92 protein-coding genes and 2 tRNA genes are annotated in these 105,212 nt (G+C 41.8%); 35 read left to right on the forward strand and 59 right to left on the reverse strand.

Features of this window, described 5'->3' with window-relative positions; all coding sequences use genetic code 11:
* Window positions 1-360: 360 nt before the first annotated feature.
* The 8 genes from AC59IL_RS36760 to AC59IL_RS36795 all read left to right on the forward strand — a co-directional run bounded on the left by AC59IL_RS36760 (window position 361) and on the right by AC59IL_RS36795 (window position 7,561).
* The gene (locus tag AC59IL_RS36760) at window positions 361-2,724 is read left to right on the forward strand and encodes a tetratricopeptide repeat-containing sensor histidine kinase (protein ID WP_496557243.1); all 2,364 of its coding nucleotides are present in this window, start codon (window positions 361-363) and stop codon (window positions 2,722-2,724) included.
* 42 nt (window positions 2,725-2,766) lie between these two features.
* Window positions 2,767-4,728, forward strand: a complete 1,962-nt coding sequence (locus AC59IL_RS36765) for a sigma 54-interacting transcriptional regulator (protein ID WP_496557244.1) — start codon at window positions 2,767-2,769, stop codon at window positions 4,726-4,728.
* Window positions 4,729-4,927: 199 nt separating this feature from the next.
* Window positions 4,928-5,149: a 2TM domain-containing protein gene (locus AC59IL_RS36770; protein WP_496557245.1), complete on the forward strand. Its 222-nt coding sequence runs from the start codon at window positions 4,928-4,930 to the stop codon at window positions 5,147-5,149.
* Between the two features lie 10 nt (window positions 5,150-5,159).
* Window positions 5,160-5,741, forward strand: coding sequence for a cupin domain-containing protein (locus AC59IL_RS36775; protein WP_496557246.1), 582 nt, complete (start codon window positions 5,160-5,162; stop codon window positions 5,739-5,741).
* A 3-nt stretch (window positions 5,742-5,744) separates the two neighbouring features.
* Entirely contained in the window at window positions 5,745-6,323 is a 579-nt protein-coding gene (locus AC59IL_RS36780; protein WP_496557247.1) for a carboxymuconolactone decarboxylase family protein, read from the forward strand.
* Window positions 6,320-7,129 (forward strand): alpha/beta fold hydrolase, encoded by an 810-nt coding sequence (locus AC59IL_RS36785; RefSeq protein WP_496557248.1) that lies wholly within the window; start codon window positions 6,320-6,322, stop codon window positions 7,127-7,129. Before AC59IL_RS36780 ends, AC59IL_RS36785 begins: the two co-directional genes overlap by 4 nt.
* A 95-nt stretch (window positions 7,130-7,224) precedes the next feature.
* A complete protein-coding gene (locus AC59IL_RS36790) occupies window positions 7,225-7,497 on the forward strand; it encodes a hypothetical protein (RefSeq protein WP_496557334.1) in 273 nt (90 codons plus the stop codon).
* Entirely contained in the window at window positions 7,472-7,561 is a 90-nt protein-coding gene (locus tag AC59IL_RS36795) for a hypothetical protein (RefSeq protein ID WP_496557333.1), read from the forward strand. The genes AC59IL_RS36790 and AC59IL_RS36795 overlap by 26 nt, the downstream gene beginning before the upstream one ends.
* A 223-nt stretch (window positions 7,562-7,784) precedes the next feature.
* On the opposite strand, the gene AC59IL_RS36800 is transcribed toward AC59IL_RS36795, so the two are convergent.
* From AC59IL_RS36800 to AC59IL_RS36810, 3 genes are all read right to left on the reverse strand, one after another.
* On the reverse strand, window positions 7,785-8,408 hold the full coding sequence (locus tag AC59IL_RS36800) for a hypothetical protein (RefSeq protein WP_496557249.1): 624 nt from the start codon (window positions 8,406-8,408) through the stop codon (window positions 7,785-7,787).
* Between the two features lie 72 nt (window positions 8,409-8,480).
* Complete coding sequence (locus tag AC59IL_RS36805; RefSeq protein WP_496557250.1) at window positions 8,481-10,280, reverse strand: hypothetical protein; 1,800 nt, start codon at window positions 10,278-10,280, stop codon at window positions 8,481-8,483.
* A 1,594-nt stretch (window positions 10,281-11,874) separates the two neighbouring features.
* Window positions 11,875-12,180: a hypothetical protein gene (locus AC59IL_RS36810; protein WP_496557251.1), complete on the reverse strand. Its 306-nt coding sequence runs from the start codon at window positions 12,178-12,180 to the stop codon at window positions 11,875-11,877.
* Between the two features lie 550 nt (window positions 12,181-12,730).
* On the opposite strand from AC59IL_RS36810, the gene AC59IL_RS36815 reads away from it, so the two are divergent.
* Window positions 12,731-13,168 carry a hypothetical protein gene (locus AC59IL_RS36815; protein WP_496557252.1) on the forward strand — a complete coding sequence of 146 codons (438 nt, stop codon included), beginning with the start codon at window positions 12,731-12,733 and terminating at the stop codon, window positions 13,166-13,168.
* Window positions 13,169-13,505: 337 nt separating this feature from the next.
* Here AC59IL_RS36815 and AC59IL_RS36820 read toward each other — a convergent pair whose 3' ends face one another.
* Window positions 13,506-14,744: a site-specific integrase gene (locus AC59IL_RS36820; RefSeq protein WP_496557253.1), complete on the reverse strand. Its 1,239-nt coding sequence runs from the start codon at window positions 14,742-14,744 to the stop codon at window positions 13,506-13,508.
* A 252-nt stretch (window positions 14,745-14,996) separates the two neighbouring features.
* Window positions 14,997-15,070: transfer RNA gene (locus tag AC59IL_RS36825), tRNA-Pro, on the reverse strand.
* Between the two features lie 337 nt (window positions 15,071-15,407).
* On the opposite strand from AC59IL_RS36825, the gene AC59IL_RS36830 reads away from it, so the two are divergent.
* Complete coding sequence (locus AC59IL_RS36830; protein ID WP_496557254.1) at window positions 15,408-16,334, forward strand: ADP-ribosylglycohydrolase family protein; 927 nt, start codon at window positions 15,408-15,410, stop codon at window positions 16,332-16,334.
* A 259-nt stretch (window positions 16,335-16,593) separates the two neighbouring features.
* Here the strand turns inward: AC59IL_RS36830 and AC59IL_RS36835 are convergent, their stop codons facing one another.
* Window positions 16,594-17,289 carry a DUF2461 domain-containing protein gene (locus AC59IL_RS36835; protein ID WP_496557255.1) on the reverse strand — a complete coding sequence of 232 codons (696 nt, stop codon included), beginning with the start codon at window positions 17,287-17,289 and terminating at the stop codon, window positions 16,594-16,596.
* A 209-nt stretch (window positions 17,290-17,498) separates the two neighbouring features.
* Here AC59IL_RS36835 and AC59IL_RS36840 point away from each other — a divergent pair, with 209 nt between their 5' ends.
* Window positions 17,499-18,602 carry a Kelch repeat-containing protein gene (locus AC59IL_RS36840; RefSeq protein ID WP_496557256.1) on the forward strand — a complete coding sequence of 368 codons (1,104 nt, stop codon included), beginning with the start codon at window positions 17,499-17,501 and terminating at the stop codon, window positions 18,600-18,602.
* A 161-nt stretch (window positions 18,603-18,763) separates the two neighbouring features.
* Window positions 18,764-19,555 carry a hypothetical protein gene (locus AC59IL_RS36845; protein WP_496557257.1) on the forward strand — a complete coding sequence of 264 codons (792 nt, stop codon included), beginning with the start codon at window positions 18,764-18,766 and terminating at the stop codon, window positions 19,553-19,555.
* A 195-nt stretch (window positions 19,556-19,750) separates the two neighbouring features.
* On the opposite strand, the gene AC59IL_RS36850 is transcribed toward AC59IL_RS36845, so the two are convergent.
* The 6 genes from AC59IL_RS36850 to AC59IL_RS36875 all read right to left on the reverse strand — a co-directional run bounded on the left by AC59IL_RS36850 (window position 19,751) and on the right by AC59IL_RS36875 (window position 32,603).
* Window positions 19,751-21,259 carry a glycoside hydrolase gene (locus AC59IL_RS36850; protein ID WP_496557258.1) on the reverse strand — a complete coding sequence of 503 codons (1,509 nt, stop codon included), beginning with the start codon at window positions 21,257-21,259 and terminating at the stop codon, window positions 19,751-19,753.
* 110 nt (window positions 21,260-21,369) lie between these two features.
* Window positions 21,370-23,058: a RagB/SusD family nutrient uptake outer membrane protein gene (locus AC59IL_RS36855; RefSeq protein WP_496557259.1), complete on the reverse strand. Its 1,689-nt coding sequence runs from the start codon at window positions 23,056-23,058 to the stop codon at window positions 21,370-21,372.
* 23 nt (window positions 23,059-23,081) lie between these two features.
* Complete coding sequence (locus AC59IL_RS36860; protein WP_496557260.1) at window positions 23,082-26,198, reverse strand: SusC/RagA family TonB-linked outer membrane protein; 3,117 nt, start codon at window positions 26,196-26,198, stop codon at window positions 23,082-23,084.
* 264 nt (window positions 26,199-26,462) lie between these two features.
* Window positions 26,463-30,605 carry a hybrid sensor histidine kinase/response regulator gene (locus tag AC59IL_RS36865; RefSeq protein WP_496557261.1) on the reverse strand — a complete coding sequence of 1,381 codons (4,143 nt, stop codon included), beginning with the start codon at window positions 30,603-30,605 and terminating at the stop codon, window positions 26,463-26,465.
* Between the two features lie 299 nt (window positions 30,606-30,904).
* A complete protein-coding gene (locus tag AC59IL_RS36870; protein ID WP_496557262.1) occupies window positions 30,905-31,303 on the reverse strand; it encodes a winged helix-turn-helix transcriptional regulator in 399 nt (132 codons plus the stop codon).
* Between the two features lie 151 nt (window positions 31,304-31,454).
* A complete protein-coding gene (locus AC59IL_RS36875) occupies window positions 31,455-32,603 on the reverse strand; it encodes a ScyD/ScyE family protein (protein WP_496557263.1) in 1,149 nt (382 codons plus the stop codon).
* A 284-nt stretch (window positions 32,604-32,887) separates the two neighbouring features.
* Here AC59IL_RS36875 and AC59IL_RS36880 point away from each other — a divergent pair, with 284 nt between their 5' ends.
* The gene (locus AC59IL_RS36880; RefSeq protein ID WP_496557264.1) at window positions 32,888-33,982 is read left to right on the forward strand and encodes an acyltransferase family protein; all 1,095 of its coding nucleotides are present in this window, start codon (window positions 32,888-32,890) and stop codon (window positions 33,980-33,982) included.
* Between the two features lie 301 nt (window positions 33,983-34,283).
* The gene (locus AC59IL_RS36885) at window positions 34,284-34,652 is read left to right on the forward strand and encodes a winged helix-turn-helix domain-containing protein (RefSeq protein WP_496557265.1); all 369 of its coding nucleotides are present in this window, start codon (window positions 34,284-34,286) and stop codon (window positions 34,650-34,652) included.
* Here AC59IL_RS36885 and AC59IL_RS36890 read toward each other — a convergent pair.
* Window positions 34,642-34,842, reverse strand: coding sequence for a hypothetical protein (locus AC59IL_RS36890; RefSeq protein WP_496557266.1), 201 nt, complete (start codon window positions 34,840-34,842; stop codon window positions 34,642-34,644). The two genes, AC59IL_RS36885 and AC59IL_RS36890, sit on opposite strands and share 11 nt — an antisense overlap.
* A gap of 85 nt (window positions 34,843-34,927) precedes the next feature.
* On the opposite strand from AC59IL_RS36890, the gene AC59IL_RS36895 reads away from it, so the two are divergent.
* Window positions 34,928-36,079, forward strand: coding sequence for a hypothetical protein (locus tag AC59IL_RS36895; RefSeq protein WP_496557267.1), 1,152 nt, complete (start codon window positions 34,928-34,930; stop codon window positions 36,077-36,079).
* Between the two features lie 23 nt (window positions 36,080-36,102).
* Window positions 36,103-37,959, forward strand: a complete 1,857-nt coding sequence (locus AC59IL_RS36900) for a bifunctional metallophosphatase/5'-nucleotidase (protein WP_496557268.1) — start codon at window positions 36,103-36,105, stop codon at window positions 37,957-37,959.
* Here the strand turns inward: AC59IL_RS36900 and AC59IL_RS36905 are convergent.
* The 13 genes from AC59IL_RS36905 to AC59IL_RS36965 all read right to left on the reverse strand — a co-directional run bounded on the left by AC59IL_RS36905 (window position 37,942) and on the right by AC59IL_RS36965 (window position 50,570).
* Entirely contained in the window at window positions 37,942-38,634 is a 693-nt protein-coding gene (locus AC59IL_RS36905) for a GNAT family N-acetyltransferase (RefSeq protein ID WP_496557269.1), read from the reverse strand. The two genes, AC59IL_RS36900 and AC59IL_RS36905, sit on opposite strands and share 18 nt — an antisense overlap.
* A gap of 20 nt (window positions 38,635-38,654) precedes the next feature.
* Window positions 38,655-39,764, reverse strand: coding sequence for a glycoside hydrolase family 5 protein (locus AC59IL_RS36910; protein ID WP_496557270.1), 1,110 nt, complete (start codon window positions 39,762-39,764; stop codon window positions 38,655-38,657).
* Window positions 39,765-39,796: 32 nt separating this feature from the next.
* Window positions 39,797-40,750, reverse strand: a complete 954-nt coding sequence (locus tag AC59IL_RS36915; protein WP_496557271.1) for an alpha/beta hydrolase — start codon at window positions 40,748-40,750, stop codon at window positions 39,797-39,799.
* Window positions 40,751-40,947: 197 nt separating this feature from the next.
* Window positions 40,948-41,535 carry a PhnA domain-containing protein gene (locus AC59IL_RS36920; protein ID WP_496557272.1) on the reverse strand — a complete coding sequence of 196 codons (588 nt, stop codon included), beginning with the start codon at window positions 41,533-41,535 and terminating at the stop codon, window positions 40,948-40,950.
* Between the two features lie 77 nt (window positions 41,536-41,612).
* On the reverse strand, window positions 41,613-41,900 hold the full coding sequence (locus AC59IL_RS36925; RefSeq protein ID WP_496557273.1) for a helix-turn-helix domain-containing protein: 288 nt from the start codon (window positions 41,898-41,900) through the stop codon (window positions 41,613-41,615).
* 82 nt (window positions 41,901-41,982) lie between these two features.
* Entirely contained in the window at window positions 41,983-42,513 is a 531-nt protein-coding gene (locus AC59IL_RS36930) for a GNAT family N-acetyltransferase (RefSeq protein ID WP_496557274.1), read from the reverse strand.
* 4 nt (window positions 42,514-42,517) lie between these two features.
* Window positions 42,518-43,003, reverse strand: a complete 486-nt coding sequence (locus AC59IL_RS36935; protein ID WP_496557275.1) for a DinB family protein — start codon at window positions 43,001-43,003, stop codon at window positions 42,518-42,520.
* Between the two features lie 182 nt (window positions 43,004-43,185).
* A complete protein-coding gene (locus AC59IL_RS36940; RefSeq protein WP_496557276.1) occupies window positions 43,186-44,304 on the reverse strand; it encodes an AAA family ATPase in 1,119 nt (372 codons plus the stop codon).
* Window positions 44,273-44,983: an RNA ligase family protein gene (locus AC59IL_RS36945; protein WP_496557277.1), complete on the reverse strand. Its 711-nt coding sequence runs from the start codon at window positions 44,981-44,983 to the stop codon at window positions 44,273-44,275. The genes AC59IL_RS36940 and AC59IL_RS36945 overlap by 32 nt, the downstream gene beginning before the upstream one ends.
* A 143-nt stretch (window positions 44,984-45,126) precedes the next feature.
* Complete coding sequence (locus tag AC59IL_RS36950) at window positions 45,127-46,128, reverse strand: SDR family oxidoreductase (protein ID WP_496557278.1); 1,002 nt, start codon at window positions 46,126-46,128, stop codon at window positions 45,127-45,129.
* An 802-nt stretch (window positions 46,129-46,930) separates the two neighbouring features.
* Window positions 46,931-47,500 (reverse strand): hypothetical protein, encoded by a 570-nt coding sequence (locus tag AC59IL_RS36955; protein ID WP_496557279.1) that lies wholly within the window; start codon window positions 47,498-47,500, stop codon window positions 46,931-46,933.
* A gap of 202 nt (window positions 47,501-47,702) precedes the next feature.
* Window positions 47,703-49,268 (reverse strand): NAD(P)H-hydrate dehydratase, encoded by a 1,566-nt coding sequence (locus AC59IL_RS36960; RefSeq protein ID WP_496557280.1) that lies wholly within the window; start codon window positions 49,266-49,268, stop codon window positions 47,703-47,705.
* Window positions 49,269-49,280: 12 nt separating this feature from the next.
* The gene (locus AC59IL_RS36965; protein WP_496557281.1) at window positions 49,281-50,570 is read right to left on the reverse strand and encodes a serine hydrolase domain-containing protein; all 1,290 of its coding nucleotides are present in this window, start codon (window positions 50,568-50,570) and stop codon (window positions 49,281-49,283) included.
* 160 nt (window positions 50,571-50,730) lie between these two features.
* On the opposite strand from AC59IL_RS36965, the gene serA reads away from it, so the two are divergent.
* Together serA and AC59IL_RS36975 are read left to right on the forward strand one after the other, a co-directional pair.
* A complete protein-coding gene (gene serA / locus AC59IL_RS36970; RefSeq protein ID WP_496557282.1) occupies window positions 50,731-51,969 on the forward strand; it encodes a phosphoglycerate dehydrogenase in 1,239 nt (412 codons plus the stop codon).
* Window positions 51,970-52,274: 305 nt separating this feature from the next.
* A complete protein-coding gene (locus AC59IL_RS36975; protein ID WP_496557283.1) occupies window positions 52,275-52,694 on the forward strand; it encodes a DoxX family protein in 420 nt (139 codons plus the stop codon).
* A gap of 106 nt (window positions 52,695-52,800) precedes the next feature.
* Here the strand turns inward: AC59IL_RS36975 and AC59IL_RS36980 are convergent, their stop codons facing one another.
* Window positions 52,801-55,470, reverse strand: a complete 2,670-nt coding sequence (locus AC59IL_RS36980) for a DUF5916 domain-containing protein (RefSeq protein WP_496557284.1) — start codon at window positions 55,468-55,470, stop codon at window positions 52,801-52,803.
* A gap of 289 nt (window positions 55,471-55,759) precedes the next feature.
* Between AC59IL_RS36980 and AC59IL_RS36985 the strand changes: the two genes are divergently transcribed.
* From AC59IL_RS36985 to AC59IL_RS37005, 5 genes are all read left to right on the forward strand, one after another.
* Window positions 55,760-57,955, forward strand: a complete 2,196-nt coding sequence (locus tag AC59IL_RS36985) for a pyrroloquinoline quinone-dependent dehydrogenase (protein WP_496557285.1) — start codon at window positions 55,760-55,762, stop codon at window positions 57,953-57,955.
* Window positions 57,956-58,134: 179 nt separating this feature from the next.
* Window positions 58,135-59,625, forward strand: a complete 1,491-nt coding sequence (locus AC59IL_RS36990) for a flavin monoamine oxidase family protein (RefSeq protein ID WP_496557286.1) — start codon at window positions 58,135-58,137, stop codon at window positions 59,623-59,625.
* A 108-nt stretch (window positions 59,626-59,733) separates the two neighbouring features.
* The gene (locus AC59IL_RS36995) at window positions 59,734-61,422 is read left to right on the forward strand and encodes a serine hydrolase domain-containing protein (protein WP_496557287.1); all 1,689 of its coding nucleotides are present in this window, start codon (window positions 59,734-59,736) and stop codon (window positions 61,420-61,422) included.
* A gap of 208 nt (window positions 61,423-61,630) precedes the next feature.
* Entirely contained in the window at window positions 61,631-62,746 is a 1,116-nt protein-coding gene (locus AC59IL_RS37000; protein ID WP_496557288.1) for a Gfo/Idh/MocA family protein, read from the forward strand.
* A gap of 985 nt (window positions 62,747-63,731) precedes the next feature.
* Entirely contained in the window at window positions 63,732-66,080 is a 2,349-nt protein-coding gene (locus tag AC59IL_RS37005) for a T9SS type A sorting domain-containing protein (RefSeq protein WP_496557289.1), read from the forward strand.
* Between the two features lie 128 nt (window positions 66,081-66,208).
* Here the strand turns inward: AC59IL_RS37005 and AC59IL_RS37010 are convergent, their stop codons facing one another.
* Complete coding sequence (locus AC59IL_RS37010; protein WP_496557290.1) at window positions 66,209-67,177, reverse strand: purple acid phosphatase family protein; 969 nt, start codon at window positions 67,175-67,177, stop codon at window positions 66,209-66,211.
* A 107-nt stretch (window positions 67,178-67,284) separates the two neighbouring features.
* Here AC59IL_RS37010 and AC59IL_RS37015 point away from each other — a divergent pair, with 107 nt between their 5' ends.
* From AC59IL_RS37015 to AC59IL_RS37040, 6 genes are all read left to right on the forward strand, one after another.
* On the forward strand, window positions 67,285-67,962 hold the full coding sequence (locus tag AC59IL_RS37015; protein ID WP_496557291.1) for a response regulator transcription factor: 678 nt from the start codon (window positions 67,285-67,287) through the stop codon (window positions 67,960-67,962).
* Window positions 67,959-69,221 carry a sensor histidine kinase gene (locus AC59IL_RS37020; RefSeq protein WP_496557292.1) on the forward strand — a complete coding sequence of 421 codons (1,263 nt, stop codon included), beginning with the start codon at window positions 67,959-67,961 and terminating at the stop codon, window positions 69,219-69,221. Before AC59IL_RS37015 ends, AC59IL_RS37020 begins: the two co-directional genes overlap by 4 nt.
* A 57-nt stretch (window positions 69,222-69,278) precedes the next feature.
* On the forward strand, window positions 69,279-71,453 hold the full coding sequence (locus AC59IL_RS37025) for a TonB-dependent receptor (protein WP_496557293.1): 2,175 nt from the start codon (window positions 69,279-69,281) through the stop codon (window positions 71,451-71,453).
* Window positions 71,454-72,000: 547 nt separating this feature from the next.
* Window positions 72,001-72,474: a hypothetical protein gene (locus AC59IL_RS37030; RefSeq protein WP_496557294.1), complete on the forward strand. Its 474-nt coding sequence runs from the start codon at window positions 72,001-72,003 to the stop codon at window positions 72,472-72,474.
* Window positions 72,475-72,679: 205 nt separating this feature from the next.
* Window positions 72,680-72,763: transfer RNA gene (locus AC59IL_RS37035), tRNA-Leu, on the forward strand.
* 440 nt (window positions 72,764-73,203) lie between these two features.
* On the forward strand, window positions 73,204-74,313 hold the full coding sequence (locus AC59IL_RS37040) for a site-specific integrase (RefSeq protein ID WP_496557295.1): 1,110 nt from the start codon (window positions 73,204-73,206) through the stop codon (window positions 74,311-74,313).
* Window positions 74,314-74,379: 66 nt separating this feature from the next.
* On the opposite strand, the gene AC59IL_RS37045 is transcribed toward AC59IL_RS37040, so the two are convergent.
* The 29 genes from AC59IL_RS37045 to AC59IL_RS37185 all read right to left on the reverse strand — a co-directional run bounded on the left by AC59IL_RS37045 (window position 74,380) and on the right by AC59IL_RS37185 (window position 95,488).
* The gene (locus tag AC59IL_RS37045) at window positions 74,380-75,585 is read right to left on the reverse strand and encodes a hypothetical protein (RefSeq protein ID WP_496557296.1); all 1,206 of its coding nucleotides are present in this window, start codon (window positions 75,583-75,585) and stop codon (window positions 74,380-74,382) included.
* A 226-nt stretch (window positions 75,586-75,811) separates the two neighbouring features.
* Window positions 75,812-76,045 carry a hypothetical protein gene (locus AC59IL_RS37050; RefSeq protein WP_496557297.1) on the reverse strand — a complete coding sequence of 78 codons (234 nt, stop codon included), beginning with the start codon at window positions 76,043-76,045 and terminating at the stop codon, window positions 75,812-75,814.
* A 31-nt stretch (window positions 76,046-76,076) separates the two neighbouring features.
* Window positions 76,077-77,846, reverse strand: a complete 1,770-nt coding sequence (locus AC59IL_RS37055) for a hypothetical protein (protein ID WP_496557298.1) — start codon at window positions 77,844-77,846, stop codon at window positions 76,077-76,079.
* A gap of 11 nt (window positions 77,847-77,857) precedes the next feature.
* Window positions 77,858-78,172 carry a hypothetical protein gene (locus tag AC59IL_RS37060; protein ID WP_496557299.1) on the reverse strand — a complete coding sequence of 105 codons (315 nt, stop codon included), beginning with the start codon at window positions 78,170-78,172 and terminating at the stop codon, window positions 77,858-77,860.
* A complete protein-coding gene (locus tag AC59IL_RS37065; RefSeq protein WP_496557300.1) occupies window positions 78,172-79,227 on the reverse strand; it encodes a DUF7192 family protein in 1,056 nt (351 codons plus the stop codon). The genes AC59IL_RS37060 and AC59IL_RS37065 overlap by 1 nt, the downstream gene beginning before the upstream one ends.
* Complete coding sequence (locus AC59IL_RS37070) at window positions 79,227-80,432, reverse strand: AAA family ATPase (protein ID WP_496557301.1); 1,206 nt, start codon at window positions 80,430-80,432, stop codon at window positions 79,227-79,229. Before AC59IL_RS37070 ends, AC59IL_RS37065 begins: the two co-directional genes overlap by 1 nt.
* 9 nt (window positions 80,433-80,441) lie before the next feature.
* The gene (locus tag AC59IL_RS37075; protein ID WP_496557302.1) at window positions 80,442-82,346 is read right to left on the reverse strand and encodes a DNA methyltransferase family protein; all 1,905 of its coding nucleotides are present in this window, start codon (window positions 82,344-82,346) and stop codon (window positions 80,442-80,444) included.
* Window positions 82,347-82,364: 18 nt separating this feature from the next.
* The gene (locus tag AC59IL_RS37080; protein WP_496557303.1) at window positions 82,365-82,640 is read right to left on the reverse strand and encodes a hypothetical protein; all 276 of its coding nucleotides are present in this window, start codon (window positions 82,638-82,640) and stop codon (window positions 82,365-82,367) included.
* A 41-nt stretch (window positions 82,641-82,681) separates the two neighbouring features.
* Window positions 82,682-83,737, reverse strand: coding sequence for a hypothetical protein (locus AC59IL_RS37085; RefSeq protein ID WP_496557304.1), 1,056 nt, complete (start codon window positions 83,735-83,737; stop codon window positions 82,682-82,684).
* Between the two features lie 7 nt (window positions 83,738-83,744).
* The gene (locus AC59IL_RS37090) at window positions 83,745-83,906 is read right to left on the reverse strand and encodes a hypothetical protein (protein WP_496557305.1); all 162 of its coding nucleotides are present in this window, start codon (window positions 83,904-83,906) and stop codon (window positions 83,745-83,747) included.
* Window positions 83,907-83,909: 3 nt separating this feature from the next.
* Window positions 83,910-84,569, reverse strand: a complete 660-nt coding sequence (locus AC59IL_RS37095; RefSeq protein ID WP_496557306.1) for a hypothetical protein — start codon at window positions 84,567-84,569, stop codon at window positions 83,910-83,912.
* A gap of 13 nt (window positions 84,570-84,582) precedes the next feature.
* Complete coding sequence (locus AC59IL_RS37100; protein WP_496557307.1) at window positions 84,583-84,807, reverse strand: hypothetical protein; 225 nt, start codon at window positions 84,805-84,807, stop codon at window positions 84,583-84,585.
* 75 nt (window positions 84,808-84,882) lie between these two features.
* Window positions 84,883-85,482 (reverse strand): hypothetical protein, encoded by a 600-nt coding sequence (locus tag AC59IL_RS37105; protein ID WP_496557308.1) that lies wholly within the window; start codon window positions 85,480-85,482, stop codon window positions 84,883-84,885.
* 19 nt (window positions 85,483-85,501) lie between these two features.
* The gene (locus AC59IL_RS37110) at window positions 85,502-86,476 is read right to left on the reverse strand and encodes a peptidoglycan-binding domain-containing protein (RefSeq protein WP_496557309.1); all 975 of its coding nucleotides are present in this window, start codon (window positions 86,474-86,476) and stop codon (window positions 85,502-85,504) included.
* A 9-nt stretch (window positions 86,477-86,485) separates the two neighbouring features.
* Window positions 86,486-87,178 (reverse strand): hypothetical protein, encoded by a 693-nt coding sequence (locus AC59IL_RS37115; protein WP_496557310.1) that lies wholly within the window; start codon window positions 87,176-87,178, stop codon window positions 86,486-86,488.
* Window positions 87,179-87,238: 60 nt separating this feature from the next.
* The gene (locus tag AC59IL_RS37120) at window positions 87,239-87,421 is read right to left on the reverse strand and encodes a hypothetical protein (protein WP_496557311.1); all 183 of its coding nucleotides are present in this window, start codon (window positions 87,419-87,421) and stop codon (window positions 87,239-87,241) included.
* Between the two features lie 2 nt (window positions 87,422-87,423).
* On the reverse strand, window positions 87,424-88,239 hold the full coding sequence (locus AC59IL_RS37125; protein WP_496557312.1) for a hypothetical protein: 816 nt from the start codon (window positions 88,237-88,239) through the stop codon (window positions 87,424-87,426).
* A 5-nt stretch (window positions 88,240-88,244) separates the two neighbouring features.
* Entirely contained in the window at window positions 88,245-88,556 is a 312-nt protein-coding gene (locus AC59IL_RS37130) for a hypothetical protein (protein ID WP_496557313.1), read from the reverse strand.
* Window positions 88,553-89,032 (reverse strand): hypothetical protein, encoded by a 480-nt coding sequence (locus tag AC59IL_RS37135; protein ID WP_496557314.1) that lies wholly within the window; start codon window positions 89,030-89,032, stop codon window positions 88,553-88,555. The genes AC59IL_RS37130 and AC59IL_RS37135 overlap by 4 nt, the downstream gene beginning before the upstream one ends.
* Complete coding sequence (locus AC59IL_RS37140; protein WP_496557315.1) at window positions 89,029-89,409, reverse strand: hypothetical protein; 381 nt, start codon at window positions 89,407-89,409, stop codon at window positions 89,029-89,031. Before AC59IL_RS37140 ends, AC59IL_RS37135 begins: the two co-directional genes overlap by 4 nt.
* A 76-nt stretch (window positions 89,410-89,485) precedes the next feature.
* Window positions 89,486-90,205: a hypothetical protein gene (locus tag AC59IL_RS37145; RefSeq protein WP_496557316.1), complete on the reverse strand. Its 720-nt coding sequence runs from the start codon at window positions 90,203-90,205 to the stop codon at window positions 89,486-89,488.
* 54 nt (window positions 90,206-90,259) lie between these two features.
* Window positions 90,260-90,889 carry a hypothetical protein gene (locus tag AC59IL_RS37150; RefSeq protein ID WP_496557317.1) on the reverse strand — a complete coding sequence of 210 codons (630 nt, stop codon included), beginning with the start codon at window positions 90,887-90,889 and terminating at the stop codon, window positions 90,260-90,262.
* A 37-nt stretch (window positions 90,890-90,926) separates the two neighbouring features.
* Window positions 90,927-92,858 (reverse strand): hypothetical protein, encoded by a 1,932-nt coding sequence (locus tag AC59IL_RS37155; RefSeq protein WP_496557318.1) that lies wholly within the window; start codon window positions 92,856-92,858, stop codon window positions 90,927-90,929.
* Between the two features lie 19 nt (window positions 92,859-92,877).
* Window positions 92,878-93,360 (reverse strand): hypothetical protein, encoded by a 483-nt coding sequence (locus AC59IL_RS37160; RefSeq protein ID WP_496557319.1) that lies wholly within the window; start codon window positions 93,358-93,360, stop codon window positions 92,878-92,880.
* Window positions 93,357-93,545, reverse strand: a complete 189-nt coding sequence (locus tag AC59IL_RS37165; protein ID WP_496557320.1) for a hypothetical protein — start codon at window positions 93,543-93,545, stop codon at window positions 93,357-93,359. The genes AC59IL_RS37160 and AC59IL_RS37165 overlap by 4 nt, the downstream gene beginning before the upstream one ends.
* A gap of 42 nt (window positions 93,546-93,587) precedes the next feature.
* The gene (locus tag AC59IL_RS37170) at window positions 93,588-93,725 is read right to left on the reverse strand and encodes a hypothetical protein (protein ID WP_496557321.1); all 138 of its coding nucleotides are present in this window, start codon (window positions 93,723-93,725) and stop codon (window positions 93,588-93,590) included.
* Between the two features lie 111 nt (window positions 93,726-93,836).
* Complete coding sequence (locus tag AC59IL_RS37175) at window positions 93,837-94,388, reverse strand: hypothetical protein (protein ID WP_496557322.1); 552 nt, start codon at window positions 94,386-94,388, stop codon at window positions 93,837-93,839.
* A 279-nt stretch (window positions 94,389-94,667) separates the two neighbouring features.
* On the reverse strand, window positions 94,668-94,895 hold the full coding sequence (locus AC59IL_RS37180) for a hypothetical protein (protein WP_496557323.1): 228 nt from the start codon (window positions 94,893-94,895) through the stop codon (window positions 94,668-94,670).
* A gap of 128 nt (window positions 94,896-95,023) precedes the next feature.
* On the reverse strand, window positions 95,024-95,488 hold the full coding sequence (locus tag AC59IL_RS37185; protein ID WP_496557324.1) for a helix-turn-helix domain-containing protein: 465 nt from the start codon (window positions 95,486-95,488) through the stop codon (window positions 95,024-95,026).
* A gap of 333 nt (window positions 95,489-95,821) precedes the next feature.
* On the opposite strand from AC59IL_RS37185, the gene AC59IL_RS37190 reads away from it, so the two are divergent.
* On the forward strand, window positions 95,822-96,214 hold the full coding sequence (locus AC59IL_RS37190; RefSeq protein WP_496557325.1) for a helix-turn-helix domain-containing protein: 393 nt from the start codon (window positions 95,822-95,824) through the stop codon (window positions 96,212-96,214).
* Window positions 96,211-97,104 (forward strand): IS3 family transposase, encoded by an 894-nt coding sequence (locus tag AC59IL_RS37195; RefSeq protein WP_496557326.1) that lies wholly within the window; start codon window positions 96,211-96,213, stop codon window positions 97,102-97,104. The genes AC59IL_RS37190 and AC59IL_RS37195 overlap by 4 nt, the downstream gene beginning before the upstream one ends.
* A gap of 533 nt (window positions 97,105-97,637) precedes the next feature.
* Here AC59IL_RS37195 and AC59IL_RS37200 read toward each other — a convergent pair.
* Complete coding sequence (locus tag AC59IL_RS37200) at window positions 97,638-98,498, reverse strand: HEPN domain-containing protein (RefSeq protein WP_496557327.1); 861 nt, start codon at window positions 98,496-98,498, stop codon at window positions 97,638-97,640.
* A gap of 412 nt (window positions 98,499-98,910) precedes the next feature.
* Between AC59IL_RS37200 and AC59IL_RS37205 the strand changes: the two genes are divergently transcribed.
* The 4 genes from AC59IL_RS37205 to AC59IL_RS37220 all read left to right on the forward strand — a co-directional run bounded on the left by AC59IL_RS37205 (window position 98,911) and on the right by AC59IL_RS37220 (window position 103,310).
* Window positions 98,911-100,167, forward strand: coding sequence for a hypothetical protein (locus AC59IL_RS37205; RefSeq protein WP_496557328.1), 1,257 nt, complete (start codon window positions 98,911-98,913; stop codon window positions 100,165-100,167).
* A 32-nt stretch (window positions 100,168-100,199) separates the two neighbouring features.
* Window positions 100,200-101,039 carry a hypothetical protein gene (locus AC59IL_RS37210; RefSeq protein WP_496557329.1) on the forward strand — a complete coding sequence of 280 codons (840 nt, stop codon included), beginning with the start codon at window positions 100,200-100,202 and terminating at the stop codon, window positions 101,037-101,039.
* A 25-nt stretch (window positions 101,040-101,064) separates the two neighbouring features.
* The gene (locus AC59IL_RS37215; RefSeq protein WP_496557330.1) at window positions 101,065-101,976 is read left to right on the forward strand and encodes a HEPN domain-containing protein; all 912 of its coding nucleotides are present in this window, start codon (window positions 101,065-101,067) and stop codon (window positions 101,974-101,976) included.
* Between the two features lie 221 nt (window positions 101,977-102,197).
* Window positions 102,198-103,310 (forward strand): hypothetical protein, encoded by a 1,113-nt coding sequence (locus tag AC59IL_RS37220; protein WP_496557331.1) that lies wholly within the window; start codon window positions 102,198-102,200, stop codon window positions 103,308-103,310.
* 310 nt (window positions 103,311-103,620) lie between these two features.
* Here the strand turns inward: AC59IL_RS37220 and AC59IL_RS37225 are convergent.
* A partial coding sequence (locus AC59IL_RS37225) for a GmrSD restriction endonuclease domain-containing protein (protein ID WP_496557332.1) occupies window positions 103,621-105,212 on the reverse strand: 1,592 nt, incomplete at its 5' end.

The following is a 105,212-nucleotide window of genomic DNA, read 5'->3' on the forward strand; positions in this document are numbered from 1 at the left end:
GTGGGGGAGCGGTGAGGAAACGAACCGCTCTACCCGGAACCTGTTTATAAACGATTTGGTAGAAATTCAACGCTTTACGTATATTTTGAAACACACAAATAACAAGGCAAGGCAGGCATCAGGATAATAAACTTAAACGATCGTCATTTGCGCTAATTTAGTATTGGTATTATATATTAATGAACAATTAAATAAGTTGTTGTTTACCAAATGCAACACTGCAGCAAAGCCTTCTTCCATATTCCTGCCGCCATTTTTATTTTGGTGGCTTTCCCGTTTTTGTCATTTCCCCAGTTAAAAGATAATGTTCATTCACAATTGGTTTTACAACTTCAGAAAAGTAAAACGGATACAAATCGTGTGTCTCTTTTACTAAAGCTCGGTCAATATTATAATCAGAGGGAATATTATTTGTACAAAACCGGTAATCTGCATACGCAACTCGACAGTGCCTGTTTCTTCGCAGCCGAAGCCCTCCATTTGAGCCAGGCCTTAAAATATGAAAATGGCAAAAATGAGGCGATTTTAATAAAAGGAGATGCATTGATCAGGAAAAACGATATCCGGTCAGCGCTTACCCTTTTGGATGCACTAAATGATTCAACCCGCTTTCGTTTATTAATAATATTAAGCCGGCATTATCTTTTTCATACTAACCGATCCAAAAAGGACCTGGACAGCTCCCGGCTTTTTTTAGAACAGGCAGATAGCATAGCGCAAGCTCATTTGCCTGGAAAATGGCAACAGGAGCCTGACGGTAAAGCGCTTTATTATTTTAATGCCGGCGACATACCGCAAGGAAAAATTCTCTGTAAAGAAATAACCGGAAATATAAGCCAGCCTGGTGACGAAGAAATGGAAGCCCGTTTGTGGCAGGATCATGCCTTTTTAATTCAATCTCGCGACACTTCAGGTATAACCAGGATGTACTGTTTTGAAAAAATGCGTTCCCTTTATATAAAAACCGGCAATGAAGAAAAAGAAATAGAGACCTTAGAAAATATTGCAGACATCCACATGACGCATGGCATGTATGTTCTTGCTGAAACCGAATTATTGAACGTAATTCATCGATATAAGAAGATCAACTATCCCATTCGTCCCTTTACCTATAATTTGCTGGCGGCCACTTACTCCAAAAGAGGGGATTTTGCAAAAGGAGTTTTGTATGGATTAAAGGCAATAGAAAGCATGGACGCTACCCATGATTCAAGTTCGGCCCTCAACTTTTACAGTCATCTTGGCCGTATGTACAGGGAATTAGGGCAGCCTGAAAAAAGTGTAGCCTGGTATTGGAAAATGTTTAATAACCGGAAATTTTCTGATAAGAGTAATATGTATTCTTTCAGGGATGCGGGTCATTTGGCAAGAGAACTTATTAAGTGTAAAAAGGAAAAGGAGGCGCTTGCATTTATTCTTGACATCGAAGCCAGGAATAAACCGGTTGGCCCACATGCACAGGCAAGCCTGTTTGCTTCACTTGCATATTGTTACCATATTATGAATCGCGATCAGCAGGCGGAAAGATATTATCTTAAACTGGCAAAACTGACGGGCCAGTTACAGAAAAACAATGAAATAACCACCGAAGTCCATTATGAGCTCGGGCAATATTTCCTGGATACACGGCAATATGGAAAAGCTACGTACTATTTACAGAAAGCACTAAATGCTTCGGAAGGCATCAATACGTTTTCTATAACAAAGGATATTTACATGATGCTCTACAGGGCCGATTCCGGTACGGGAAATTGGAATGCTGCTGCGCAACATTTACTAAAGCACAAACTGTTGAACGATTCCATCTTCAACGAAACTAAAAGCCGGCAAATAGAAGAATTGCAGGTTCAATACGAAACTGTTAAAAAGGAAAAGGATATTAAATTATTGAACAACCAGAATCAATTGCAGCGTATAAGGGTTGAGCAGGCCAATAAAGCAAAAAATATTATTCTGGCAACGGCGGCGCTATTGCTTATTATTATCGGGTTAATATTTAACCGTTACTTATTGAAGCAAAGAATTAACCGTAAACTGGAAGCTAATCAGAAGGAATTGGATCAGAAAAATTTATTTTTAGAAACCCTGACTAACGAGCAGGATAAGCTGCTCAAAGAAAAAGAATGGTTGATTAGAGAAGTGCATCACCGGGTTAAGAATAATCTTCAGATGGTAACCGGTTTATTGTACTCGCAATCGATATATCTTGAGGATGAGGCAGCCCGGTTGGCTGTCAATGACAGCCTGCGACGAATGCAGGCAATGTCCCTGATTCACCAAAAACTTTACCAGGATGAAAATACTACTACAATTGCGATGCCTGCATATATCAACGACCTGGTGCGTTACCTCCATGAGAGTTTTGATGCCCACAGCCAGATAACTTTTGAACAAACTATTGAGCCGTTGGATCTTGATGTATCGCAGGCAATCCCCGTCGGATTAATCATTACCGAGAGTATTGTCAATGCTATCAAGTATGCATTCCTGAATGGACAGAAAGGGGTCGTAAGCCTTCATTTACAATACGAGGGTACTGATCATATATTGCTTAAAATATCGGATAATGGCATTGGCTTACCAGCAGGACTCGACATGATGGAACATCATTCGCTGGGGCTTGATCTGATGCAGGGGCTTACCAGGCAGTTAAAAGGCACCATTAATATTGAAAGTAATAAAGGGGTGCATATAACCGTCAGGTTTAAACCTTTAGTTAAATGATCCCGATCAAATCCCCGCTTAAAAAGATAATGTAATAAATATATGAATATCAAAATATTAATTGTAGAGGATGAGTTTATTGTGGGTAATGCGCTGCGTTTGGCAGTAGAGCAGGCTGGTTATAGCGTAACAGGTATTGTTGCATCCTGTGAAGAGGCTGAGGAGAACCTCCAAAACCAGCAACCTGACCTTGTATTGCTTGATATCCGATTAGAAGGAAAAAGTTCGGGTATTGACCTGGCCAGGAAACTAAGGGCCGACAATGTCCCTTTCATTTATTTGTCGGCTAATTCAAGCCAAAAAATACTGGAAGAAGCAAGGACAACCGAACCTTACGGATTTTTAGTGAAACCATTCCGGGAGAAAGACCTGCTGATCGCCCTGGATATTGCCTGGTATCGTCATACGCACAGCCTTGAATCAAGATTGCGCAATGAAGAGCGTTTACAACAATTGCTGAGTGAGATAAGTAATGAGGGATCTGCTATTCAGGTAAAATTTTTAAAACTGGCTGGGGCGCTGCAATCCTTTATCCCGTTTGATTTTATGGCAACAGGTGTAAGGCCCCAGAATAGAGAACGGTTCACTGATATAGGTTATCTGCGGGTTGGTTTTGATGAATACCAGCCTATTGGTGAAAAAGAATTACTCACGATGACGGGCTTAAACAAAAGATCTTTTTATACAGCTATTGAAAATAGCCATGCCGACAGCAATGGGAACATTTATAACAACGAAGCACCTACCGGTAATTCCCCGAACAATTCACTGCAAAGAATATTGTTAGATTGTTTGCGATTGGAGTCATACCTGGTATTTCCTGTTTCACTTGGCTATGGGTTGTCGGTTCATTATTTTTTTTATAGCCGCCAGCCTGGTATTTACAGTAAAAACCATCTTACTTTTCTAAACCGGATAAAACAATGCCTGACAGACCTGGCTGAAAAGATCATTTATTTTGAGACATCCTCAGCTGTAGAAAAGGATCGGCCTGTTTCTCCGAATGAGAAACAAAATAAAGCGGAGTTTTATTCCGGGTTCGAAAGTATTATTGGGAATCATCATCTTTTATTAGCTGCATTAGACCTTGCTACGCAGGTGGCACCTTATAATACATCCGTGCTGATATTGGGCGAGAGCGGCACAGGCAAAGAAAAAGTAGCTCAATCAATTCATGAATTATCAACCAGGAAAAAGGGACCATTCATTAAGGTTAACTGTGCTGCTATTCCTGAAACGTTGGTAGAGTCTGAGTTGTTCGGTCACGAAAAGGGCTCTTTTACGGGCGCTATTGAAAAAAGGAGAGGAAAATTCGAACAGGCTGAAGGCGGAACTATTTTTTTGGACGAGATCGGAGAACTGCCACTTGCTATACAAACGAAATTATTACGTGTTTTACAGGAAAAGGAGATCGAATATATCGGTGGCAATTCTCCTCTAAAAGTTAATGTTCGCGTTGTTGCCGCAACAAACCGTAACCTGGAAAAAGAAGTAGCCGAAGGAAGGTTCCGCCTTGACCTGTATTATCGACTGAACGTTTTCCCTATTACTTTACCGCCATTGCGTGAACGTAAAACAGACATAGAAGCGCTGGCCCTGTTTTTTGGAAATAAATTTTGTAAGGAATTCAATAAACCCTTTAATGGTATCTCAGATTCAATGATCCAAAAAATATACGCATATAACTGGCCTGGAAATATTCGCGAACTGGAGAATGTTGTAGAGCAGTCTGTGGTTCTTAATGATGGCAGGTCGAAACTGCAACTAATGCGGGACCTTTCATCACCGGCTTTTAGCGGTACCGGGAAAAACGGTATTAATACATTTGATGAAGTAAAGCATATTCAGCAGGAAACAGAAAGAGAATATATTACTTCCATCCTCAAAAAAACAAAAGGCCGTATACGGGGAGTCAATGGAGCCGCAGAATTATTAAATATAAAACCAACCACCCTCGAATCAAAAATGGCCAGGCTGAATATAAGAAGGCAGGATTTTGACTAACCAAACTCCAATATTTTCGGAGTTTGGTTAGTTAAAATCCGAAAATATCGGAGAGCCATGCCTGTATTTTTTCCCGCTCTTTATGGTAAACTTTTACATTTGATCTTACTGTCAGTTTATTACAAAATTGCTTTTCCAGGAATATTATTCCTGTAGCAGAATGGCATACAAATAGTCAACATTGATCAAAACTATTTGTATGGCACATCCTAATCAATGGAGCGAAGCCTCCATCAACCCCAAAAAGGGTTTCAGAATACATTTCATCGTTTTCCTGCTAAGCATCCCTGTTATGTGGATCGTATGGTACTTCACGGATAGAAGCTACCCCTGGCCGCTATGGTCCACCATTGCATGGGCAATCGGCGTTCTATTCCATTACCTGGGAGTATATGTTTTCAAAAAATCAAAAAGCAACTAAAAGCAGATCTATGAACCAGCAACAAAAAACGTTCAGACGTATTATAACAGGTCATAACATGGATGGTACAGCGGTTATTATTTCTGATGCCCCGCCCACGCATACCCAACTTGTTGGCGGACCAGGCGGCCCTACTTTTTTTGAAGTATGGCATACGCTGGAAACGCCTGCATTGATTCATGCGCAGCCGGCGGAACCTGATGAAAAGGGCCTGATATTACCGCCTCCTAAAAACGGCACCCGTTTACGGGTAATTGAATTTCCGCCGGAAGGTGAAGAAATACGAAAACTAACCGGGGCGGATGCGGCAGCTAAATTCAAATCAATGGGCGATGAAAAAGCCTCCACCTCAAACGAAGCTGCCCCTCATCCATTGATGCACCGCACAAAAACGGTTGATTATGGAATTGTATTGGAAGGCGAAATAACATTGGTGCTCGATCAGGAAGAGACGATCATTCAGGCTGGGGATATCATTATTCAAAACGGCACCAATCATGCCTGGGCCAACCGCTCAGGCAAGACCTGCAGTATGGCCTTCATTTTGATCGATGGGGAGTTTACACCTGAAATTGTAAATCCTAAAAATTAAACCATGCGTATACAACCATTACCACCAGCTACACTTGGTAGCGAAGCCCGTTCGGTACATGATGAGATCGCCAGTCTTGTTGGCCGAAGTCAAAGCCAGGTAACAATGATGGATGCGCAAGGGGCATTATTGGGTCCTTTCCCGGCCATGTTACACTATCCGCAATTCGGCATTCCGGCGTTGGGTTTTCTCAGAACGTTGGACATGCATGCAACGCTTAACAAAAGGGTTCGCGAGGTGGCTATCCTAACGGTTGCGGCGTCCTTTGGCGCACGCTTCGAACTGTATGCACACGAGATCATGGGGGAAGCATTTGGTATTTCACCCGATGTTATCGCATCGCTTGCAGCAGGCTGTCATCCTTATAGTTTAAACGAACAGGAGGCCATTGCTCATACTATCGCCCATGTGCTGGTTACCGGTCATGTTGTGCCGGATTCAACTTATAAGCGGGCTGTTCACCTGCTTGGACAGGATGCGGTAGCTGAACTCTTCTTTCTTATCGGCGGCTACTGCTTTATAGCAATTATTTTAAACGGATTTGATATGCCGTCACCCGAAAATTCAAAACATCTTAAATGAAAAAGTCAATTATTTCACTGCTTTTTGCTGTAGCAGTTATTACAACAGCAGTTTCATGCGCTAACAATAAAAAAGAACCAGGTGCACCCCAGGTTTATGTACTGGTACATGGAGCGTGGCAGGCGCCATACGTTTGGGATTCTGTGCAGGTCGATCTTGTTAAAAATGGCAACAAAGTGATTGTGGTGACGTTGCCGGGTCACGGCTCCGACACAACGGCTCCGCATAAGCTGAGTCTTGATGTATACAGGGATGAAGTGATCAGGGCAATTTCAGAAGCCGACAGCAATGTAATTCTGGTAGGACATAGTATGGGCGGAATGGTGATTTCAAGTGTGGCAGAAAAAATTCCCAATAAGATCAGAAAACTGGTTTACATAGGGGCTTTTCTTCCTGCAACGGGGCAGGCGCTTACGGATCTTGCTTATTCGGACCCTGGCTCCCAGTTGGGCCCATTGCTGATACCTTCAGCCGATCAATTGACACTTGATGTAAAACACGACAGCCTCACGTATCTTTTTATCAACGACGGTTCACCAGCTGTTAAAAACCTGGTGTTGGCCAACTACCGGGCAGAACCGGCCATTCCATTTGCCAACAAGGTTACTTTAACAAATGAAGGTTTCGGTTCAGTAGATAAAATATATATCAAGACATTGAAGGATGTGGTGATATCACCAGTTCTGCAGGATCGCATGATAGCAGCGGCAGGTATAAAAACAGTGTACACGGTGAACACAAGTCATTCGCCCTTCCTGGCAGAACCACATACTGTTTCAGCGTTGTTAATCAAGGCTGCACAATAAATACGATTTACATTGACGAGAAATTTAATGCTCTCAATGTGTGTGCTGCTGGGCAGCATTTAAATCAACTTACGTCTCCCTCAGTAGTTGTGAATATGCCTGTATCCCAACTTTTGAATGCGCCCGGAAACGGGTATTTCAAACAACTCGGCGCCAAAGTAGATATTGTAGCTCCAAAATACAATCCTGCGCCAGAGAGGTACGGCCTGATATATCCGGAAATGGCAAAAACACATATCATGGCCATTCAATATTTGCAACCCGTTGGCTGGATAAAATTCGATCGTACATATACAGGTGGATTTGAAGAACGCCGGAGGTACAGTATTGGAACAACCAGTGGTGACAGACGGAAACCTGATCACTAGCAGACACCCTATCGATGTAGCCGAATTTTCCAGGGCGGTAGAAAGCTGGTTGATCAAAAAGTAATAATTTTTTTATTAAAACTAAAAACCCTTCAAATCGTTGGATTTGAAGGGTTCATTTTTCTGGTCGGGCAGACTGAACGCTCCCAAAGAAATTAATTATTTGGATATCATTCATTTGCAACTAACGGGAAGTGTGGTTCACCGTTTGGTTCGCAATGAGGGGAAGAACCTATATAGTCAATTAAAAATACTATTTTGTCACAATTTGAACTAAAAATATTTAATTAGTTTCCAGTTTCATTTTTAATATTCTCAGATATTTCCTTTTTTGAAGCTGATACAACTTTTAAATTTAAAGTATCTCCTAAAATAGCCAACGCTGAAAAAGAGAGGTTGGAAAACTCTCGAAATAAAAAAACGTATTCTTTACTTTCGTCAATTTCGAATAAATACCGAAAGTCCTCGAAATAGCTACTGTGCATTTTAAGCAATTCTGTAATTCCGTTTTCATCCTTAGATGGGGCCGGGAGATAGTTAGGTTTTGAATGTTCAGTTCCATCGCCATGCATTAAATTAATGCCAATAAGTTTTTTGTATGTATCATGCCCTTTATAGTGTTCTATTATTTTCGACTTAGTATCTGAACTTAATGTTTTAAAAAGTTTTGCAAGATCATGAGTTCTCAATAACCTACTATTGCCTTGCTTTAGTAACCCTTTTAAAGTTAGTTCTAAGGCAAAGGTGATATTTACAATTGGCATACACAACTTTGGATGAATCATTGAATCGAATTGCTTTATACCACTTTCTTCAGCTTTGAAATTTTCTGCCGCAGCTAAAGTGCCTCTTTGAAAAAAGTCTACAGCTGTGTGAAAAATGAAAAAAGGGGTATTAAGTGGTGTGGCCATACTTTAGAAAGTCTTTTTTAAAATCTAGAATTAAAACTAACAGGCAAAGAAAAATTGAGTGCGTTTGCAGTTTCACTTTAGGGATATATTTTTCTTCCACAATTTACTTTTCGGCGGAATTTTTTTATTTAAAAGCAGCCCAAATACACCATCACGAGCCTGTTTAATCGATTCATCATTTAATTTAATATCCAGAATTTGTGCTTTTTCATATTTCCCGTCTTTTTCTATAAATAGCTCATCATTTACATTTACTTCCATTCCTTTAATGCTTATAATGCAAACAGTATTTTTGCGAAAAAATTCTGTAGGCTCATAAAGCAATATTATATTGGTTGGTTTAAATGTTATTACTCCAAAATCAAGAATTGCTCTTCTAGCTTCTTCTTTTGTTAAAATGCCATTTTCAATTTCAGAGTATAAATTGAATAGTTGCCACGTTGAAAGTAATCCCCTTTGATCATTAATTGCATCTTGTATTTGTTGTTCTGTAAAGGGAGGATTTCTTCTTAATAGTGGGGGTAAGTATCTTTGATGATTAACTATATAAAGCGCGAATACGTCAAATTTATTTCGCTCTCTACATCTACGATGTCTTATTTTTGATATCTGACTACAATCTGAATCAGTTGATGTGCCACCGATTCCTTTGCATTCAATTATAAGAAGTCCTTCATCTATTTCAATTTGAATATCTTCTTCTAATACTTTTGATTGATTTTGATGATCAAATTGTTTAACTCTATCATATCCTAGCCATTCAAAAAATTTTATTAGTGAAGTAACTAAAGCTTCTCCAGTTTCCATGATAATATCATGCAAAAAAGAAAAGGTAGTGGCATTGTTTTGAATCTTCTTTTCGGATTCTTCTAGCGCCTTTCTAAATGCTATTTCTATTTCATTCTTTTCTTTTAGCAGAGTTGCATGATTAGGAAGCCAGTATTCCATTTCGGCTGACCAACCAAAATTTGTTGAATAGGGAAAAAGTGATGGGTAATAATTTGGTCCAATTCTAGATAGAAACTCTAAAATAAATTCACTTTTTTGTTTTATTTGCGGCAACATAATGAGATTATGATTGCCAGAACTAAAAAGGTAGGATACGATATCTCCATTAAGATTTTTAATTAACGAAACATACCTCTGGTCTGGCAAATAGCTTCCGTTTTGCCAAGTTGAAGGAATTTCAAATGTTTGATTGTATTCAGCATTTTTGATGTATTTATTTAAGAAGGGGCCTAAATCTCCATTTAGATTTTCAACAAAAAGTTCTTTTCCATATTTGGGATAACTACATGCATCCTCCCAAAAAGAATATATACTTTGCCTTTGAAACCCCTTGCTATCATATCTTCCATCTGTGATCTCAATGAATTCATATTCGACATCATATTGTTTAGATGAAAAAACAAGTACTAGGTAATCTCTATTTTGAATACTATTAAGTTCATCTCTTAATTTACTACTTACCAAAGGCCTTGGGTCAAAGAGAGATTCAGGATAACTAGATAATAATGACGAATAACTCTTGCCCGTTCTTAATATTTCAGAATGATTATTTTGGTCGTAATCAACAGTTTTGTAATTATCAAGGTCGATAATAAAAATATCAAACTCATGGATATTTCTTGGAAAAGTATGATTTAATGATACCAAGCAATTTTCACTGCGGCTTTTATTTGGAACTTTAACTTTTGCACCTAAACTTCCTACAAATACATTTGCACCTGTTTTTTGTAGTGCTTCAATAGTTTTATCCTCTAGGTCAAAACAACAGATTCTCGGTCTTTCAATAAGCCCGATCTTTTCTTTTCCGTTATTTATTTCAGTATTAATTTCATTTTTTTTTCTGGGGTTGTCAAATAATTTCATATAAAGTCAACGTTTTGCACACAAAAAGGAATGAATGTTATAAGACCGGAAGTAACATCGTCTAACTTAAAAGTTCTTTCGTACTTACCTATAGTCGCTAAGCAAATTTTACAATACTAATAAACTGTATAGCAATCCCGCCATTTTCAATCTGGCAAATATCTCCACTATCAATGCCGGTAACAGCTTCCAGGTCAAATTGGGTAAATTCTTTACGATCCTAATCCAACGGAAATTTTACACTAAAGTGAACGATTTCTAAGTTATAATTTTCGGTTCTTTAGTGGGTTAAAATAAACGAAAAAGTATACAAATTCATGTAAGTTTCCATATTCTACCATAACAGTGCTGTGGTTAACTATGTAAAATTGATTCTAATCAATTATAATAAATGATAATGTACTATTGGAGACAAAAATGGCCATCTTTTTAAGCTTAAAGTTTAGTACCTTGGTTCTCAAACTTCTACCTTTATAAATCAAAAGAAATAAGGTAGATAGCTAATGTGTTCTGTAGTATATTACACAGATAAAAAGCGTTTTTATTTTAATCATAGGGCTCAGAAACGGTAAGGGTTAACCCTCGTTTCTTTCTTTTCACCAGCCCCCAATTTGAAGTAAGAAATTTAGCACGCGGTTAGCCTTACATGACTTTCAATCTTTCCTTCATCCTTATTGAATATTATATGTAAAGAGCCTTCAACAATTCCACCAAAAAATGTTATTCACCCACAAAAATTAACGGTAGCCGAAATTGTCAATCCCCATCAGGTTGTTTATGAGTTGTTTGACTTTGCCCATCTGCCGCAAATCCGGGATTTGTTATGGGAATTCTTTAAAACAACCGTTATCGTCAATTATACCCACAAATTGCATAGACCAGAGCGGGAACTGGTGGTAACGGTTTGCGAAAAATTGAATAACTAGTAGAGGCTGCGCATATCATTAATGAAAAGCAAAAACTGTCAAAATAGCCCGTTTTTGAATCGTACATGTTTTACCGGAGAATATTGATTCGGTTAATCTGGGAAAATTTTGCGGAACTTACCAGGTTGAAGCTTAATTGCATGAAAATTGGAAACGTTGGTAGAAAATATTGTCCGTATAACAAATGCAGAAAAGCTATTCTGGTCAGGTTTTACCACAAATAGCAGGAATAGGCCCCAGTTTGATTTACCGGTGGCTAACCAATGCCAAATACAGCTACAATGAATACCAGACATAGAAAATGTAGTGAAATCGCTTGGTGTTGATATGGTTTAATAATATCAATGAGGTGTATAGGCATTTGGGGGAAGGGCATATTTTTTATTCCCTTACGACCTATTGGAATTTGCTAGTGAAAAGAAAAAGGCGAAGACTAAGAATTTGCCTTGCATGGTCGTTGAGTGTGCGTATGTTCACACAGCAAGATGTATAGTTGTATACAACTATTTGTTTTTCCAGGGGCTTCTTGGTTATCTACTCGGGCATTGAGGAAACATGGTATGGGCTGAAACATTATAATTGTGCACAATTATACATCTTGCTGTGCACACCCTAAGTGTACCCGATACTCTAGTTTTCGGATTACCAAAACTTAAGCGCACTACTGATTATTTTAGAAGCAAATTTGTCTTGAAAGTATTTATATTAAAGAAGCCCAGTTTTTGTCCACCATACATATCATATACATTACAACCAAATTGAAATTTCAATTTTAGCAGTACAGGTTTAAGTTGTTGCCAGGTGGATTCATTAGCATTTTTTAACGGAACGCAAATTCCCAATGCGTCACCGTCGTTTATTCCCAAACCTGGCATAGGAACAAAATCAAAAGGAAGCCCTTTCATAAATATTTTTTCATGTACCTTAATAAAATCCAACTTCTTTGTAGTTTCGGCTATAACATTAAATGCCATAAATTTTATCTTATTACTTCGATATTCAATAAATCAGGTTTCCCGTACCTTTTTATAATTTCGTTGGAAATAAAAATTGCAGTTGCCTCTGATATTTGCTGGCCTCTGGCATCAATTTTAATAGAATGAATAGCATTCGCAGGAACATGCAACTCGTAATAATTTAACGGCCAACAATAAAACGAATGGTTCTGCCTATTTTTTCAGCACTAGTCAAATCGTGGTTAAAACGTGAAGGGCTACATTGATTTGAGTATTGTAATCTTCAGGCGTGACATGCCCCAAATCTAAATCATTCATTTTTATTGTTGATTTTGAAAATGTGAAGTTGCCCGACGGTTATATGACATTTTACAAACTTAACACTAATCAATGTTTTTACGATTTCGTTTATTTTCACTGTGATATACACATTTTTCAATTATTAATTAAAATGAAGATATTTGTAAAATTTTTTTTGCTGAAAGTAGCGTATAGTAGCGAAAAAACGGATGTTGTATGCAAGGCTAATGACAGCAGCGATTTATAACAGCATACTAACTTATTGCAAATGAAGAATCTTTTCTCAATCGATAAGTCGTATAAAATTCGACATAAAATTCTTGAAGTCTTACATAAAGACTGGGAGACAAACAACCATGAAGAAAACAGGAGGGTAGGTTCAATTAAAATCGCAACCGAGACAAAATACCCGATTTCTGATATCCACCGTTACCAACACCTTCTAGTTGAAAAAGGAGAAATAACAATTTCTGATAATGACGGGCAATCAATGATGACAATCCAACAAAATGGAATAAGTGCCTTCGTGGACAGAAGGTATATAAAGGAAGGAAGAAAAGACAAATGGGACGGAATTTACGATTGGGCTAGAATACTAATTCCTCTTGGTGCTTTGATATTGTCAATAATAAATTACTTTTCTAATCAAAGTATCAACAATAAGATTAAAGGTATTGAAACACGTATTGAACAACAAAAAAAATAAATTTATGTATAAGTTGGCTTATGTCTCAGGGAGTAACACGGATATATCCTCTACTTTAAGACAGACAATTGACGACATCAATAGAGTTGGCGGCAAAATTGTTCATATTGTCCAATCTCAATCAGGACACACCTCGGGTTACACTATAGTGACAGTGACAATAATATATACTCAAGGTGAAAATATTCAGAATTGGAGATAAGAATTTGGAAAAGCAATGCTGATAGAAGTAGGTTAGCTATTTGTACTTCTATCAGCATTTGAGCATAAAACCAATTGAGGGAATTATCTGCATACCTTGCATACCCCTGAGTCGTTATTAAAGTGTCATTTTCGTCTATTTTTTATTATTATCAATCTTCCGCTGCAACAACTCCATATCCATCCCAATTTTCAGTCCGGTCACCTTTGCATAGATCATTGTAGTAGTAAGTTTAGTATGCCCTAACATCTTACTAATGGTTTCAACCGGGACACCATTCATTAATGTAACGGTAGTAGCAAAAGTATGGCGGGCTATATGAAAAGTAAGATTCTTACGGATGCCGCAAATTTCACCAATTATTTTCAGGCTCCGGTTCATTTCCTGGTTGGTTACCCGTGGGAACAACATTTCGTTTTGTGTTGGCACCTCGTACCGACTATATTTTTCCAGCACCGTAAGAGCCGGACTTAACAGGGGAACATTTACGCCAATTTCGGATTTTGCTCGACTGGCCTTTATCCATTTCTTTCCATCCAACGCTTGTAGAATATTGACAGGTTGTAGCGCCATCAAATCAACATAGGCCAAACCGGTATAACAACTGAATACAAATAAATCTCGTACTTTTTGTAGCATTGGATTGTCGAGCGATTGGTTTTCCAGTGCGGCTAATTCCAAGTCAGTCAGGAAGTCGCGGTCTTTCTGCTTAAACTTTAATTGAAATCCGATAAAAGGATTTTTATCCAGCCATTCTTTTTTTACCGCCCAGGCTACCATTTTCTTTAGTCGCTCCAAATGCTTCATGGTACCATTATTGGTACAGGGATCGGAATCTTTGATGGGGAATGACCTGATGTAAAATTCAAACCCGGTAATAAATTCATAGGTCAGATCTTTAAGCATTATGTCCTCTTTCTTTATTTGCTGTGAAAGAAAAACTTTCAGGTACTTCTCGGTGGTGTAATAGTTTTTCATGCTGCCTTTCTTCAGCACTTTTTGCATAATTGTATTATGCTGGTTAACTACCCACAACAATGAATGCTCTACCTTTTTCTCTTTTACAATACCGGCATAGGCATCTTTTACCGCCGCTGCTGTTAGTGGTTCGCCTTTCATTTGCAGCTCCCGGTAATGCCGGGCCAGCTTTCCTCTTACTTCTTCCAGGTAGCTGTTGAACTGTTTGAATGTAGTTGTTTTGGGCCAGGCTTTTCCTTTGCCGGAATTCCAATCGGTAGGAGAGAGGTATTCTTTTAGTGCCAGTTCGCAACGGGTGCCGTTTACGGTAATCCTTGCATAGACAGGTGATTTTCCATTCAATTGCTTGTTGTTACGCATTACAAAGTGTACTCCGAATGTTCCTGAACTTGTCATACAACAGTTTTTTGTTTTATGAATAGTTCCTCCCACCAGAATGCGAACGTAACACGCACCAATTCCACTACCCATTTGTGTTTGCCGCTATCCGGTGACCCAGGTGACCTCAAATGTAAGATGCGGTCACAGGTCACCGGAAAGTTCACAAACCATTTGGTTTGTTTTGCATCAAAATGATATCAAAAAATGAAAAAAGGCTTATAAAACATGCGTTTTATAAGCCTTTGGGATGCTTTGTCATCCATTAAGTCGGGCAGACTGGATTCGAACCAGCGACCCCTACGTCCCGAACGTAGTGCGCTACCGGGCTGCGCTACTGCCCGAAATTTTCATCATTCTTTAGGTAGTCCGCTTAGCCCTTGTCCCGCCGTTGGCGGGATCCCGAAAATCTATTGCTCCTTCGTCGCAATGATTTTCTATGAGCTGCGCTACTGCCCGAAATGATCTCAAATTTGAGTTTTCGGGGGGCAAATATAGCTAAAATCAGTATAAACCAACATTTTAACGCCCATTTTTCACCTTCCTGGCTGTAAATCACTGTAATAGGATGGGGCACCAAAATCACCCACAGATCTCAAAATTGGGTTTCAATGTGTATCTTTTGCGGGCAAAAGTTGCCGGTGTTAAAAAAAACTAACGTGTACCTATCTGTGTTAATTTATGACAACTACAAACAAACTTGATCTCGCAAAAACATCCCTTCTCGGCTTATCAATCGGCGATGCGTTTGGAGAAACATTCTTTGGCCCCTTAGATGATATTTCTCTCAGGGTACACAGAAGGGTGTTACTGAGCGGCACCTGGCCTTTTACAGATGATACGGTAATGGGTATTGGCGTTTACAATATTTTACGCAGGTGTAAAAAAATCAATCAGTACCTGCTTGCCAAAGAATTTGCTGATAATTATATGGCAGATATCAACCGGGGGTACGGAGCAACAGCACGGCGTATTCTGACAGATATTGCAGAAGGAACGTATTGGATGGACGCAAGCAGCGGTGTCTTTGATGGAATGGGCTCCGCAGGTAATGGAGCTGCTATGCGTTCAGGGCCTGTCGGCGCTTATTTTTATGAGAATACAGCGGAAGTAATTAAACAGGCAACATTGGCGGCAAGAGTTACGCATTTCAATCCCGAAGGAATTGCCGGCGCCATTGCAGTGGCGTTAGCTGCCTGTATCTGTACCCGGTATAAATTGAACGGGCAATCTTTATCTGCTGATGTGTTCTATGATTTTATTATTGACAATATGCCCGCAAGCAAGGTGAAGTCCAAAATACAAAAAGCCAAAACGCTTCCTGCTGGTTATGATATCAGAACGATCGTTTCCATATTGGGGAATGGTACCATGTTAAGCGCAGATGATACTGTTCCTTTGGCCTTATGGTGTGCAGCCAATAATACCGATTCTTATTCAGAAGCTATCTGGACCGGGTTACAGGCATTAGGTGACCGCGATACAATTGCCGCCATTATAGGAAGCATAGTGGTTTTATCGGCCGGCGCGGAAAGCATCCCGACACACTGGATCAAACAGGCTGAGACATTTAGTGATTCTCCTTTTTTTAATAAGGATATACTTTAAGGAGCTATTATTATGTCAGCCTTCAGCGCATCTCTTTTCACCGTGGCCACATCTTTGCAAGGCGCCACGCGATACGCTGTTTTGCCGGCAACCATTCCGATTATTACAAGCAATAATACTGGTTTAATACGTGAGTAGCCGTATGTAAAATTGAAATGACCGTTTAGCCTCGTGATTTTTTGGCTTGCAACACGCAACACAGCTGTTTTAACACGCTGCAACGCTGAAAAAACAGCAAACATAGCCGCCTGGTCCCAAATCATATTGCTATCCCATTCACATCCGTCGTCAGTACCTCACTCATATAGTCAAAGAAAGGGCGCATGTTTTTGAACGTTTGATTGGCGACCTGTAAAAAACCGGTACTTAAAACTTCTTCATCTGTGAACTTTCGTATCAGCAAAAATTGTTTATACCGTAACAGGTCAAGGGCTTCGTGGCCGGCATCGAAACCCCTCGGCGCCGATTTCAATTGCTCGCCTTTTAATGTTTCGAATGTTGTTACGAACGTGCGGCTCTTTAATATCTTTCTCAATGGTTTGGCGTCGAAGGCTATTTCATCTCTGATGCGTTTCAGGTCCTGCGTAGTGGGTCCCCAAAAGCCGCCTGCAATAAAGCTGTTGCCGGGTTCCAGATGAAAATAATAGCCACCCCGGCGGTATTTGGTAGCCCGTTTAAAATTGCCGCTGAAGTTTGTTTTGTAAGGCGTTTTGTCGCCCGAAAAGCGGATGTCGCGGTATATGCGGTGCACGCTTTTCTTTCCCGATGGGGTTTCTATTACATCATGTTTGTTGAGCTGCTGCAGCAATGCTTCGGCAAACGTTTCAATACTACTTTGTTCTTTTTGATAATCGGCTTTATGGGCATTGAACCAGTCGCGGTTGTTGTTCTTCTTTAATTTCTTTAAAAAGATAAAACCCGATTCAGATATCTGTGGTGTATGATTCTTTGCCATATGGCAAAATAATAGTTTTTAAATTAATGTATGACCTGCAAATATACTCCTGTTTAAAAACTTCCCCGTACCACCGTTTATTATTCATTTCCACCCGCTTGCTCATGAACCACTACAATAGATAATTGCTGTTCAGAGCAATAATGTCATCGTATATTTTTACACGCGAATCAGGTTTCCGCATCCTATTATTAACGAAAAAAATATTCATGACCGCATCCCGATCAATTCCCCAACAGGTTGCTATAGCCTTTTTTTGCCTGTTTATATTAATGGCGATTTCATGCAAAAAAAGCCATGATGATGGTAACAACTATGCAAATGCTGATTTTACCGGCGTTACCTGGTTATCGGAACCAAGAAATCTTGCTGTTGCTGCCGCAACGGATAATAAAATAGTATTTGCAGGAGGTTATAATACCACTGCAAAACAGGTATCTGCAACCGTTGATATTTTTGATGTTACAACCAATACCTGGAGCTCAGGACGGTTAAGCATGGCAAGAGCTATTTTAGCCGGTGCTGCTAACGGTCATAAAATATTGTTTGCCGGCGGACAAACCAGCAGCACGCTTTCTGATGTGGTTGATATTTATAATGTGCCTACCAATACCTGGACTACCGCTCATTTAAGTGGAGCAAGATACTATCTGGCCGGTGCAGGCGCCGGTAACAAAGTGGTATTTGGTGGCGGCATGAACAAAAACGGTAACGTTACCGATACTGTTGATATATACGATGTAACTACTAACCAATGGTCGATCGCAAAGCTGTCTGAAGCAAGAGGCGCGCTCGCTGCCGCTGCCGCCGGTAATAAAATGGTGTTTGCCGGCGGGTCAGGAGCGAAAGGTTGTTCGGATGTAGTGGATATTTATGATGTGGTTGCCAACACATGGAGCACGGCTAAATTAAGTGTGCCGCGATATTTTCCCGCTGCTGCTGCCGCAGGTAATAAAATACTGTTCGCCGGCGGCTACCTGTGCTCGGGCGAGATGTCGGATGTCGTTGATATCTATGATGTACAAACGAATGAGTGGACTACAGCCCATCTTAGTGAGAAAAAATTTTATGTAACTGCGGCAGGCACCGATAATAAAGCATTGTTCACCGGCGGCGTTAGCGCTCTTAATTCGGGGTCTGATAAAGTTGATATCTATGATGCTGCAACCAATACATGGAGCACCGGTAAAATAAGTGAACAAAGGGCTTATGGAAGCGGAGCCGCAACGGGGCACAAGATACTCTTCGGCGCCAGCAGCAATGCCAGTGGAATCGCTTCGCAATCGGTAGACGTATTTACCTTAAGCAACTGATCATATTACTAATCATTGTTATTGCACCCCGCCAATCGACGGGGTGCATGTTATTTTTGTGGGAATTTGGCATTTTTAACACGGATTATTTTATTTCGGCAGGGGAGAAGTGTAACTTTATAAGGGCATTCCACATTTTTTATCAGCCAAAAACTACTGTTATGAAAATAATATCTACACTCTTCATCAGTTGTTTGTTGTATCTCTCCGCCAGCAGCCAGTCGTTTAAATTCATCGGTGACTATAGTTTGGGTATGCCGCAGCAACAAATGGGGCAAAACATTCAGGCTATTCACAGTTTGCATGCAGGCGGATTGTACCAGTTACCGCGCCAGTTGAAAAATTTGTCTGTAGGACTTGAAGTGGGCGTTGGTATTTATGCTCATGAAAAGATTGACCAGACTTTTAACTTCGATGCCAATACTTCTACCGTAGTACCTGTTAATTACAACAGTAATGTGTTTAACGCCAACCTGCAAACAAGGTATCAGTTATTAGATGAAAACAGATATATGATTGTGCCATATATCAATGCCAAAGCAGGCGTGTATAATTTTTTCAGTAATATAAATATCGAAGATCCGGATGATCCCAATGGCTGTCACCCGCTCGAAAAGAAAAATCTGATCAACGATAAAGCATTGTACTGGGGCGCCGGCGCCGGTTTTCAGATCAACCCGTCGATATTTTCAAAGCACAGAAAAGACGGACCCGTAATGATCGATATCAGTATCAACACCATCCGCGGTGGTAAGCTGGATTATATCAATACCAAAGACCTGAAAGATGAGCAGGATGTTTCTCAAACGGGCGGCAAACCGCTGTTGGTGAAATTTATTAATGTAAGCACGCAATCTATTCATGAGCATACTGTTGCTCAGGTATATACTTCTGCTCTGCGAATCATTGAAGTTCGGGGCGGGATAGTGGTAAGGCTGGGGAATTTTAAGTAATAAGTTGTAAGTAGCAGAAAGCAGGATTAATTGTGCGGATGGGGAAGTGAGTATTTTCGATTGCTGATTTCGGGATTTAGAGATTTTGAGATTTAGAAAACGAGCCTGCTATAAATGAAATCCCAAAATCCCTAAATCCCAAAATCAGAAATTCTTTTCCTGAGGTACTTCCTACATCCTACTTCTTACTTCGTGCTATTTTTCAATGAGGACCGTCACAACACTTTTAGCAGGTATCACGAGGTTAGCGCCTGCTATCACCTCCCGGGCAAGATTCCTCGATTCATCAGTAGTATAAGTAATGAAGTTTTTATAACCGGCTACCGTAATTGTTTTTGGCATAGTTGCCGGGTTTACCAGCACCATCGTGAGATTGCCGCTTTGTGCCTCTTTCCAGGCCGATGCCAGCAGGTTGCTGTCGGGCGATGATAGGTGAACCCTTTTCATGCCAGGGCGAATAAAACGGCTGTAATTGCCAAAGGCCCATAACATTTTACTGTCGTAGCAATTGCCATCGGTTTTGTTTTTGTCGATATATATCAAACCGTCTTTATAATCATAGGGCGATACCGCCAGCCACCATTGCCAGGCAGTTGCATTGGCCATCACCAGGTCGAGATAAATTACTTTGGCTACATATAGCGCCGCATTCATACCCAGGTCTCTTTTGCGGCCATCAATTTCACCGGCATTGTCGCCTAATATGCAATATTCCGATTGCCACAACTGTAAGCCGGGTACATGCGAAATACTTTCTTTGGTTTGTGTTCTTATAGCGGTTGCTTCATTGAATGGAGAAGTTGAGAAGTAACTGTGTGTTGCAATGGATTTGCTTACAGCCGGCAGATCACCGATAAACAGGGGAGAAGCGGCATTGAAAAAAGCATCGATCTGGTTGCCTTTGCCGGGTTTGTCGTCGTCTTTCTGCAAATATTTTATATGTCCGGCTTCGGGTAAAATAATTTTTGTGCTTATTCCGCTATCGGTAAACGTGCGGCTAAAACTTTTTACCAGGTTGCTGATTTCGGTATTGCTATATGGACAACCTTCCTGTCCGCCATCGCTCCAGTCCCATTGCGGCTCGTTAACCGGACTGATATAATTAAACGTTATACCGGTGGTTTTTTGTATTTGTTTGATGGCATCTATGGCATGGCAGGCAAAACGCATATAATTGCTGCTGTCGATATTGCAGGCGCCTTTGGTGGCAAAGGCTTTGCCGTTTTTGGTGAGCCATTGGGGAGGACTGTTATAGAAACCCAGAAATTGCTGTACGCCTCTTTTTTGGGCAGCCATCAGAAACCAGTTCTGCGCTGCAATGCTTTCATTTGGTGAGCCGGTGCTGTTGGCAAAAGAGGCCGCGCGCCGCCATTCATCTTTTATACCGCTGCCTGCGCCTTGCTGCGCACTGCCGGCGCCGATATTATATCGCCACAGGGATAACCCGATGCCTTTGGGATTGCCATTGGCCAGCGTATCCATACTAAACAGCCAGTCGGCTATGGTATTCTTTTTTTCATTTGGCCAGTTGCCGGCGAACTGGCACGACCATGCATCGGAGGCGGCAAAATTATCAATGGTTTGAAAAATGCTGGTTTCATCAATGACCAGCTCCGTAATTTTTTTTTCCTGGGCGTATGTATAACCGAAGAAAATAAAAGCACTGATAAAAGCAATGCTTTTATTAAAGAATGTATTTTTCATTGTAGCAGTATGTAATCAGATGGTTAAATGGTTTGATGGTTTGATGGTTGACGTTGCCTGCACTTTCAGGAACCCCAACAATCAAACCATCAAACAATCAAACCATAAAATTAATATCCCGTATTCTGTGTGATCTTACTATTCGAAGCCTGTATCTCAGCTCTGGGAATCGGGAGCCAGTACATTTTTGAACTGAAGGCACGGCCTGTTAATGCCTCTTTGGTGGCATAGGTAAGCGTGCTTCCGCTTTTTGTAATGGTAATACCCTGGGCTGGTTTGTTTTCGGTTACGTCGGCAATCTTCCATCTGCGCACATCATAAAAACGATGCTCTTCAAAGGCCAGCTCAACCCGGCGTTCGTACCGGATGGCATCGCGCATAGCGCTTTGCGACATACCGGCTGCCAGAGCAGGCATACCAACACGGGCGCGGATAAGATTGATCGCAGTGCGTGCCGATAATGTAGAACCTGCAGGCACTACATCGGCGCCACTGGCTTCATTAGACGCCTCGGCAAAGTTCAACAGTATTTCAGCATAACGGAAATAGTACCACGGCTGAAAACCTGCATTGCCCCATGGGTTTTGCAAGGGGTACGCATCGTTCATGAACTTCTTTAAATAATAACCTGTTTTGGAAGTGTTCCAGTTATCAGGACCGTCTTTGCTGTCTTTACCACCGGGTGTAAATGTTTCAATTGTGCTGCCTCTGTAGGTGCAACCGTTGTATAGAATGGTTGCATAAAAGCGCGGATCGCGGCTGGTATATGGGTCCTGTGCATTATAGCCCGATGTGCCGTCGGTGATGGCTTTACCATTGCTCATCTCATAATCATCAACCAGGTTTTGCAAAGGCAGGTTACCACCCCATCCGCCATAGCTATTAGGTCCATTGGCAATTTCAAGATGCGTATGGTTGGCGTTCTTGGTATACAGGCGTACAAATATGGCTTCGCTGTTGCTGGCATCTAAAAACAGATTGCCATAACCGCCTGAATACAAACCATATTTATTTAAGCTGATCACGGCCTGTGCTGCAGTAACTGCATTGGCCCAGGTGCCTGCTCCGTATAAAGGACTTGCTGCGTATAGGGCAAGGCGTGATTTAAGCGCCAGCGCCGCTCCTTTGGTAGCACGACCTGTTAACCAGGTGCCATCATAGTCTGTTGGCAGGTCGGCGGCCGCAGAATCGAGCTGTGTAAATACATAATCCAGACTTTCCTTGATAGTACTTCTTTTAAACAAATTGTCGTCCTGCAAATTGTCGGACAAGTTGTATACTTTATCGCCCATCAAAATAGCACCGCCATAGTTCCTGATAATATCATGATAACGGAAGGCACGAATGAATTGCAACTCGGCCCTGAGCCTTGTTTTATGCAGCGGGCTCATAGATACTTTGGGAAGTGCATTCAATGCATAATTACATTCACGAATACTGCGGTAGCTTCTTGGCCAGATAGTGCCTGCAATACCGGTATTTTCGGGAGCCAGCAGTCCGCGCTGAATCAGCCACGTATTATCGTCGTTATTATAAATCGATTCATCGGTAATGGAGCTCCACATGCCATATTCGAATCCACGGCCGAAACCGGGGTTTGTTCCATCGCCTTCTTTATCCTGTAATCTGATACCGATATATCTGTTCGTTACAAAGTCTTCAAAAAGCGATGAATCTGCCAGCAACGCCTGCTCAGATAATCTGTCGGTAGCCTGTACATCCAGAAAGTCTTTTTTGCAGGATACGGCAGCCATTACGCCTGTTATAATAAGTATATTACTGAATATTCTATTTTTCATATTTGCAATAGTTTAAGTATTGTTTAAAACCCAACATTCACACCTACGTTCACGATCCGTTGTTGCGGATAGAATTGTCCGCTGCCGCTGTTGCCTTCCGGATCGTAATCTTTTACTTTGGTTATGGTGAACACATTAAATGCATTCAGGTATACTCTCAGCGATTGCATTCTTGATTTTGCCAGCATGTTGCCGGTAAGATTATAACCTAATTCAACATTCTTTAAACGGAGGAACGAGGCGTTGTTAAGCCAGAACGTGTTGTTGTACTGGCCGCCGTTTACCGAAGCGGATGTTCTGGTATCAACTCTTGGGAAGCTGCCGCCGGTATTTGTAGGACTCCAGCGGTTATCGGCCCAGCTGCTGTAAAAATTACCAACAGTACCTGCTTCGGGTAACACATATTGGCTTACATGGCTTTGACCCGAGAATACGATGGCCAGATCAAACCCTTTATAACTGCCATTCAATAAAATACCGTACATGATTTCAGGTACGTTGCCATATTTTGTTCTTATCTGATCGTCGGCGGTAATTTTACCATCGCCATTTACATCTTCGTAAATCAGGTCGCCGGGCTGTGCAACGCTTAAGTGCGGGTATTTGGCAATATCATCGGCCGAACGGAAGATACCGATCGTTTTATACAGCAGGTAGGTGTTCATCGGGCGACCGGTTTGCTTTTGATAATCCAGTACACCGGATGCTTCATCAATGAATACTATTTTACTTTTTGCAAAGGTGATGTTGCCCGATACGCCAAAAGTGAGATCGCCAATGCGGTCGTTGTAACCGAGGGTGGCTTCAATACCATTGCTGTTTATTTTACCGATATTTTCAGCAGGCACCAGCGCATCGCTGCCATATGGGTTTACGATACCCGAAACAAAGGGAATAGATGCGTTTCTGTAAGCAAGGATGTTAGAGCGCTTTTGCTGGAAATAAATAAACTCCAGCGAAAATTTGTTCAGGAAAGTTGCTTCCAGGCCAACGTCTAATTTGCGGGCTTCTTCCCAATGTACCTGCGAGTTGGCGAGTTTGGTAAGATCTATTCCCGGAACAATGCTGCCATTCAACACCAACTGGTTGTTAAAGGTATAATTGTTGAGGTATTGGAACGGCAATATGTTGTCGTTACCCAGTAATCCATAAGAGGCCCTTAATTTCAGGTTGTTGATCTGGCGAACATCAAAAAATGACTCTTTTGAAATTCTCCATCCCACCGATGCAGAAGGAAAGTATCCATATTGTTTCCCTTTGGGGAAGGTTGAGGAACCGTCTACACGCATCTGCACATCTGCCAGGTATTTTTCATCATAGTTATAGCTGATCTTACTGATATAGCTTTTTCTTGTAAAATTTAAGCTGTAACCACTGTTGTCTTTATCTGTAGCAGCCGTACCGCCCTGGCCTAATTCAGGAGTAAGAGTGGTAGGAAAATTTTGCCTGTAGGCGCCAAAGGTATCTGCTTTTATCTGGCTTTGTTCATAACCAACAAAGGCAAAGATGTTATGTTTGCCAAAACTTGTCTGGTAGTTTATTTTGATGTTCGATACAGTCTGCGTTCTGTTTATTTGTCCTTCACTTAATGTACCAAGGTTATTTGAACCGCCTACAACGCTTGAGTTATAGGTATTGGTATTTTTGTCGTACGTATACAACAGGTAGGGCTTTGAAAAGGATTTATTAAAGTTCCAGGATTTGTCTATAGCCAAAAATCCATCTACCGATAAACCTTTTACAGCCGCAATATTGTAAGCGCCTTTTAATATACCATTAAATACCTGCTTCGGATTTTTGGCAAGTCCGCCGATATCGGTTGACATTACCGCAGGATTCGCTCCTTCTATTCCGCGTGATGGCAATCCATTGGGATAAAATGCCGGAATAGTAGAATACGCTCTGTAAATCGACCGGAAGATATTACCTGCACTTGATGTAGGATATTGTCTGTCTTCCTGACGGCCGCTCAGGTATAAGCTCACTTTAAAATCTTTGGTAACGTTCGCATCGATATTCGAGCGGAAGCTGTATTGTTTATAATTTGTTGCACCGTTTTTGTAAAGACCATTCTGGTACAACATGCCGGTTGAAACAAAATAGCGAACATTGTCTGAACCACCCGCTACCGAAATATTTTCTTGATTTTGCACCGCTGTTTTTTTAAGCGTTGTTTTTGCCCAGTCGGTATTGGGATAATTCAGCGGGTCGGAACCGTCGGCAAATTTTTGAATTTCTGCAGCAGAGTATTGCTGGTTCATTCCGCCTGCCGGGTTATTGTAATAAGCTATTTCATTGGAAATGGCAGCGTACGTAGGCGCATTGGCCATTTTAGGTAAGCGGGTAGGGGAATTAAATCCCTGGTTAAAGCTGGCATTAATGCTGGGCTTTCCGCTTTTTCCGCGTTTGGTGGTAATTAATATAACACCATTGGCAGCCCTGTTTCCGTAAATGGCGGCACTCGCATCTTTCAGCACCGAAATGCTTTCGATATCATTTGGGTTAAGTCGCTCAAGACCGCCGATCTGACCCGGTACTCCATCAACTACAATCAACACTTCGTTGCTACCGGTGGTTCCCAAACCGCGAATCATAATGGATGAACCATCATAACCCGGTTCACCGGTGCGGTTGTTCACAATCACACCTGTAACCCTTCCGGCGAATGAGTTGGAAACGTTTACCTGGGGACTTTTTACCAGGTCGGCTCCTTTTACTACCGAAACCGAACCGGTAAGGGTAACTTTTTTCTGGGAGTTATAACCCACTACCACCACTTCGCTCAGGTTTAAATCCAAAGCATTGAGCTGTACGTTTATGGTTGTTTTTCCATCTACTGCAACTTCCTTTTGAGCAAAGTTCACTGATGAAAAAACAAGTGTGCCGTTGGCCGGCGCATTAATAGTGTACTTTCCCTGGGCATCGGTAGCGGTAGCATTTACCGTTCCTTTTACCTGAACTGTAACACCGGCTAATGCAGAATCGGCTGTTGAGGTTACTTTTCCGCTAACCGTGGTTTGTGCAAGGGAAGAAAATGAGAAAAATAAAAATGAAAGGGAGAAACTGAAAAACAAAGGCAGCCATCTCTGCCGTTGGGTTAACAATACGGCAGATTGTTTTGCATCTGACAAGCATTTCATTTGCAGTTGAGTTTAAATAAATTAATAATAAAGGCTCATGGGCGCGTTGGCATAGGTTGCCAACCGGGAATTACCTAATGTCGAAAGTAGAAGCGGTTTGAGGTTTTGGCCGGTAACGAATTAATCAAATAAGGGGTACAGATTCGGAATTTGTACCCTAAAAACGGTCAAAAAAGAGGTATAAACTGATAAAAAACGTTTTCGTAAATCTGAATAAAGGTTGCCGGTTACCGGTTTCCCGTTTCCGGCAACTGGTAACTGGTATCATGATTTCCGCACTTTATCTTCCAGTGTTTGGTTATTGTGAAATGGCTTGCGGTATTTTTTGATGTAGTCCGACGGATTTAAACCGAATAGTTTAAAGAACTGAACGCGGAAATATTTTGTATTGCTGAAGCCTACCATGTTGGCTGTTTCGTTTACATTGTATTCGGTGCTGATCAAAATTTCGGCGGCTTTTTTTAACCGGATGAAGCGAATAAAACTGTTTACCGATTGTCCCGAAACGGCTTTTATCTTTTTGTACAGGTTCGAATGGCTCATGCCGATCTCCGAAGCAAGCACTTTAATAGAAAAGTTATCATCGAACAGATGGTCTTCGATTATTTTCATGCACTGCTGCAAAAAATCGCGGTATTCGGCAGATACCTTGAACTTGCCGGTGCCCAGTGTTATTTCGTTATAGAAATAATTCTGCAGCACATTGCGCCGGTTTAAAATGCTATTTACCCGGGCAACCAGAATGTCTTTATCGAATGGTTTTTTGATGAAATCGTCGGCGCCGCTGTTCATGGCGGTCAGCTGCATTTCATCCGACGAGCTGCCGGTAAGCAAAATGATAGGTATATGGCTTACGGCGGTATCTTCCTTTAATTGTTTGCAAAGGTCGATGCCGTTAACGCCCTTCATCACCACATCGCTGATAATAAGGTCGGGCAATTGCTCGCGTGCTATTTGTACGCCATCTTTTCCGTTATCGGCCTGGTAAATTTTGTATTGGGTATTGAAAATACTTACGAGGTAGTTCCTTATTTCATTATCGTCATCTATAATAAGTAATGTTTGTTTGCCGGTGATCAGGTCCTGCGGAATGGCGGGTTCTTCATCCAGCGGTTCTTCTTCCATGATTTCTTCTTCTTCGTTCATTTCATTAATAATGGCCGAAACATGGGTTGGTTGCTGGTGCTTTGTCGTTGCCGGTTGATCAGTTTCCTCCTGGTTTTTATACACCTGTTGACCATTTATCAATTCTTCTTCGTTTAGTTCAGGTTCGTTGGCCGGAGCAGGAATATCTTTTTCAGAAATAATGGGTTTGTTTAACAAAATGATGAATGTAGTACCTTTTTCTGCTTCGCTGGAAAAGGTTACCTGTCCGTGGTGCGCTTCAATAAATTTTTTAACCAGATAAAGACCAATGCCAAAACCGGTTTTACTTTCTCCGTCTTTTGCCTGGTAAAAACGTTCAAACACATTGGCTGCTTCCGCCGCCGGAATACCGGGGCCTGTATCGCTGATGCTGATTTTTATTTGCGAATCAAGTTCCTCGGTTTTGAATATGATTTCACCGCCATCGGGTGTATATTTAAAGGCATTGGAAAGAATATTGAACAGAACGATCTCTATTTTTTCGCGGTCAACATCCAGCATCGTTTTACCCGGATCGCTTTTAAATTCATATTTTATTTTTCCTGATTTTGCCCGTTCTGTGAAGCAGGAGAATACATCATTGCATATATTATAAATGTTAACATGAACGATGTTGAGCTTGTCGGTTTCGGCATCGGCTCTTTTAAACAATAATAACTGATCAACCAGCCGCAGCAATCGCCGTGCATTGCGGTAAATCACTTTCAGTTCAGCCGATTCGGTACGATTTTCGGTTTTGTGCAACAGATCTTTGATGGGATTGATAATAAGCGACAACGGTGTTCGAAATTCGTGCGACATATTGGTGAAAAAGGCGATCTTTTTTTCGTTCAGCTCTTTTTCTTTTTGCGTTTCGAGTTGTGCCAGTTGTATCTGGTATTGCAGCTTCGCCTGTTTCATTTTGTACAGGCTGTACAGGTAAATGGCCGATATACAGCATAAACCGTATAAACAATAAGCCCACCAGGTGCGGTACCAGGGTGGTAAAACGGTTATTTGAAGCAATGTTTGGGCATTGCCCCATACTCCCTCGGTGTTGCTGGCCTTTACTTTAAAAACATAATCGCCTTCCTGCAACCGCGAATAATTAGCGGTGCGGGTATGATTTACGTAATTCCAGTCTTTATCCCAACCTTCGAGATAATAAGCGTAATTGATATCTGCCGCATCGGTATAATCGAGTCCCAGAAAGTCGAGCGCCAGAATGGCTTTGTTGTAGGGAACAACTATTTTCTTTACCTGTTCAATATTTCTTTCTTTCACGTATCCCTGGTATTCGTCGGGAGTGGTGTTATATATTTTGCAGTCGGTCAAAAAAAGCGGCGGCGTTTGCTTTTTTCCATTGATGCTATCGGGGTAAAAAGCATTGAATCCTTTGATGCCGCCAAAAAAGAATTCACCGCTGCTGAGCGCAAGCGCTCCGTTAAAGCTGAACTGGTTGCTTTGCAAACCATCTGACTGCGAAAAGTTGCGGAAGGTTTTTTTCTGCACGTCGAATTTCGATATGCCGTTGTAAGTGCTGAACCACAGGTTGCCCTGTTTGTCTTCAAGCATGCGCAAAATGGTATTGTTCGGCAAACCGTCGGCGGTGGTATATCTTTTAAAAGTGCCATTGGCTTTATTGAAAAGCAATAGTCCGCCTTCCTGGGTGCCTACCCACAAATTTTTTTGTTTATCGGGATGAATGCAGCGGATGGTAAAGCCGATATTATAAAAGCGGTGTTTTTTATTGGTGGTATCGATTTTAATCAAGGACGAATAATCGCCGCCCCAGATGTCGCCATCGGTGTCTTCGGCCAGGCTTTGCAAATCGGTCAGCGAGCTATCGAAACAATCGAAGCGGTTTGCTGAAGGGTTAAACCGGTACAATCCGCCATTACGCACGGCACTGGCCCAGATTCGTTGCCGGCTGTCTTCGATCAACAGCCAGATATTACTGTTGATTGATTTTGTTTTAGTGTTATAACAGGTGTACTGTTTAAACGATTGGGTGACCCGGTCGAACCGGTTGATGCCGCCAAACCAGGTCGATACCCAGATGTTTTTATGCGTATCCTGAATGATACTTGTTATAAAATTGTTGCTGATGGAGTTGTTTTTGCCATCATGCACAAAATTGCGGTAGCTGTTATCGGCGCGGTTCCAGTACCGCAAACCGGCGCCGTCGGTACCGATCCATACTTTACCGGGCGCATCTTCGCAAAATGATAAAATAAAATTGTTGATGGAATTATCATTTCCGGCAGACTGGTAAACTACTTTTTTGAAAAGACTGCTTTCGGGTTCAATAATATTAATACCGCCACGCAGTGTGGCGATCCATTTCCGTTCGCCCTTATCTTCATAAATAGCATACACTGCGTTACTGTGTATCAGGGGCTTTTCATTTGTGGCGCCTGTGGTAAATGGTTCGGCATTATTTTTACCGGGTGGTATCAGCCAAATGCCTCCGCCATCCGAAGCGATCCATAAAGCGCCGTTTTTATCTTCACAAAAATTTACCACAGGAGCTTTATCGGGAAAAACACTTTGGGTGAAATTATTGGTTGCTTCGTTGAAATAATAAACGCCCATGTTGTTGCCGAGCCATAACTTTCCGGTACGACTTACTTTTAAACAATTGGCATTTAACAGGGCGTTGGTTTTTAAGTGTAAATTGTTTTTTTGCACATCATAGATATACAACCCGTAATCGGGAATGAAGATGTACGCAATGTTCTTTGTTTTATCGTACTCGATGGCAGATACATAATAATCAACCAGCTTTTTCCCGTTCACTTCCAATGGCACCTGTTTACCATTGGTGGTGTTATTAAAACAAAATAAGCCGTTGTGCTGGGTGCCGGCCAGTATTTTATTGCCGTTAATTACCTGAATGGCAAACACATTGTCTTTAAGCGATGTGCGGGTGGTACCATCATAAAACGTATAGGAAGGCGTTAAAAAGCGGCCGTTGACAGGATTGTAAACATTTACTTCTTTTTGTCCGCAAACCCACAGGCGGTGGCCGGCATCTTCATCTATTGCATTAATGTTGTTGGAGCTTATTGAGTTGCTGTCGCCGATAATATTGCGAAACACTTTGAAGCCATATCCGTCGTAACGGTTCAGTCCGTCGTAAGTGCCGAACCACATAAACCCGTTGTGATCCTGAAAAATGGTGTTTACGGCGTTGTTCGACAGTCCGTTTTCGATTCCCAGATATTTAACCTGTATATCCTGGCCCTGAAGGTATGATATAGCTACAAGAAGTAAAAACAAAAAAACGGTTCTCCTCAGTGGTATGGTGCAAAGCAATCGCATTCGTTTTTTAAGTCTCTGTGACACAATCGGCGTAAAAATAACACTTATTTATTTACTATAATGGGAATTAAAAAGGTTGCCGGTTAACAGTTACCGGTTACCAGTTACCAGTCGCCGGGAACCAGTTACCGGTTTCAGGTTACAAGTTACAGGTTACAGGGACAGCTGTATTTGACCTTGTAATCTGCAACCTGAAAGCTGCAACAATTTCGTGGTCTTTATCCGGAAAACAGGAAACCGGGGAACCGGTAACTGTCTTACCGTTTACCAAACTCTTCCAGTTTTTTGCTCGCTTTGCCGGTTTTCTTATACATTTCACCGAGCGCCCATTTTGCCATGGCATACAAAACAGGTTTCAGGCCCATGCCTGATTCGGTGAGGGTGTAGGTAACATGGGGAGGCACAACCGGCATAGCCTTTCTGATAAGGAGGCTGTCGGCCTCCAGCTGTTTCAGGTGCTGTATGAGCATTTTTTCGGTAATGGCGGGTATAGCGTGTTTTAATTCGCTGTACCGTTTGGTGCCCGATAACAGCTGGTATAGTATAATAGGTTTCCAGTAACCACCGATCTTTTCCATTACGTGGGTAATGGGGCATTCTGCAATAAGCGTTTTCTTATTAGCCTGAATGGTTGAGCTTTCTTTAATCTTTGCCATGGATACATACTTTGGAGTAAGTACTTGTAAAAAAGTATGTACAAAGATACTTTTGTTGTTGTTAACTTTTGCATGAACCGGAGAAAATTTTAATGTAAATAATTGAGCCGCTCACCAACCGGCGAACGGCTCAACTTTGATTATAAATAAATTAGTTTGTTATTGTAATTTTTAGCACCTGTCCGCCACCGATAGCAACAGGGCCAAATCCCCAGTTGGAAACATACAGGTTGCCATCGGGCCCCATGGTCATGCCGGTTGGCAGCGACAGGCCGGAAGCAATAACGGTTTGTTTGCCATTTGGGTCTATTCGTACAACCTGGCCTAAACCAGGAGTAGGGAAGGGGGCGCCCACCGTATTTTCAAGGACATACATTCTGTCCCGATCATCGATTACAAGACCAAGCACGGTGTTAAGTCCTGTAGCTACTGTTTTTATTTGTCCGCCGGGTGTTATTTTATAAATATTTGATGCGCCGCCCGGAATGGGAAATACATTGAGGTTACCCATATAAAAATTGCCGTGATATGCTAATACAGTAGGAACAATATGTCCCTGGCTGGCCGATATGTCGATCACCCTCGTGATTTCACCGCTGGTAGTTACTTTAACCAGTTCGCCATGATTGGGTTCAATTGCATACAAATCGCCCCGAACATTGATCATGCTATACCAGGTTCCGTCGGGTTCAAAATCATCTTCTTCGGGTTGTGCAACGGGATGCGATTGCTGAAAGGCGCTGAGGTTGGCGATCAACGTCCAGCTGCCATCGGCATTGATCCTTACAATGCCGTTGGGCACAGAAGGCACGCCATGTGAGCAGCCGGCCCCCGCCAGTAATGCATACAAAGTATTGCCAATAAATTCAATATCGGCTACACCGGATATAAATGATCCAATTGCAGCAGTGGTCATGCTCGATGGCAACTGATCCGTTACAGTTGTACGTACGCCCTGTGCATCTATTTTTGAAATACGTCCGCTCACCGGGCTGCCTACATATGGCCCTACCGGTCCTATAACCTGTTCGCATTGTCCTACCGATGAATCAGTTCCTCCCAAACCACCTTCAGCAACATACAGGTTTCCGTCGGGTCCCCATTTAAGTTCGCGCGGATTGTTTAACCCGGTGGCAAATACCGATACGGTTGCCTGTGTAATACTGCCTGCTTTTGCATTGAGCATTTGCACTCTGATGTTTGTGCCTGCCTGATCGGTTGGTTTTACTTCTTTAACACATGAATACATTACAATGGCAACTAATAAAAAAGCTGTTACCCGTTTAATAGAACTTTTCATAAATACCTCCTATTATTGGTTTAAGAATGATGCATTACCAACAGCAAAAGGATTAATAACCGCTTCCAGGGAATACTGCAATTAAATGGGATGCGAATAACTATAATGAAGGATGTAAGAGGATTAATACTATCCGGAGTATTTTTGAAGGATATGGTACAAGCTAATTAATTTTACCGGCACTGCCAACAAATAGCAGCGGGTAAGAGTAAAGTTTTATTAAATGTCAAATGAAAGCGCCAGCGCCCGATTTTTGAAAAGGAAAACATTGGATATTTGTTTTAATGAAAACGAAACTGTTCGGCCTTGATCATGTACGTGCCTTAGCCATTATCCTGGTTTTTATATATCATTACGGACGGCTTTTTGAATCGCCCCAATGGGTAACCAGCATTGGTAAATTCGGGTGGACTGGTGTTGACCTGTTCTTTGTTTTAAGCGGTTTTTTGATTGCGTCGCAACTGTTTTCACAATCAGCTACACAGAACGGAATATCGTTAAGAGAATTTTTCATAAAGCGTTTCTTCAGAATTATCCCGGCTTACTGGTTAGTGGTGGCCGTTTATTTTTTGTTCCCGGCGTTGCGCGAACGGGAAGCGCCCGCTCCGCTGTGGAAGTACCTTACGTTCACACAAAATATCGGGCTCGATCTTCGTCATCAGGGCACCTTTTCGCATGCCTGGTCGCTGTGTATCGAAGAGCAGTTTTATCTTTTATTGCCGGTATTACTCATCATACTCATTCACTACAGGGCGTTGAACAAGGGATGGATAATAATAGCATCCCTTTTTGCATTGGGTTTTGCGGCCCGCGTGTATTGCTGGTATACAATCGTTGTTCCCATGTCAACAACGGATACCGGTTGGGTTTACTGGTATAAGTATATCTATTATCCAACATATGCAAGGCTCGACGGGTTACTTGCAGGCATTTCGATAGCCGCCGTATTTGCTTTTAAACCGGTATTAAAGGAATGGTTAGCGCGTTATGGGAACCTGTGGATATGTACCGGGCTGCTTATACTGGTGGGTGCATACTTTGTATGTTCCGATGAGCAGTCGATGATGGCCTCCATTGCCGGTTTTTCATTAACAGATATAGGATATGGCTTTTTGGTTTTGGGCGCTGTGAGTCATACAAGCTTTTTGTATAAAGCGTCGTCGCGTATAACCACCCGCATCGCTGTATTATCCTATGCCATTTATTTAACGCATAAGATTGTAATTCATGTAACGCAACAGTATGTTTCAAAACTGAATATTGCAAAAGACAGTAATCTGATGTTTGTGATTTGTATAGTCAGTTCTGTACTGGCAGGCTATATGTTACATGTAATTATTGAAAAGCCTGTTTTAATGTTAAGGAAGAAATTGTTGTAGCTTGTTTTTAAGTTTTCTGCCAGGGCGCAAAGTCGCAACTTTGTTTGTTTGTGCCCGCCCGGATGACCCGGTCGGACGGGGTTTGAGGTTTGTAGTTTGTGGTTCTTTCGGTGAATCATACTTTGCGGTTTTGATCCTGTTACAATTTTAAGGTGTGAGGAGGTAAAGGTGTGAGGAGGTAATAATGATTTTCCAAAGCGCTGCAGCAACTTCAAACCACAAACCGGAAACCACAAACTACTCAGGTGTTTTTGGCAAAAGCCATTTCTTTTACCATTTTTGCGTTAATTTCTGCCTGGGTATGAAGAAACAAATCAAAGACATATTGAATAAAGGAGATTTTTCCGTGAATGGAAGTTTGTGGATTGAAGGCGACGGAACCCGTTTTTTTGGCCCGGGCCCTGTTGAATTACTAAAACTGATACAGGAAACCGGTTCAATAAACCAGGCGGCCAAAAAAATGAGTATGTCGTATAAAAAAGCCTGGGAAATTGTAAACAGACTGAACACCATTACCGATAGCCCGCTGGTAATTACCGCCACCGGCGGCGAAAAGGGCGGCGGCTCCTCCATTTCCGACGAAGCTCAACAACTGATCGACTACCACCAATCCCTGCGCGAACGGTTTAAAAAATTTTTAGAGCAGGAAACAAAGCGGCTCAGGCCATAAAGCTTCCTGTTACCGGTTCCCTGTTTCCGGTTCCCGGTTTCCGGTTTCCGGTTCCCGGTAACTGGTATCTGGTAACTGGTAACTGGTATCTGGTATCTGGTAACAGGTAACTGGTAACCGAAATACCGTGATTAAACGGTTTTTTTCCCATCTTCTTCGGAATAACTTGCCTGTAAAAGCCAGCTTTCATTTATTCCATTTATCCCAGCCAAACGCATAGCAATCAGGCTCCCCAAAATCCACCCTCATATCTTTTACATTTAAACTGCTTGCGTATGTTTAACAATGTTGCATTGAATGTAGTCATTGGACTCATCTTTATTTATCTGCTGTATAGTTTGCTTGCTACCGTTCTTATTGAAATTATTGCTACCAAGCTGGGATTGCGGGCGCGTAACCTGAAAGAGGCGGTTGACAGAATGCTTAACGACGATGCTGTTTTACCCCAACGTTCGTGGATGGGCGATAAATTGTACCGGCTCTGGGATTCGTTGCGTTTGATGAAAAATCCCAAAAATCAGCTGATTTCAAATTTTTACGATCATCCCGAGATCAAATACCTGGGCAGTTCGGGATTGTTTAAAAATCCTTCTGCGTTTAAAGCATTCAGTTTTGCAAAAACACTGATGTACCTGTTAAACGGGGCCGGCCCCATAAACGCCAACAATATTCAAAATGAATTGATCAACTCAGCCCCGCAAATCTTAGGGCCCGAAACAGCCAAATATGTATTAAGTTTATGGCAGGACGCCAAAGGTAATGTAGATGAATTTAAACTGCAGCTCGAAGGCTGGTTCGATCGCACCATGGAACAGGCTACGGAATGGTACAAACGTAAGATTCAGCTGATGCTAATGATACTGGGTTTCATACTGGCCTGGGTGTTCAATGCCGATACCATTGCCATGGTCAAAAAATTATCAACCGATAATAACGCCCGGGAACAAATGGTGCAACTGGCCACCGCGTTTGCAGATAAAAACAACATTTCTGCTTCTTCTGTATCGGCGGCTGTCAAAGACAGTCTGAATGACAAGCAAAGAAAAGAGAGGCTCGATTCATTGCTGGCTGTAAAAAGTTTGCTGGAAACCGATATCCGGAATGCCGGCAGTTTGCTCGGCGCAGGAGGTAGTATTTTGCCCGATACCCTGAATATGGGGGATGCGAAATCCCTGCTTTCCATTGAAACTAATCTGTTACCTGAAGCAGATAAGATTGTAAAACTTGATAATGGCAGCTGGCAGTGTGTTTACGGATCGTTTAGCAGGATCTGTTATTTCGTAAGAGTCGGTGGTAAGCATATTTGGGGATTTTTGATAACGGCCATTGCCATTTCTCTCGGAGCGCCATTTTGGTTTGATTTATTGAATAAAGTAATGCAGTTGCGGGCTTCTTTAAAGCAGCCCAAAGATTCAACAACAGTATAATTTCGAATCCCAAAAAATAACTTATGTCTTATTATAATGGCTATGAACATGCAAACGAAAAAATAACCGATTATGCTTCGCGGTTATTGTGGAGTTCGGTAATTCTTATTGCCGCCACTCTTTTTTTCGTAGTGCCCTGTAATATAGATACGTTTAGTGCAGGCGTTGCAATATTGGTTAGCACCGCACTTTCGCTGCTGACTGTAAGCATGTTGTTTGGGTTGCTGTTGTCGTTAAAACGCGATCAGTCGCGCCAAATGCTTCGGGCCGGCCACGCTACCTTTTTGCAAAGGAACCGGATGGCAATAGCATTAATGCATAGGATTATTTTTTGGACAGGCCTTATTTTACTGGCAGCTTTTCTGGTGATGCTGCTCACTGCTTCCCGGAAAAAAGATAATGACATTGTAGAAATAAATATAGTACAGGTGAATGATGTATACGAAGTAGCGGCACTCGACAGTGGCCGGGTAGGCGGTATGGCCCGCGTAGCCGCTTTAAAAAAACAGTATCTGCAACAAAATACCAATACTTTACTGGTGATGGCAGGAGACTTTGTTAGCCCTTCGGTTTTTAATACGGTATCGCATAATGGCGAAAATGTGCTGGGCAAACAAATGATCGAAGCCATGAATGCCACTGGTTTTGATATCGCCATTTTCGGCAACCATGAGTTTGATATCAATGAACCCGACCTGCAAAAAAGGATGAATGAAAGCCGGTTCACCTGGATTGCTTCAAACACATTTCATACATCGGCTGCAGGCAGAAATGCTTTTGTGCAAAATGGCAAACCCGTTCCGGAAATTCTATTTAAAACCTTTATCAACAGCAATGGCTACACAGCAAAAATTGGTTTTATAGGGCTTACCATCGATGATAACAAAAAGCCCTATGTGCAGTACGATACACCGGCCAATGCAACGGCGGTCAGGCTGTATAATAAGTATAAAGATTCTTGCGATGCCATCATTGCCATTACGCATCAGAATATGAAGGAAGATTCAGCGCTGGCCATGCAGTTACCGTGGCTGGCGGCGATTATCGGCGGCCATGAACATAATGGCCCTCATGCTATCATCGGTCATGTACCCATTACAAAAGCCTATGCCAATGCAAAGTCGGCTTATGTGATAAAAATGGCGATCAATACAAAAAATAAGCAGGTAACAGTAACTCCCGAAAAAGTTGACCTCGATACCAGGGTAATGCCCGATAGTACGGTACAGGAAATTGCCGGCAGGTGGACGAACATTGCATACAATTATTTTGAAAATATGGGCTTTAGTCCGAAAGATATTGTAATGCACACCGGTTCCCCGCTCGAAGGCCGCGACGAATTTGTACGCAAAGGGCCAACGAACCTTACTGATCTGATCACAACGGCCATGCAATCGGCCTATCCCAGATCGCAGGTGGCTGTATTTAATGCCGGCGCCATTCGTGTTGACGATGTACTAAACGTGCCCGTTAGTCAGTATGATATTTTACGGGCCATGCCTTATATGGATTCGGTGAAACTGCTGAGGGTGAAAGGAAGCACGCTTATTAGACTCTATTTGGCCAGCCGTTCATTGCCGCCGGATAATGGTATGTTTTTACAGTTTTCGCCTTCATTTACATTTAATGCCGCAACTCAAAAGTGCATGCTCGGCAGTTTGCCCATCGATGAATCCGGCAACTATTATGTTGCCATGGCCGATTATATTCTGCGCGGAAAACAAAGCGTATACGATTTTTTGAAAAACGAGCCTGTTACCATCATTCCAAAGCCCGATACAAAAGGAAATGTCACCAACATTGATTATATGGTGATTGATTATTTGAAAATGGGGGCGCAAAAGGATCAGGCAAAAGTTAACCTACCCAATCTTCATTAACTGCCAGAAAGTGATGGTCCTTCTTTTCGCAAACCCCAAATATTCATACAAACTTATCGCCCGCTCGTTGGTTTCCAGTACGTGCAAAAAGGGCGTGATGCCGGCTGCGAGATTTGTATTGCAAAGATGAGCCGTCAGTTGCTGCGCATATTTACGGCCGGTATAGTCGGGGTCGGTGCAAATGGCGCTGATTTCGGTTAACTGGTCAAGCCGCATTCGTTCACCTGCAATGGCTACCAGTTTATTGTGCTGCCATATGCCGTAATAGTTACCCAGTTTATAAGTGTCGGGCAGGTAATAACCTGGCTGTACCCTGTTGATGAGGTTAAACATATCGCCCCTGTGCGCGACAGTTAGTGGCGTTATGGAGTCGGTGGTTTCTATGGTGGTGACCGGTTGTTGCAGCACCATTTGTACACAGGGTAATTCTTTAAGCACTATCCAGTTTGAGGGCAGGGGAGGAAGCTCTCCAATCAGAAAAAAGATCTCATCCGTTTGCAGCCAGTTATTCAGCAGAATGATATTGTCGGTATGTTCCTGATCAAAAGCGGCAAAAGGCAATATACTGCGCTGGTAACGCTTCACATGTTTACCGCCAAGGCCAAACGATTGCTGAACGCCTATAAGCGCCCACCAGGCAGGATTATCTAACTTTTCAAACAGGGCATTGATCATGCTGCGATATTATGAAAAATTTATTTTCTGCCAAACGCAGTTTTTAACACGGCAGCAGGATCGGGTTTGAATACATATTGCTGCGTGTTTTTGTTAAACCAATACAGTCCATATTCGGTTGACTCATCCCTGGTTCGATAGGTCCAGTAGGTAAAGGGTATCTGGTTCTGATAAAATATATCACACACATCGGTCAGGTAGTTTAAGTTATTCGGGCAACGGCTGCGCACACCCATCTGGTTTACAAAAACCGGCACATTGTGATTGTTTCTGAATTGAATGGCCGGTTGCAGGATCTGTTTTAAATAATCTTTGTTAAGTGTTACCGGGTTGCCATCTAAATCAGTATAGTTATCGGGATATGAAACTATGGGAAGATTCGCCTGTTCTCTTTTTTCAGGTTTTATATAATCGGTGGGCAGGTAATAATTGAAGGTATAAATAATTTTCGGGTCTTTGGTGGTGATGCTTTCTTCCAGCAGATTGATGTCGTAGTGATCATTGGGGCCAATTATAACCGGTGTAATGGTATCGTACTTTCTTACTGCCGTAATCAGTTCTTCATAAAACTGTACCACCTGCTGCGAGGTCACCGGCTTTTTAGGATGCGGTTCCGACAACAATTCATATGCAGCTATATAAGGTTTGTCTTTATACCGTTGTACCAGAAATTGCCAGGTGTCAATAAATTCCTGTTTAAGCGATGCATTGGTCCAGTAATTTTCGGTTGAATCGCCCGCGCCCTGATCGGAACCGGCAAATAAAACCACCCACAATTTCTGACTGGTACACCAATCGATATATTGATCAAGCAAGGCCAGGCCATCGGGACTTATATTACCCGGCGCGCCGGATAAACGAATATCGCTGCCTGCTCCGCCAAAATACCAGCGAAAGGGCATACGCACCACGTTCGCACTCATGGCCACTGCTTCTGCTGCATCCTGCGGCTGGGCGGTTGCCCACCACCCCCAGTTTACGCCTCGAAGTTCAATGGTGTTTCCCTCAGGTGTTTTGATGATTTTGCCATTGATGGTAAGTCGCACCGGTGCATTATTATCTACCGTCGGGCTATCTGTTTTTTTGCAGGAGAATAGTATAATAGCAACGCAGGGTATCAATAATCTCATATGGTCAGTTTCTGTGGGTGGTATGATAATGTTTAATCCATATATAGTTTACTGGTAATAGCGGCACCGCTGATGACGCTTTTGAAAAACGGCACGGCACGGCTCATGGTGTATGGCGCATTGTATAAATCAGGACCATGACCTGCGCCCTGTTTCAGATGAAGAATGCACGGAACATTAACAGCGTATAACCTTCGGCTTAAGCAGGCCGAGCCAAACTCCATACCATAATTAGGACAATCGCCTGAGTGTCCGTAATCGTATGGTACCACGCCATCGGCGGTTCCATGAAATGATATCATTGGTTTTGCCGTTGCTGCAGAAATAAGATTTGAATCGGGTAAAGCGCCCCATAAATTGGCAACGCCTTTAATGGTAAAGGAATTGGTTAAGGTATTTCCGCTTGTATTGATAGGTCCTAATGCAGCGCGTTCGGTTGTGGCTAATTGTTGTGCTATGGCATCGGTAAAATAAGTGGTTAGTAAAGCGGTGCCTGAACCGGCGCTGGAACCACCGATAAAAATATGGCTGGTGTCGATAGCATAGTCACCTGCTTTTGATACCAGGTATCGCAGGGCTGCATTGGCATCCTGTATGGCCCGGTACGCGGCAAGGCGTTTCGAGGATGTGTCGCCATCGCACTTAGCGACACCGTTTCGCCATCCTAACCGGTAATTGATTGTAACAGCTACAAAGCCCGAATCGGCCAATATCTGGCAATGATTACTCATGTCTTCCTTTTGGCCTTCAACAAAGGCGCCGCCATGGATAAATAATACCAAAGGATATTTGTTACTGGTTTCGGCGCCGGCCGGGAAGTAGATGTCCATCAGCAAAGACTGCTGAACACCGCTGGTGTCGGGGGCTATAGCATATTGTATGTTTTGTAAATTGGTGAGTGGCTGACCGGGGGAGCCCTGGTTATTTTTGGAACAGGAAAATAAAAATAAGGTACACAACGTAAAGGGTACAATTAAAAAGCGCATAGTAAGGGTGTTATATTAAAAATATGGCCCCTATGACGCTATTAAAATGTCAACGTTTAAGCGTAGTATAGCCCTTATAGAAACATTTTCGTATATGCTAAATATGAATTATGTAAACAGGTTTGAAAATCAACCTGTAATTCATTATTTAAACAGAAATCTGCGCAAAAGATTTTTATTGTGACGCTACCTCTTTTTTATGCTCCACTCTGTTTTCTTACATATTTGGTAAGAATAACAATTAACTGGCCTTCAATTTTACCTTCAATTTGTTCGGTATTATCTTCTACAAGGCGAATGTTCTTTACCACGGTGCCCATTTTGGCATTTAAGGTAGACCCTTTTACATCGAGCGATTTTATTAAAGTAACCGAATCGCCGTTTTGCAGCTGGTTGCCATTGCAATCTTTATGCAGTTCAACAGCTGCATCGTTCTCATGATCGCCGGTGGCTTTGGCCCAGGCAAGCGTTTCGTCGCTCAGGTACATCATATCGAGGTTATCCATTGCCCAGCTTTCGTTCTTTAAGCGGTGAAGCATACGCCACGATACTACCTGTATGCCAGGAATTTCGCTCCACATGGTTTCGGATAAAAACGTCCAGTGACTGCTGTTTAATTCGGCTTTTCTTTCGATCTGCATCAGGCAGTTGTCACAGATGAGGATCGTATTATCGGCATTGCTGTTCGACGCAGGAGGTACTTCATACAAATGGAGTGTACTGCCCGATTTGCATAATTCACAGGTATTGCCGCTTCTTTGTTGCAATTGTTCTTCAATTTTCATGATACGATGTATAAAAATGGCGGCGAAGGTAATATTTTTTTTATACTATGAGGGCTTGGAAAAGATGAGGTGATTTTTTAAGCACGTTTGCGTTTGGGAGGTTTTTTTGATGCGTGTATAATAGGCTCACCTAACTCTGCTTCTAATTTTGCCAACGTTTTCAGCGTAAGGTTGTGATTGCCTTTTAGCCATTTGTTTATCTCGGATGGTTTTTTCTTCATTTTATCGGCCAGGTCTTTTTGGGTATATCCTTTGGCCTCGAGAATCTGATAAATACGCATGACAATTTCTGTGTACTGCCGTACAAAAATTCTTATTTCTTCAGGAGTTTCCTCTTGTATTTTCTTTGCAACTTTACTTCTCATATGATTGTATTACAGAAAAATTTCCTCATCACCATTCGCAATTCTAATGCAAAAATATTCACTTATAAGTTAATTTTAAAATTTACCTTTTGTGGTACATTTTATTCATCCACGCCATAGGAATATCGGCTTCAAAACCGCCCGACTTTGATTTAATTCTGTTTACCATACGGCCTTCGATGGCAAAACCCAGACTTTGATAAAATGCAATGGCTTTTGTATTCGATTCGCGGGCTATCAATTCAATGCGTAAAATATCTTTTCTGTTTTCTTCCACTTCTTTTAACAGCGTTTGAAACAACCGTTTTCCAACGCCTTGTTGCTGAAAACCGGGGTCAACGGCAATAGTAAGTTCACTTAGTATATGGGCAAAAACGGCCGGCTGTAATTTATAACAGTGAATTTCACCAATGATGGTATTCGTTCCGGTGTGCTCTGCCACATATTCAATACCATTGTTTGCGGCATTGCTCATGAAATGCTGCACATATGCTTCCGTTATTTCATCATAAGTTCTGGCAAGTCCGTCTGACTGCCGGCTTACCTTTTTATACAGGGAAATGATCTGGTCTTTATCTGTATCACGGGCCGGGCGCAAATGATATTGATCCATTTTTTTAGTTTTTAGTGCGTGAAACCCAGCGTGGTGGTTCAGTGCCTCCCTGCCGCAATAATAAATTTAATTGCGCTGTATGATGTTGTACGTGGCGCATGTTATACAATAGTATTTCCAATAAAGGATAACTCCTGTATTCATTAACAAAGGGTGTGGCAAGCCGCTCTTCGGTTAAGCTGCTGATCACTTCATAACATTTCTTCCGGCCGAATGCCAGATAGGTAAGCAATTCTGATTTACTGTACACCCGTTCGGGCATTATTCCGGCCGGGTCCATTTCAGATAAGTTGAAGGGCGCCGGCGGCATAAAGTTTTTGGGGTCGTCGCTTAAATAGTAATCGAGATAAAACAGGGTATGATAGCCGATATACCAGAAATTTGCTTCTGTGTTCCACAATTCATCAGGACAAGCCATGATTGCATTCTCAAGCATATCTATAGAGGCCCCGAACTGGTGCCACAGAATGGTGTTTAGTGAAGATTCCATTAAAATTTTATTTACAAATTTACGTTTCAAACCACCTTGCCATACAAAAAGAATAAGGCACAAGGTCCGGGGGGACAAGGCTCAAGGTCTTGAGATTTGATCAGGCCGACCGAATTTAAACGTCTTGAACCTTGTACCTTGTGTCTTGTGCCTTAAGCTTGTGCCTTGTATTCCTGTGCCTTTTATACTTGCCAGTTAACCTGGTGGGCTTCCCATAATACAGGCACTTCGAGTTTACTGATCAGTTTTTCGATCACCTGAACGGGCACAACGGCTTCGCGCTGGTTGTTTTGTTTGAACAAGTGCGCATAGGGCGCTTCGATATAAATGATCCTTACCGCCGCCCGGTAGGTGGTGAAAAGATCAGTTAATTGCTGCCGCATCGACAGGGTAGTATTGGTCGCGTTCCATATAAAACCCTGTTGTTTACGTAAAAACGAGCGGGCCTGTTCCTTTGCCTCCTGAATTACCTGTCCGTTACCGGTTTTATCAGTTGCGTCAATGTCCCAATCATGCCTGATGGCATCGAGCGAAATCACGGGCATACCCTTGAAATTTTTTTTAATAAACGAATCTTTTCCGGCGCCCGGTAAACCGCTCATCATGATCACTTCCGTTTGCGGTTCTTCAAAAGGAATGTAATCAACGTGACTGTCTTCTTTTTGCAGATAGTGCATACGGGCATGATCAGTTGCAAAAGGCCTTGCATGACCCCAACAATTGTGCTCGCGGCAAAATTCTTCAAAACAATCTATGCGATAAAGCAGTTCCTGCCGGTCGTTACAAATGCGCCCCAGTGCATCGGCTCTTGCCAGTAAAGCCAGCCATTGGGTATTTACTTCAAGACTTGCACGAACGAGCGTCCTGAGCGGATCCTTCTTTTCGAATATCCACAGGGGCAAGCCATGATAGCGTACCAGCGCAACGATCTGCTCACGTATGGCAAATGGAGCCGGTTCATCGCGATAAAGTATTTGCCTTGTCGTAAGCGCTCCTTTTTTCGCATGACCGGCCGATGTAATGCTGCCATCGGGCTCAGTTATGGTAGTGCTGTATTTTTCAACATCGTGCAACAGGGCGGCTGCGAATAGTATTTCTTTTTCGTGCTGTTGCAATTGCTGAAAAGCCGGTAGCTGCTGCAGTTCAGCCAGTACCATTTGTGTATGTACCGCAACATTACCTTCGGCATGGTGACGGGCATCCTGCGGAACCAGCTGCATGCGATGCACCCAATGAAACTTATTTTCAAGGTAAGACCAGTTTTTATTGTCACTGATTGTCCACATACTTACCTCCTTCATAATTTAAGCGGGCGCGTTTCCAGTGACGTGTCCAGTGCTCACTGGTTTTAACGTGTCCTTTTCGTACATATTTAAAAACGTTTTGCGAAAAGGCATCTGTTGAATATCCTTTTACATTACGGGTTACAATACCTTCAATGGTAGTTGGCTGGCCGGTGAGTATATCGTGCGGTTGCAACAGGCCCCGGCCGGCTGCAAGCGATAGCACTTCTTTTTCAAACAACACTTTATCAGCTTCGGGTTTAAACACAGTAATCTCCGGTACTGTGGGCAGCCCCAGTAACGACGCATAAAACTTTGTTTCTTCCCAACTCAGCCATTGATCGTGTTCACGAATGGCAAATACATAAAAATGATGATCGAGATTACGGTATTCGATGGAGTGAATGGCGTATAAGTTTTCCAGAAAAATTTCCATGGAGCCCAGGTCATTCTTTATGCTGTGCCAGTATTGCCGTATGCTTTCCGTCCACGCACTGGTTGTGGGCGCTGCATGTGAGCGGGCAAAAACGCCGTAACGCGATAAACAATTGTTTTCGCCATCGAGCTTTTCGGTATGCACCAGGCAGGGGATGGCCTGCAGGTGCTGCCAGTAATCGTGTTGAATACGATCGTCGCTGGTGGTACCCGGTGAAAAGGGATAATGATACGTTCGGCCATATTTTTGTGAAATAGCCATGTAATTACATTTAATATACAAAAAAAGGATTACTGCCTCCCGGGAGCGGGGAGGATCATTGAACATTTAATATGTTAATGACATTACATGGCGCAAGGTTTTGCCGTTTTGTGATTTTGGAAGGCAAAAGTAATACTAAGCGATTAAAAGTGCAAATGAGATCTTCTTCTCCCACCCATCATCAACCCCATCGTTAATCCTGCAAGTCCGGCGGCTAATCCGGCGATCAGCAATTTTCCACCCGTTGTTTTGGTAAATGATTTTCGCCAGCCGCCTTCGATGCTGGTGCCATAATCGACCGGATCAATAATGTTGCCGCTGGTGGCGGGCAGGGGATCGGCCTGTTTGAGGTAAGTGCGAATAACTGATGCTGTTATGGCCCGGCTCAAGGCCGGAAACAGATTGTAAGCTATTTTTAAAAATGCAGCTGTTGCACCAATGGTTGTTGTTGACTGTGGATCGTAGATAATATCTATCACTTTGCGGGCTACTTTTTGCGGACTGCCTACAGGCGGCGCGGGTTTTATTGATTTGCCGGTATAATTGGCTGCATGTTGTATGCCGGGCGTATCTAAAAAACCGGGATACAAATCACATACATGAATATTAGGGTATTGGGTCAGCTCGCCTTTTAATGCTTCGGAAAAACCACGCAGTCCGAATTTGCTGGCCGAATAGGCGGTGCCGTAAGGAATGGGGAACCAGCCGCCTACTGAAATGTTATTGATCAATATGCCATGCTTTTGTTGTTTGAAATAGGGAAGCACAACCTGCGCGCTGTGTATATAGCCTAAAAGATTTATTTGTATCACTTCTTCATTTACTTCGGCTGGTATATCTTCCAATACCCCGGCTGCCAGCACACCGGCATTGTTGATCCATACATCAATGGTGCCGCCAAATTCAGCTGCTTTGGCCGCCAGTGTTTGAATGCTTTCAACCGAACGAATATCGGTAGGAACCGCCAATGCAATGCCACCCAAACCATTACATTCTTTTACCACTTCTTCCAGCGCCTGCTGCCGCCTTGCAGCCAGCACCAGTTTAGCGCCATGCTGCGCCAGTTCTATGGCCATTGCCCTGCCCACGCCACTGCTGGCGCCGGTGATCACCACGGTGGTATCTTTTAACTCCTGATTTGTCATATGGCTTTTAATACATTTGCTACAAGAAACAAGCCAGATGAAAAGGCACAAGATTCAAGGAACAAGGTTCAGGGCCTTGTTCCTTTAGTATTTGCTTCCTTTCTTATTTTGAAAATGCTTATACAACCTGTTACCACCCACCAAACAGGGGAAATCATCTTATACGCATATAATTCGCGATGATGGCTCGTCTGGGAAAAATCATCCATCAGATCTAATATGTTTGCTGGAGGGCTAATTGCAGGAGCTTTCCAGGTAATAAACAAATAAGTTTCAAATATAATATTGGCTATGTTGTACAAAACGAAAACACTCCATACCCAATAAAGCAATCGCATATTTTTTGCTCTGCGCACTAAAATAAAAGCGAGTATATAAAAAACAAGGAAGCTAAGCAACCATGCTAAAAATTCAGGATAAGTGAAAAGGGGAACAAAAATTCTAAAGGGTAGAAATAGAAGCACATCCGACTTTGAAATAAAAAACAGGTTGATGACCGCGCATGTGATTAACATCCAGGTTGTAAACCTTTTTAATTTTTGTATTCCGGAATGCTTTATTGCCTTATAAAAAAATACAATAAAGATTATTGCGAGCACCAGAAGAAGAAAGTACCATTTATAAACTTCAATGTAATAACGGAACATAAAAGCAATATTCGTTTTTTATTACACTGTTTTGAAAATCTTTTTCGCTAAAGCTTATAGGGCGTTACGCAATAGTTTTGAGTAACGCAATACGAAGGTACAGGCAATACCGTATTGCCTGCAGCTGTAACCGTTGAATGGTAAAAGCGAAATCCTTATTGTGGTTGTTTTGATTTTCCTAATCCTGAACCCAGATAAATCTGTAATCCGATGCCCAGCACCAGATCGCTTGTGTTGGTGCGACTGCCAAAACCTACAATGCTTGAGTATTTAAGCAGCGCTTCCAAACCTACATTTGACGATATAAAATGAGCTACGCCGGGGCCAATGCTAAGACCGAGTCCGTTGGTAGATTCGCCGTTGGCGGGATTGGTTCCATTGATTCCTAATGTGCCTTCAAAAAATAATCGTGAATGCCTTAGCACATTAACATCTACAGCGCTAAAATAATAACGGCCCAGCGCCCCAACACCATAGTCGATACCGGTGCCGGCTCCTTTGGCGGTTTGCAAACTGAAATCGACATAGGCGCCCAATGCCACATTGGTTTGTACAAAAAATGCCAGCTTGGGTGATAAACTAAAATTAAACAGGCCACCTTCATTCAAACTTAATCTGAAATCGGCAATATCGGCGCCTACTAAAAAATTACCCTGTTGCAGCTGTGCGGTTGCGGTTGTACTTACTATCAGAACAATAAGAAATGTTGTAGCAGTTTTTTTCATATTATGATTTTTTATGGCCGTTGTGGGTAGGCGTATAAAAAAATTGTGCCTAACGCAGGTGTAGGTTTTATGTAATAAAGTTACAAGTTACAAGTTACAGGTTTCAGGTTTCAGGTTGCCGGTTACCAGTTGCCTGGAAAGCCGGTAACCGGTAACAATATATTTGCCTGCTCGCCACTCGCTATTTCCTACTGCCCATTGCCTATTTCCTACTGCCTATTGATTGATACGCCTGCCCCAGAAAATCGATAATATCCGAAGCGATCAGGGATGGCTGTGAGGTATAGGCGGCAGCCAGATCCCCTGCAAGGCCATGCAGATATACACCTGCAATGGCTGCCTGAAGCGGTGCATATTTTTGCGCCAGCAATCCTGTAATGATGCCTGTAAGCACATCGCCGGTACCACCTGTAGCCATACCCGCATTTCCGGTGCTGTTAAAATAACCGGCGCCATCGGGTGATGCAATGAAAGTATAGCGTCCTTTTACAATAATATGCACCTGGTATTCCGCCGCTTTTTGCAAAGCGGTTTTTATACGTTCGAACTCATTCGCGGTTTTTCCAAACAATCGCTCAAATTCTTTCGGGTGTGGTGTAAGTATCGTACCTGCCGGTATCTTGCTAAGCAATGTTTTTTCTTCTGATAATATATTCAATGCATCGGCATCAATGACCATCGGATGCCGGTTCTGCTCAAAAACCGATTGCAGCAAAGCTGTATGTGAAGCATATCTGCCCATACCGGGGCCTATGCCTATGGCATCGTATTGATCCAGCCCGCTGACCGATTTTATATAGCCCTGAGCGTATTCGAAGGGCTGGCCGGAGGGCTGAGCGTCCTGAGCGAAGTCGAAGGATGCGAAGCCTTCAACCTTACTCATCGCCTCCGGCGCCGATACCTGCATAATTGTATAACCGATGGCAGGAATATGGCAGGTAAGTTTGCCTACGCCGCTGCGTAAACAAGCCCTTGCGCATAGTACTGCAGCGCCCATCATACCCTCGCTGCCGGCAATAATGGCCGCATGTCCGTAATCGCCTTTATGCGAAAAAGGCGAACGTGGTTGTATAATAGAACGAACAACAGGCGCATCAACCAACTGATAAGGGGAGGGGGTGATTTGTAAATAACCGGCATGCAAACCGATATCAAGTATATGCACTTCGCCTATATAAGCTGCATTTTCAGCCATCATAAATGCCGGCTTATAACATTGAAAGCTGAGCGTTTGCCGGGCATGAATAACCACATTGTTTTTTGAACTGTGATCAACAAATAAACCACTGGGTATATCGATGGCGATTATTTCATTGCCGCTTTGATTAATATGTTTCACCACATTGGCCGTTAATCCTTCAAGCGGCCGGTTTAAACCTGAACCCAGCAGGGCATCGATGATAATATCGGTAGAAGGAACCGGGTGAAGCGTTTCTTCGGATGAAATGAACCTGATTTGGGCCGTGGTTTCGTGCAGGCGGGCGAGGTTTACCTGAAAATCGTCGGTACCCTTATGGCCAAATTCCAATATAAATACGGTAACTGTATGGTGACTTTCGGCCAGCAGGCGGGCAATGGCCAGTCCATCGCCTCCGTTGTTACCCTTGCCACAAAAAATTGAGAATTGTTTTCCTTTATAGCCATTCTGTAATAACCATTCGAAACAAGCCGTAGCAGCCCGTTCCATCAGGTCTACAGAGGCAATAGGCTCATGACGGATGGTATACTCATCCCATGCCCTGATTTGTTCCGTAGCAAAAATCTGCATCCGGAAAATTACCTACTTTTTGGCAGTAGCGCGGCGGTTGGAGCTTTTCTTTTTATAAGCAGTGGCGTGCGACCGGCGTTTGACAACAGGCTTTTCGGCCCGTACCATCTGATTCTGATTATTGTTTTCATCATCATCGTACCGGTTCTGGTTCTGCATATAATCGCCAAAAATATCGGCCATTTCTTTTACTTTATACACATACCGGCAGTCGTTATTACACAAAGCAATGATGGTGGCGTCTTCATCAACCATACGGTAAAAAGAAGTGCGGTTACCGTGCCACCAGCCGTTGTGATAAATGAGTTTTTTGCCATTTTTCAGCATATACATGCGCCATCCGAGGCCATAATTGTGGGTACCGGGTTTTTCGAAGCTATAACCCGAATAAGCCGCATCGAGGGTTTCTTTTTTGAAGAAAGTATTGTTTTGCAGAGCCTGGTCCCATTTCAGCAGGTCGCGAACGGTGCTGTAAATGTTCTTATCGCCATATACCAGGTCAAGAAATTCAAATGCATAAGGCCGGCCACTGTAATAAAATGAGGGAACCATGCGGTTCGAGTCGGCCATGGTAAAAACGTAGGTATCATTCATGCCCAGCGGATCGAAAAAGGTCTTTTTCAGGTAATCTTTATAGGGCATACCGCTTGCCTTTTCAATGATCAGGGCCAGCAGGGCAAAGTTGGTATTGGAATAGCTGAAACCCCGGTTGGGGGCGCCGATGGGAATATCTTTGTGGCGGGCAATGATAAAATCAAGCACATCCTGGTTGGTCACCATCCTGTGTTTATCCCATCCCATTTCGCCCATATAATGATCGTACTTGGGAATACCGCTACGATGGCTCAATAACAGCCTCACTGTAACGCCTTCGAGGGGAAAGCCGGGTAAGTATTTCGATACCGGATCATCGATGTTCAGCTTGCCTTCCTGCCACAATTTCAAAGTGGCCATGCCGGTAAAAGTTTTTGAAACTGAGGCAAGATGAAAAGGCGTATTGGGGGTGATGGAATCTCTTTTATGGCGGGGATCTACAAAACCGTTGTATTCTTCGTAAACGATTTGTCCGTTTTTAGCAACCAGTACACTGCCATTAAAATGGGTTCTGCCGAGGGTTGAATCCAGGTGACTACTGACCATTTTCCTGTAATAACTCACCTCGTCGGGAGTTAATGGGGTTGCATGGGGAAGCGATGCCGTATCGCTTTCATTCACAGGGGAAGAGGTAACCTTCTTATTGTTAACACGTGCGCAACTCTGCAATGCCAGTAATGCCAGCAATAAGCTTACTAAGTTTTTCACCAGGACTATCTAATTTTTAGTTTCAGATTAATTTACAAAGGTACAGAAATCGGGCCAGTTACAGAGCTGTTTAACCAGTATTTATATGTCAACAATTCTGCAACTATGAGCTATATTTGCAATCCTTTAACAAGATAACGTAAAAGAAGGGGATTCAATTATGACTGATAAAAAAATAACGAGTTACCCCAAGGAAAAGATAAATATTCTTCTACTTGAGAACATCAGTGACACAGCCGTTAAATTTTTTAAAGACAATGGTTATGTATCCGTTAAAAAGGTATCGGGCGCTTTGAGTGAAGATGACCTGGTTCGTGAAATAAAAGATGTGCATTTATTGGGTATTCGATCCAAAACATTAATTACACCAAAGGTGCTTGATGCGGCTAAAAAGCTGCAGGCCATTGGTTGTTTTTGCATTGGTGTAAACCAGGTTGATTTAAAAAGTGCCAGAGAGCATGGGGTAGCTGTGTTCAATGCACCCTATTCCAATACCCGTTCAGTAGCCGAACTGGTGATCGGGTTATCTGTTTTGTTAATTCGCCGCATTATCGATAAAAATAAAGCTGCGCATGATGGTATTTGGTTAAAAGAGGCCAAAGGTAGCTATGAATTGCGTGGTAAAACGTTGGGCATCATAGGTTATGGCAATATCGGAACGCAGGTGAGCGTGCTGGCCGAATCCATGGGTATGCGGGTAATTTTTTATGATACCGTAACCAAATTACCGCTGGGCAATGCAGTGGCAAAGAAATCGTTAAAAGAGGTGGTAAGCCAGGCCGATATAATAACCCTTCATGTACCGGAAACAAATAGCACCAAAAACCTGATCAATAAAAACGTACTGAAGTACTTCAAAAAAGGCTCTATTCTTATCAACTATGCCCGGGGTGAAGTGGTTGATCTGGATGCTTTAAGTAAAACTATTCAGGAAGGGCAGGTGACCGGCGCAGCAATTGATGTGTATCCCTGGGAGCCTGAAAAAAATGGCGACAAATTTACCACGCCGTTGCAGGGATTGCCCAATGTGATCCTTACACCCCATATTGGTGGTTCTACCGAAGAAGCACAGCAGAATATCGGCGAAGATGTTAGTAACAAACTGTTCCAGTACCTAGAAATGGGCGTAAGCATCGGATCGCATACGGTACCCCCGTTAAGCCTGCCGCCGCAGGAAGGCACCCACCGCATATTGCATATTCACAAAAATGTGCCGGGTGTGTTATCGGCTATCAATACTGAATTATCAAAACATAACATCAACATCCTGGCCCAGTACCTGAAAACGAATGAGGAAATAGGTTATGTGGTATTGGATGTAGACAGAAAGATTTCGAACACCGCTGTTCAGTTGCTGAAGGAAGTTAAGGAGACTATTAAAGTAAGAATGCTGTATTAGAGTTACAAGTTACAGGTTCCAGGGTACAAGGTACAATAAACAAGATATAAGCTATTTAAGGGTTGTCAGTCGATTGATTGATGACCCTTTTCTATTAAACCTTTTGTATCGTAAGACCCTGCAACCTGTAACCTGGAACGTGAAACCCATTTACGTCGTAATCACCCCCTTACATTGTCATTTACACACCCTGTTATACCCGGTTTTTGAATATATTTTTGTTTCAGCATTTGAAACTGATCTGCCGATCATCAGTAAACGCAAAAAACAAAAAAAACTATTCACCAATTATTAAACTATTTGTTATGAAAAAAACTAACATTTTTTACTGGGTATTTACAGGGTTGTTTGCTTTTTTAATGCTGGGTTCTTCAATTCCTGATATTATCAGCTCGCCGATTGCTGTTCAGGGTATGCACACTGACCTGGGTTATCCTATCTTCTTCATACCATTTATCGGAGTGGCTAAATTTTTAGGAGTTGTTGCTATACTGGTTCCCGGTTTTCACCGGTTAAAAGAATGGGCTTATGCCGGATTGTTCTTTGATCTGATAGGCGCTACTTATTCTATACTGGCTGTAGGCAAACCCGACTGGATGTTTATGGTATTGCCTTTAGCGCTTGCAACTGCTTCCTATGTTTTTTATCATAAGAGAAGAAAGCTGCAGGCCGCTGGCGCCACTACCCGCAAAACAAATGATATCGGAGGTGTTGCATTACAATAAAAGTCCGCAAGACCGGATACCAGTTACCGGGTCCCAGGCAATCGGTTCCCGGTAACCGGTAACAGGAAACCGGTTACCGGGTCCCAACAACAAGCCACAGGGCACATTACTTCAAAAATCTGTAAGTACATTTTACCAGGAAGATATTCCTTGCATCGCTGGTAAATGCATTATTGAATAAACTTTTGGACAGAGGCACATCGCGGTCGAGATCGGATGAAGCATCGGGTGTATTGCCCTGCGACCATACAAGGTATAATTCAGAACCGGGTTTATATTCCCATCTTACAATAAAATTTGAGCGGAACTGCACAAAGTTGAAATCGGGTTTGCTGAATGTATAATCGGTTGTTCCGTCGCCGTTCTCATCTATCGCATATTCTCCATTCACTTCCTTTATTTCATTGGTGTTGAAAACATGAAACCGGTCGTTGAATTTTTTTGCCAGCGGGTCGGTTACATAGGCAAAATTACTGTATTTGGGGCGTGTAATATAGGGCTGTCCGTAATATTGCAACGTTAAATCGGGGGTGATATTATAACTTAATCTACCGGTAAAACGCAGGGTATTTTGCCTTACTTCGCCGGTAATGCTCCTTGTGGTGTTGTTAAAGGTTACATTGTTTACAAACTGGTCCTGCCGGCGCCAGTTATAATTATACGTTGCGTTAACACTGAGGCGCAAGGCATTCAGGGGCTGAAAAGAAACGCCTAAAGTGTATTCACTCACTTTCATTGTATTGGCGAAGCCCCAGAAGTTGTACATGCTGTAATTGATATAGGCTTTCTTTCGGTAATCGGTTGTTACAAAAAAATTGTGCGACATACCGGCGGGCCGGCGAATGGCAACAGCTCCGCGTAATGAAGTGTTTGAAATATCGAATGGGTTCCAGGTGGTGCCGGTGCCCGCCTGCCAGTTGTTTTTAAAAGTGGCGTTTGTATTAAAGTTGAAGGCCTGGTACGTAAATTTTCCGCTGTAATCCCAGCGCGACCAGTGGTTATAATTCAACCGTGCATTGCGAAAAAACCAGAATGATTTCTGATAATGAATACCTGCCCAGGTAAAATGATTGATTTCATTAGCCGTTAGCATAAAACCAATATCGTTCAACTCAAGCTCGGGCGAACGCAGGGTAATACCGGTTTCAAATTTAAATACCTGTCCGAGCCTGCCCGGCCGGCCACCGGTTTTTCCAAAACGAATGGTACCGCCGGTACCGGTAAGTGAAGTGCGTGTACTGTCTACCGATACTTCGCGGGCGCCGCTGCGTTGAAAAAGGTGTTCGAAAGATGTTTGTGTGTTTAATATAGCTTCTTTGGTTCCCTGTACGTGGCTAAAAATAACATTGCCGCGGATGTACCAGGTGCGGTTTTTCCATTGATGTAAAAAGTCGAGCCCGCCCGAATAGGCATTGCGGTGTAACAGATCATTCAATCCGTTGCTGCGGTTTACGCCGGTAAAAATGCCGCCGATAATGGTTTTACCTGCATGAATATCTTTTTGTAATCTTCCTACAAAATAACTGGTCTGGGGTTCTACCAGTGCTGAACGCCGTTCGCCATGGTTGTCGATGGTGGCTTTTTCTTTTTCGGTAATGCTTTCGAGTACGCCGATGCTCCAGCCTTTTCTTGTTTTTCCGCTAAACTTCGCGGCGCCGAGGATACTTGTATTCTGCGGCATTTTCACGTATTCTCCATTGGCGGTATCAGGATACCCGTGGGGCGAGCCGCCGATACGGCGCGAGTAAAACAGCAGGTCTGAATCATAATCGCCGCCGGCTTCGGAACCGGTTAGCTGGTAATCGAAAATATTGCGGCTTTCCATAAAGAAGGGCCGGCGTTCTTCAAAAAAATTCTGAAAGCCATCTATGCGAACCTGCGATGGATCTGCTTCTACCTGTCCGAAATCGGGATTAACGGTAAAATCCAAAATAAGATCATTGGTAACGGCAAACTTGCCATCGAGGCCACCGGTTATTTTGCTGTCGCTGCCTTTGGCAAACGGATTGCCCGGTTCTGCTTTGTATTTATCGGTTTGAGCTGTAACATAAGGAGCAATTTCAATTTGGCGGTGCATGGGAATATTCTTAAGACCATGCAGTTCGCCAAACCGGCTTACCCAAACGCCGGTGCTTTGCGGAATGAATTGCCAGCAGCTCAATTCTTCTTTTCTGAATATGCGCCGGGTAACCTGTATGCCCCATACCTTATCGGTTTCGCTGCCATAACGCAACTGGCTGAAAGGAATTTTTACTTCGGCCGTCCAGCCGGTTTCATCAATATGTGTTTTGGCAAACCAAATGGGGTTCCAGTTTGCATCCCAATTATTACCATCGAACGAAACAAATTCATCTCCCCGTACACCCGATACCGATAGGGTGAAAGAGAAGGCATTGCGGTGATCGTGGTAGCTATCGATATTTATTTCTACCCAATCGCCGGGGAACTGGTCGCGGCGGTCCATACGTTTGATGATCGAATCGGGGTGCTGGTCAATACAGTGATAGGCTATATAAAGGAATGTTTCATCGTACAAAATTTTAAATTGGGTGGGTTGCGATGGCGGTTGCCCTTCACCGGGCCTCCATTGCGTAAAGTCGCCGCTCCAGTCAACGGCCTTCCAGGCTTCTTCCGATGGAATGCCATCCAATGTGATCGATCCCTGCAAATGTTGGGTATAATATTTTCTTCTTTCAACCGTGGTATCGGCCGGATTTCCCATGGCTGTAACAAAAACAAAAGGCAATAACAGTACAAGCAGGCTGGTCGGGTTCATAATTCCAATTGTACTGATAATTCCATTTAGCCAAAAGCTAAAGTACAACAGTGGCAATTTTTTTGTTTTGTGAGGCAACAGTTTTATATATGAAAAAGGGAGAGTGGCTGTTTTCATGAATAGTTTAATAAAAAATCATATGTAAAGGATGAGCGGACGGGCTAACTCAAAAAAAAATTGTAAGTTCACTTTCAGCCACTTAAAACCACTGCTGTTCTTTTAGCCGGTACGGCTTCAATAAAACCTACCACAATGTGAACGGGTATCGCATAATTGTATACTCATTCATATGATACTTTTCTACCAGCGTTCGGTACAAATACTGTATTGTTTGTTGCTATTGCTGCTTATCATTCCGGCAGCATGCAACAATAAAAACACCAACTGGGCTGTGTACAAGGCCGATGTGCTTAGCAGCAGTTACTCTGCGTTAAACCAGGTCAACAAACAAAACGTGCATCAGTTAAAACTGGCCTGGGTTTTTAATCCCAATGATGCGGCGCCGGGCTCGCGGTTCGCGAACAGCGAATGCAATCCTATTGTAATTGATGGCGTCATGTATTTTACTTCGGCCCGGCACCGTTTGTATGCCATTTCAGCTGTAACCAGTGAACCGATGTGGTCGTTCGATCCTTTCGATGGTGGTGATGGTGGCGGCGTAAACAGGGGCGTAACCTGGTGGCAGGATGGGAATGATAAAAGAATATTGTTCACCGGTGGTGATAACCTATATGCCATTGATGCCCGCACCGGCAAACCGGTGCCTACATTCGGTAATAACGGCAAAGTGAGTATGAACCTGGGCATTCGCGATGATCCCAATACCATTTCAATAAAACCTACTTCACCCGGTATTGTTTACCGCGATCTGCTGATCATCGGAAATGAAGTATCGGAATTATACGGTGCGCAACCCGGTTATATCAGGGCGTATAATATCAGAAATGGAAAACTGGTATGGACCTTTCACACTATTCCCAAACCCGGCGAACCGGGTTATGAAACATGGCCGCCGGATGCCTGGAAATATGCAGGCGGTGCCAATGACTGGAGCGGTATGAGTGTTGATGAAAACCGGGGCATGGTGTTTCTGGCACTGGGATCACCTTCATACGACTTTTACGGGGCCGACCGCAAAGGACAAAACCTGTATGGCAATTGTATTGTGGCGCTGGATGCAGCCACCGGCAAACACCTCTGGCATTTTCAAACCATTCACCACGATCTGTGGGATTATGACCTGCCTGCTCCGCCCAACCTCGTAACCGTTATCAAAGAGGATAAACAAATTGATGCGGTAGCGCAAACTTCCAAAGTAGGTTTTTTATATGTATTGAACCGCGAAACAGGCGAGTCGTTGTTTCCGGTAGAAGAGCGGTCGGCGCCGGCTTCGGATGTGCCCGGTGAACACGCCTGGCCTACGCAACCTTTTCCGTTGAAGCCCGCGCCTTATGCGAAACAGCAGATTACGATCGATGACCTGGCCGGTTTTTCACCGGCTTTGCATGATTCGCTGGTTAAACAGTTTAAATCGTTACGCTATGATGGTTTGTTCACGCCGCCTTCGCTGAAAGGTTCATTGAATTTTCCGGGAACCATTGGCGGATCAGAGTGGGGTGGTGCCGCCTGGGATTCTGTTACCGGTATTATTTATGTGCGATCGAACAACTCGCCCGAGATTGACCAGCTACAAAAAATTGAACCCGATAATACTCCATCCGGTTTGTCGGGTTTTCATTCAGGTAAGGCCATTTACATGAATTATTGTGCCGGTTGCCACCGCGAAGACCGGAACGGAGATGAACCGTTATACCCTTCGCTGGTGGATGTTGAAAAAAGATTGACCAAAGAACAGGTGATCAAAAAGATCAGGGATGGTGGTGGAAAAATGCCGCCATTTTCGACCGTGCTTCACGGAAAGGAAGGTGCCATTGTATCTTTTCTGTTTGCCGGTGAGGAGGAAAGACGATTATCAAGGATGGCATCTGACCTGTCGGAGATTCAAAAAAACAAATCGGCCTTTATCCCTGCGGTTAGCCGCTCTTCGGCAAAGGATACGGCAACGTCTTACTTAAACATGCTGGCCTATGCACAATGGGAAAGTTCCAATGATCATCCTGCCATAAAACCACCCTGGGGCCAGTTGCATGCCATTAACCTGCACACCGGCGAATATGCCTGGAGTATTCCCATTGGTAACGACAGCGCCCTGCAGCAAAAAGGAGCGCCGTACACCGGTTTAACCGGTTCGCCGGGGCCTATTGTAACCGCCGGCGGACTTGTATTTATTGCCGGTACCAAAGACAAAAAATTGCGGGCGTTTGATAAAGACAACGGTAAATTATTATGGGAAGTGAGTCTGCCGGCCTTTGGTTCATCAACTCCCTGTACGTATATGCGAAACGGAAAGCAATATATAGCCCTTTCGGTAGCGGGCAACAAAAGCAACGCGGCGGGTTATGTAATAGCGTTTGCGCTGCCGTGAGGTTCTCGCGCAAATTTTGTTTGTGGTCACCAAAAGAACCACAAACTACAAACCTCAAACTATAAACTGCTTTTGCTTCGCCGCCCTGGCGAGAAATTATTGGTGAAATAAATGACTATCAAATGCAAAAGTCACCAACCGGCACCTGTTTTGCTAATGTTACACTCAAATTTTAATAGATGAAAAATGTAAAAAGAAGGGATTTTATAAAAAATACACTCATGGCAGGGGCCGGTACTGCACTTCCAGCTGCTTTTCCTGAATTTATCAAAGGCGAACTGCCCGATGATGCTATGCATAAACCGGTTACAGGAAAAAAGGTAATAGTAATAGGCGCCGGCATTACGGGTTTGTGTTGTGGTTATGAATTAATGAAAAGCGGGCATGATGTGGTGGTGATGGAAGCAACGGGCAGGTATGGTGGAAATGTATTTACCGGTCGCGATGGATTGGCTGATGGGTTGTATGCCGATTTTGGCGCCGACCATATTACCAAACCCGGCTACGAGGAGTTTTTTAAATATGCAAATGAATTTAATCTTTCCGTATTGCCATATCCGCATGCCGAAGGTTCAGATGCTGCACCCGGCAGAAATGCGCTTAGAATGATCGACGGAAAATTTTATAACGAAGAAATGCTGAAAGATGCAGCCGTGTTGAAAAAGTTAGGTTTCAATGAACAGGAAGTGGTTTTTTTATCGCAAAATCCCTGGTATGCTCTTCAATCGTTATTTACCAAACCATTTATTGGAAAATTTACCGATGCGTATCAACCCTTTGGTGTTGGCTATGATGACCTGGATAAAATTTCAGCGGCTGATTTTTATAAAAAATATGGCGCTTCAGATACAGCGCTACATTTTTTGGGAGGAAAAAACGCATCGGCTTTATATATGCTGTGGCGATCGGCCATCATGCAGCGACGTGGCATACCGCTTTCAGGAGGTGATACCTTTCGCCTGAAAGGAGGAAACGAACAATTGCCCATGGCTTTTGCCAAACGATTGGGAACAAGTTTAAAATTAAATCACCTCGTACTGAACATTAAACAAAACAATACCGGGGTAACAATAAGCTATAAAGCATATGGTTTTAATGATGTAAAGGAAATGAGCGCCGATGTGCTGGTGAGTTGTATTGCGCTGCCTGTATTTAAAACGATTCCGGTAACACCGGCCCTTTCATCCGCCAAACAATATGTAGTAGATAACCTGCCTTACTCAACACATTCTTTTTATGTATTTGAAGCCAGTTCGAAGTTTTGGCTTGAAGATGGTTTTAAAAGCATTAACATGGAATTTGAACATCCCGAAATATCTTCTATTTGGGAAGAACCGAATGCCGTTGAAACAAGCCGCATCATTCTAAAAGCATACGGACCGGCCGGCCTTTCGCCCCAACGCGTATTGGCAGCTTTCAGGCAGGTATATCCCGGCAAACACGATACCATAGAACAGGCTTTAACAAAAGACTGGTCAAAAGAAATATTTGCCCCTGTAAGTACAATGGAGCCTTATCCGCCGGGTACCATGCGAAAGTTCTGGCCACAGATTTTAGTACCCGAAGGAAGAATATATTTTGCCGGAACCTATGCCGATAACCTGAGCCGGGGTATGGAATCATGTATCCGTTCTGCACAACGGGTAGCAAAGGAAATAGGGAGCCTTTAATTGGGACAGATGGCTTACACTCCGCATAACCGGTAATACCATAACAAAAAGTTCGGTATACTTTTATAGGAATAAAATAGCTTTTCTGTAATCACAAATTTGTATGGTATGAAAAGGCCGGTAGCCAGGTCATTGTTTTTATTCCTGTTTATTATTGTATCAATAACCAACGTACATGCACAGGCATTGCCCGACTCTATTATAAAAAAGATTAATGCGGTTTTTGCGAAATGGGATAATAACTATAGCCCCGGTTGCGCGGTAGGCATTATTCGAAACGACTCACTCATTTTTGCCAAAGGTTATGGAATGGCCAACCTTGAATATGGCGTTCCCATTACGCCGGAAACCATTTTTCATATGGCTTCGATATCGAAGCAGTTCACCGCCTTCTCCATTGTATTGCTGGCCAAACAGGGTAAACTGCAACCCGATGATGATATTCATAAATACCTGCCCTGGTTTCCCGATCTGAAAGAAAAGATCACCATCAGGCATCTGTTAAACCATACCAGCGGCATACGCGACCACTGGCAATTGCTGACCACATCAGGCACCGGAATGAGCGATGTAATTACGCAGGAACATATTATGAAAGTATTGTCTAAACAACAGGCGCTGAATTCAAAACCCGGTGAACGATACAATTATTCAAACAGCAATTTTGCCCTGCTGGCCGAAGTGGTGCGGAGTATTACCGGACAAACCCTGCGACAGTTTACCGACTCGGCTATTTTTAAACCGCTGGGCATGACCAACACGCATTTTCACGATGATTGCACCGAGATCGTTAAAAACCGTTCCTACTCCTACAGCCGGCAGGATAATACGCATTTTGCCAACAGTATATTAAGCTATTCCAATTCGGGCGCCACCAGTTTGTTTACCAATATCACCGATATGAGTAAATGGGTCATCAACTTTTATGATCATACAGTAGGCGATCAAAAAGATTTTGACCTGTTAACCACAAAAGGCAAACTGAACAGCGGCCGTGAAATAAATTATGCGTTGGGTATAATTTCTGATAAATATAATGGCTGGAGAGAATTTATGCATGGAGGCGCCGATGCCGGGTACAGGACCTTTTTAGCGATTTTTCCCGATAAAAAAATGGGTATTGCCGTATTTAGTAACCTCGGCGATGTTAACACCACAAAATGTGCAAACCAGATCGCCGCTTTGTTTATAACCGATACCACGGTAAAAAAGTTTGCCGAAGCACCCAAACAGACCGACAGCAGCATAGCCGATTTAAGAGATACGCTTGCCATGAAAAAGTTCGCCGGTGGGTATATAGGTGACGAGGGTTTACAAATTGATTTCAGGTTAGCCGGCAAAAAAATGTTTGCAGAACTTTATGGCGACAGACTGCTTTTGGTAAAAGATAATAAGGATACCTTTTCGATGATTTCGGACCCTAAAGTGAAATTTTCATTTAATATAAAGCCGGGCGGCGATACTACGGTGTTTGTCGACGATGGAGGCGACAAACGGCTTTTAAAAAAATACCAACCTTTAGCATCGTCAGATGAGATACTGAAAACGTATGTGGGTACTTATTATAGCCCCGAATTAGAGTGCCGGTATAAAATTGAATTGAAAGATCACAAACTGGTTCTTACCAATAGCAAATACAACGATTCGCCGCTCACGCTGGCCGGCCCGGATCATATTATAACCGAATATTGGTGGATGCGCCATTTACTCGTAACGCGTAATAATAAAAAACAAATGACCGGGTTTGAGGTGAACAGCGGCCGGGTATTGCATTTGCAGTTTAATAAAATTGAGTAAATTATCGGGCAAAGGCCAGATTAAAGATTTTGGTTTCCCGCAAAGGCGCCAGGGCGCAAGCATTTTCTTAGCATTCTTAAAGATCGCGAAGCGATCAACTTTGCGGCTTTGCGTATTTGCGCGAGACATTCTTAATTCAATAATATTGATTCATTGACCCTTGCCCTGATGGCAGGCAGGTTCACCATTCACCAAAAAACTTTCATCCATGAATTCGCGTCGCAACTTTTTACAGCAACTGGCAGCATCGGCCATGGCCTTTCCGTTAATATTGCCCGATGATACCGTTAAAGGTTATCCATCTATCAATGAACCGGCCGATGGTCCCACGCTTCGTGTGGCCATTATGGGGCTGGGCAGTTATGGCACCCGTGTGGCCGAAGCCATGCAGGCCTGCAAGCGGGCGAAGCTAACCGGTGTAATCAGCGGCACACCCGCCAAGATCACCAACTGGCAATCGAAATATGGCATTTCCCCGGCCAATTGTTACAACTACGAAAATTTCGATCGCATAAAAGATAATACTGATATAGATGCCGTATATGTAATTACACCCAATGCCCTGCATCATGATTATGTAATACGTGCCGCCAAAGCGGGCAAGCATGTTATTTGCGAAAAACCGATGGCGGTAAATGCAAAGGAAGGGCAGGAAATGGTTGACGCGTGTAAAAAGGCGAAGGTGAAACTGCTGGTAGGGTACAGGATGCACTTTGAACCAAAAACGCTTGAGATCATACGCATGCGAAAGGCCGGTGAGTTTGGCAAAATATTATTCTTTCAGGGATTAAGCGGTTTTACCATCGGCGACCAAAATCAATGGCGGTTGAACAAACAGTTATCGGGCGGCGGCGCCATGATGGATATAGGTATTTATTCAATTAATGGTTCGCGTTATATGACCGGTGAAGAACCTGTTTGGGTTACTGCCGAAGAAACCAAAAACAATTCCGGTAAATTTAAAGAAGGAATAGATGAGACCATTCAGTTTCAGTTAGGCTTTCCCGGTGGTGCGGTGGCTTCGTGTTTATCTACCTACAGCATGAATAATCTTGATCGCTTTTTTCTGAATGGCGAAAAAGGCTTTGCCGAATTAATGCCGGCTACCGGTTACGGACCCATTCAGGGCCGTACGCATAAAGGCGAATTAACACAACCGCATATAACGCATCAAACCATACAAATGGATGAAATGGCAGCGATCATACTCGATGGTAAACAGCCCGTAGTTCCCGTTGATGGGGAAGAGGCTGTGAAGGACCTGGCCGTCATCGATGCCATTTACCAGGCCGTAAAAACCGGCAAACGGGTTGATTTGAAGTGATCATAAAAAAATAATATGTTTTATTTTATATGTTTATCTGTTTTGCGGTAAGCTAAAAGTATATAAGGTTTTCCGTTATGATAAAATGATGCGGTTCATTGATGAATAGGTGATAATTTAAAGTTATCTTGTTGCAGGCGGATTCCGAAAAGCCTTAACAGAGTAGGGAAAACCTTAAAGCAATTATTCTATGGGACTGATTGAAATTATTATCGAAATTATTGAAAATGGTATTGGGACTTCACCTTCGCGCGGATAAGCAGTAAGGGAAGCATAATTAGCTAACGTCGTCCGCCGTTTGGCGGACGTTTTTTTTGTGTTTCGCGCAAAGTCGCGAAGCGACGCTGAACATTCTTGCCTTGTTTAATATATTTAATGCCTTGTTTTGTCAGAGTTTTAAGATCGCCAGGAGATCTTATTTGCGGCTTAGCGCCTTTGCGCGAAACTAATTGCCCTTAACTTAATAGCATTTCTATTCGTGGGGTCTAAATCGAAAAACGCCGCCTGCTTCAGACGGCGTTTGTAATCATACCACTATAGCCTTGTTCATAGGTGTAATATGCAGTTAATAAATTAGTATAGGAAGTAATAGCGGAAAGGTAGGTTATGTAAACCTGATGACGATGCGTGATATAAAATAAAGCCCCGATGTAGAAACACCGCGACTTTTGGTTAAGGCTCTGATTAGTAGCATTATTAAAACAACCGGGATTCAATTTTGACTAAAGTCAACCTGCTTAATTTGATATATATCAATCAGATTATTGAAAAAGATTATGCAAGGTGCTGCTGTGCCTGCACTTTCGTGAATGTTTTAAGCGAGTAGTACGCATACCTGCATGTATACTTCTTTTTAGGCACACCGCCTGTAAACCCTTATTTTTTTGATTTTTGTTATTCAGCAGTTCTTCTGCTGCTGATCATTCATCTATTTTTATTGAGACTGTATACTAACGTTCAATTTCAGGATTGAAAAATCCAACCTATGAAACCATTACACTATTTAATAAGAGTACTGCTCATTTCTTTATCGATAATGAGTGTAGGGCAGGGCATACAGGCCCAGTCGTTACACCTCAACAAAACAGTAGAGAACTATACCGCGGGCGGAGATGGAACAGCTGCTTCGCAGGACGATATACTAATTTATACCATCGTTGTAAAAAATCTCTCATCTTTAAATTTCACAGGTGCGCGATTATACGATAATATCCCCGCAGGAGTATCCTATATAGCTGGTTCCACTACGCTGAACGGTGTGGCTGTTTCAGATGCAGCCGGTAAAATGCCTTATGCCGGTAGCGGAGGACTTATTAATTCGCCTTTGTATGGGGCGGGTATACTGGCTCCCAATGTAGCTGCCACAGTTACCTTTCAGGTTAAAGTAACCGCCAATGGCGGAAACATTTCAAACTATGGTACTGTAGATGCCACTTACAATGGCGTATCGATCATACAAAACACCAACACCGTATTTACCAACCTTACACCCGATAATAACTGTTCGGTTATTTATCAGTCAACGCCCGATCTGGCATATGGACTTCCTCCCACGTATCCTTACCGGAATTTTAAAACCCTGAATACCGCTGACGGTACAGGCGGTCCCGTTTTGTTCGATGGCGCTGCGGGTGTTTGTTATGACGCCCTTACCGGCGCTTCACTGCCGGCAGGTAGTTTGTTAACTTACTCAGCTGCCATTGCCTATGATAAAAACACCAGCAGAATTTACTTTGTAAACAACATAACAGATCCCTCACAGAACCTTTGTTATGTTGATTTAAACGCTTCACCTGTTTGTGCGAAACAGTTCACCGGCTATCCGCTCGAAACAAATACCTCAACGGGGTATAACATCAACCGGATGGCTTTTGCCTCTGACGGATCAGGTTATGCCATTACTTCAAATGGTGAAGACATGATCAGATTTACTGTTGACCCGGTAACCAATATTCCAACCATAACACAACTGGGACCTCTTATTAACGACGCCAATAATGGTATAAATAATGTGCTGAACGAACGTGGTGGTGATATTTTTGCCGATGGCTCAGGTAATTTATACATGATTGTGAATTCAAGCAACATGTATAAAATAAACCCTGCTACCCGGCTGGCTACTTTTCTGGGTTCAGTAAATCCGTTTCCCAGCGCTGCATCCAACGCCATAGCCATCGATGCAGCCGGTAATGTATATATCGGCGGGTCGTACCAGGATGTTTATAAAGTGAACCTGAGTACCATGCAGGCGACTTCCATAGCAGGTTCTTTGAGCAATGTATGGACAAGCGGAGATTTTACCAGTTGTGGTTTTCCGGTACTGGCAAGCGCTATAACGGCCAATAAAACATTCCGCAACATCAACGGAAGTCAGTATGTAACAGGAGGCGATACAGTTGAATACAGCATTGAAGTAACCAATACCGGTAACATAAATGCAGCAGGTGTTAAGCTGTATGATTATATTCCACCATCTACCAGTTATGTTCCCAATTCAACTACATTAAATGGCGATCCGGTAGCCGATGTGGCAGCACTGATGCCTTATTCTGTAACAGGAGGCCAGTTGATCAATTCGCCCGGTGAACAAAGCGGCATCATTAAGCCAGGCGCCGCCAATAAAGCGGTAGTGAAATTTTGGGTTAAAACAGAACCCCTTCAGCAGATCTGTAACCAATCGAAAGTCATGCTGCTTGATGTAGATGGCAATACCATATTTGTAAATTCAAACGATCCTACGCAAACAGGCGGTCAATCGCCAACCTGTTTTTTTACAGATGGTGTATTGCCTTTAAACAACCTGAAATTCAAAGGCGATTTGCAAAATGAGTTAAGTGTATTGTACTGGTCGCTCCCGAACAACGACAATGTGGCCTGGTTTGAAATAGAATATGCCGAAAACGGTGTTTCATTTTCTACCATTGGTAAAGTGGCGGCGCAGGATGCTATGAACAGGGAATATAATTACAGTTATACCGACAAAGCGCATGGGTATGCCGCACTTCGGTATTACCGCCTGAAGATTGTGCAAAGGGGTGGCAGCCATACGTATTCAGGCATCATTCGTATAAATTCAAAAGGAAGCGATATACAGGTATCGCCCAATCCGTTCGATAAAAACCTGCAGGTACAATTGCCATTGAAGTCGAATGAAGCTGTAAGCATACGGCTGATAGATTTTTACGGAAGGGAAGTATTTCGTACCAATGAACAATTGCAGGCGGGCAGTCATTTCATCAATATTGCGGTTCCCGGGCTGGTAAAAGGCATGTATGTGCTGGAGATAACAGCGGGCAATAAACGATTGTTTCATGCGAAGCTGATGAAAAGATAAGTATTTCGCAATATTGAATACTGAATTTTCAATGACAAATGTTGAAGTTGTTTCTATTTCACCATTCTACATTTAATATTCAATATTCGACATTTTTAGCGCCTTCGCGAGAAATTTAAAATCCTGACTTATCGTTTTCTTACATATGAATAAACAACCTTTCCCTTGTAATCGATATACTGCAACCGCAAGGTATCGTTACTGATGGCAATATCGGCAAAGCCAGGTATGCTTTCAGCAAATTTCGTTTCGGCTTTTTGGTTAACATCGTTCACTTCAGATCCGGCGCCGCAAACAAAATAATCAACATAACTGCCGGCGGGGCGCTCGTGTTGCAGGTTGTGGTCGTGCCCGCTTAAATAAGCCTGTACCTTATATTTTTCAAGCAAAGGTTTTAACAGTTCAATCAATTCGCGCGTATTGCCATGGTCGGTACCGCAGGAAAATACAGGGTGATGTCCAACAACAATTTTCCATGGCTCCGTTGCCTTCGCCAGGGTTGAATCGATCCATCGGCGTTGTTTGGCGGTATCCTGCGATGCAACAAAGCGGTTTTCGCCTGAAAAATAATAATAGATGTAAAAAGGATTGGTATCAATAAAAACAAACCGCACGGCCTGATGATCGGGCGTATGCGCTACCCGTGTTGAATAAAACCAGGGCATATTCCAGCGGGGGTTGATGCGGTGATAGGCAAACTCGGCCCATGGCCTGGCATCGCCCTCGTAATCGTGATTGCCCAATACCGGGTACCAGTTATAGTTTTTCGTCAGCTCTTTATAAACATTACTAAAAGATTCGGTCCAGTGCGTATCATAAACCGACTGCACACCTTCCTGATAAAAATTATCACCGGTGGTTATAATAAAAGCAGGATGTTTTTTGGAGGCCCGGGCGATCATTTGACTGGCAACCGCCTGCTGACAGGCGCTGCCCCGCCGGCCCCAGTCGCCCAGAACAAAAAAATTAAAGCCTGTAAATTGAGCCGATGTATCTGCCGTGTCCGTAACTATGTTTACAACCTTTTCACAGCGCGAACGGCAACCCATGCCCAATGCCATCATCCAAACAATAAAAAACCGGTTCCTGATCGTCATACGTTAAAATAATGCTTGCAGCAGTGCAATAGTTATACCTGCTGTTTTAGGGGATTTTTTCCAGATTTTCTTCAGTTTTGATACCTTACTTTGCATAAACAAGGGGTATGAAAGTTCTGATCATAGAGGATGAGCCATCGCTGAACCAGGCCATGGTCAATTACCTTCAGCACCAGCAATATTTGTGTGAGTCGGTTAACAATTACCACGACGCGCTGGAAAAAACAGAATGCTATCAGTACGATTGCATTGTGTTGGACATCATGTTGCCTGGCGGCAGCGGTTTGGAATTGCTTAAACAGTTAAAAGCCAACCAAAAGAACGATGGGGTGATCATCATATCTGCCCGCAACGAGCTCGACGATAAATTAGCCGGCCTGCAGTCGGGGGCCGATGATTACCTTACCAAGCCGTTTCACCTGCCCGAGCTGAGTGCACGCATAGCCTCAATCATTCGCCGTAAAAACTGGCAGGGAAATACCCTGATCCGGTTCGAAGAGATACAGGTAGATGTAATAGCCAAAACGGTTACCATTCAAAACAACGAAATACCACTAACCCGCAAAGAGTACGAACTGCTGGTTTATTTTCTGGTAAACAAAAACCGCGTTCTTTCGAAAAATGCTATTACCAGCCACCTTTGGGGTGATGATGCCGGCATGAACGATAACCATGATTTTATTTATACACATGTAAAAAATCTGCGTAAGAAACTCATACAGCATGGCGCCGGCGATTATATACACAGCGTGTATGGTATGGGGTATAAATTCTCGCTCAAATGAAATTATTTACAAAATATAACCGCATCAGCATTGCTGCCATTATGCTGGTATTTGTGGTGGGCTGTATGGCATTTTATTTTGTAGTACGGTATGTGCTCATCAGGCAGCTGGATGAAACCCTGCTTACCGAACAAACCGAAATTACAGCCTACGTAAAAGAATATAATCGTCTGCCGGAAGTTGTGAATGCCTATAACCAGCGAATTGCTTTTGCACCTGTAAAAGACCCGCTACGGGCAACTACCTTTTCGTCGCGCAAAAGCTATAATGCCGTAGAAAAAGAATATGAATGGATACGCGAACTGGTATTCGGCATCAATGCATCGGGCAAAAACTACCGGGTAACCGTGAGCAAATCGCAAATGGAGACCGACGATCTGCTGCAAATAGTTATACTCACCGGCGCCGGTATGATAGCCCTGATATTACTCACCGGATATGCTATTAACCGCATAGTGATACAACGGTTATGGAAACCATTTTACAATACTGTGCAGCAGGTTGAGCGCTACCAGCTCGTAAATCAGCAGGCCATACAGTTGCCGGTTTGCAATATCAGCGAATTTGATTTGCTGAACCAGCGACTGATGATGATGACAGAGCGGGCGCAGCACGATTACCGCATAGTAAAAGAGTTCAGCGCCAATGCCGCTCATGAAATGCAAACCCCGCTGGCTGTTATTCAAACCCATACCGAAACGCTGATGCAGGATGAACGGTTTTTACAACAGCATGGTTCGGCCATACAAACCATAGAGCAACAGGTTAACCGGTTAACCCGGCTGAACCAGGCTTTGTTGCTGCTTGCCCGCATCGAGAACCGGCAGTTTGTTTTGAATGAAACCATACAGCTCGATGAACTTATAAACGAAAAAACAGATGAGCTTGCCGAACTGATGGCATCGCAAAAGATCATTGCCGAACAACGTATAATGCCGGTAACTGTTAGTTTTAACCGCCACCTGGCCGAGGTGATGATCAGTAACCTGCTGAACAATGCTCTACGATATAATATACCGGGCGGAAAAGTTATTATTGAATGCACGCCGGAACATATGACTATTTCAAACAGTTCATCCTTACCGGCCCTTGATCCCGAAAAAATAAGCCACCGGTTTTATCGTCACCCCCAAACCAGTTTGCAGGGAAATGGTCTTGGCCTGAGTATTGTACAACAGGTGTGTGCTATGGCGGGATATACATTTACCTATAAATATCAGCATGCCATGCATGTATTTTCTGTTGATTTACATAGTTAATTGCTTCAGATTTTATACAGAATTACCCGCTACGTTTGCGCACAAATGATAAGCTGCATGATGAAAGGCTGTCTGATCGCTTTGTTGCTCAGCATCTGTTTTGGGGGAGCCACTGCACAGGAAATATTTCGCGCTGTTGTTAAAGATAAAGCTACTGCACAGGTATTACCAGGTGTAACGGTTACCGCCCATTCGGCTAAGCCGGTATTGAGTAACGACAGCGGACAGATAGTAATGACATTGCCCGCCGGTAAATACACTTTTCAGTTTACACATGTAGGGTACAATGTGGTTGAATTAACGGTTACCCTGCCCGATACCACCTGGCATGAAATATTGTTACCGGCCACCGATAAATCGCTGGAGCTGGTAACTGTAGTGGCCAGTACCCGTAATAATCAGCGAATGGAAAATTCCCCCCTTAAAGTAGAAGTATTGGGAAAAGAAGAAATGGATGAAGAAAACACCATAAAGCCCGGCAACATCGCCAGTATTTTAGGTGATATAAGCGGTATACAAATACAACAGTCGTCGGCCATATCGGGTAATTCGAATGTACGCATTCAGGGCCTCGATGGACGATACACACAAATACTACGCGACGGTATGCCATTGTTCGACGGATTCAGCGGCGGTTTTGGCATATTGCAGATACCGCCGCTCGATTTAAAGCAGGTAGAGCTGATCAAAGGATCGGCCTCAACATTGTATGGCGGCGGCGCTATCGGCGGACTAATCAACCTTATTTCAAAAAGGCCCCGTTACGAACAGGAAGGTATTATAACATTGAACCAAACCACATTAAAAGAAAGTAATTTCAATACCTATATCGCCAAACGAAATAAAACGGTTGGATATAGTTTTTTCGGCGCCGTTACCCATCAGGGCGCAACAGACGTTAACCACGATTCTTTTTCGGATGTGCCAAAATTAGATGCCGTGATCGTGCATCCACGTTTTTTTATTTATCCCGGTAGTAAAACAACCATGGCATTTGGATATACCGGTACTTTCGAAACCCGCAACGGGGGCGATATGCAGGTGATCAAAGGAAACAAAGACGCCATACACCAGTATTTTGAAAAGAACCAAACGGCGCGCCATACCGGAGATATGCTGATTGAGCATACCACAGGCAATGGCAATAAGCTGGAAGTAAAGGCCAGTGTAAGTTCTTTCGACAGAAGCATTACCACCAACATCCATTACTTTAACGGCAACCAGCTGAATTATTATACAGAAGCCTCCTTACTGATACCCAAAACAAATTACAGCATAGTGGCCGGCGTAAATGCAACCGGCGACCGGTTTAAAAAACTGCCGTCTGATTCCGTAGCGTTAAACAATTTCGACAATAATACCCTGGGCACTTTTGCACAGGCAACCGTTAACTTACCCGTTAATACCGTACTCGAAGCCGGTATCAGGGCCGATCATCACAACCGCTATGGAAATTTTATTTTGCCGCGTATAGCCTTGTTTCATCGCTTCAGTGAACAATGGGCCACCCGTTTGGGAGTAGGGTGGGGGTATAAAACGCCTAACCCACTGGCTGTTCAAACTGTAGATTATCCCATTCAGCATATACAACCGCTTCCGCCCGGAATAGAAGCCGAAAAATCGACCGGTTATAATGCAGAGATCAATTATAAAAAAGAGTTCAGCGAAGAAGCATCGTTGTTCATTAATCATGCTTTTTTTCTTACGCAGATCAATAACCCCGTTGTTGCCACCGAACAGGCCAATGAACAGGTTACGTTTGCCAATGCAGGCAGTCATATATTAACGCGCGGTTTCGATACCTATGTTAAGTTAGAAATTCACGACTGGGAATTGTATGCAGGCTATACCTATACTATTGCCGAGCGAAAATATGTAGAGAAAAACCAGTTTATGCCGCTTACGCCACGCAACCGCATGGCCTTTGTGATTGTACATGAAATTCCCGAAAAATGGCGCTTTGGCCTCGAAGGTTCGTATACCGGCAACCAATATCGCGATAACGATTCCAAAACACCCGGTTATATGTTTATGGCCGCTATGGTTGAAAGAAAATTCGGGGATGCCGTTAGTGTGGTGCTGAACTGTGAAAATTTGTTAGACTATCGCCAAAGCCGGCGCGAAGCGTTGTATACAGGTACTATTACCAATCCCACTTTTAAGCCATTATGGGCGCCGATCGATGGCCGTGTAGTGAATTTATCGGTGCGGTGGAACTGGGGTAAAAAGTAACCTTATAGGCTAATTGCCCCAAAGATTCAGGATGTGGAAGTTTGTTGTATTGCAATAACGATTTCTATTGATTGTGCGGGCTTACAGTAAGCAATTATTATAACATCATTTTGTTATTTAGTTAGTTTTATGTAATTTAGTTATAGGTCTTTTCGTACATCCTTTCTTTTATGAATATTTGCTCCTGGTTGCGATAAAGCGCCTGTATTTATAATTCATGTAGTGTAATCCATAACGTGATTATTGAAAAACCAGCCATTATACAGACATCTGCCCTGAAAACTAATTGTTGGTTTCATTCTAAAGATACTCTCCCTCTGGCGAAGTAGCACCTGTTTCGATGTAGTAGCCGGGAATGTAAAAGTTCCTGCAGGGAAGATTTTATTATACAGCAGGCTGCCCGAGTTAATCGGGGCAGCCTGTTTTTTATTTATTGATTTAGGGATTTTGAGATTTCGTGATTGCCTTTAAATCTCAAAATCCCTAAATCTCAAAATCCTTAAATCTCAAAATCCTTAAATTTGTAAACACCCTTAAACGAATATTAATGAAGCATAAACCTTTTATTCCTGTAATTGTAGCTATTGTTTTGTTTCCAACCTGTCTTTTTGCCCAGACGGAATACATAGACGATGCCTTTAAGTATTGCGACAAGGTTTTTACACAGGCTGATACACTGCCTCGATATAAAAATGGCATTGCTGCGCTGGAAGATTCACTTGCTGCGTATTTAATTAAGAACAATGCCATGCCCCAAAAAGGAACCAAACTGTATAGTTTAATTGTTACAGGTGATACGCTGGTAGTGGAAATAAAGAGCAGGATGAACGATAGCGAAACTAAAGATTTGTACATGCAGTTTCTGAATTCCACTTCCGGTCAATGGGTCCCTGCAAAGCAGAATTCACATACAGTTTGCGCCGAGGTATATATCCAGATGCAGTTTGCCGATAATAAAGTGAAAGTCGAATTGTTTAACGGCCCCGGTTTTATCGATGCAAAGCCCCTTCCCGGGAGCTAAGTGGCTGGTTTTCTGCATAGATGGAGGGCATTTTTTGTAAAATAATTCAGCCTAAATTTTTGCAGATTCATTTTAAGCTCTATATTTGCAACCCGAATTAAAAACGGGGTGCTGAAATAGCTCCCGGTTGTGCCGGTTCGGTTCCAGTTCCGGGTACATCAACAAATACGGAAAGATCTTATAAGTTTATTATAAAATCCTGAATGCCCAGGTGGCGAAATTGGTAGACGCACTGTGTTCAGGTCGCAGCGTCCGCAAGGATGTGCTGGTTCGAATCCAGTCCTGGGCACATTATAGCCGTGTAAGTCATTGATTTACACGGCTTTTTTATTTGGTGCTTGTCAAAAATGTGTCATTTTTCGCGCTTTCTACCACTATTTCTGACACAAAATTGACACACCAAATGACACACCATTTCGATGTAGCGGCACTGTTACACCACCAGCACGCACATGTGGATAACTTTATCAAAAAAGGGCCAAGCACACCCTGTTTGACACACCATTTGACACACCCAATGACACACCGTTTTGGCAGTCATAATTCAGCCGAAACGTCAGTACTGACAAGGGTTTCAGAAGAATGCAGAAACAAAATTTTTCTTTCACTTTTTATCACTTTTTCGCACTTCATTTTTTTTGTGTCAAAAACAAGCACGCATTCTGACACACCTGCTTTGAATGGCATATTCATTGAACCCTTATTCTATCATTTTTAAAACCTTATTCTATGAATTTTCTACAAAGACCCAGCAAAAATGGCGACAAGATCACTTTTTATTATGATTATGGTCGCGGCCCTGGTCAACGCCCTTCTACCGGCATTTTTATTTACACCAAACCCAAAGATCAAATCCAAAAGAACCACAACAAACAGGCACTTGCCCTTCTTGAAACCAAAAAGAGCCAATTAACCATCGAACAACAGGCAATAGGTAGCGCCTTTATACCTGCCCATAAGTTTAAAACCAACTTCGTGGATTACTACCAGGATTTTGTTGACAAAAACAGCCGAAAGGGGAACCGGCATTTAATCAATAGCTTCACCCAGTTTAAACTGTTTATCAATAGTGATTTTATTGCGCCTATTGATATAACGGAAAACTTTTGCAAACGCTTCCGGCAATATCTGTTGGATAAATATACCGGGCAAACGCCGTTGAATTATTTCTCCCGGTTTAAATGGGTAGTCAATGCTGCGGAAAGTGATGGTTATTTTCATAAAAAGCCTACTGAAAAAGTCTTTGCAAAAGCCAACCCTTCGGTGAAACTAAAAGACAATCTGGAAATAGAAGAATACTTATCCCTACTTAATACTCCTTGTTTTAATGAAGAAGTAAAAGCTGCATTCGTATTTAGCTGTTATACCGGCCTTCGTTGGGTTGATGTAAAGAAACTGGAATGGACGGATATTCGGGATAATATTTTAACTACTCGCATAATACAGGAAAAGACCGGTCTGCCGGTAACACTAACGTTACACCCCATCGCCAAATCCGTACTTGACAGGCAACGACGAAAAGCCACAATCAGCAACAGGCATAGCAAACGGGTGTTTTATTTGCCAACTGCCGATGGTGCGAATAAAGTACTTGATACCTGGGTTAAAGCCGCCGGAATTGAAAAGCATATTACCTGGTCTTGTGCCCGGTTAAGTTTTTCGATTTTATTACAAGATAGAAATGTGGATGATGCTACTATTGCTTATTTGATGGGGCATGCAACTACAGAACAGGTAAGAAAAACGTATAAAAGGCACAGGCCGAAAAGCCAAATAGAAGCTATTAGCTATTTGCCTTCGCCAGAGCAAATGCCTTATTTTTTAAACTTAGCCAATTAACTTAAAAAGCGGGTTGCCTTATTTGTAAGGCAGCCCGCTTTTAACAAAACTCTGAAAAAGATTTAATTACTTAACGATGCTGTTGGATTGCTTTCTTTCGTAGTATTTAACCGCCTCAATTAATTTTTCGTTATGAGTTACGATCTTAATTTTGGGGAAATGATCTTTTCTTAATTCCTCCACACGCTTAATATTTCGATCAATCTCCCGATCATTGCTGGCAAGAAAAGTAAAATTCAGCTCTGTACTTTTGTAGTCTAACTGCTCATTCAGTCTTTTTCTTCCCGCTCCTTTCCGAACAAGCCGTTCATAGTCTGATAATTGAATTAGCCCATCATTAAATGGCTGCTTAAATCCTGGCTTGCGTGATCTTTTATGCAAAATTGGAAATATGTGGGGCTTTACTTCGGTAATATTTGTAGGTATAACACCAGGAAAAGCAGAAGGTAGCAAATAGTCCGGTTCTTCATATTGCGTCGCATTCTTCATTAAGGCAGGTTCGTAAATAGGCGCTCTGAATAAGTCCAATTTCAATAACCAGGGAGCATTGTTATACAAGCTATGTAACACTCTTTTCTCTGAGTTCACCCTATCATAACGGGTAAGAGTTTTAATAATATGCTCGTATTTATCAATATCCTCCTCCATTTGTAGCCTATCCGATTGTAACCAGTCATATCTTAAAATTTGGGGATTTCGGATGAAACTTTCAGAGAGCAGTTCTGTTCTGCCTGCCCAGTATTCCGGGTCGGTTTTTATTTTTAAAGAGTAATAAATATCAAAATTCTGAGAATACCCGCTCTGCAATAAGTCAAAATCAATTTTTAATAACTCCAGATCGTCAAAAACTTTGTTTCTTGACCTTTTTACTACAGCATTTATAACAGATAAAAAATAAGAATGATTATCGTTGGGATTCCGTTCTACAGTTGCATCAAACCTATGAAAAAAATAATCACTGCTTCTGATTTCTTTATCGTACAGTATAATTGGTAGTGCCTTAACTTTGAAATTTTTATCTGAATATTCAAGTGAGCTATACCGTAACCAATCGACAAGATGTATGTGAAAATTATTATTTTCTAATTTGTTGGCTGTAATAATCAAATCAATATGCTGTTTATTTTGATGCAAATGATTAATAATAAATTCCTCAACCTCTTTAAAGTTTGAGAAAAATATTATATTATCATGCGCTGCAATGTTGTTTTGTAATAAAACATTCCGCAGATAATTTTTATCCTGAGCGTTACAGATAATCACAATTCTCATATACCTTTTATTATATCGTTGTATACAAATTTCATTAATTTAATATAATTGGATGAAAAAACAGCATAAGTTTTTGAACAGGTCAAATCGGTATTAATAATATCTGCCCCCAGGTAGGGAGTAGCCACCAATAAAAAGGGGCAAAACGGGTTTTATACCGTTTTGCCCCCTTTCACATTAGAAAGCTAATTGAAAACAATTCACTGTTGCCGGGCACATTTAGCGATCATTTTGGCTTACCTGACATTTTATTAAAACAGGTTTCGCCAGCCAGCATCTTATCAATATCCTCCTTTTTATAATACCCGTTATTATTCTTATAAACTCCAAACTCTTCACATTTTTTAGCCAATTGTGTTCGGCCCAAATTGGTATATATACACGCTTCCTCTGGTTTTAAAAATGGTTTGAAACAAATAGCGATTGCTCGCATGGCGATTAATTCTTCACGTTTTACCATAAGATATTTTTTAAGGTTTATTTGTAATAGCTTAAGCAGCTTGTACGGTATCAAATATTTCCATTTCGCCTCCCTGATTGAATCTGCCAAATTGAATAGCCTTACCTCGTTCCGGCACTTCAATCACTACATCGACATCATGTTGATGGGTGTTCGGCCCACGGAATTTACCGCCCTTCGTGACATGGAAAACCTCAATAAATGATTTACCGGGATTGCTTGCTTTTAACGTATCCAGATCAGCAGGCGTTAAGCCGAGTTTGCTTACGCTATCAAGGAAAATAAACTGGTAGCCAGTCAGATCATCGGGAAGAAAATTGCTTAATTTAAGACAAGGATGCTGTGCTTTTTTTTCAATCAATTTTTGCTGGAGCGTTTTATGCAACTTTTCTTCCCTGGCAACATATAGAGTATTGCCATGATGGCGTGCCAAATAACCCGCCCAGTCAATACACAAATAACTTTTACCAAATTTTGGCGGCCCATATACCATAGCGGTAAAACCCTCTGCCGGGTCACCGATCAGGTCTTTCCATTTTCCTATAAAGCCCAGTGTGTCAAAATTAAGCTGGGTAAACTCAACACTGCCCATGATCTCGTTATTGACATTTTCAATCGGAACTGCTTCCAGCATTGGCGCATCAATTCCATGTAATGATTTACTCTTTTTATGGCTACTCCTTTCGCAACAGCAGCAACCATCCAATGCCTCCTGAATACCTTCCAATATTGATTTATGTACTTCCAGTGTGTCGTCTTTCCTGGCTACATCAACAAACTTCTGCAAAGACAAATACACGTTATCCAGTCTTTGTGCATAGGGGTCAGCTTTTGTTATATCTCCTTTCTTTACCGCATTTTTCATCAGATCAATCAGCTTCTTTGCTTTTTCTTTATTGATATGCTTGCCCTGGATACCGATATAGCGTTTTAAATAGTTTACCGATAACCTGATTTTTTGAGAACCGGCAATGGTGAGGAAATTTTTAAGCACTTTATCGTTTACCTTAATTTCGACTTTACCATTCATCACGTTATACAGCTTTACCAGGTTCTCCTGTATATAGCTGATCTCTTTTGCATAGGGTGAATTTTTCCTAATCCGCTTTTCAATAATAGCCTTTTGCAGTGCATTAATAAATTGTAGTATCTGAACATCCGTCTTTTCTTTTCCATGCATTAAGGCATACCGCTTAATAAAGCGAACGGCATCATCAACCCGTTCAACCGGTTTTGCATTACTGGTACTTATATGTACCTGTGTAGTCTTAGTAGGGGTAGATTGTTTCTGTTTAGGTTTGGAATTAACAGGCACCCCTTTTTTAGCTGGTAGTTCCTCCAAAATCTCATTATATACACTTTGCAAGGGAAATGAAAAATTTACCTCTTTGTCTTCCAGTTCATCTACTATAATTTTATTGCCCCGTATCATGGCTGAATAACCGGTGCCTGATGAACCCATCATCGATTTTTTCAATTGCTCTACTGAATCTCCTCTTTCTACGTAACCTCTGATTAACTTTTTAGCGGCTTCCCTTGCCAGTTGCTCATTTCCCTGATTTTTACCGGCCTCTTTTTCATTTGATTTTTTTGTTTCCTGTTTGTTAGAAACATAATCAGAAATGTTTGCCATATATTCATCAACGGTAGCTTTTATATCTTTATCAGAGTTATAATATTCCCAGGTAGTATGATTCTCCGTTACCTCTTTTACAAAATCATATCCCTCTTTGAGTTTATCAGGTAAAGCACTCGCCTTTATTTGCTTTACTTTTTCAAAGTAATTCTTAGCTGTGATCATAGGATATATTTTTAAACTTTAGCTAATTTCCATTTTAGTTGCAGTGCTTTTGCCCGTAACGCCATAAGTTTTACCTTATCCACCTGCCCTGCTTCCAACCTGCTTTTATATTGCTGATAGATTTTAGCGCACACAACGGCATCCGCTTTTACCAATACTTCCAACCACTCGCCCTGCTCGTCCGGTGCTTCCTGCTGCCAAGATGCAAACGCATGCTCATATTTTTCAATCAGGGTTTGAAGCGTAACCGGAAGCATTGCGGGATCTATTTCAGCCCGCTCTAAAAACTCATAAAACCGGGGGCGATATAAAGGGCTTTCATTCATTATTGCGTTAACTTTTCTGCTAAATCACTAATAGTTTCATTTACCTTTTGTATAGCCGCTGATTCGGAAAAAGTGCGGCCAAAATAATACCGGTGCTGTGCCATTGAATTGTTAGCTGCATAACCAGAGGTTTCCAATATTTTTTTCAATTGCTCCCCATCAGCGCCATAAAGTATAACCGGCTTTGTACCAAAATGATGCGTTACGGCTAAAATGCCTTTAAAACCATCATACCGATAAAAGCGGGGATCGGAAGATAAAAGCGCCACCACATTTCTATCAAGCGTTTCATCATAGTTTTTCACAGGAACGATGCAGGCATAATAAGGGTCGCGGTTAGTATTTGGCGAGGTTCCAATCACTACATTAATCCTCACTTTAATGCGTGCCTTTGTAAGTAGTTCTGAAATTATAATCGCGGTTATGCCGCTGTATAAAAATTCCTCCGCAGTAACTTCTGATGCGCCGCCACAGCTTAAAAATAATTCCACTGCATTTTTATCTTTTGGGGCATGCGGAAAATAGGCGAATACATTTTTATTGGTAGTACGAACCTTCGGTTTGCCATCCGGCTTTTGTTCCCAGCGTTCCATAACGGCAGAACCATCTTTAATCAGTTCAAAATCTTTTTTGCCTTTCCGAACTTCCTCTGGCTCCACCACCTTTTGCAAGGAAGGACTGTAGAACTCCTTCAGCCGGTACATACCCATTGCCGCGCGGTCAAACATAAAAACCCCTAATCCCATAGCATTATAATTGACTTTTTTAGCTTTTATTCTGTTTTTAATATTGAGAGAAAGTCCATGCTCGACCTTGTTATATAACTGTTCAATCAACGCCGGATTTTTATATTCTGTAATGCCTGCCTTTAGTTCAGCCAGGGTTGTTCCTTCACCAAACCACGCCTTTTCAGTTTTAATCAAGAGCTGAACATAGCTATCACTGATCGAGGCAAGATCAGGCGGGTTAATAGCTTCTATGGCGGGTATTTGACTATTAACCCACCCTTTATAATCCAACAGGTTCTTAAAATCATCTTTTATAAAAGCCCGCATTAGTATACCAGTTTATTTGTATTAAAGCCCCGGTACTCATAATGTGTAAATATTTCCTGATACCGGATTTTGTCTTTTATGTTTTTTTGCTGCACTTCGGTAAATGTGGAGAGGTAGCTATCTACAGCGGCCTTAAAGGTTTTGCCCTCATTGGCTTTTACCCCATCCTTACCTTTACTATTATTACGCTGCATTTCCAACAGATAAGTATCCCGCGCGTTTTGCATAAAGCGAAGGGATAACTGCGCCTCATACTTTAGTTCTTCAATGGCTGAGCGCATTTTGTCGCAGACACTCCAAAGCATATCATTTTGAATGATCTGCCTTTCAATAGCAGGATTCTTTTCAACAAAATAAACACTGCCGCTAAACCTGTCTAATAAGGAAAGGTCTTGCTTGTTATTGGCCCCATAGCTCATACTTTCTTTGTCAGGATAAATATTACCTGTAGCAATACAGGCAAAGTTGTTGTGCTTTGAAAAACTTTCCTTGCGGGCATTGAAAATAACCGCATTGGGAATTTTGGTCTTAGCCAGTGCGTCATTGAACAAACCTGCTGTGTTGGGGTCGATCTTGGGTAGCTCGTCGAGTATCAGCACATAACCGTGGTGCCATGCTTCAATGAGTTTACCTTCCACATAACCGTCCATTGTTTGGCCTCCAATAATTTCCGTGGGGCTTGTCCATTGGGAACAGTTTATAATGATATGTTGCCTACCCAATGCTGCTTTTGCCAGCAGATTTTCGGCCAGATAGGTTTTTCCTGTACCGGCACCGCCAACCAGAAACACGTTATTTCCCATTACCAGGTCATCTACCATATTCTGAAAATCATTGATCTCCGGCTTTTGAAAACTTGGGGGAGTGACCCGTGGCAATTCATAGCGGATTATCTGTGGGGTTTGGCTTTTAAGGGCCTCAAACAGCTCGTTAAAACTTTCTATTAAATCAGGCGACACAGAAGGTTTGCTGTTCCTGCGTGTCTTTGGCCTTGAAGCTACAACTGCACTGGTATCATCGCTTGTTGTTGCGGCCTCATCTTCCTTTTCCAAATCCAGTTGCTCCGCCAGCAGTTTATCCATCTCCAAAGCGGTTTTGTTCTCTACCGTAAACCCTTTGCTTAATTTTTCAATCATCTCATAGCGTTTACGAGTGTCCGCATCCCGGCCCGCAATAATATCCTTGTATTTTACTATTGAGTACATGCAAAAAGTTTATTTAAAATCCAGTATATCTACATCATGCTGTAAAGCCCATGCCTTGCGACGAAACTCCTGTAGCTTATCCTGATTAACCGTTGGAATGCCTTCAACCGGACGCAATTTTCGTTTGCGTTCCAGTTCCACCCGCATTTTAAGTAGTTCCAGTTCAGCTTCTGCTTCGAGTTGCAAAAGCTCCATATCTTCGTTCTCGCTGTTTGTAGTTGTAGACATATTTGATTGATTAGAAGACTTGCCGGAAATGACCGGACTGCCATCGGCATTAATAGCCACAATACGAACATTTACTCCTGTGGAATTAAAAGCATTTTTAAAAGCCTCTTTTATTGGTTCACTGATAAAAGCATTCTTTTCCTGTAATAATTTTCTGAAAGCAACATCCTTTTTAAATTGACGGAAAAAAACACCTTCACCCATGATCGCTACCAGTCGGCCATCAGGTTTGAGCATTTTGAGTGCATGCGTAACATGATCTACATCCTGGCTGTTTTCAAAAGGCGGGTTCATTATAATACGATCTACCTGGTATTTATCAGGTTCAATTGTTAAAAAATCATCCCGCTCATAATTATATCCCTTCAACCCAATAATCTGCGTCAAACTGGAATTAATTTCTATCGCGTATAAATTTGGACGAATCGAAGGGAACCGGTTGGTAATTGCATCCAGAATATCCCCCTTACCGGCTGATGGCTCCAATACAGAATGATTTGACCGCAGATCAGCTAAATCAAGCATCCGTTCAATTAAAGGCTGTGGTGTAGGAAAAAAGCCAGGAATGTTCATTTGCCAAACCTGGTCTTCCAGTTCCTGTATCTGCTGCTGTTGCTCTGAATGCTTTTGCCCGGATGAACCTGATGCCTCTTGCATCAACTCACTCTTTTGCCCCTCTGCTAAACTCCATTCATACACGCTGGTAATTCCCAGTCTTTGCAGGGCTTCTTTGTTTCGATCAAACATACCCTGAATGCTGTCCTGGCTCCATGAATGTTTTACAGCATGGCCATATTGATTGAGCAAGCTCACCTGGGATTTGGTGCGAATATTTTTTAAGAAAGGATAGTTCTCAATGCTGCCAGTTCGGTGTGCATCAGCAAGCCGGTAAAGCACACGTTGTATTTCCTGTAGCCGGTACCCGTCTTCGCGCATACCAGCAGCAATGCGGCGGCGCCGGGCCGTGGGGCGCTGGCGTGAAGTAGCAGAATTGATTTTGGCATCGATTTCTTTTTGCATTCCATCTGCCAGCAGTTCCAGTTTATCAGCAATGGCCTGGCTGTCATCCTGATTACTGGCAGGTTCATTACTGGTAGATTCTTCACCTCCTGGTTCATCTTCACCTACCGCCACGTTATAGTATTTTCTGAAATAAAGCTGATCACTGTTTATAAGGTCTTGAACATTAAATGCCCGTTCCAAATAACTTTTGGAGTAAAAATATTTAGGTGGTTCCACCTTCACCCAAAACTCAGTACGCTCTCGAAAGCTGTCATAATCCCCACGATTTCTAACTTTTGCCCAGAAGTTCCGTTTTTCATATTGGGTGGTATCTACTTCAACTTCTTCATCCACCCATTTTTCTGCAAGCGCACGTGATTTAGCATTATCAATAGCGTACCACATGGTTTGCCGTTCTGAAAACTGAAAATCATGATCTTTAAGCACCTGTCTTACGGGTTCTGTTGGCCTGGCTGTTCCAAAACGTATCTCAATACCGTCGGGCGCTTTTTTACCATTTTTATAAGTACGGGTAGTGTTGAAAGTGATCTCCGGCTTTTGTTTAACTATTTCACCCAGCAGTTCATCTTCATAAAAGGGGGGAATAGTGTCGCCACGAGCTGTACTATTTATATGTACATCACCTTTTATAACAATCTTGATATTATGAGCTACACTATTCACCCGATTTGCTTTTGAGCGTTAGTCAATAATTCTTTTTCCCAGCTTGCGGTGGTGAGCCAGAATGGCTTTTTGCAGGGCTTTAGGCAAGTTTCTTTTTTGTTTGGCAGTAAGCTGAAACGTTTCATTTGCCCCATACATGCAACCACGGTTTAACCGTTTCTTCTTTTCCTTTTTTCCTTCATGGCTGAGTATGCGTCCTGCACTTGCACTGCCGGTAGTAGCAAGCAAATGCCCCGCTTCGCTGATACGAAACGTTGGCCGACAGTTGCGTGACGATCTTTTTTTTGATTTCATGGATTAAAAATGTAGTTGGTGAATTAATCTATCGAGAGGTGTTAAGCAGGTATAGTTTCAGCTACCCATGTTCCTACAACAGCAATCGTTACCCATTGGTCAGGAGCAACTAAACATAAGGTAACGGAACTTCCTGCTTGGTTAGAAGTGAGTGGATAGCCACCACTAGTTTCATTCTCTGCAATGCGAATGGTGCCGGTATCGGATTTGGTTCTAATATGAAAGGGCATATCATGTGCCGCATAAAATGTAAAAAAGCTGCCTACGGAAGTTGAAGCCAGCGATAAAACAATAGGATGTGTTGCCTCCAAGTTGGTATAAACAGCATTGCCAGTAAATGATTCTCCTACATCTGCGTCTTCCGAAAAATGAGTTACAGCTTTCATAAAACCGGCTGTAGCATTGCAGTTAAAATCGGCAACAGCATCAGAAAGGCTTGTTCCATCCGCGCCGCCATAAACCAACTTGCCGTTATCCTGAAATACAAAGGATGCTTTTTTCTTAAATGGAAAAATATATAAACCGTTGTCACGTCTTATAAGAGCAGTATAGTTTGTATTGCTATTGGCAATGCAACCCATTGCAAGAACTGCGGGAATGCCAGTTCCACTACTACTATCAGTATTGAACTCGCCAACTATTTGTATGCCTTCTGCACCCAAAGACGTGTAATTCACACGGTTTGATTTCAGCTTTAAGGAAAAGCCATTGGTGTTGATTTGCCGGTTATTTATAAGCGTGGCTGCACCCAACGTTGAATCAACGGCTTCTCCCAATACTACTGTGTTATTTTCAACAGATAGCCCATTATTGGCCGCAAGCTGTGCCGACCCGCCACCGCTTGAACAGGAGGCGCAAACACAATTGGTAACATAGGTATTCAGTAAATCACGTAAGGCAGTGGCAGAAACTGCGACCGGCACAGTCACATCGGAATAATTCAGGTATAAAGTAGTGAGCGGGTCGCCCTGGTCTATTTTAATAACAGAACCAGAAAGTAAAGAAAGTTGTACAATTTGGTGCTTCATAATCAGCTTTTCACCGCTGTCACTTACAATGCGAATGCTCGCGCCATTATCATAAATCTGGTAAGACATACTATTACTATTTTTTATTTCTTTCAACTATAGTTTCTCCAATGATGGAACCTAAAAAGCCACCCAGCATGATGTAAGGCGCTACATCTTTGCTGGCACTTTTGGCATACCAGTAAGCAAGCAGCGACATGATGAGTGTGGCAGATGAAACAATTGTTTTTTCCTTCATAGTTTAGTGGTGGATTAAAGAGCCTACAGTTATACCCGATAGAATAATTAAACCAATGGAAGCCAGCTTACTTTTTAGCTTGTGTCGTTTGATTTCCTTTTTAAAAGCATTATTCTGATCTAATAAAGTCTGCTGTTCCTGTAACGACTGGTTGAATGATGACTTTAAAGACTTGTAATCTGCCTGCTGTGTTTCAATGGTAGAATCTTTAACTTTTATCTGCTGTTCCAGGTTTTGTGTTTGAACCTCCTGTAAACTATCCTTCTCATTACTGGAAGCGATTAAATCTTCAACTTTCACTTTAAGGGAATCACAATCGGCCAGTACTTCGGCTGTATCAGTAACCGCAGTTGGCTTATCCAATAACTCATACACCTGCCTTTGCAGTTCAGTATTCCTTTTCTTTGCTTTTTCAAGCGAAACCCTGGTCGTTGCCAGTTGTTTTTCCAAATGCAGGCTGCTCGCGCTTAGAGAATCAATTTTTTGCTGGTAATGTTGTTCATTAACCTGCGCCTGTTTTTGAATAGCGGAAGGTTTTACAGTTGGCTTGGTTGTAACATTGTCTGCATCGTGACCACAGCCCTGAAATAAAACCGACAAACAAATGCCTATTGTAAGGCCCACTAATAAAAAAATGATAGCTGTTACTTTGAATGGTATCATAGGATAAAGGATTTTAATTGTTCTCGTTATTTGTTTTTTTCTCAATGGAATAGCCAAAGCATCCGGCTCCTACTAAACTCACAAAGGAGTAAAACATGGATTCAGGTACTTCCAACTTAAAAAACTGCCGGGCAATCCAACTGATAATGATTACCAGGATGAATATGGCAACGGCAACTTCCCGAAGGCTGTAACTGCCGTTTTTATCTTTGAGTAGTTGCTTTAAAAGCATTTGCATAAGATTAATCATTTAAAAGGTGATAAGTGAAATATGCAGTGGCAGCACCAACTGTTATACCGGTCAAACTGAACACTAATTTTTTTTTGATTCACGCGTCAGTGCCCGCTGATCTATTAAAGTATAAGTGAAGTTATTCCCGTATAGCTGCTTATGCCGATCACATAGCTGCATGAATACCTGGAAGTCGCTGGCACTGGCAAACACCTGGCATCCCGCAGAATATTTGTCTATATATTTTGTGGTGCCGGTTTCAGCAGCCCGGTGAATGTTGATACCAAACAGTCCGGTATCTTCTTTACCGTTCAAAAAATCAAGCACTGCCTTACGATCATAATCACGTAGCACAGTAACCGGTCTTTGTTGAACCAGTGCCAGGTACTTACCCCGGTGCATCCCGATCATATGGGAATTAATGTATTGGCCCTGCTTTAGAATGGCTGTACCCTGTGGATTCAGTGGGTTTTCCAGCCAAAAGGTTCCGGGGTCTGTAGTTGCTTTAAAACTGTGCAATTGTGTTTCTCCGCTACTGGTTTTATAAAACACGCATATCAGGTCATCAAAGCTGTTGGGTGTAGTGCTATCTGCGCGAATGCCAACAATATTAAGTTCGTTAGGGCGCGAGAAGGTCTTATACCTCTTTTGTAAAAGGGTAGCCTGCAAAACTTCAAGCATAGGAATGTGGTTTTAAATGTTATAAATATTGTACTGCTTTGGTGGGAACAAGAAAGTATTTGCCACGGTTTTCAAATAATGTGTAGCCCAATCGCCTACTGATCTCATTGCCAAGTACCATACGGGCAGGAACACGTACACATTGTTTAGCATTCATCCAAACGGAGGTAGGAATAATGGTAATGATAGCTACACCACCAATACCAGACAGGCTCCATTGGTTGCCGTCATATTGCAAGCCAATGCGTAATAGTTCAAACTTGATCTTTTGCTTTTGATCGGCACTGTTAAATACGTTTAGTAACGCATTAACTATGGTTTGGCGAACGGCACCCAGCCGGTAGGTTTTGAACACTTCATTGGCAGAAACATAGTCGTCTTTCGTTTTCATCTTTTTAAGTAACGACATTACCTTATTAAAATCCCGGTTAAAGACCGCGTTAAAGAGTTCGGTACCCAGGGAGGAACTGGAGCCACTGCCTGATGAAGATTCCGTAAGTACATTGAAAGTGCTTTGGTCAATGCTGGCAGGTAAACCCAATTTTTTAAGGGCTGCCGCCATCTCAGAACCAAAGTCTCCATCGGCACCATATTTCGGTAAAATGGATTTACCATACTTGCTGATCAGTGCTTCCTGCAACTGCCTCACCTGTTCCCCCTTGCTTCCCCGCTTTAAAGGAAATGCCGCAGCATCTGTACTGCTTTTTTTAGCAGGTGAGGAAGAACTTCCTTTAGGTAATGGTTTTGATGCTACCACGTTTGATGATGCTTCATCAAAATTGATGCTGGCGCTTGCATTGTCAGCACCGGTTTTTAATAGATTATCCAGATTACTGGTATCGGCATCGGTACCAGTACTTCCAGCGCCGTTACCTTTTTTCTTTTTGTAGTATTGCCAACCGAAGTAGCCAAGTATTCCGGCAGCGCCAACCGCAACGGTAGTAAGAATGATTTTTTTCGCTTGATGTTTATTAGGAGCGTTGTGTGCATTCATAAATTCGGATTATGCTTTAGGTTTATTACTAATGATCGACATCATCGGGCCATACTCCCAAAATTCCAGTTCACCCTTCAGGTCGCTAATCAAATCATTACCATACATGCTTTTATAAACAAGGGCTACCTGTTGAAAAGCAGCTTGCGTTGGTATCTCCATAAAAACCGCTTTGATGGCCGGCTCGTCCGTTCCAGGGAATATGCCATAGGTAATATCAAATGCAGCTTTCAATCTTTTTGCCCAGGATTGATATTGTGCCAGTGATAAACGCGCAGTAGTAAGGGTATTGCCGCGATCGGGTTTTGCAGCAAGAATGGCAAGCATTTCGTTATACTCAGTGGTTTTCAATTCGTCTTTTAAATCCCGCATCAAACTGCTGCCTTTATACAATTTTTCATAGGAATTGATTACTTTCTTAAATTCTTCTTTGCTGGGAATTGACAGTATAACCGATCTTACCGCATCCATATCAGTGCCCGGCCAGCCATTGTTCTCAAAAGCCATCTTCAGCCGTTGGGCGTAGTCAGCCGCACTGCCTTCCTGAAAGGATTTCTTTTCTTCACTGTTTGACACGGCTTTTCTTATCAGGCTGCGACCAATAAAAAAACTTCCACCCAATACCACTACACTGAGTAACGTGTAGCCGATCTTTTCCTTAAGGGTAAAACTATCGTCGGTATGGGTGGAAGGATTATTCATAGAATAAGGATTGAAAGGTTAATCAATAGGATAAGGATTAATCAGGATAAGGATTAACAGTTAAACGCCCAGGTACTTTTTGGCTAAAGCGGTTTTTACCGGGTCGTGTTTTACAATATGGGCCAGCTTGCTCAGTTCCTGGGCCGTCAGTTTGGAGGCCAAGATGGTGAGCGCCGCCATCTTTTGATCTGCATCGCTCTCTTCTTTCGCTTCAATCGTTATATCATACTGATACTTTTGCATGGTTAAACTGTTTGAATGTTTAAAAAATCGGCTACTTTTTTAAGGTTCGTTTTGTCCTCACAAAACTTACCAATGATGTGCATGACTGTTACCAGTTCATCCTTGTCAAAGGCTGCATCCATTTCCCGTAACGTGGAGAGATATGGCAAAAGATCAGGGCTTACCTGTGGCTCCGATTGGGATTCTTCTTTTTTCTGGAAGCTGGCTTGCCCTTCCATCGGCCCACTGGCAGGAAGTTCCTTTGGTGTATTACCCGCTAAGCCACTTAAACCGAACTGAGAAAGCACATCAGCATGTTTTTCAGCCAACCGGCCTATTACAGCTACTCCAAACTCCAAAAGATTCAGGTTTTTAACTTTGTATTTATCATTGGAAGCTATTTCCAACCGGTTTTCTAGGTCTTCAATGTATTGCTCGGCTTCTTCCAGTTTTGTTTGCGTTTCTTCCAATTCCATTTTGGTGCGCGTGTATTCGTGTTCTTTATCACGTGCATCTAATTTATCCTGAATGATATTATCTATATCGCCAAGCGTGCTGCTTGATTTTTCAGGTTTATTTTGCTGCACATAAAAACAGTACTGATCATTACGGGGCGTACTCGCAGAGTTATAAATAAGAATGCGAATCTTTTCGGTGTCCTCATTCATATAATACTCATACTGATCAAAATCCTTCGGGTCTTCCGTTTTAGGAACTACTTTGAGGTTATCGACAAATATTTCAAATGTCCTGGGCTGGCCTTTCGCGGCCATATCTTCTAAAAGGTGTTTGAGTTTATCAATTTTGAGCTGATCAAATTTGTCATTGGTTACTGGCATAGGGATTAGATTTTAGGAATTACTTGAATAAATCGAACATGATTAAAAAAAGCAGAAAGATTGGTTATAGTTAATTTACCACGGTGTTCATACTGCAATTCACCCGTAAGGGTTTCGGTCAAATCAAACAGCCCCACATCACTTTCCACCCGAATATCACCCGGCGGTTCTACCAGGTAAAAAAGTTGTGTATGTGCGGCGAGTTCTTGTTGTTCACCCGGTTTTAAATGCAAGTGCCTGAACCGTAAATGGTAGCTGTGAATGTTCAATTCACACATCCTTTTGGGTATGTATTCTAAAGCAAGATTGATGGTCATGGCACACATTTTTCTATCCACAAATACAAGTGAAACGTGTATTCCAGTGACAGGTATGCACCCACGCCCCAGCTATCAACAAAATATCCTTCAACAAAAGCAGCATTACCGCTTACATTAAGAGACAATTCTTCGTTTTTGCGTTTATGCGTGTATATGGCCGGTTGCCACTGGTTAGCGATGTAGAGTTCACTGCCTGCCATATTTATGTCTTCCATACAATCCACCTGACAAAACACGCCTTCGTTACCTGGAATTTGCAGGGCAAGTCTACCGATTAGTTTACCTGACGGCATCTGAAATTCAGCCCCATTATTAAGTACCATATTAATTATTGGCACGCCTGCTGTTTTAATAGCGCCATATTCCAGCCCTACAATTCGCACCGTGTCACGAGGCAACCGCATTTGAAAATATACCCGCTGGCCTATCAGACTTATAAACAGCGTTTGTACTATGGCTTCTTGCTTCATCATACTTCTTCTATTTCACAGTCCAGGTAAATTGACACTCGATACGGGTCAAAAGCAATAACCGGCGTATTGGTATCGGTATAGTCAATTTTCACTTTGAAGTTTCCAGGCTCTTTGCCACCTAAATTGTAATATCTGTCATTGGGACTTACATTGATGCCTGACATGAGCAGCTTGCTTTCGTATCCTTCGGGAAAAACTTCGTCCCGGTTGATCTCAATTCTTTGCGAACCCCGGTAATACATCAGGTCATCTCGTGAGGAAGTGAGCAGCAAACCATGAATGAGTACAATGTTTTTGTCCAGGTCAAAGGTTTGTGACACTATGCCACCGCTCCCTGGTACGGCAATATCAAAGCGTTTTTTTATTCGTTTACGCATACAATTTTTTTTAAAATGCGGGTGGCCTTACGGGGCCAACCCGCATAGCATGAAAACCCCTATCTACATGAAAAGCCTAAGCTGTGGTTCCCGTTCCGTGCAGGGCTGCGTATATGTAAGTATTTGCCGCAATACCAGTCGTTGAACCCAAAGAAATGGTCAGCTCAATGGGCACATCATCTTCTATAAGCCTGGGGTTTGCGAGTTTATAGTAACCCATTGGAACAAAGTGCATGTTACTTGTCTTAAATACATAGTTGCCGGTTTCAGGAAGAATGATCTTTTTATTGGCTTTCAGATCAATTTCACCGTTGATAATGGCCGGGAAACTTTCAACTGACTTATAATCGGTGGCCATGACGTTATCTGTAGTCGCATCGGCAGAGGTACCGGCAAGTAACACCAGGCCACTTACCAACAACACCTGATTTTTTTGCAACTTCGCATTTGAAATGTTCCGTAATCCGATCATCCGGTCATCCTGCGGCTCGAACATCTTGATCGTTTTACTGTTTACCGGCTTAATGGAGTAAATCAGGGAATCGCACAATCTGAGTGTTCCATTGCCTAAACCTTCTTTGATATGTGCAGGCAATTCAGCGAAGAATTTCTCCATTTCTGCACGCGAACCACGGCTCGGTGTACCCGTGTTAGATAACTTGTTTATGGTTCTTTGCCTTTTTATCGGGTTCATTCGTTTAAGAGCACCCAGTAGTTCGGTATCATCAATAGCATCCAGCCCTATCAATGCACCGCTGTTGTTGTATTCTTCCAATCCTTCAAATATTCCTAACATGATTTTAATTTTTTTACGATGAATAGTATTGTTTCGTGGCAGATGATCTAATTACTAATACAGGCGTTCTTCTACATCGGCCAATTCACCTACTGGTTCCAGATCGCCCACCAGTTCCAGATCAGGGCCGGTAATTTGCTGTTGGTATGCAAGCGCGCTATCGGCCAACTGTTGCTCAATGTCATCGAGTGCCGCCAGATCACCCATGCTGTCGCCGTAATTAAAGTATTGAACATCGCCAACATCCTCCGTTCCAGGTATAGCGCCTACAGTAGTTGTAGCTGTCTTTTTCTTTAGAAACTTGTCGATATAAAATTTCTGTGCGAATGAATCACGGTAAGCGAGGACGCGATCTTTTATACCATCCATGCCATCCATACCGTCAACACCATTTACTGAAGCATTTTTTTGAAAACCATTGGAAGCCATCAAACCAAGCCCAAACAGTTGGGCCAGCCGGTTGCCGGAGTAGTGACCAATACCGGTAGTAAGGATACCAACCAGCAGCGATGGTTTGCCGATTGCTGAACCCACCAGGCCACCGCCCAGTACACCTACCAGAAGATCTTTGCCGGTTTCAAATACCGTGTTTTTTACATTGCCCTTTGCGTCAAACCCATCGGCAAAGCCTTCGAGGAAATGCTTTTTACGGGCATGCCGGGCATATTGATTTTTCTTAGCCATATTGAATTTTTAAAGAGTGAAAGATTAAAGGGATAGCCTACATGAGAGCTACAGGTGATTTCTTTTGTTTTTTTGATTTTGACTTTCGTTGATAGTTTTTTCTTTTACCGTTGCCTGTGCCGGAAAGATGTGGGCCAGGTGAATTATTATTTTGTGGTTTATGATGTCCAATTAGTTTTGAAACAATTACAAGCAACCCAATGCCACCAACACCAATAGCTACCGGCTTAATCCAACCTTTATTTTTCTGCCAGAATGATTTTTTATCATCCGGGCCGCTGTTATCGTTTTTGTTTTCTGTTTTGTCGGGTATTGGCGTAGCTACTTTTTGTACCTGCAAGTTTTGAGTAACCGGTGCGGGGGTAGATGCAGACGCATCATTATCCTCATCCGTTGAATCCTGATCACTACTATCGCTGTCAGTATTTGCAGATTGGGTAGTTGGCTTAGAAGCGGGTGCTTCATCAGCGTTACTATTGTCGGAAGCGGTGGCCGCTTGTTGGTTCGTTGTCATTCTTGCTGCAAACCGGGATGGAGTGGCTGGCTGCTTCGCAGCCTGTTTATCATTTGCATTGTTGTCAGAAGGAGGGGCCGCATCCCCCTGGTTTGGCGTAGCCGATTGCCCGGTATCAGCGGGTGGATTGGTTTCAGCCGCATCGGTCTTTTCTTCGCTAGTATCTCCCGAACCTTTTCCGTTGCCCTTAAATATGTCGCCGATCTTTTTTAGCGAAGCAACAATACCGGTGATCACACCCATTGCTGCGGTCACGGATGCCATCGTAACCGGTTCGCCCAGTTCACCCAACCCCTGAAACCCATCCATGCCTTCAATGTTTTCTGAGTGGTAAATGTCCGGCCCTAATAACTGTTCAAGCGGTGTGCTGGTACTCAGATAATCCACGCCATACAGATCAATATCGCCCAGGCCATGCACAGCTTTGTCCTTATTACCCTTGCCGTTCAGCATGGCCTTTTTTAAGTTCTGCGGTTTACCACCTGCGCCGTAAAAAATGTTTTCCAGTTTTTCACGCACTTTTACCAGTTTGGCGAACCTGGCGGGGTCGATACCTTGCTGTGCTGCCTGTTGCTGTGAAAGATAGCTCCAGCGCAATCTTTTGGCAACGTTCATTATATTCAGCTTCATCGCGGCCAGTATCCCATTGCGCAATAACACCGTGGCGGGATTAATTTTATTGATCTTGTTGAGTAGCTTTCCAAAAAATTTCTTCTTTTTCTTTTTAACAGGAGGGTCGGACGGCTCGGAAGATGAAGCAGGCGACTGGCTACCGTTACTGGCGGCTGTCGCTTTCATCCGTTTCATTAAACCGCCGCTTCGTTTAGCGGCCATGCTGCGCCGGATGATCTTGCCAAGTTCATCCATTCCATCACCACCTCCTTGCAACGGCGGTTCGCTGTCAAAACCACTCAAATACTGTAAATCCATAGGATAATCTTTTTTTTCACTGTATGGTACTTCAAAATCAAATTGATTGGTCACACAATCAACCGTTATGGTTGTTCCGTTTTTAAGAGGCACGACGGGGTAGATGTGTTGGAAGAAATCCGCGCTATACCGGGTGATTCTTAGGATATGTGGAATGCCCAGGTTGTTCAGGATACTGGATATAAACACAGAATAGCAATCACAATCTACCCCTGACCCTCTGTCGTGCCAGGTTCTTGCCGGGCTTCTTATCTGTTCATAGCCCCTTTTGTCTTTTTTATATTGAATATGCCAGTACACGAAATACCATATCTCTCTACAGGTATCATAAACTGAATCTCTCTTTAAAACCTGCGCTATCGCTTCCGTTTGAGAAAGTGTCTGGTACACCACTTTGGGAATAAGCGCAATGGTATCTGGTAGTGTAGCATTTCTTTTTACAGTAAACACCTTTGCATCAGCCGGAGGGAAATACCGGTCATATTCAACACCGCTTCTTATATTTCTCTTTTTGGTAGCTTCCATAGGATACGGATTATCGTCTTTATGTCTTCAATGGTAATTCCTGTGTGTCTTCATAATCGAGCTTCGTCCATCCCAGGTTAATAATGGTTTTAACCGTGGCGCTTACCTTTACAGGTTCCTTGTTTTTTAATGCCTTCACCAATGAGATGGCTACAGAAAAAACACTTGTCAGCGGAATGGTAACCATAATCTGTTCAATCGTTGCCTCACCATATTTAGGAATGGTTATATCCTTATTGATCACCTGCGAGGTTCCGATCACCGCATTTTTATACTTGATCTCAACAAAAGGAAATTTGATTTTAAAGCTGGCCGTGGTGGGATTTTTAAGTGTTACATCAATACGGATAACCAACCCGGTCAAACTTAAAGAATGCAATTTCACTTGTGGGATTGCAAGCAGGTAATCCTTCGCTTTCTTTAGCGCTCTAAAGTAGCGGTACCCGGCTATGACTGCTGCACCGATCGCGGTTCCCGCCAGTACCTTTGTTAGTGTATTCATTGCTTTGGGCGTCTTTTTCGATCTATGTAATCGGCAGTGAGTTTATAACCCAGCCAGATAGCGCCGCCAATAGCAGCCTTAAAAGCATAGTCTAAAAGCCCGGCGACATCCATGTTGGCAAGCAAAATGCAACCGGTAAGGAATATGCTGCTGGATGGATTGTCGGCGTGGAAATAGTCTTTCATACGCTTTTTTTATGCCCGGTTTTCCAAAGAAAATTGGACTTGTTAAAAAATCTCTTTTTTGTTATTAATATAATAGGGCATACCAAACCTGCCTACCATGAAGCTCACCTGCTCTGCATTAAAATATTGTCCCTTTCTCTTACCAATCTTTTTTTTATGTTGCTCTATCCAACTTCTCATAGTCCTGTAATTCAGATCGAAAATCGTGCAGAGGTCTTTCATACGATAAGGCTTAATAATCAGGAGCCCATTTTCATCAAAGTATTTTTTAGGAGGTCGTGCTGACATAGATCAAATTGAATAAAGATGATTAGAGGCGTATACCTGAAAAAGCGTTAATAATCCGGGCGTTTGCTTCTCTATAAAATAGTTTTTCCAGTAGTAGAAGTTCTGCGGAGTAGGTTCCTCACTGTATTCAAGTACCGCCTCAGCCAGCGCCTTTATTTCTGTTTTGTAAAGTGGAAGTGATTCACGTACAGTTTTGATCTCATTATACCATTGTTTGGTACTTGCAAAGCCATTTCCATTTTTTCGGTCGAGCCAAACAGAAGGCAGGATATTACCGTTGTCCAGGTAATACCTTGCCAGCAACACCCTCTGGCAAAAACTAAGAAATGCCGTGCAGGGCGTTTTTGAAAGTTGTAGGAACTCCCGAATACTTTCTTTAGCGGCATCAATTTCTTTGGTAGAGAATAGAGAACAGTTCCATAAAGAAGAATAGGCAAATGTCCAGGCGGTATCTACGAGGTGTGAAAGATCGGTCGTCTGCTGATCTTTATAACCTTTAACAACTTTTAACGTAGGCTGATAGGTGCGTTGAAATTTTTTGCTGTGTTGTCTCATTGTATTTGTTTTTTCGTTTGTTGATCACATTGACAACACAAACATACGATGCCTCTTTTGCGCACTTGGACACTTTCGTACATTATTGACAATTTCGGTACAACCTCGTACATAGTCGTACATTATTGTACATTAATGCAACGATTTACAATTTTTTGTTTCCCGTGAAACCAAATAAAATAGGCGTTGCACAATTGCAACGCCTAACTAGGTCTATCAAACGCGTTATATAATTATGGAGTACTGCTTTCCGATGAAGTCACTAAAGTATATGATTGATCAGTCATCTAGTTCTTTTTGAGAAGGCAGGCCGAGTAGTTCAAATATTATCTCTACTTGAAGCACTGTAAATAATTGACCAGTTTTTTTCCCTATAGCGTTTCTATGCTCTTTCAACCAGCCGCTCATAATACGGCGATCAACACCATATATAGCAGCTAATTCTTTTACATTGTAAGGTTTGATTTCAATCAGTTTCTTAGCGTTGAGATTTGTTTTGTTTTGCATGACACACGAGTTTATATGGGTTAGGGTATAAGGGGTTAGTGCTTTTATATAATTATACGTGTAATTCTATGTATTCGCCTACTTCAAGAGCAAGAACAGCCGAAATTTCCAAAACGCTCATTTCGGTTTTAGAACGCGATATTCAGAAAGAAACTGCCACATAAGTCTCGGTTGCTCCGCTGGTATATCCAGCTCCACTGATTCACGGCGGCTTTATTAACAGATTGTTGCCCGTCGGATGTCTCTAATATCGGAATTTTTGGAACTTCTTTTTTTAACGCCCTGGTCAGGGATTGCACATGCCGTTGCATGATGTTGCACCTGGCCTCTATGGAGGCAAGTATCTTTTGAAAAACATTTACTCGTTTGCGGTAGTTAAAATTGGGGGGATAAATATTACCAGATTGGTTAAAAAACACGGTAGCATCAGCAATCTTAAATACAGTATCCTCGGGGATACCGATCTCAGCCCTTTCGATTTTTGAGAGGTTTGCCGGTGGTAAGCCAATCCTTTCTGCTAATTCTGCCTGTGACCATCCACGGGATTCCCGCGCAAGGATAATCATGGCCTGATTAATAGTTTTAGAGGTCATGGGGTTGGGTCATTTATATAGGGACAAACATAGAGGGTCTATTTTTGTAAAATCAATAAATCAATTTCACAAAAAGATTCATTTTATTAATAAGCACTGATAATCGAATGCTTATTTTCCATAAATTTTTAGTAAACGTCAGCCCAAATGAAATTTGATTTAACTAACGCTGTACTCAATTTTTCCCTACGCCGGTACCAGTGCAACATTGGAGATTGATTTATCCACTGGTATGTTTGATTCCTGGAGATATTGAGATAAGGTTGGAATAGTTTCTGGAATTGTTCTACATGTCTTGTCCTGAATAGGGTTTACACATTAAAAGTGTAAACAATGCAAAAAGTAACAGGAAACAAGAAAAAAGCCGGTAGAAGATTTACCCATGACATGTCCTTCATCCGTGCAGTGGTACGGGAATACCAAACATCAGATTTAAGCATAAACGAGCTGGGCCGAAAGTATGGTCTTGGCAACACACAGGTTCAAAAATGGATACAGCGGTTTTCTTCCGAACTTTCAGACCAAATTATAGCGGTAGTATCACCTATGACACCTGAAGAACAACAGCAATTAGAAGTACTTAAAAAGCAGAATGAGGAACTTTTGAAAAGGCTCGAACTGGCTAATCTGAAAGTCACAGGTCTGGAAATGATGATAGATATTGCCGAGGATGAGTTAAATCTTGACATCAGAAAAAAGTATGGCACCAAACAGTCAAGCGAATGAAGCAGTATTATCCACACCTGGGCTGGAAGATAATCTGTGGACTGTTTGGTAAGACAAGGCAAGCCCATTATAAACTCAAATGGGTTGAAGACAAGCTCGTTTTAAAGCATGCAATAATTATTAAAACAGTAGAAGAAATGAGACATAGCATGCCGCGATTAGGTACTCGAAAATTAAAGTTTATACTTGATAGCAAATTGCAAGCACACAGTATCGTAATTGGGCGGGATAAGCTTTTTGATTTGCTTTCTGATTACGGCTTGCTGGTTCGCAGAAGAAGAAAAAGAAAGACAACTACAACCGATTCTGAGCATCCATTCAGAAAGTATCCTAATTTGATAAGAGATCTTTCCGTTACCAGACCAAATCAGCTCTGGGTAAGTGATATAACATATATCGCATTAATCAATAACTACTGTTATTTGAGTCTTATAACGGACGCTTATTCTCGCAAAATCGTTGGTTATTGCCTATATCCAACACTTGAAAAGGAAGGCCCCTTAAATGCTTTACAAATGGCATTAGGCGTATTTCCTGGAAAGCCAGGTAAGGCATTAATACATCATTCCGACAGGGGACTGCAATATTGCTGCAAGGATTATATTGATATACTTGTACAAAATAAAATATCAATTAGTATGACTGAAAAGGGCGACCCTTACGAAAACGCTATTGCAGAAAGAGTGAATGGGATATTAAAATCAGAGTTTAGTTTAAGCAGAACATATAGAAATTATGATGAAGCTTTAACTGCCGTCCAAAGTGCGATTGTAACATACAATGAACAGCGTCCTCATGGAAGCTGTGATTATCTAACTCCTGAACTGGCTCATCAGAAAGAGGGTGTATTACCCAAAAAATGGAAGTCTCGAAATGAGCGAAAACCCTAATAAAGGTTTTTTAAGGCATATCACCGAATGCGTAATACAAAAATACCAGCCACCATAAAGGAGCTGGTATAAATAGCATTACGCTATCGGATCAAGCTATTCCTTCTACAGTTGCTCCTCAGCAGAGCTGTAGTCCGCTTCACTTGATTATGCAAATCTAAGGGGTTACATTTGGACTTCCTGTAAACCAAAAACAGGACTTAGAAATACCCCTGACAACCGATATCAGGATTAAGAAATAGGGTGTCAACTTACACCCGGATTAACAAACCAACGTGTAAACTTATTTCAGGACGATACAACAGTAATTTAAAAATAATTGTGGAGCATTTGTGCAGCAGTTAGGATTTTAACTAATTTATAAGGGAGTAATTGGGAATAGAATACACTTGTATTAAAAAAACGGGGATAGTGTTAAAATAAACGCTCCCGAACGGGATTTTTGCCGGTTTTTATCTTTGAAAGGCAGGAACTACATATGCAAATACCATACAGGTTCCTGTTATACCTTAAAATAGTAGCAATAAGTGACATTATTTGATAGATGCAATTTTACTCTTGCAAACCCTTTCGGTAATATCCTGTAACATTTTTACTTTTTCGATCAAAGCGGTCAGCTCTTCTTCGGTTATAACGTATTTATCGTTATACCTGGCATCAACATATGCCTTCTTCAGTAAAGTAAATAAATGGATTTCGTTTTTTGAATTATTCGGGAACACTGTCAATAATTCAGGCGAAAATTCCCTACTCATTTTTAACAGCTTGCCTAAATTATGTGTCTTTGGTTTATACCCTGTATACACCAATATCATGGTATTGTAAAATCCTTCGGCTGATTGATGTAATAGGAAAACCGAAACTTTTAAAGAATGCAGTACGTCTTTACCATAAATACTATGTGCTAAAAAATCTTTTCCATTACTAAAATAAATATCAAAATCCCGTTGAGCTATTTTTTTTCTTTCTGTTGCCGATAATTCCTTTTGCTCAGCAAGTTCAACACTTCCTGCATCATAAAGTAAAATACCTTCTTTCTTTATATCTGTAAAAAAGTATTGCCCTTCTTCTATTTGCCGGTTCACGTAATCAATGCCATGTACAATAACATTAACAGGTATTGAGGTTAAAGGCTGCGATTTTGTTTCTGCCAGCTCCTGTATTTGATGCTCTGGTCTGTTATCTCCCTGCCTGGTTGCTACTAACAAATCATAATCACTAATATACTCATAGGTTATATGTCCTTCCATGTGTACATCTTCCTGCCATTTACCAGTTGCGTAGCTTCCAAACAGAATGATTTTTTCCGGGCGAACCAGTTGAACAATACTGTCGGTTATACTCTTTAGTTCCTCTTGTTTGTCTTTTGGTAAATGTGTTATAGAAGTCTTCACAGAAAATTTTTTTTATGCAAAATAGTTTTTTTTATCTTTAAGGAACATATTGCTATGAACCAGCGGTTTTAACGCCCTAATAACTTGTAGCAATATGGACGTTAAACTTACTAAGCAACTAAAGGGCTTTTATTGGGGCTTTTTAGTGTCTTACTTACCCAGTCAGTTTTCCTGCAAAGGCAGGAAAAAGCCAGTTGAATTGCTTTCAATGCCGAATATACGGCGTTCCCTTCTATTTTCAGGTTTTCAACTTCGATTTACACTTTTTTTTCATTTGAATAACACAGAAGCACCGTGAAGGTCATGTAAGCGGAGCATGGAAAATTAATTTTTCCTGCTTCGCTTTTTTCTTGTCCCCTACTGGTTTAATTCTCTCCAAAAGCAATTAATTAATTGTCTTAATGCCTGTTCTATGCCTGCAAATAAAAAAACGAAACAAGAGCGCTTTGCTTCTAACCCTTTTATGCTTCACCTGGATGATGAACCGTATGAACTAATCGCAGAAGGTCTAAAAAAACAGGTTGACGAAAGTTTACAGAAAAAACGTAACTGGTCTTATCCAACAATTAAGTTTGTCTCCCTTACTGATCAAATATTAAAACTCCGCATTTCAGATGAAGAATCCTATGAAATGACTGTAAAAATTGAGCCATATAAGTTGCATATTTCATGCTCCTGTGGTTCACCGGTTCAAACCTTATGTATCCACACCTTCCAGACACTGAAAAAATTAATCCTGTTTGAGAATACTGACTATTTTAAACGGTTTATATCAAATGGTTTAGTTGAAATTGCTTTAGCTAATAAGAGACATTTTAAGGTAAAGCGTACTACTACAGGGCTATATATACAGCCAGCGCATACGCTAGGAACTATTTATAAAATAGCGGATAAAATAGGCGACTGCAATTTACATGGTGTATTGAATTTGCCACAGGAAACAGTTGAACAGGAAATGATGCGGCTTACTGATCTTACTTACATTATACTTTATTCTTCCAGAGATAAATATTTCCCTTTTTTGCTACCCTGTGTGGGGATACTTAACAAGGCAGGAACCGATATAAAAGGATTTTACAATTTCATTACCGCCCCGCTCAACGAATACGATGCCTATTTAACAAATGAACAGAAAGAGTTAAATTCTCTATGCCTTGACATGTGGTTGGAAGCTAAAAATCAAAGTGGTTCAATAATTACATGTGACATAGAACAAACCAATTGTGCAGTTAATATTTTCAATCTTTGGAATAAAGCTATACCAGTATTGCGTCATCAACCATTTGTATACCGGTATAACTTTTATCACAAAGTTCAATTAAAGAATAGACCGCAAAAAGGTAGGCTACAGCGTATATACCTTTCGAGAGAAAAACCTTATCTGCATTTCCAATTGATTGATAACGGGCCATTTTATCAGTTAGAAATGAAGGTTTCTATTAAAGGGAATACGCTTCGACATTTCGATGCAATATCAACCTTCTTCATTTGCAAAGACAAATCCCTGTACATGCTTTCCTCTTTAAAGGATATTGGTATTACGGAATGGATGCGCAGACACAATAATTGTATTACTGTCTTTAAAGAACATTTTAGTGAATTTGAAAAGGAATATTTAGAACCGCTTTCTAATAATTACCGGCTTGAAATTATTCCCTCAAAAAAATAACCATTACCTCACTTATACAACTCTTAACAATTATGGAAGCAACTAATGATACCATTCAGCAGGAAATAAATTCTCCTCAACCCATCAAAAACCCCTTACTGCCTTTTGATGATGATTTTCGGCTACTGCGAAATGTCAAAGAAAATATTTCAGGTGTGTTGAGAGTAGCATTTACCTGGTCTTCGTCCGATAATTATATATGTAGCTTATGGAAGGTGTTACAGGCTGCTATCGGAAATGAAATGAGCGCTTATGAAAAAGGGCATCGGCGAATCGGTCTACTTAAATTTTACGATTCCCTTTTACCATTATTAGAAGCATTAAACGCCATTAATGAAACCAATAAGATCATTGAGCAAACCGGCGACCAACAACAAAAATCTATGGCAGAAACTGACCTTTCCATACCACCGAAGATTGTGATACAGGAGTTTTGCAGGTCGTATGCCTGGGAGTACTGTAGAATGGAATTATGGGACTGGTTAGATGGTGCTAATTCAAACGATGACTTTTATAAAGTAGGCTTAGGCCGTTCCTGTTTACTAATAGAGTATCAATGTATACATGGCCTAATAGAAGCAGCTTACTTGTTGAATAGCGAAAATGAAGAAAATATTTTCCGTAATGGCAAAGAAGAAACTAAAAGAGAAACCGATGCCAGAGTATCTATTGAATACTTTTTCTTAAATAATCCATTAATACAAGCAAAAGCCATGATGCAAGAGTTTTATTCAGGCTGGGTTCATCACACCGCTGAAGTTGCAGCCCCAAAAGAGCATTCAGAAAAATTAATGTTTCATGATTACGTAGTGCAACTTTTCGATGAACTGCATAATGTAGTGGACACCCCAAATGATATTGAAAACGCCTAATTAAAAACAACAACAAACATTTCTTATGCACATTTACGGTCAACATAACAAAATAGAGTACCACACTAATATCTTTTTAAATGAAGATGAAAACTATAGGGATATAAAAGACTGGAAGGAACGGTTATTGACAATAATTCAACAAATACCGGAAACAGCAGATACGTTGAAGCCAATTATCCAATTTTTGGTTACGACTGTCGCCCCAACAAAAATATACAGGGTGGAGAACAGGAGTATTAAAGGCGACACAACCGAAAAATATATAGACCTGCTTCTCGTAATTCCTAACAAAAACAATATTCCCTTTACAGAACTTGAACCAATTATAGAAATACCCTACCTAAAAGAAAGTAGGGTTGTTTGTTCCCTGCATAATGAAGGCGTTGTATTGGGGGCGCTTAGGAGCGGGCACATTTTTTATACTTTAAATTTTACTGCTGAAAATCTTGTTTATGATGATAAAGTAGTTACTTTCCCAATAACTTCATATGAAGCAGTACAGGAAATGAAACAAAAAGCACGGGAAATATTTTCTCAGCACTTTGAAAGAGCAACAAACTTCTATTCCTGCGCAGAATATTTGCACCAACGACACCCCGGCAAAATAATACCCTTCTTACTGCATCAAGCAACAGAATTTACCTATAGAGGGGTTTTAATGAGCTTGAATGGATATGATAAGCGGACGCATGACATACATTCCCTAAAGAAACATACCAGGCGTTGCGCTCCACAACTGAGCACTATCTTTTCACCTGATGTTGAAGAAGAAAAACGCCTTACATATCTCCTGGAAAAAGCATATTTAGAATCCAGGTATGAAAACAACTATGCCGTAAATGAAAACGACCTTACTGTATTCTTTGAGAAACTAAAGTTATTACAAGACGTATGTAAAGAGCTTGTAGAAAAATCAACCGAACCAACTGCCTAAAAATGATCTGATCATTAAGACATTTTTTTCTTATTATTTTTAACCGTTCTCTATTTTGGAACAATTAATCAGCCTCCTGCTTATTACAGGGGGCATTTTTTATACCTTCCAGGATAGGTAAACCCTATTATTTTGGGGGCAGCCGTTAATAGATGGAGCCGACAAAACAAAATATAATTAACTTTATATATTGATTAATTTCAAATTTTTATTTAAAACTCATGGAAATCGATCCAACAAAGTTTAATATTAAGGGAGGTGCAGTACACCCATACTTAAAAGTGGTACCCGAAAAAAAACAGTATAAGGTTTATGAAGGAGCTTTTGGCGTTGATAGATTTCAATATTTTGAAATTCCATCGAATTCTAAAATTGGAAATGCGTGGGCAAATTTTTATGATAAATATTATATAAGGGACGAATACAGGCATAACTATTATGAAGAAGCTGGAAATATTCTGGAATTAATAAAGAATGATAAGGACGTAACAAAAATAAATGGATTGGATGCATACTATAAATATTGGTTAAGTCATGATGAGGCAGAGAAATTGAAAATAGGCTTTAACGTTATACCTCATTTCTATGCATTGAAAGAATGGTACGAAATAAAATTGTCAAATTATTTAGAAAAGAATAAACAACACTTTCTAACTGACGAAGTAAAAGACGTATGCATCCAAAAATGGATAAAAGATTTAATCACACAAATTGAAACTTATTTTAACGGCGCTAATCATTCCGGAACTTATTCTATATTGAGTATGGCACATGCAATAGAGTTGGCAAAATTTTATAAGTGGCTTAAAGAAGAAAAGCAACAAAAAATGTATATATCAATTGATGTCTCCTCTAAAGCTGCTTTTAGCCAACTTTCAAAATACCATGACACTATAAAAGAAATTACGAATCGTAGCCAGCATTATGGTAACGCTCTAAAAAGGAATGCAGAAAATACAATGAACTTTGCAAATAATTTCAAATTCTCCAAAACTAATGAAAAACAGAACGAGGCTTCAATATCGCCCAAACCATCTATGGATTTGATTCCAGAAACGAAAATGCAATTCATTTTACAATTGGTAGAATGTTTGGGAATTACTGAAAATGGAAATTCTGTTCTTGGGGAACGTAGAAAAGGGGCTATTAGGGGTGTTGTAGAGGCATTAAGGGAAACCAATATTTTACCAAATCAAAGTTTGGACTCCTTAATAAAAGCTGTTGCATCTAAAATTAACCTAAAAGTGAAATCTAAAATTGACTGGTCAAAAACTTCCGAGGATTACAAAGCGAAAGCTGCAAAATATATCCAGCAAAATTATAAGGTCTTATAAGGTCTTATCCCGTTGACCTTATAAGTCGTTATACTTAATTGGACTTTCGCATGATAAATAATATATCATATGCGTAAAAATGAAAAGTTCAATTTCAACTTTCTTGGAATAAAATTGGAATGTACAAACCCTAGTGGGGCTTCTATCTTGATGCTTTTAATACTTTTAGTATTTATAATTTTTATTTTAAGGAAGTAATTTAATAGGCATGATTGAAATAACAGAGGTTAACTTTCCAGGAACAATAAAAATTTTCCGTAGAAATATTTTCAAAGGGTATGATATGCATGGGAACCAAATACTTTGATTGCTATTTAATAAATTGAAGTTTGTAAAGTTCGTCTGCAATTTTATCTGCACGTAAACCCCAAAATTCTTCAACATTATCCTTTACCAAAGCTTTGTAGGCATTTAAATCAATAAAAACGGCTTCGAATTTATCAATATTTGAATTAAAGTCGAGTTTAAAATTCTTTATTGCCGTGCTTGGCGAATTTGCTTTCCAACTATTATTTGAATTGGCTGTAAGAGGCATAAGATTTGCAAAATTGTTTTCAGAAATGTGCTCCAATGCACTATGGGCACCCTTATTATGCCTACACCAATCCTTTGGAAAGATATGATGCAACTGAACTTTTTTCCCTTTTTCAATAAACCTATCTAATCTTCCCCCGTCAATTAAATCATTTTTAGCACGAGAATTAATTAATAAAGTAATTCCTTGTGCGAGTGCGCCTTTTGTTTCTCCATTCTTCACTAATCCAATAAGGTCTTCTTTTGTTTTTGCTTTAAAATCAGATCCAAAGAAAGCTTCAATGTCTTCATTTATCTTTTTTACCCACTCTTTTTCTCTGTTAATAATATGTTTTTTCAAAATTTCATCTAAGAATTTCAAATCAACTGTAAACTGTGTTAAAAATCCCTGGTCATATCTATTAGTTAGTGTATTTCTCCAAAAAAATGCTTTATAGACTTTATTTAGTTCTTCAATGGTATAATAATCAGTTTGTAGTCGAAATTCCAAATTCCATCTAAGAGATAAATACAAAACAATTTGTGCAGGATAAGGAATTTCGTTTAATCTAAAATCTGCATTAAATATATTCAAAGATAAGTCACTAGTGTAAGAATCAATTTTTGCAACATTATTATCAAAAATACTGTAAAAAGAAAGAGGTGTTTCTATTAAATCTTTTCCCTTTATACTTGAAACGATTTCCTTACTATTACTCTTTGTGGGTTCATTTTCTAATATATAGCATCCCGTTACAACTTGACATAAAAACTCTTGCCTACTATCATCACAAAGCAAGCCAAAACTGTTAAGGTCGCTATATTTTTTAAAATTATCTCTCAAAAGGAAACTACCGGCACTTTCGCTAAAAAGCCTATTATGAATTAAATCAAATGTAGAAACTTTTGTTCCAGTTGTATTTAATACATCAAAGATTTCGCATACCGCGCCTAAATCAACTGATTCTGGGATTTCTGCAATGGGTATTTGAAACGTTTTATAAATACTATCAAGAAATTTAATGGAGTTACTTCGCTTATCTCTTATTTCTCTCCCAGGAAATTCACCTGTTGGGTAAATATCTTGATCGTTTATTTTTTCTAAATAATCGCCAAGCTTTTGAAAATCCTTAAAAGGAATAATCCCTCTTTTTACGCATGTTGCTAATGTTTTTAAATCCTCCTTTAATATTTCCTTTTGTTTTTTATATACTACTATATTAGCTTCGTTATTGTCTGAAAAAGCATCAATATCAATATACCATTCACCTGAAAAAGAACGTCGTTCATCTTTGGCATGAAAGCCGCCAAAAACCATAGCTAAAGTAGTTAACCGCTGTTTCCCAGTAACCATTCGGTCCTTGACGTTACCAGGCGAATAAAGAAGTC

Source organism: Niastella sp. sgz303648 (assembly GCF_059587045.1).

Coding starts and splice junctions, on each gene's coding strand:
- AC59IL_RS36955 (WP_496557279.1), bottom strand. CDS start 47,500: ATGAAAAAAACTGCTACAACATTTCTTATTGTTCTGATAGTAAGTACA.
- AC59IL_RS37220 (WP_496557331.1), top strand. CDS start 102,198: ATGGAAATCGATCCAACAAAGTTTAATATTAAGGGAGGTGCAGTACAC.
- AC59IL_RS37145 (WP_496557316.1), bottom strand. CDS start 90,205: ATGTTAGGAATATTTGAAGGATTGGAAGAATACAACAACAGCGGTGCA.
- AC59IL_RS37175 (WP_496557322.1), bottom strand. CDS start 94,388: ATGAGACAACACAGCAAAAAATTTCAACGCACCTATCAGCCTACGTTA.
- AC59IL_RS36840 (WP_496557256.1), top strand. CDS start 17,499: ATGACCGCATCCCGATCAATTCCCCAACAGGTTGCTATAGCCTTTTTT.
- AC59IL_RS37135 (WP_496557314.1), bottom strand. CDS start 89,032: ATGATGAAGCAAGAAGCCATAGTACAAACGCTGTTTATAAGTCTGATA.
- AC59IL_RS37100 (WP_496557307.1), bottom strand. CDS start 84,807: ATGCAAATGCTTTTAAAGCAACTACTCAAAGATAAAAACGGCAGTTAC.
- AC59IL_RS36780 (WP_496557247.1), top strand. CDS start 5,745: ATGCGTATACAACCATTACCACCAGCTACACTTGGTAGCGAAGCCCGT.
- AC59IL_RS37010 (WP_496557290.1), bottom strand. CDS start 67,177: ATGACGATCAGGAACCGGTTTTTTATTGTTTGGATGATGGCATTGGGC.
- AC59IL_RS36895 (WP_496557267.1), top strand. CDS start 34,928: ATGTTTAACAATGTTGCATTGAATGTAGTCATTGGACTCATCTTTATT.
- AC59IL_RS36950 (WP_496557278.1), bottom strand. CDS start 46,128: ATGACAAATCAGGAGTTAAAAGATACCACCGTGGTGATCACCGGCGCC.
- AC59IL_RS36935 (WP_496557275.1), bottom strand. CDS start 43,003: ATGGAATCTTCACTAAACACCATTCTGTGGCACCAGTTCGGGGCCTCT.
- AC59IL_RS36980 (WP_496557284.1), bottom strand. CDS start 55,470: ATGAACCCGACCAGCCTGCTTGTACTGTTATTGCCTTTTGTTTTTGTT.
- AC59IL_RS37160 (WP_496557319.1), bottom strand. CDS start 93,360: ATGAATACACTAACAAAGGTACTGGCGGGAACCGCGATCGGTGCAGCA.
- AC59IL_RS36805 (WP_496557250.1), bottom strand. CDS start 10,280: ATGAAATTATTTGACAACCCCAGAAAAAAAAATGAAATTAATACTGAA.
- AC59IL_RS37090 (WP_496557305.1), bottom strand. CDS start 83,906: ATGAAGGAAAAAACAATTGTTTCATCTGCCACACTCATCATGTCGCTG.
- AC59IL_RS36810 (WP_496557251.1), bottom strand. CDS start 12,180: ATGGCATTTAATGTTATAGCCGAAACTACAAAGAAGTTGGATTTTATT.
- AC59IL_RS36940 (WP_496557276.1), bottom strand. CDS start 44,304: ATGAAGGAGGTAAGTATGTGGACAATCAGTGACAATAAAAACTGGTCT.
- AC59IL_RS37195 (WP_496557326.1), top strand. CDS start 96,211: ATGAAGCAGTATTATCCACACCTGGGCTGGAAGATAATCTGTGGACTG.
- AC59IL_RS37070 (WP_496557301.1), bottom strand. CDS start 80,432: ATGTACTCAATAGTAAAATACAAGGATATTATTGCGGGCCGGGATGCG.
- AC59IL_RS37205 (WP_496557328.1), top strand. CDS start 98,911: ATGCCTGCAAATAAAAAAACGAAACAAGAGCGCTTTGCTTCTAACCCT.
- AC59IL_RS37080 (WP_496557303.1), bottom strand. CDS start 82,640: ATGAAATCAAAAAAAAGATCGTCACGCAACTGTCGGCCAACGTTTCGT.
- AC59IL_RS37095 (WP_496557306.1), bottom strand. CDS start 84,569: ATGATACCATTCAAAGTAACAGCTATCATTTTTTTATTAGTGGGCCTT.
- AC59IL_RS37025 (WP_496557293.1), top strand. CDS start 69,279: ATGATGAAAGGCTGTCTGATCGCTTTGTTGCTCAGCATCTGTTTTGGG.
- AC59IL_RS36915 (WP_496557271.1), bottom strand. CDS start 40,750: ATGCGCTTTTTAATTGTACCCTTTACGTTGTGTACCTTATTTTTATTT.
- AC59IL_RS37120 (WP_496557311.1), bottom strand. CDS start 87,421: ATGCAAAAGTATCAGTATGATATAACGATTGAAGCGAAAGAAGAGAGC.
- AC59IL_RS37005 (WP_496557289.1), top strand. CDS start 63,732: ATGAAACCATTACACTATTTAATAAGAGTACTGCTCATTTCTTTATCG.
- AC59IL_RS37170 (WP_496557321.1), bottom strand. CDS start 93,725: ATGAGAAGTTGGATAGAGCAACATAAAAAAAAGATTGGTAAGAGAAAG.
- AC59IL_RS36875 (WP_496557263.1), bottom strand. CDS start 32,603: ATGAAAAGTTCTATTAAACGGGTAACAGCTTTTTTATTAGTTGCCATT.
- AC59IL_RS37020 (WP_496557292.1), top strand. CDS start 67,959: ATGAAATTATTTACAAAATATAACCGCATCAGCATTGCTGCCATTATG.
- AC59IL_RS37030 (WP_496557294.1), top strand. CDS start 72,001: ATGAAGCATAAACCTTTTATTCCTGTAATTGTAGCTATTGTTTTGTTT.
- AC59IL_RS36960 (WP_496557280.1), bottom strand. CDS start 49,268: ATGCAGATTTTTGCTACGGAACAAATCAGGGCATGGGATGAGTATACC.
- AC59IL_RS36885 (WP_496557265.1), top strand. CDS start 34,284: ATGAAGAAACAAATCAAAGACATATTGAATAAAGGAGATTTTTCCGTG.
- AC59IL_RS36790 (WP_496557334.1), top strand. CDS start 7,225: ATGCCTGTATCCCAACTTTTGAATGCGCCCGGAAACGGGTATTTCAAA.
- AC59IL_RS36975 (WP_496557283.1), top strand. CDS start 52,275: ATGAAAAAAACTAACATTTTTTACTGGGTATTTACAGGGTTGTTTGCT.
- AC59IL_RS36985 (WP_496557285.1), top strand. CDS start 55,760: ATGATACTTTTCTACCAGCGTTCGGTACAAATACTGTATTGTTTGTTG.
- AC59IL_RS37130 (WP_496557313.1), bottom strand. CDS start 88,556: ATGACCATCAATCTTGCTTTAGAATACATACCCAAAAGGATGTGTGAA.
- AC59IL_RS36945 (WP_496557277.1), bottom strand. CDS start 44,983: ATGGCTATTTCACAAAAATATGGCCGAACGTATCATTATCCCTTTTCA.
- AC59IL_RS36880 (WP_496557264.1), top strand. CDS start 32,888: ATGAAAACGAAACTGTTCGGCCTTGATCATGTACGTGCCTTAGCCATT.
- AC59IL_RS37115 (WP_496557310.1), bottom strand. CDS start 87,178: ATGAATAATCCTTCCACCCATACCGACGATAGTTTTACCCTTAAGGAA.
- AC59IL_RS37045 (WP_496557296.1), bottom strand. CDS start 75,585: ATGAGAATTGTGATTATCTGTAACGCTCAGGATAAAAATTATCTGCGG.
- AC59IL_RS37105 (WP_496557308.1), bottom strand. CDS start 85,482: ATGCTTGAAGTTTTGCAGGCTACCCTTTTACAAAAGAGGTATAAGACC.
- AC59IL_RS37065 (WP_496557300.1), bottom strand. CDS start 79,227: ATGCGGGCTTTTATAAAAGATGATTTTAAGAACCTGTTGGATTATAAA.
- AC59IL_RS37015 (WP_496557291.1), top strand. CDS start 67,285: ATGAAAGTTCTGATCATAGAGGATGAGCCATCGCTGAACCAGGCCATG.
- AC59IL_RS36990 (WP_496557286.1), top strand. CDS start 58,135: ATGAAAAATGTAAAAAGAAGGGATTTTATAAAAAATACACTCATGGCA.
- AC59IL_RS37050 (WP_496557297.1), bottom strand. CDS start 76,045: ATGGTAAAACGTGAAGAATTAATCGCCATGCGAGCAATCGCTATTTGT.
- AC59IL_RS37190 (WP_496557325.1), top strand. CDS start 95,822: ATGCAAAAAGTAACAGGAAACAAGAAAAAAGCCGGTAGAAGATTTACC.
- AC59IL_RS36830 (WP_496557254.1), top strand. CDS start 15,408: ATGACAACTACAAACAAACTTGATCTCGCAAAAACATCCCTTCTCGGC.
- serA (WP_496557282.1), top strand. CDS start 50,731: ATGACTGATAAAAAAATAACGAGTTACCCCAAGGAAAAGATAAATATT.
- AC59IL_RS37060 (WP_496557299.1), bottom strand. CDS start 78,172: ATGAATGAAAGCCCTTTATATCGCCCCCGGTTTTATGAGTTTTTAGAG.
- AC59IL_RS36775 (WP_496557246.1), top strand. CDS start 5,160: ATGAACCAGCAACAAAAAACGTTCAGACGTATTATAACAGGTCATAAC.
- AC59IL_RS36860 (WP_496557260.1), bottom strand. CDS start 26,198: ATGAAATGCTTGTCAGATGCAAAACAATCTGCCGTATTGTTAACCCAA.
- AC59IL_RS37185 (WP_496557324.1), bottom strand. CDS start 95,488: ATGACCTCTAAAACTATTAATCAGGCCATGATTATCCTTGCGCGGGAA.
- AC59IL_RS37085 (WP_496557304.1), bottom strand. CDS start 83,737: ATGTCTTACCAGATTTATGATAATGGCGCGAGCATTCGCATTGTAAGT.
- AC59IL_RS36800 (WP_496557249.1), bottom strand. CDS start 8,408: ATGGCCACACCACTTAATACCCCTTTTTTCATTTTTCACACAGCTGTA.
- AC59IL_RS36850 (WP_496557258.1), bottom strand. CDS start 21,259: ATGAAAAATACATTCTTTAATAAAAGCATTGCTTTTATCAGTGCTTTT.
- AC59IL_RS36995 (WP_496557287.1), top strand. CDS start 59,734: ATGAAAAGGCCGGTAGCCAGGTCATTGTTTTTATTCCTGTTTATTATT.
- AC59IL_RS36900 (WP_496557268.1), top strand. CDS start 36,103: ATGTCTTATTATAATGGCTATGAACATGCAAACGAAAAAATAACCGAT.
- AC59IL_RS37165 (WP_496557320.1), bottom strand. CDS start 93,545: ATGAAAGACTATTTCCACGCCGACAATCCATCCAGCAGCATATTCCTT.
- AC59IL_RS37125 (WP_496557312.1), bottom strand. CDS start 88,239: ATGCCAGTAACCAATGACAAATTTGATCAGCTCAAAATTGATAAACTC.
- AC59IL_RS36870 (WP_496557262.1), bottom strand. CDS start 31,303: ATGGCAAAGATTAAAGAAAGCTCAACCATTCAGGCTAATAAGAAAACG.
- AC59IL_RS36925 (WP_496557273.1), bottom strand. CDS start 41,900: ATGAGAAGTAAAGTTGCAAAGAAAATACAAGAGGAAACTCCTGAAGAA.
- AC59IL_RS36785 (WP_496557248.1), top strand. CDS start 6,320: ATGAAAAAGTCAATTATTTCACTGCTTTTTGCTGTAGCAGTTATTACA.
- AC59IL_RS36770 (WP_496557245.1), top strand. CDS start 4,928: ATGGCACATCCTAATCAATGGAGCGAAGCCTCCATCAACCCCAAAAAG.
- AC59IL_RS36835 (WP_496557255.1), bottom strand. CDS start 17,289: ATGGCAAAGAATCATACACCACAGATATCTGAATCGGGTTTTATCTTT.
- AC59IL_RS37055 (WP_496557298.1), bottom strand. CDS start 77,846: ATGATCACAGCTAAGAATTACTTTGAAAAAGTAAAGCAAATAAAGGCG.
- AC59IL_RS36920 (WP_496557272.1), bottom strand. CDS start 41,535: ATGAAAATTGAAGAACAATTGCAACAAAGAAGCGGCAATACCTGTGAA.
- AC59IL_RS36845 (WP_496557257.1), top strand. CDS start 18,764: ATGAAAATAATATCTACACTCTTCATCAGTTGTTTGTTGTATCTCTCC.
- AC59IL_RS37155 (WP_496557318.1), bottom strand. CDS start 92,858: ATGGAAGCTACCAAAAAGAGAAATATAAGAAGCGGTGTTGAATATGAC.
- AC59IL_RS37000 (WP_496557288.1), top strand. CDS start 61,631: ATGAATTCGCGTCGCAACTTTTTACAGCAACTGGCAGCATCGGCCATG.
- AC59IL_RS37180 (WP_496557323.1), bottom strand. CDS start 94,895: ATGCAAAACAAAACAAATCTCAACGCTAAGAAACTGATTGAAATCAAA.
- AC59IL_RS36930 (WP_496557274.1), bottom strand. CDS start 42,513: ATGGATCAATATCATTTGCGCCCGGCCCGTGATACAGATAAAGACCAG.
- AC59IL_RS37215 (WP_496557330.1), top strand. CDS start 101,065: ATGCACATTTACGGTCAACATAACAAAATAGAGTACCACACTAATATC.
- AC59IL_RS36765 (WP_496557244.1), top strand. CDS start 2,767: ATGAATATCAAAATATTAATTGTAGAGGATGAGTTTATTGTGGGTAAT.
- AC59IL_RS36820 (WP_496557253.1), bottom strand. CDS start 14,744: ATGACAAGTTCAGGAACATTCGGAGTACACTTTGTAATGCGTAACAAC.
- AC59IL_RS36910 (WP_496557270.1), bottom strand. CDS start 39,764: ATGAGATTATTGATACCCTGCGTTGCTATTATACTATTCTCCTGCAAA.
- AC59IL_RS37210 (WP_496557329.1), top strand. CDS start 100,200: ATGGAAGCAACTAATGATACCATTCAGCAGGAAATAAATTCTCCTCAA.
- AC59IL_RS36890 (WP_496557266.1), bottom strand. CDS start 34,842: ATGAAAGCTGGCTTTTACAGGCAAGTTATTCCGAAGAAGATGGGAAAA.
- AC59IL_RS37040 (WP_496557295.1), top strand. CDS start 73,204: ATGAATTTTCTACAAAGACCCAGCAAAAATGGCGACAAGATCACTTTT.
- AC59IL_RS36855 (WP_496557259.1), bottom strand. CDS start 23,058: ATGAAAAATAGAATATTCAGTAATATACTTATTATAACAGGCGTAATG.
- AC59IL_RS37150 (WP_496557317.1), bottom strand. CDS start 90,889: ATGGCTAAGAAAAATCAATATGCCCGGCATGCCCGTAAAAAGCATTTC.
- AC59IL_RS37110 (WP_496557309.1), bottom strand. CDS start 86,476: ATGAATGCACACAACGCTCCTAATAAACATCAAGCGAAAAAAATCATT.
- AC59IL_RS37140 (WP_496557315.1), bottom strand. CDS start 89,409: ATGCGTAAACGAATAAAAAAACGCTTTGATATTGCCGTACCAGGGAGC.
- AC59IL_RS36905 (WP_496557269.1), bottom strand. CDS start 38,634: ATGATCAATGCCCTGTTTGAAAAGTTAGATAATCCTGCCTGGTGGGCG.
- AC59IL_RS36815 (WP_496557252.1), top strand. CDS start 12,731: ATGAAGAATCTTTTCTCAATCGATAAGTCGTATAAAATTCGACATAAA.